The organism is Pseudomonas zanjanensis (assembly GCF_014268745.2).
GTDB lineage: Bacteria > Pseudomonadota > Gammaproteobacteria > Pseudomonadales > Pseudomonadaceae > Aquipseudomonas > Aquipseudomonas zanjanensis.
In genome coordinates this window covers 1,604,147-1,719,489 of sequence record NZ_JABWRB020000001.1, presented here as the reverse complement: position 1 = coordinate 1,719,489, position 115,343 = coordinate 1,604,147, and the positions used below count along the sequence as shown (strand labels likewise).

General features: G+C 63.3%; 23 protein-coding genes and 2 pseudogenes (2 of these 25 running past the window's edge). 9 read left to right on the top strand and 16 right to left on the bottom strand.

The annotated features are described in order from the left end of the window. Together HU715_RS07215 and HU715_RS07210 are read left to right on the top strand one after the other, a co-directional pair. Positions 1-1,149, top strand: partial view of an excinuclease ABC subunit UvrA gene (locus HU715_RS07215; protein ID WP_186710339.1) — the 3' portion only. It extends 1,506 nt beyond the left edge of the window; 1,149 of the gene's 2,655 nt are visible here — the last part of the coding sequence; its start codon lies off the left edge, out of view; it ends in the stop codon at positions 1,147-1,149. A gap of 389 nt (positions 1,150-1,538) precedes the next feature. Continuing rightward, entirely contained in the window at positions 1,539-2,267 is a 729-nt protein-coding gene (locus HU715_RS07210) for a helix-turn-helix transcriptional regulator (RefSeq protein ID WP_186710338.1), read from the top strand. Positions 2,268-2,303: 36 nt separating this feature from the next. On the opposite strand, the gene HU715_RS07205 is transcribed toward HU715_RS07210, so the two are convergent. Continuing rightward, positions 2,304-2,903, bottom strand: coding sequence for a LysE family translocator (locus tag HU715_RS07205; RefSeq protein ID WP_186710337.1), 600 nt, complete (start codon positions 2,901-2,903; stop codon positions 2,304-2,306). Positions 2,904-3,530: 627 nt separating this feature from the next. Between HU715_RS07205 and HU715_RS07200 the strand changes: the two genes are divergently transcribed. Both HU715_RS07200 and HU715_RS07195 read left to right on the top strand, forming a co-directional pair. Next, positions 3,531-4,304 carry an acyl-homoserine-lactone synthase gene (locus tag HU715_RS07200; protein WP_186710336.1) on the top strand — a complete coding sequence of 258 codons (774 nt, stop codon included), beginning with the start codon at positions 3,531-3,533 and terminating at the stop codon, positions 4,302-4,304. Between the two features lie 29 nt (positions 4,305-4,333). Continuing rightward, positions 4,334-5,200, top strand: coding sequence for a helix-turn-helix domain-containing protein (locus tag HU715_RS07195; protein ID WP_186710335.1), 867 nt, complete (start codon positions 4,334-4,336; stop codon positions 5,198-5,200). 23 nt (positions 5,201-5,223) lie between these two features. Here HU715_RS07195 and HU715_RS07190 read toward each other — a convergent pair whose 3' ends face one another. Genes HU715_RS07190 through HU715_RS07180 form a run of 3 tightly spaced genes read right to left on the bottom strand, consistent with a single transcriptional unit; the run spans position 5,224 to position 10,861 of the window. After that, complete coding sequence (locus tag HU715_RS07190) at positions 5,224-8,334, bottom strand: efflux RND transporter permease subunit (RefSeq protein WP_186710334.1); 3,111 nt, start codon at positions 8,332-8,334, stop codon at positions 5,224-5,226. Next, complete coding sequence (locus tag HU715_RS07185) at positions 8,331-9,401, bottom strand: efflux RND transporter periplasmic adaptor subunit (protein WP_437182510.1); 1,071 nt, start codon at positions 9,399-9,401, stop codon at positions 8,331-8,333. Before HU715_RS07185 ends, HU715_RS07190 begins: the two co-directional genes overlap by 4 nt. A 29-nt stretch (positions 9,402-9,430) precedes the next feature. Next, positions 9,431-10,861: an efflux transporter outer membrane subunit gene (locus tag HU715_RS07180; protein WP_186710330.1), complete on the bottom strand. Its 1,431-nt coding sequence runs from the start codon at positions 10,859-10,861 to the stop codon at positions 9,431-9,433. Positions 10,862-11,119: 258 nt separating this feature from the next. On the opposite strand from HU715_RS07180, the gene HU715_RS07175 reads away from it, so the two are divergent. Continuing rightward, the gene (locus tag HU715_RS07175) at positions 11,120-12,460 is read left to right on the top strand and encodes a diaminobutyrate--2-oxoglutarate transaminase family protein (protein ID WP_186710327.1); all 1,341 of its coding nucleotides are present in this window, start codon (positions 11,120-11,122) and stop codon (positions 12,458-12,460) included. A 691-nt stretch (positions 12,461-13,151) separates the two neighbouring features. On the opposite strand, the pseudogene HU715_RS27625 reads toward HU715_RS07175, so the two are convergent. The 9 genes and pseudogenes from HU715_RS27625 to HU715_RS07140 form a co-directional block, all read right to left on the bottom strand. Continuing rightward, positions 13,152-14,354 (bottom strand): annotated as a pseudogene (locus tag HU715_RS27625) (ABC transporter permease); the annotation flags it as partial. A 62-nt stretch (positions 14,355-14,416) separates the two neighbouring features. Continuing rightward, positions 14,417-15,113, bottom strand: a pseudogene (locus HU715_RS27620) (ABC transporter ATP-binding protein); the annotation flags it as partial. Between the two features lie 2 nt (positions 15,114-15,115). Then, a complete protein-coding gene (gene macA / locus HU715_RS07165) occupies positions 15,116-16,267 on the bottom strand; it encodes a macrolide transporter subunit MacA (RefSeq protein WP_186710323.1) in 1,152 nt (383 codons plus the stop codon). Between the two features lie 78 nt (positions 16,268-16,345). Next, entirely contained in the window at positions 16,346-47,281 is a 30,936-nt protein-coding gene (locus HU715_RS07160) for a non-ribosomal peptide synthase/polyketide synthase (RefSeq protein WP_217884311.1), read from the bottom strand. 328 nt (positions 47,282-47,609) lie between these two features. After that, a complete protein-coding gene (locus tag HU715_RS07155) occupies positions 47,610-60,785 on the bottom strand; it encodes a non-ribosomal peptide synthetase (RefSeq protein WP_367617198.1) in 13,176 nt (4,391 codons plus the stop codon). After that, positions 60,782-89,902: a non-ribosomal peptide synthase/polyketide synthase gene (locus HU715_RS07150; protein WP_186710152.1), complete on the bottom strand. Its 29,121-nt coding sequence runs from the start codon at positions 89,900-89,902 to the stop codon at positions 60,782-60,784. Before HU715_RS07150 ends, HU715_RS07155 begins: the two co-directional genes overlap by 4 nt. Beyond that, on the bottom strand, positions 89,899-90,027 hold the full coding sequence (locus tag HU715_RS27445) for a hypothetical protein (RefSeq protein WP_264083856.1): 129 nt from the start codon (positions 90,025-90,027) through the stop codon (positions 89,899-89,901). Before HU715_RS27445 ends, HU715_RS07150 begins: the two co-directional genes overlap by 4 nt. A 246-nt stretch (positions 90,028-90,273) precedes the next feature. Further along, the gene (locus tag HU715_RS07145; protein ID WP_186710154.1) at positions 90,274-91,983 is read right to left on the bottom strand and encodes a cyclic peptide export ABC transporter; all 1,710 of its coding nucleotides are present in this window, start codon (positions 91,981-91,983) and stop codon (positions 90,274-90,276) included. 34 nt (positions 91,984-92,017) lie between these two features. Next, a complete protein-coding gene (locus HU715_RS07140; protein ID WP_186710160.1) occupies positions 92,018-93,079 on the bottom strand; it encodes a TauD/TfdA family dioxygenase in 1,062 nt (353 codons plus the stop codon). A 1,377-nt stretch (positions 93,080-94,456) separates the two neighbouring features. On the opposite strand from HU715_RS07140, the gene syrB1 reads away from it, so the two are divergent. From syrB1 to syrC, 3 genes are read left to right on the top strand one after another with little or no spacing between them, the layout of a single operon-like run. Then, positions 94,457-96,304 (top strand): syringomycin E biosynthesis L-threonine--[L-threonyl-carrier protein] ligase SyrB1, encoded by a 1,848-nt coding sequence (gene syrB1 / locus HU715_RS07135; protein WP_186710739.1) that lies wholly within the window; start codon positions 94,457-94,459, stop codon positions 96,302-96,304. 17 nt (positions 96,305-96,321) lie between these two features. Beyond that, a complete protein-coding gene (gene syrB2, locus HU715_RS07130; RefSeq protein ID WP_186710746.1) occupies positions 96,322-97,257 on the top strand; it encodes a syringomycin E biosynthesis L-threonyl-[L-threonyl-carrier protein] 4-chlorinase SyrB2 in 936 nt (311 codons plus the stop codon). A gap of 60 nt (positions 97,258-97,317) precedes the next feature. Next, positions 97,318-98,532, top strand: coding sequence for a syringomycin E biosynthesis aminoacyltransferase SyrC (gene syrC, locus HU715_RS07125; protein WP_186710748.1), 1,215 nt, complete (start codon positions 97,318-97,320; stop codon positions 98,530-98,532). 757 nt (positions 98,533-99,289) lie between these two features. Here syrC and HU715_RS07120 read toward each other — a convergent pair. From HU715_RS07120 to HU715_RS07110, 3 genes are all read right to left on the bottom strand, one after another. Next, on the bottom strand, positions 99,290-99,901 hold the full coding sequence (locus HU715_RS07120) for an aspartyl/asparaginyl beta-hydroxylase domain-containing protein (RefSeq protein WP_072412270.1): 612 nt from the start codon (positions 99,899-99,901) through the stop codon (positions 99,290-99,292). A 156-nt stretch (positions 99,902-100,057) separates the two neighbouring features. After that, on the bottom strand, positions 100,058-101,428 hold the full coding sequence (locus HU715_RS07115; RefSeq protein ID WP_186710750.1) for an MFS transporter: 1,371 nt from the start codon (positions 101,426-101,428) through the stop codon (positions 100,058-100,060). Beyond that, positions 101,425-102,429: a cupin-like domain-containing protein gene (locus tag HU715_RS07110; protein WP_186710751.1), complete on the bottom strand. Its 1,005-nt coding sequence runs from the start codon at positions 102,427-102,429 to the stop codon at positions 101,425-101,427. The genes HU715_RS07115 and HU715_RS07110 overlap by 4 nt, the downstream gene beginning before the upstream one ends. 364 nt (positions 102,430-102,793) lie before the next feature. On the opposite strand from HU715_RS07110, the gene HU715_RS07105 reads away from it, so the two are divergent. Beyond that, positions 102,794-115,343 carry the 5' portion of a non-ribosomal peptide synthetase gene (locus HU715_RS07105; RefSeq protein WP_217884310.1) on the top strand. 3,563 nt of this gene lie beyond the right edge of the window, so only the first 12,550 of its 16,113 coding nucleotides appear in the window; its start codon is at positions 102,794-102,796; the stop codon falls past the right edge of the window.

Below are 115,343 nucleotides of genomic sequence, written 5' to 3'. Positions count from 1 at the left end.
TACAGCGGCCCACCGGCCGGCCTTGGCCAGGTCACCGAATCACGCACCCGCGCCTACCTGTTTAGTGAAGAACACGCCACGACACGCAGCCCGCGCGCCCCCAAGGATTGGCTGCGCCTGGAAGGTATAACCCGCAACAACCTCGACAACCTGAGCGCGGCCTTCCCGTTGGGCTGCTTCACCGCCGTGACCGGTATCTCTGGCTCCGGCAAATCGAGCCTGGTCAGCCAGGCCCTGCTGGATCTGGTGGGCGCCCACCTGGGCCAGGCCAGCCCCAACGCCGAGCCCGACGAGCAAAGCCTGGAAGACGAACCCGTGCAAACCAGCGCTGGGCGCGTGACCGCCGGGCTCGACGCGGTCAAGCGGCTGGTCCAGGTAGACCAGAAACCCATCGGCCGCACCCCGCGCTCCAACCTCGCCACTTACACCGGGCTGTTCGATCACGTGCGCAAATTGTTCGCTGCCACTGAGCAGGCAAAGGCGCTGGGGTTCGATGCCGGGCGTTTCTCCTTCAACGTCGCCAAGGGTCGCTGCGAGACCTGCGAAGGTGAAGGTTTCGTCAGCGTCGAATTGTTGTTCATGCCCAGCGTGTACGCCCCCTGCCCCACCTGCCACGGCGCGCGCTACAACCCGCAGACCCTCGAGGTTCGCTGGCAGGGCCTGGACATTTCCCAGGTCTTGCAACTGACCGTGAACCAGGCGCTCGAGGTGTTTGCCGAGCAAGCGGCGGCCAGGCGTTCGTTACACGTGCTGCAGGATATCGGACTGGGTTACCTGCGCCTGGGCCAACCGGCTACGGAGCTGTCCGGCGGCGAAGCCCAGCGGATCAAGCTGGCGACGGAACTGCAGCGCAAGGCCCGGGGCACGACGTTATATGTATTGGACGAACCCACCAACGGGCTGCATCCCCAGGACGTGGACCGCTTGCTGGTGCAGTTGAATCGCCTGGTGGATGAAGGCCATACGGTGGTTGTGGTGGAACATGACATGCGGGTGGTGGCGCAGAGTGACTGGGTCATCGATATTGGCCCGGGCGCTGGAACCCAGGGCGGAAAGGTGGTCGCTTGTGGGGCTCCGAAGAGTGTGGCGAAGTCCCGGGAGAGTCGAACAGCAGGGTTCCTGAAAAGGGCTTTGCAGCATGAAAAATAGAGGTTTTTCAATGTTTCTCGCTGTTGCGGAAAAGCTGTCTATACTGTTCCCAGTTAATCGTTTCAGTCGATGTAATTAACTGCAACCTCAGGGGGCAATGGGCTGAGGTTGCACTGGCAAGGACGCAAAATGACATCACCCCAACTGAAAGAACAAACCTTACACTGCGGGATGAGGGGTTATTATCGCGCGCTGAAGCACCCCCCGATGAATTGGATGTGCCCTCCCGATATACCAATCCCCTTCGCAGCTCCGATCGCGGCCACAAAACCGCCTGTGGTGATGGGTGCTGAGGTTGTAAAACTCATCTACTCCGCTTGGCGAATATCAAGGTGACATACCTGACTGTGTAAAGGTATTCACATTAATATTTTTCGAGCGCATCCATTATGCTCAAGCCTATTCCAAGCCACCTGTTCAATTTAATTCAAGAGGTGGAGAATAACATTCCAGGGAAAAGCCACGACGAGTACACCGAGATACTCGGTTGGATGTTCTCGAAACTAGGGCTTGAAAAGTTCGCTTATGTTCATCTGGATGCCGCACCCTTCGATAATGCCAAAGTCTCCATCCACAGCAATTACCCCGCTGAATGGGTAGACACTTACCGCAGAAATTCATTGCATAAATCAGATCCGGTCATGGCCAACACAGCCATTACCGCCACGCCTTTTTTCTGGGATGAAATTCCACAAGAACTGGACAATAACCCGGAAATATTTGATCAGTCCGCGTCCTATGGCATCAAGCAAGGGTTCACCATTCCGATTCATGAGCCGGGCAGATCGTTCGGCTCTATTCACTTGTCCTCGGAAGAGAATGATCCTGACTTCCCAACTATTGTCAGGGAGAATATGGTCATTATTCAGACGCTCAGCATCATCGCCAACCAACACCGCCCGCTTGAGGTCGGTGTAGAAAGCACGCTCAAGCTATCGCCCAGGGAAATAGAATTCTTGCGCTGGCTTGCGCTTGGAAAAAACTATAAGGAAATTGGCTTGATCATGAATATCACCGAACGAACAGTGAAATTTCATGCCAAGCAAATGACTGAAAAAATGGAGTGCACCAACGTCAAGCAAGCCATGTTCAAAGCGGCGCAGTTGAACCTCATCTGACATTCGTCGCCACTCAACTTTAATACCAGAGCACACTCAGGCGAAATTCACCTGGGATGCGATATTGAAAAGCATGCCGCAGGCAAACAACCCAATCACCAGGGAAATGGCTCGATTTAAAAACCGCCCGGATACAATCGCGTGGAACTTTCGACCACAAAAAGCGCCAGCCGCAATCCACACCAACCCTACCGGAAAAATAATGGCTGAAAATAGCAGCATGAACGACAGCCAGCTATCCAGCGACAGGAATGTTCCCGCCGGCGCAACGAAGGAAACAAAAAACAAGCCTTTGGGATTCGTCAGCGTTGCCACGAATAAATCCGGAACGGTAATACCCGTCGTTGCGCCAGGCCCATGGTCTTTTACCGAGAACCACAGTTTCAAGGAAATATAAAACAGAAAACAAACAGCAAAGATCTTGGTGGCGATCACTACCCACGAGTGATCGGTTATCAGTAAGTCAATGAATACTCCCCACATCGTCATCTGAATAACGTATGCCAACCATTCTGCTGCAACGAAGCGCATCGAAAGCGAATTGAGCCCTTTACTTATACCCGCTTGCAACAACAATGAGTTCGTTGGTCCCGGAACCAACAACACGGTCAACAACGAAAGCGCAATATAATTCATAGTATCCATCCATATCAGCAGCCGGTACGGCCAGTTTCCAGGGTCAGATCGATCCATCATCCTTCCGCATGATCTCAGGCAGAGCCATGAAGTCAGCAACTCAGTCATACGAGGTCAGACAACCAACTTAAATAGAGCAATCACACTAGACCACCATCAATGTGCCACACCTCTTCAAACCGCTCGCCAATCCATAATCCTTGGACTCCCTGTCCGTGAGTCAACCCGCGATAGAAAGTCACCGCGCCCTCGACTAGATGACCTTTTGTTTACAGGCGCTGAAGTTTATTTTCAGAGCGTCAATTTTTTGAACAAAATAATATCAGTCTGTTATGGTTGACATTTTTAGGATCGTCAAAAAAACAAGAGGCCAGATTTATTTCATTTTCAGGCAACACCCTTTAATCAACACCAGTTTGCCACCATTTCGCACCTATACTTTTTTGGATGCCAAGCAATACAAATCCACAACTAACGAGTACCCCTCTACTTATAAGGCGCCCCGCCAGCGCACCGCCCCCTAATTAGGCTACACACTCTATAAATCAAAGACTGTACTTTAGGACAGTTGAAATACCTTAGTGCAAAGTTAACAGTAGCTTCACCTGCAGCCAAGAAGTCGCACCGATGAACTACTCCCCGTGCACCTATGAATTTTCCGGCGTATCCACCCGCATCGTAAGCTACTCAAACATCCCCCTCGAAACCCTCGAACAAATATTGTCCATTCGAAAACTCGCCTTCATCGATCGAAAGAAATGGGACATTAAAAGTTATCAAGGCAGCGATTATGAGTGGGATGAATACGACGACCCCGACGCGCTCTATCTCTACGCCAATGAAAACGACCGCGTCACCGGCTGTGTTCGACTACGCGCCTCCAGCAAACCCACATTGATGAATGGGTCCCTGAGCTTTATTCTTCCCACCGAAAAAACCAGACCGCCTTTGAATCACTGTTGGGAAGCCACCAGATTTGCACTTTCAGCCAACAATCTTTCCACGAGAAAACTCACCCGAGCTAATGTAGACATTCGCACAGCGGCACTTTTCCTGTCAATGATTAAGTTTGCCCAACAACAAAAAATTCACACATATGAAATTGTCGTTGACACCCTGATGGAAAAGATCCTGAAACGTTCTGGCTGGCCAATTGAAAGAATCAACAGCGCATTAGGCTCGAAGGGAGAGCAGATCATTTACGGCACATTGCCATGCACTTTGAAAACTTATGAGGAGGTTCTCAGCAAAAACGCCATCCACCGAGCAACTGTATTTACCCATTCGCACATGACACACCGCTCGTCAGATAGACTCCATAAATCCCTGGACACTCCCCAGCTACTCGCCGATCGAAACATTCCGGCAAAGATACCCATGCACACTGAGCTGCAGCTTTAATCAAATAATTGGATGATTTTGGAGAAAGGATGAACCTACAACGATTATTCCCGCACGTTGGTAAAGTCATTGCCAGTACAGGTAGCCGCCATTTCCCGCGCATGTTGCATGACTTGATACTTACGGAAATCCCCGTGGACGCCACACATATTACCGAGCAACGGATCGGCACAAGTAATATGTCAGAACCCAGCACTTCCAGCCTAGGCTGCGTCGGCATGGACAACGCTTGCGTCGGCGCCCTCATGGACACGCATACCGCCAAGCCATTTTTCCTGGCCGACGACATTCTCTTCGAAGACGCAACGCCGCAAAAAATACCCAACTTCTCCCGATGCTTGCTTAAATGCGAACGCTCGGAAAAAGTGCCTGCCTACAGCACAACGACCCAGTTACACCTGAGCACCCGAAAGAACGGCCGTCGTTATGTACTGTCTATTTACCGTTCGCCTCTTTCAAAAGGATTTACCGCCCAAGAACATGCACTGCTGAAAGATTTTTCCTGTCTTTTATTGCCCATGGTCGAGGAGCATGTAGCGGCGCTTGTTCCACCGGAGTCCACCCGGCAGGATCCGTTCCTGGCGTTGGACGCTTCGGAAAATGGCGGTATGGAAGCACTGCGTCAACGCTTCGCTGATCGACTGCTTCTATCGGGATTGAGTTTGTCCTCTCGTGAAACGGAAGTGTGTGTGGGGCTGCTGGCCGGGCGCACCGCCCCCGAACTTGCCGAGCAACTGAACCTGAAAGTCAATACCGTTGAAAGTTATCTGAAGCGCGCCGCCATAAAGATGGGGATTGGCGGGCGTCGTTCGCTGATCCGTTGGATGCATTCGATGGATGCCACACCGGCTCACATGGAATGGAATGGCAATAACGCGATTCAACAAGCCGTATAAAACTCCCCCCAACGATTGCTCGCTCACTGACCGAGTCGAGTATTTGTTGGGGGAATATCGTTCCCTCCCTCCGCCGTACCGTCCTCCCTTGGCGATCGAGTGCAACGCTTCAGCCATTCCAACGCATCGTCCACGTAAGTGAAAATCACCGGTACCACCAGCAGGCTCAACAGTGTCGATGTCAACAAACCACCCATGACCACCACCGCCATCGGCTGTCTGAAGCTCGGGTCCTCGCCCATTCCCATTGCGGTCGGCAACATCCCGGCACCCATCGCAACGGTTGTCATCAGGATCGGGCGGGCACGTTTGTGGCAAGCATCCACCAACGCATCGTATCGACCCAGGCCGTAATCGCGGCGAGCCACGATGGCGTACTCCACCAACAGAATGGAGTTCTTGGTCACGATACCCATCAGCATCAACAAGCCAATGACCGATGGCAGGGAAAAACTGAAATTGCAGATCAGCAAGGCCAATAACGCGCCACCCAGCGAGAGCGGCAGTGCCGAAAGAATCGTGGCCGGTTGCAAGAAGTCGTGGAACAGCAACACCAGGACCGAGTAGATACAGAACACGCCAATGGCCATGGCCAGGCCGAAGCTGGCGAACAGTTCCGTCATCAACTGCAGTTCGCCCTGCTCCACCAGCTTCACTTCGGCTGGCAAGTTGCGCATCACTGGCAGTTGGCGGGCCTCGGCCATGACCTCACCCAGGTTGCGACCATTGAGTTCTACAGACAGGGTGACATTGCGCAGGCGGTCCAGCCGGCTGATTTGCGCCGGCCCGCTGCCCATGCTGATGTCCCCCAACGAGGCCAGGGCGACCTGGCCGTCTCGACCGGTTACTCGCAATTGACTGATCGCCTGCAAGTCGTCGCGCAACAGCGAATCCATGCGCACCCGCACGTCCACCTGGCGCTGGGACAAATTGATCTTGCCCAGTTGCGAGGAGTATTCGCCATAAGTCGCCATGCGCAAGGTATCGGCGATGTCTTGGCTGGTGATGCCCAGTTCCGCCGCCCGGGCAAAATCCGGTCGCATCTGGATTTCCGGTCGTTGCAAGGCGCTGCTTGACGAGACGTTGCCGATCCCGCGCAGCTCCCGTAACTGGGGCTCAAGGGCGCCTGCCGTGCGCTCCAGCAGATCGCCGTCATCACTGGCAAGGACGATATTGAGCTTCTCTCCGCTGCCATCGCCGCCAACGTTGATGCGCACGCCCGGGAGTGTGCGCAACACCTGGCGCATCTGCGCTTCCACCTCCACCTGCTTGCGCTCGCGTGCATCCCGGGGTGCAAGTTCCACCGTCAGGACCGCATCGCCAGCACCGGTGATATCGGCAGGGCTCGAGCCGGAACTGCTGGCGGTCCCCACAGAGCTGAACACATGCGTAACGTCAGGAAGCTCACGCAGCCGCTCGCTGGCCTGCAAGGCCATTGCGCTGGTGTGTTCCAGCGTCGTTCCTGGCGGCAACTCCAATGTGATTTTGCTACGGCCGGTGTCCTGGGCAGGCAGGAAACTGGTGGGCAGCAAGGGCACCAACGCCAGAGCTGCGACGAAGCACAGGCCGGCCAGAGCCATCGTTGTCTTGCGCCGAGTCAGGCTGAGGTGAATCCAGCCCAGGTAACGGGTCATCAAGGCGCTGTCATGGTCGGCTTCGTTCCTCGCCTTGAGGAAATAAGCCGCCATCATCGGGGTCAACAGCCGCGCCACCAGCAGTGAGAACAGCAGCGCAACCGACGCCGTCACACCAAACTGGCGGAACAGCTTCCCGGCGATCCCCCCCATGAACGCCGTGGGCAGGAACACCGCGACCAGGGTGACCGTCGTGGCGAGCACCGCCAGGCCGATTTCATCCGCGGCCTCGGTGGCGGCCTGGAGCGGGGTCTTGCCCATGCGCAAGTGCCGCGCGATGTTCTCGATCTCGACGATGGCATCGTCCACCAGCACACCGATGACCAACGCCAAGGCCAACAACGAAACGGAATTGAGGGTAAACCCGGCCAGGTACATCACGCCGAAAGTGGGGATGATCGACAGCGGCAGCGCCGTGGCGACGATGAGCGTGGCGCGCCAGTCCAGCAGGAACCACCAGACCACCAGCACCGCTAAAAGCATGCCTTCGTACAGCAAATTCATCGAGTCGTGATAGTTGGCGAGCACGGCCTTGACCGTGTCACTGACCTCAACGATCTGCACGTTGGGGTGCTGTTCCTCAAACGTGGCCATGGCCTGCCGCACGTCATTGGCGACGCCGACATCGGAGAATCCCAGGGAACGCGTGACCTGGAAACCGATCACCGGCCGGCCATCGCGAAACGCCCGCGAGCTACGTTCGGCATGGGTGTCACGAATGTCGGCCAACTGCCCCAGGGCAAGCAGGCGCCCGTCGCCACTGGGAATATCGATAGCGCCGAGGGCCGCCGGATCATCAATGGCGCCCAAGGTGCGCATGGCTTGCTGACCGCTGCCCAGGTTGCCCTGTCCACCGGAGTTGTCCTTCTGCATGGCCCGCAACTGGTTGGCGACGTCCGCGACGCGAATGCCCAGGCCCGCCATCAGCGCAGGGTCGAGATCGACCTGGACTTCCCGATCGACCCCGCCCGTACGCGCGATCATGGCCACCCCGGGCACCGCCAGCAGCTGTTTGCTCAACTCATTGTCGACGAACCAGGACAAGGCTTCTTCATCCAGGTTGTCGGAGTCGATGACATAGGTCAGCAACGCCGAGGCGCTGGTGGTCAGTCGGGCAACCGACGGTGTATCCAGGCTCGCCGGCAGTTGCGCCATGGCACTGTCGACCGCGTTGCGCACTTCGTTGAGCGCCTCGTTGCCATCCTTGTCGATATCAAAGCTAACGTTGATGTTGACTGCACCGTCGGTGATGGTCGTAGTCACGTGCTTGAGCAGGCGCAGGGACGTCAGCTTGTCCTCGATCTTGCGCGCCACTTCCGTTTCCAATTGCTCCGGGGCCGCGCCTTCCAGCGAGGCGCTGATCACCACCACCGGCAGGTCCATGTCCGGAAAGTCCTGGATGGCGAGTCTTTCAAAGCCCGCCAATCCAAAGAGCGTCAGCAGGATGAACAGCATGACGGCCGGGACCGGATGGCGGATCGACAAGGCTGAAATGTTCATGGCTGGGCGACCTGGGATTGAACGAGGGTCACGCTCGCGCCATCGTTGAGGAACGCACCGCCGGCACGCACGATGCGCGCAGGCTCATCGAGACCGCTGAGGATCTCCACGGCCTGATGCATGCGCCGGCCGACCACCACCGGCCGCTGGACCACATGCATGTCGTCATTGAGCGTGAACACATAGGAGCGCCCGTCCCGCAGGATAACGGCAGTGTCCGGCACCGTGACGGCCTCCCGCGGCGCCAGTTCGATCTGGCCACTGGCATACATGCCGGCCTGGGCGGCGCTGTCGGTTGGCAAGGAGACATAGATCAATCCCCGGCTGGTCTTGGTATTCAACGTAGGTGATACCAACCGCACCCGCCCTTCCAGGCTCTGGCCATCGGGCAATGTCATGCGGGCGACCTGGCCAGGCTGCACTTGGGCCAGTTGACGGGCATCCAGCTCGGCCTGCCATTCGATGCGGCTGTCGCGCACCATTCGAAACAGCTCGTCGCCAGCGGAGAGCACCTTGCCGAGCAGCGCCGTGCGCGCCGAAATGACGCCATCGTCGACGGCGACGATGCGCGTCTGTCCAAGCCGGATCCGCGTGCTCTGCAGTTCGGCGCGGGCACTGGCGAGATCAGCCTCGGCGAGCGCGACCTTGATGCGATAGTCTTCGCGTTGTTGTTCCGACAGCGCCCCGCCCTGTCCGACGACCCGGGCCCGACGATCATTGGAACGGGCCTGTTCCAGGTTGGCTTCGGCCTGGGCGAGGAGCGCCTTCTGTTTGTTTTCTTCGGCGATCACCGTTTCGCTGGCAAGCGTGGCCAGCAACTGACCTTTCTTTACCCGGCTGCCTACATCGGCCTCGATGCTGGCGATGCGCAGGTTACTGGTCTCGGCATTGATCACCGCTTCCTGCCAGGGTGCGAGCGCGCCAGTGGCAAACAACAATTGCGGCCAGACCTGGCGTTGCGCCTGGACGACTTCCACGCTCAAGCTGCTGACCCGGGGCGCGGCCTCGGCCGGCTCAGTGCCCCGGCGAAAATAGATCAACGCCACCACGAGCGCGCACACAACGATTGCCAACGCGTACTTTCCCGATCTCGACCTCACGCGCCGTCTCCGCTCAATGGGCGATTCCGCGCCAGCGGCTGGTCGGCTTGCCAGCCGCCTCCCAGCGCTTTGTACAGGGCAATCCAGTAGCGCACCTGATTCTGCTGCAAGGTGATCAATTCGATCTCGGCGGTCAGCGCCTGGCGGCGTGCGGTTTCCCGGTCCAGCAGGCTGACGTTGCCAGCCTGCCAACTGCGGTCGATGGCCTCGAAAGACTCCCGGAAACCGGCGGTGGAACGCTCTACATCCCACTCCCGGCGACGGGCCGCATCGAGACGCACCAACGCCTGCTCCACTTCCATCACACTGGTGCGCAAGGTCTGGCGGTAGACCGCGAGGGCTGCGTCATAGGAGGCCTTGGCCCCCTGCGCCGCCGCGCGACGCTTGCCACCGTCGAACAGCGGAATCGACAGTACCGGGCCCAATGACCAGGAGCGGTTGCGCTGGCCGACCATGGTGCCCACGGAAATCGTCCCGGAAAGACTCAAGCTCGGCAGGCGATCAGCCTGGGCGACGCCAATCTCGGCATTCGCCGCTGCCAGCTCGCGCTCACTGGAAGCGACGTCCGGGCGTTGACGCAGCAAGTCGGCCGGAATCTGCTGCACATTGAGTGCTGCCGGTTGCGGCAGTTGCGCCGGGGTGTGGCCGAGCACTTCCAGCAATCGACGTTCATCGCTGCCTGTCAGCGCCACCAGGCTCTTGAGCAGCACCTGGCATTCGCTCTGCTGTTGGACCAGGGTCGCGGCGCTGCTGGCGGCACTGGCATCGGCCAGCGCTGCGTCGGCGGAGGACGTGAAGCCCGCCCCGAACGACTGGTGCGTCATGCGTGCAGTGTCTTGTTGTGACTGGGCCTGGTCACGGTAGGCCAGTGCCAACTTCTGGCAGCCCCGGTATTGCACGTAGTAATCACCGACTTGGGCCGCCAGCGAAACCCGCGCGTCATGCCAGTCATCCACCCGTGCTTCGACGCGGGAGCTGGCCGCTTCATTGTTGCGGCGCAACTTGCCGAACAGATCGAGTTCCCAAGCGGCATCCATCGTGGCCGAAGAACCTGAGCCCCCCAGGCGTTCAGAACCGGTCTGCTGCCCGCCTCGACCACCGGACAACCTGCCATCGAACTTGGGCAAGGCATCGGCGGCGTCACTGTCGGCGGTCGCACGGGCCAGGGAAATATTGGCCCAGGCCTGGTCCATCGACGGGCTATCGGCTTCGGCCAGACGCAACAGTTCGGCCAACGCCGGGTCATCGAATTGCTGCCACCAGTCAGTCAACCCGGCCACGGACGCACCATGTGGCACCGGTGCCTGCCACTGGGCGGCAATCGGAACGTCTGGCACCCGATAGTCAGGGCCCAATACGCAACCACTCAAGGCCACCGCACACAGTGTCACCCACAATATTCTTCCTGGGGGCTTGATGGCAGGCATAGGGTTCTCAAAGGGCGTCAAAGGTGAAGACAGCAAGGCACCCGGCTCCGGCGCAACTCAGCGGTGTGGCAGGTATTTAACCCCGCGCCCGTTCCGATGTCTGGCGTGGAAATTGGGGACAGCTGCCGGCAGGAAAACTCGCGATAACGGCGGGGGCCTGTTGAAATGAGCTCGACTTGCCAAGTAATGGCTGCACTTGCTGTCGAGCAGCAACCGCCCCCGCTCGGTTCACTTTCCATAGCCAATGGATGATCGAATATGGAAGCACTCAATTACCTCGAAAACATCGAATCGAACGCACGTACCTATGCGCAGACTTTCCAGCGACTGTTCGTCAGCGGCAAAGGCATGCGTATCAAGGATGCCAGCGGCCAGGAGTTTCTCGATTGCCTGTCGAACGCCGGCACACTGGCCCTCGGACACAATCCACCCGAAGTCCGGGACGCGGTGATGCGCTTCCTCGCCAGCGATCATCTGCAGCAGGCATTGGACTTGGCCACGCCGGCCAAGCATGCGTTCGTGCAGGAACTGTTTTCGATGCTGCCGGCGCCAATGCGTGACACCAGCAAGATTCTCTTCTGCGGGCCCAGCGGTTCGGATGCGGTCGAGGCCGCCATCAAGTTGGCACGCCACTACACCAAGCGCTCGCCCTTGATGGCGTTCCACGGCGGCTACCATGGCATGACGGCCGGCGCATTGTCGGCGATGGGCAAGCTGTCGCCCAAATCCGGCGATGGCTTGATCGCCCAAGGCACGCACTTCCTGCCCTTTCCCTATCGGTTTCGATGCCCGTTCGGCACCCATGGCGAGCACACCGATCAACTGTCCATCGACTACATCCGCACCGTCCTCTCAGACCCCGAAGGCGGCGTCGCCAAGCCGGCGGCGGTCATCGTCGAGGTGGTGCAAGGCGAAGGCGGTTGCATCCCGGCCTCGGCCAACTGGCTGCGGGCCCTGCGGGAAATCACTCTGGAGCAGGAGATCTTGCTGATCGTCGACGAAGTCCAGACCGGCCTGGGGCGCACCGGCAGCACCTTCGCCATCGAGCACGCCGGCATCGTCCCCGACATCCTGGTGCTGTCCAAAGCCATCGGCGGTGGCTACCCCTTGGCGGTGATCGTGTATGCCGAACATCTGGATACCTGGGGGCCTGGCATGCATGCGGGGACCTTCCGCGGCAATCAGGTGGCGATGGTTGCCGGCGCCGCCACCATGCAGCAAATCCGCAGAGACCATCTCGTCGCCCATGCCGCGCGAATGGGTGAGCGGCTGGAGAGCGGCCTGCAGGACATCGCTCGGCGTTGTCCATTCATCGGCGACATCCGTGGGCGCGGGTTGATGATCGGCGTGGAAATCACCCAGCCGGCAGACAACCAGCGCGCCGGCCAGGCTGACGGCGCACGTGCACACGCCATCAAGCTCAACTGCTTCGACAATGGCTTGATGATGGAAACCGGCGGGCGCCATGGCGCAGTGCTCCGGTTCCTTCCGCCCCTGACCATCACCGAGACCGAGGTCGGCATGGTGCTGGACCGCTTCGAACAGGCGGTGAGGAAGGTTGGCGAAACACGCCCCCATGCAGCACGCGTGACGGTATAAGGCGCCAGGCACAATTCCTGTGGCGAGGGAGCTTGCTCCCGCTGGGTCGCGAAGCGGCCCCAACACGGTCGACTCCATCAACCAGACGGACCGAGCTGCCAGGGTTTAGGGCCGCTTCGCAGCCCAGCGGGAGCAAGCTCCCTCGCCACAGGTTCCATGTCTGGCTTCAGGTTCCATGCCTGGCCTCACGCTCCATGTCTGGCTTCAAGCTTGACCATCACCGAGACCGAGGTCGGCATGGTACTTGACCGCTTCAAACAGGCGGTGAGGAAGGTTGGCGAAACACGCCCCCCATGCAGCACGCGTGACGGTATAAGGCGCCAGGCACAATTCTTGTGGCGAGGGAGCTTGCTCCCGCTGGGTCGCGAAGCGGCCCCAACACGGTCGACTCCATCAACCAGACGGACCGAGCTGCCAGGGTTTAGGGCCGCTTCGCAGCCCAGCGGGAGCAAGCTCCCTCGCCACAGGTTCCATGTCTGGCTTCAGGTTCCATGTCTGGCTTCAGGTTCCATGTCTGGCCTCAGGTTCCATGTCTGGCCACAGGTTCCATGTCTGGCCACAGGTTCTATGTCTGGCCACAGGTTCCATGTCTGGCCACAGGTTCCATGTCTGGCTTCAGGTTCCATGTTTGGCCTCAGGTTCCATGTCTGGCCTCAGGTTCCATGCCTGGGTTCGAGCCCGGCAGCCCGGCTCAATCCCGCGCCAATGCATTGATCGGATCGAGCCGCGCGGCGTTACGCGCGGGCACGAAGCCGAACACGATGCCGATCAGGGTCGAACAGACGACCGCGGTGACGATCGATCCCATCGAGAACACCATCTGCCATTCCTTGACGAAGATCGAAAAGACATAGCCGATACCAAACGACAGCGCGATGCCAATGGTGCCGCCTATCAGGCACACCATCACCGCCTCCACCAGGAACTGCTGGCGGATGTCGGACTGGCGCGCGCCAACGGCCATGCGGATACCGATCTCACGGGTTCGTTCGGTCACCGAGACCAGCATGATGTTCATCACACCGATGCCACCGACCACCAGCGAGATGATCGCAATCAGCGAGAGCAGCAGCGCCAGGGACTGGCTGGTCTTCTGCACCGTCTGCAGCACGCTGTCGAGGTTGTAGGTGAAGAAGTCCTTGAGGCCATGGCGTTGGGTCAGGAGCTTGACCACATTGTCTTCCACGACTTTGCTCGGTTGCCCGTCCTTTATTCGCACCGTGATGCTGTCCAGGAACCGCTGGCCCAGTAACCGGCCGGCCGCCGTTTCATAGGGCATCCATACGTTCAGGCTCTTGGAGGTGTTGAAGACGCTCTTGCGGTCTTCGGTCACGCCGATGACCGTGCAAGGCAGGTTATCGATGAGGATCACCTTGCCCAGCGGATCGGTGTTCGGGCCAAACAATCGCTGGCGGGTATTGTGGTCGATCACCACCACTTGTGACTGTCGCCGGGCATCGTCCTTGCTGAACGCGACACCGGAGCCGATCTTGATCCCGCGAACCTGGAAATAGCTATCGCTGACACCGTTGACGGTCGCGTTGACGTCGATGTTTTCATAGCGCAATAGCAGATTACGGCCAACGTTGGGGGTCGCGCTGTCGATGTAATACTGGTCGCCCAGGGCCGTGACGTCGGACAGCACCAGGGTTTCGATCGCGGTTGAGCGACTGTCCCCCCAATCGGCCCCGGGCATGATCTCGATCGTATTGCTGCCAATCGCCTGGATGTCCTTCAGGACATACGCCTTGACCCCTTCGCCGATGGCCACGATCGAGACCACCGAGGTGATGCCGATGATGATGCCCAACATCGTCAGCAGGGTGCGCATGCGATGGGACACCAGCGCCACCCAGGCCATGTTGAACGCTTCGCTGAACAGCCCGAAGCGGGCGAGCAGGCCGTTCGCCGGCTTGACCTTGGCCGGGCGTGTGCCTTGTGGCGACAGGTCCTCCAGCGGTTGCTGCGGATTGGGTCGATCGCTGACGATCTCGCCGTCGCGGATCTCGATGATGCGCTGGGCATGGGCAGCCACCTTTTCATCGTGGGTCACGATGATGACCGTGTGCCCCGCCCGGTTGAGCTCCAGCAGGATCTTCATCACCTCCTTGCCGCTGGTGGTGTCCAACGCACCGGTGGGTTCGTCCGCCAGGATGATGTCACCGCCGTTCATCAGGGCCCTGGCGATACTCACCCGTTGCTGCTGGCCACCCGAGAGCTGGCTGGGCCGATTGCTCAGGTGCCCCACCAACCCCAGGCGTTTCAACAGTTCCCCGGCACGGCTGTGCCGTTGCGATTCGCCCGCGCCGGCATAAATCGCCGGCATCTCGACGTTGTGCAAGGCACTCAGGTGCGGCAGCAAATGGTAGCGCTGGAAAATGAAACCGAAGTGATCCCGACGCAACACCGCCAGTTCACGGTCGTTCATCGAACCGGTTTCGCGCCCATCCACCTTGTAGCTTCCGGCGCTCGGATGGTCGAGGCAGCCAAGCACGTTCATCAAGGTCGACTTGCCGGAGCCGGACGCCCCGGTGATCGCAACCACCTCGCCGGCATTGATCGTCAGGTTGATGTCCTTGAGGGCGATGAAGGCCTTTTCGCCGGCCTGGAAGCTGCGGGTGATGCCCTTGAGTTCCAGCAATGGTTGGGTCATGGTCAGGCTCCCGCCACGGCCGGGGTCGGCTCGCCGATAACGACCTTGTCACCTTCGGCCAGGCCATCCTTGATCTCGGCCCGGACGTTGTTGTTGATGCCCATGCGCACGTTACGCGGCTGGGCCTTGCCTTCGGCATCCAGCACACGGACCACGAAGCTGCCGTCCTGGTTTTTCGCACCCAGGGCAGCGACGGGAACCGTCAACACGTCCTTGGCTTTGTCGAGGACGATACGGACCTGGGCCGTCATGGAAATGCGCAGGCGATGGTCAGGGTTCGGCACATCGAAGAGGCTGTTGTAGAACACCGCGGTATTTTGCTTCGGCGTCCCGGCGTTCTGGGTTTCGAGGAAGTTCTGCGGCGCCGGCTCAGTGCCGCGCAGCTTGGCGTAATAACGCTTTTCCGACTCGCCCAGGATGGTGAAATACACCTCTTGGCCAGGCACGATGTGGATCACGTCGGCTTCCGACACCTGCGCCTTGACCGTCATGGTGTCGAGGTCGGCGAGCTTGAGCAGGACCGGCGCCAGTTGCTCGGCAATCACGGTCTGGCCTTCCTGCGTGACGATCCCCACCACGTAGCCATCGATCGGCGCGACGATGTGGGTGTAGGCCAGGTTGACCCGCGCGGTTTCCACTTGGATGCGGGCGTCCTTGATCTGCGCATTGAGGGAGAGCAGGTTCGCCTCTTCCACCCTGTAGTTGGACTCGGCGGTCTCGTATTCCTGCTTGGAGATCGCGTCGTCCGGTTGCAGTTTCTTGTAGCGATCATAGGTGGCCTTGGCGTCCTTGAGTTGCGCCGCCGTGGCCTGCCGCTTGGCCACCAGGTTCTCCTCGTTGACCAGGGCCTGGCGCAAGGAGTTCTGCGCCAGCATCGGGTCGATTTCCGCCAGCCATTGGCCCTTCTTGACCTTGTCGCCCAACTTGACCTTGAGCGACTTCAGTTGGCCCGACACCTGGGCACCGACATCGACCTGCTTGACGCCCTGGAGCGTGCCGGAGGCCAGCACCGCGTTTTCGATGTCCGTGCGTTCGACCATGGCGGTCAGGTACTCCGGCGGTTTGCCCGGCGATTGCGCGCTGTAGAAAACCAGACCGGCCACCACGACCAGGACGAGCACGATAGCGATTTTGCGAAACTTCGACTTTTCCATAAATAACCATGAGTGCGTTGATTTCAGGCCCGGCCAGCGTGGCGCCGGGTTCCATGGATGTGCGTCAAGGAAGAGCCGTCATACGTAATCACTGGCGGCCTCCTCGTCGAGCATGGGCAGGCCGTCGTGCCACCAGGCTGCCAGGTTGTGTACGTGGGGGGCCTTGAGGATCGTGAAGTGGTTGCCCGGACCGTACCAGATGCTGAGGTCAGGGATATGCTTGCGCCATCCTTCGATCATTTGCTCCTGTTCGCGTTTATTGCCGGCTGTGTCCAGGGTTGGATCATTGGCCAGCACCAACCGCACAGGCCCGGTGTAGCGGTGTTGCGGTTGATAGACCGTGCGCAGGGCCGTACCGAAGGCCCGCGCCGGACCGCGCATGGCATCCACCGCCGAGCGCTGCGGCAACATGCCGGCCCGAACCATGCCGGCATGCAGCAAGCGCATCTGCGCGGTATCGTCCTGGGTACCGAAGACCGTGGCATCGATGCCCAAGGACTTGCCGGACGCCAACTGCATCGCCTCGATCAGCCGATTCAGCACCCCCGTCGCGGTGTAGGGCTTGCCCACCACGCCGTTGCCGCCCGGCGATTCACTATCGATCAGCGTCAACGAGGCCACCTTGCGACCCCGGGCATTCAGGCGGGCCGCCATCTCGAACACGATCCACCCACCGAAGGAATGGCCGAGCAGATGCACCGGCCCCTCCGGTTGTACCTTGTCGATCGCGTCGAGGTACGCCTGGGCGGCGGTTTCCACGAGACTGAAAGGCTCGGTGCTGCCGTCCAGTCCACGGTGTTGCAACCCATGGATAGGCCATTCCGGACCGAACGCGTCGGTCAGCCCGATAAAACCGGTCACGCTGTCGCCAGCCCCCGGCACGCAGAAGATCGGCGCCCGGTCGGCACGTCCGCCCTGGATCGTCAGCAGTGGCTGGTAACGGCTCCTCGGCGCAGGCGTTGGTCGTGCCGCGACGGTGCCCAGCGCGTCGCTGATGGCTAGGCCCAATGCCTTGATCTGTGGGGCTTGCATCATCGTCTGGTGGTTGCCCGGGACCTTGACGCAGTGCATTTGCGTCGTGGGCAGGACAGCGTCCCAGCCCAGGTAGCCGGAATGCTCGGGCGCATCGTCCTGGCGTTCCTCGGCTATCAACAGGTGCACCGGTACGGAGATCGGATACACCAGGTAATGGGCCAGGGCATGACCGTGGGCCACCTCGCGATCCAGGTACTGCCAGAGCTGGGCCGCGCTGTAGCCGGCCAGCTCAGGGGGCAGCAGGCCTTCGTCGCCACACAGTTGCACCAGGTCTTCAAATGCGAAATCGTTCAATCGGGTCTGCAGATGGACCAGTTTTTCGAGCACCGACGCCAGGTCAGCCTCAGCCAATATGCCGGCCTTCCAGAACACTTCGCAGCGGTCCAGTAAATGCCGAGCGTGGGCTTCACCCAATGACCAGCGCTCCCGGCCCTGATCCACCAATCGTGGCAGGTAGCTGTCGATCAGGCCGACAAACTCGACCTCTTCATCCAGGCCAATTAGCTGGATGGCGATCTCGTAGGCCAACACGCCACCGAACGACCAACCGGCCAAGCGATAAGGGCCCTGGGGCTGGACCGAGCGGATGACCCCCACCAGCCGCGAGGCCAGGCATTCCATCGTCTGCAACTGCGGCTCGCCCCACGGGATGGCAGGCAGGCCATAGACCGGAATATCTGGATCGATGTGCTTGCCCAGCATCGGGAAGTAAAGATCCAGGCCGCTGAACTCGTGCACCAGGAACAGCGGGTTCTGCTGGCCGGTGGTGCGCACCGGTACAAAAGCCTCCTGCACTTGGACTTCGGTGCCGCGGGTCTGCAGCAACAACGCCATGGACGCGACGCTTTCGTGCTGGAACAGCTCGGCCAGCGATACCGTCAGGTTGGCTTGGGCCAGCAGCCCCAGCAAACGGACCGCCAGCAACGAATGCCCGCCCAGTTCGAAGAAATTGTCGTGGCGGCCGACCTGTTGCAGGCCCAGCACGTCTTGCCAGATCTGCGCGAGCACGGTTTCGATCTCACCTTGCGGGGCCTCGTAGACACGGCTGAAGACAGAGGCCTGGTCCGGTGTTGGCAAGGCCTTGCGGTCGAGCTTGCCGTTGGCGGTCAACGGCAAGGCATCGAGTCGCACGTAGGCCGCTGGCACCATGTAATCCGGCAATTGCCCCTGCAAATGAGTACGCAGGGTCTCGATGTGCGGCGCAACGTCCAGGTCCCGTGGCGTGAAGTAAGCCACCAGGCGTTTCTCGCCCGGGACGTCTTCGCGCACCAGCACCACGGCGTCCTTGACCGCGTCATGCTGGGCCAACCGGGCTTCGATCTCGCCCAGTTCGATACGGAAACCACGGATCTTCACTTGGTCGTCGTTACGACCGAGGTAATCCACCGTGCCGTCCGCGCGCCAGCGGGCCAGGTCGCCGGTGCGGTACAACAACGCATCCGGATCGGCACTGAACGGATCGGTGACGAACTTTTCGGCGGTCAGCTCAGGGCGATTCAGATACCCTTTCGCCACGCCGTCACCGCCAATGTACAACTCGCCGGTCACGCCGATGGGCACTGGCTGACGATTAACGTCCAGCACATAGACGCGGGTGTTACCAATCGGACGGCCAATCGGGATACCGCCTTCGCCCACCTGTTCGATTTCGTAGGTGGTGGTGAAGGTGGTGGCTTCGGTCGGGCCGTAGCCGTTGAGCAGGTGCAGCGGCGCACCTTCTTTCAGGACGCGGCCGATCACTGTCGGGTCGAGTACATCGCCACCGACAATCAGGTAGCGCAGTTGAGCGAACACTGACAGCAGTCCGGCGGCGTATTGATGGAACAGACCGGCGGTCATCCACAGCACGCTCACCGATTGCTCAAGCAACAACGCTTGGAAATCCGCCTGGGACAACAGCACGTCCTGGTCAACCACCACCACGCAACCGCCATTGAGCAATGGCGCCCAGACGTCGAGAGTACTGGCGTCGAAGGCCGGGTTTGAGGCGAAAGCGACCCGATCCTCGGCGTTGAAATCGGCGTAACCGTTATTGATCACCAGTCGGCTGATCGCCCGATGTGGCACCAGCACGCCTTTCGGTGTGCCAGTGGAACCGGAGGTGTACATGATGTAGGCCACCGATTCGCTGCTTTGCACCAGGTCGAGGTTATCAGCGGCCTCGTCGAAGACCAGCGTATCCAGATCCACCCGTAGCGATGCTTCAGGCGCTAGCACGGTGCTCGACGTCAGCACGACTTGCGCCCCGCTGTCCTGCACCATGAATTGCTGACGCTCCAACGGCGCGCTGACATCCAGCGGTACATAGGCGCTGGCACACTTGAGGATCGCCAATTGGCTGACCAGCAGCTCAATGGAACGCTCCAGGGCAATCGCCACCCGATCGCCCGGTTGCACACCCAGGCCGACCAGGTGACGGGCCAGGCCATTGGCCCGGTGGTTCAACTCGGCGTAGCTCAGGCTGTGGGCGTCATGCACGACCGCAATGGCTTGCGGACGCTCCTTGGCCTGCGCCTCGAACAGGCCATGGACGGTCCTGTCCTGGGGATAGCGGCGAGTGGTGGCGTTGAAATCCACCAGTAAGTGGCGACGCTCGGCCGACGGCAGGATCGACACGCGGTTCAACGGTGTCTGCGGCATCTGTTCCAGCGCCTCGACCAGATGCTCCAAGGCGATGTTCATGTAGACACACATCCGCTGCGCACCGATCCGAGGCACCGCCAGGGCAGACACATAAAAACCTTCGCCCAGGTCATCCACCGACAAGGTCAGCGGGTAATTGGTGCGCTCTTCACTGCCCAGGGCCTCGATGCCCTCCCAGGCGGCAAACGCTTCGCTCGACGCCGTGCCCATTGCGCTGTGCCGGTAATTGAGCAAGGCGCTGAACAACGGCAGCGGCGCGGCGACACCGCTGCAACGCTGGGCCAGGGACAGCGAGGCGTGCTCGTGCCCCAGCAGACCGGTCAAACGCCCGTGGGTGGCTTTCACCCCGTCACGCACGCCTCGGGTATCGACATCCACCCGCAATGGCAGGGTGTTGATGAACATGCCCAGTGCCCGGTCGGCGCCCTCGCCGCCCTGCATCCGGCCCATCAACACCGTGCCAAAGACCACATCCTGTCTTCCGGACACTTTGCTCAGGACTTGCGCCCACGCCAAGTGATGCAGGCTCGCGGCGCTCACCCCCAACTGACGGGCCTGGGCCCGCAGGCGCCGGCTGAGGTCGGCGGCGAGGTTGAGTCCGGCCGCTTCGATATCGCTGCCGTCGCCACGGACATCCAGCAAGCCGAACGGCAACGTGGGTTCCTCGATGTCGCCGAGCATGTCGCGGAAGAACCCTTCATGTTCCTCACGGCTCACGCCCAAGTGGGCCTGGGCCACGTAGTTGCGGAACGGCACCGCTGCGCCCAATTGGCTAGCATGGCCTAGCAGGTGCGCTTGCATCTCGTGTTGCACCACTTCCAGCGCCGTGTGGTCAAGGGCCATGTGGTGGAACAACAGCATGGCGATCCACCGCTGGTTGGCGGCGTCATGGCTGAACACCAGGCGCATCAACGGAGCCTGGCGTACATCGAGGCGCAGGTGCCGCCGGTCGAAGCGTTCGAGCAGTTGCGTGGCGACGTCGTGGCTCGGCTCGAAAACGCACTCGTCCAGAATCAATTGCGCCTGGCGAACGACCACCTGCACCGGCTCGCGCAAGCCTTCCCAGAGCACGGCGGTGCGCAAGATATCGTGTCGGTCGATGACGCCTTGCAACGCGTCGACAAAGGCATCCAGCCGGGCGCGATCCTTGAAGTTGAAGCTGGCCTGCTGCACGTAGAGATCACCCTGCTGCGAAGCCAGGTGGTGATAGAGGATTCCTTCTTGCAACGGCGCCAGGGCATAGATGTCCTGGACATTGCTCACACCGCCCGGCACCGTCGCGACAATCTGCTCGATCTCCTCCTGGGTCAGATCGGCCAGCGGCAGCATGTTCGGTGTGATGCGTGTGCAACCGGGGCTAATACCGTTGACCGGCACCACGACCTCCGTCGCGCCACCGACGGCCGCCGCCAATGCCGCCAGCGTCGGCTGGCCAAACAGCACGCGTACATCGGCGCTCAGGCCCAGTTGGCGCATGCGTTCGATCAGCGTGACCGCCAGCAGCGAGTGGCCGCCCAGTTCGAAGAAGTGGTCGTGACGCCCCACCCGCTCAATCTGGAGCAACTCGGCCCACAATTGCGCCAGGGTCGTTTCGACGGTCCCCTGGGGTGCGGCGTAATCGCGGGTAATCACCGCGTCCAGGTCCGGTGCCGGCAGCGCCTTGCGGTCGAGTTTACCGTTGGGGGTCAGCGGCAGTGCGTCGAGCCGGATGTAGGCGGTTGGCACCATGTATTCCGGCAGTTGCTCCAGTAGATGAGCCCGCAGGACTTCGATGTCGGCGAAAGCTTCTGGCGCATGATGGGTGAAATAGGCGACCAGGCGTTTTTCCCCCGGTACATCTTCACGGGCCAGCACCACGGCTTCCTTCACCGCCTCATGCTGCGCCAGCCGCCCTTCGATCTCGCCCAGTTCGATGCGAAAACCCCGGATCTTCACCTGGTCATCGTTGCGACCCAAATACTCGATATTGCCGTCCGCCAGGTAACGACCCAGGTCACCGGTACGGTACATCCGGGCATTCGTCGCGGTGCTGAACGGATCCCCCAGGAAACGCTCGACGGTCAACTCCGGACGGTTCAGGTAACCCCGCGCCACCTGCACCCCGCCGATGTAAATCTCCCCGGCCACGCCCAGGGGCGCCGGTTGTCGATGGGCATCGAGCAGGTAGATCCGCGTGTTGGCAATCGGCTTGCCGATGGGCGTGCTGTCCGGGGTGTCTGCCCCCGTGCAGTCCCACGCCGTCACATCCACCGCCGCTTCGGTCGGGCCGTACAGGTTGTACAGGCCAACGTGCGGCAGCTGCGCCTTGAAGCGCCGCACCAGATGCCCCGGCAACGCCTCGCCGCTGCATATCACCCGCACCAAGCCTTCGCACTGGCCCGCTTCGCCATGGGCCAGGAACACATCGAGCATCGACGGCACGAAGTGCAGCGTGGTGATGCCTTGGGCCTGGATCACTTCGCGCAGGTACGCCGGGTCGCGATGCCCGCCCGGACGGGCCATCACCAGCCGCGCGCCGCTGAACAGCGGCCAGAAGAACTCCCACACCGACACGTCGAAGCTGAACGGGGTCTTTTGCAGCACCGCGTCTGTGGCGCTCAAGCCGTATTCGTCCTGCATCCACAGCAGGCGATTGACCACCGCGCCGTGCTCGTTCATCACGCCCTTGGGCATGCCGGTGGAACCGGAGGTGTAGATGACATAGGCCAGGTGATGGGCGTGCAAGCCTTCGACTTGCGGATTATGGGTTGGCTGCGTCGAGAACCCTTGCGCCTCATCCAGCAGCAGGGTCCGCGCCTGGGTCGCCGGCAGGCTGACCTGCAACGCGCGCTGGGTCAGCACCACCATGGGCGCGCTGTTTTCCAGCATGTAGGCCAGGCGCTCATGCGGATAATCCGGGTCCAGCGGCACATACGCCGCGCCGGCCTTGAGAATCCCCAGCAGGCCCGCGACCATGTCCAGGCTGCGATCGGCACAGATCGCCACGCGGTCATCCGGGCGAATGCCCAGTTCCAGCAGGCGATGGGCAATCTGGTTGGCGCGTGCATTGAGTTGCGCGTAGCTCAGCTGCGCCTCGCCAGCCACCACCGCCACAGCGTCCGGGCAGGCGGCGACCCGCGCCTCGAACAGGCCGTGCAGGGTCAGGCCCTGCGGATAATCGACCGCCGTGCTGTTGAGCGTTTCCAGCAGATGCTGGCGCTCGGTGTCAGCCAGCAGCGGAATCTGCGCCACCAGGGTCTGCTCATCAGCCACCATGGCCCGCAGCACGCCCTCCAGGTAACCGAGGTAGCGCTCCGCCGTGGCAGGGTCGAACAGCGCCGTGGCGTATTCCAGCGAACCGAACAGGCGCCCATCGATCAGGGCCATGTCCAGCAACACGTCGAACTTCGCGGTGCGGCTGGTCACGCCCAGCCCTTGCAGCGACATATCGCCCAGTTCCAACCCCGTGGCTTCGCTGTTCTGCCAGGACAGCATGGCCTGGAACACCGGGCTATGGGACAGGCTGCGCAAGGGCCGGACCACTTCCACCACCTGCTCGAACGGCAGGTCCTGGTGCGCCTGGGCGTCCAGGGTCCGAGCCTTCACGTGTTGCAACAAGGCTTGCACTGTCAGTCCGTCCGCCACATCGACGCGCAGCGCCAGCGTGTTGACGAACAGGCCGATCAAACTCTCGACTTCCGCTTGCATGCGGTTCGCCACCGGCGTGCCGATGACCACGTCGTGCTGGCCGGACAGGCGACTGAGCACCGTGGCCCAGGCGGCCATGACTGTCATGAACAAGGTGGCGCCATGGCGTTGGCTCAACGCCTGGAGGCCTTGGGTCAGGGTTTCGTCGAGGACGATCCCCACCGCCGCGCCGGCGTGATCTTGCTGCGCGGGCCGTGGCCGATCGGTGGGCAACGTCAACAAGGCTGGTGCGTCGGCCAGGGTCTGCCGCCAGAAATGTTCCTGTTCGGCCAGGACCTCCCCGGTGAGCCAGCGCCGCTGCCAAAGGGCATAGTCGGCGTACTGAATCGGCAACACCGGCAATGGATCGTCCTGCCCCTGACGGAACGCTGCGTACAGCACGCCCAATTCATGGGTCAGCAGATCGGCGGACCAGCCATCGGAGACGATATGGTGCAGGGTCACCAACAGCGCGTGATCATCCTCTGCCATCCGCACCAGTCGGCCGCGTACCAGCGGGCCGTGGGCCAGGTCGAAGGCCTGGCGAGCCTCCTCCTCGGCCAGGGCCAGCAGCTCGGTTTCGGCGTCCGCGTGCCCTGCCAAGGCCTGCAACCGCAACGCAAAACCGACATCGGCCGGGGCAATGCGCTGTTCCACGTCCGGCCCCTGCGCCTGTACAAACGTGGTACGCAAGGCCTCGTGGCGGGCGACGATACGATCCAGTGCGCGGGTGAGCGCCGACCTATCCAGCGCGCCACGCAGGCGCAGGCCAGTGGGGATGTGATACGCCGCACTGGTGCCGTCCAGTTGCGCCAGGAACCAAAGGCGCTGCTGGGCGAACGACAACGGCAACGCCTGCTCGCGGGACACCGGCACGATACCGGGCCGGGTGCTGCGCGCCGCCTGGGAAAGCACCTGGGCCAGCGCGCTCAATTGCGGTTGGGCAAAGACATCGCTCAGGTTCAGCTCCATGCCCAATTGCGCGCGCACCTGGGCGATCAAGCGCATGACCAACAAGGAATGGCCCCCCAGTTCGAAGAAGTGATCGTGACGGCCCACCGACTCGACCTTGAGCAGGGTCTGCCAGATCTGCGCCAGGACGATTTCCGTGTGGCCTTGCGGCGCTTCATGGGTGCGGCTGGCGTACGCCTCGGCATCGGGCATCGGCAAGGCCTGGCGGTCGAGCTTGCGGTTCGGCGTCAGCGGCAGCGCGGTCAAACTGACGAACGCGCCGGGCAGCATGTATTCGGCCAATTGCGTCGACAACTGCGCACGCAAGGTCGCCGCTTCCAGGCGCGTCCCGGCCTGCGGCACCACATAGGCCACCAAGCGTTTGTCGCCCGGGGTGTCTTCGCGCACGATCACCGCCGCCTCCCTGACCCCGGCACAGTCGCCCAGCCGGGCCTCGATCTCGCCCAGTTCGATACGGAAACCCCGCACCTTGACCTGGAAGTCGTTACGGCCCAGGTATTCAAGGCGTCCGTCCGGACGATAACGGGCCAGGTCACCGGTCTTGTACATGCGCGCATCGGGCTGGTCGCTGAACGGGTCGGCCAGGAAGCGTTCGGCGTTGATGGCGTCCAGGTTCAGGTAACCACGCGCCACACCATCGCCACCGATGAAGATTTCCCCCGCGACCCCGAACGGCACCGGCTGGCGGTGCGCATCGAGCAGGTAGATGCGGGTATTGGCCATCGGCCTGCCGATGCTGGCATTGCCGAGGATGCCATCGACCGCGTCATGTTCCATGTAGGCGGCCGTGCAGGACACGGTGGCCTCGGTCGGGCCATAGGTATTGACCAAGCGGGTATGCGCGGGACGAACCGCGTCCCACATCTGCAATTTCTGCGTCGACAAGGCGTCACCGGTGACATTGATCAGCCGCACGTCGCGCAAATGGTCCCGTGCCTGGGCCGGCGTGCTATGCCACTCGGCCGCGAGGGTATGCCAATGGGCCGCCGTCAGGTGCAGGAAGGTCGGGCGAATATCGCCGTTTTGTTGCAACTCGGCACTGCCGAACAGCTGCCGGGTGGGCGCCAGGGTGGCGCCGGCCAGCAACGCCGGGAAGATCTCCTCCACCGACAGGTCGAAGTTCAGGGTGTTCTGCTGCAGTACCGTGTCTGCCGGCGTCAGGCCGAACAAACGGATCGCATCGAGGCAATAGTTGACCAGGCCCCGGTGTTCGATCATCACCCCTTTGGGATGGCCAGTGGAACCGGAGGTGTAGATGACGTAGGCCAGGTGGCGCACGCCCAGGGAGGCAACGAGCGGATTGTCGTCACGACCGCCGGCAATCTCGCAACGCACGCGCTCGGCACGGTCGAGCAGCACCACCGGCACCGTCAACGCCGGCAGACGACCAAGCAGCTCACCTTGGCCCAGCAACGCCACCGGGGCGCTGTCGGCGAGCATGTAGGCCAAGCGTTCGGCCGGAAACGCCGGGTCGAGCGGCACGTAACCGGCACCGGCCTTGAGAATGGCCAACAGGCCGATGAGCATCTCGACGCCGCGTTCGACACAGATCGCCACCCGGTCATCCGGGCGGATGCCCTGCTCGATCAGGTGGTGGGCGACCTGGTTGGCCTGGCGGTTCAGTTCGGCGTAGCTCAGGCGTTCATCACCGAACACAACGGCGATAGCGTCTGGCTGAGCCGCGACTTGGGCCTCGAACAACTGGTGGGTCGTCTGCTCACGTGGGTACGCGGCCTGGGTAGCGTTCAGGCCCACCAGCAAATGCTCGCGTTCGAAGTTGTCCAACAGCGCGATCCGTTCGACCGGGGCCTGGTCACTGGCGACCATGGCCCGCAACAAGCGCTCGAAGTAGCCGAGGTAACGTTGCACCGTGGGCTCGTCGAACAACGCCGTGGCGTATTCGAGGGCGCCAAACAGCTGCCCTTGGACCTCGCCCAGTTCCAGGGACAGGTCGAATTTGGCGACGGTGCTCGCCGCCCCCAGCCCTTCGAGTTTCAAGTCCCCCAGCACCAGTTCGGTGTTGTCATGGGTCTGCCACGACAGCATGGCTTGGAACAACGGGCTGTGGGCCAGGCTGCGCACCGGCTTGACCACTTCCACCACTTGTTCGAACGGCAGGTCCTGATGCGCCTGGGCGCCGAGGGCCTGGGCCTTGACCCGGGCCAGCAAGGTGGCCACGGTCGGCGCCCCCGAGAGATCGATGCGCACGGCCAAGGTGTTGACGAAGAAGCCGATCAATCCTTCGACTTCCGAGCGCGTGCGGTTGGCCACCGGCGAGCCGATGACCACTTCATCCTGGCCTGAAAGCCGGCTCAGCAACGCGCCCCAGGCCGCCATCAAGGTCATGTACAACGTGACGCCGTGGCGCTGGCTCAGGGCCTTGAGGCCCGCGGTCAGGTCAGCGTCGAACACCACCGGCAACGCCGCCCCGGCATAGTCCTGTTGCCCAGGACGCGCACGGTCGGTGGGCAGCATCAACAACGCCGGCGCATCGGCCAGGGTTTGCCGCCAGTAATCGCTCTGGGCTTGCAGCACCTCGCCGCTCAACCAGCGACGTTGCCAGACCGCGTAGTCGCCGTACTGCACCGCCAGGGCCGGCAGCGGATCGTCCAAGTCATGACGGAACGCCTCATAGAGCGCCGCCAGTTCCTTGATCAATACGCCAATGGACCAGCCATCCGAAACGATGTGGTGCATGGTCACCAGCAGCACATGGTCTTCGCTGCCGAGGCGGATCAGCCGGCCGCGGATCAATGGGCCCTGTTCCAGGCTAAAGGTGTCGGCGGCTTCCTGGGCCGCCAGCGCGTGCAGTTGGCCCTCGGCGTCGGCCTGGCCGCCAAGGTCATGGTGCAGCAGCGCGAAACCAACGTCGGCGGGCGCGATGCACTGCCGAGGTTCCTGGCCCTGGGCCTGAACGAAGGTGGTCCGCAGGGCCTCGTGACGGGCAACGATGCGGTCCAGTGCCCGTTGCAAGGCGGGGCGATCCAGCACACCGCGCAGGCGCAGCCCGGCGGGCATGTGGTAGGCGGCGCTGGCCCCTTCCATCTGCGCCAGGAACCACAGGCGCTGCTGGGCGAACGACAGGGGCAGGTCGTCTCCACGAGAAACCCGGACGATCTCCGGCAACGTACTGCGCCCGGCCCGGGCCACGGCTTGTGCCAAGCCCATGAGCTGGGGCTGGGCGAACAGTTCCGTCAGGCCCAACTCCACACCCAGGCGCAGGCGCACCTGGGAAATCAATTGAATCGCCAACAACGAGTGGCCACCCAGTTCGAAGAACTGGTCATGGCGCCCGACCTGTTGCAGGCCCAGCAGCTCTTGCCAGATCTGCGCCAGGGCGGTTTCGACCTCGCCTTGCGGGGCTTCGTAGCCTCGGGTAATCAGCGCGTCGAGGTCTGGTGTCGGCAGGGCCTTGCGATCAAGTTTGCCGTTCGGTGTCAGCGGCAGTGCGTCGAGGCGAACGTAGGCAGCAGGCACCATGTAGGCCGGCAACTGCGCTTGCAGATGCGTGCGCAGGGCTTCGATGTCTACGGGCGAATGCTGGGTGAAATAGGCCACCAGGCGCTTGTCGCCTGGCACGTCTTCACGGGCCAGGACCACGGCTTCGTTCAAGGCATCGTGTTGAGCGAGCTTGGCTTCGATCTCCCCCAGTTCGATGCGGAAACCACGGATCTTCACTTGGTCGTCGTTGCGGCCCAGGTATTCGATGTTGCCGTCCGGCAGGTAGCGGCCCAGGTCGCCAGTACGATACATGCGGGCATTGGGAACCTTGCTGAATGGATCGTTCAGGAAGCGTTCAGCCGTGAGGTCGTCGCGGTTCAAATAACCCCGCGCTACCCCGGCGCCACCGATGTAGATTTCACCCGGCACGCCCAGCGGCACGGGTTGATTGTGCTCATCCAGCAGATAAAACTGGGTGTTCGCTATCGGTTTACCAATGTGTGCGGCAAACCCGTCTTCGCGGGCCATCGACACCCAACTCGAATACGTCGTGGTTTCCGAAGGGCCGTAGAGGTTGCACAGGCGCTCGACCTGGGTCTGTTCGAACAACGTCTCCACCAGGCTGCGCTTCAAGGCTTCACCGGCCACGTTCACCGTGTCGACGCCCTCGCCTACGCCACCCGATTCCAGCAACGCCTTGAGCGCCGACGGCACGGTATTGATCAGCGTGATGTCGTGCTCACCCTGCTGCAGTTCCAGCACATTAGTGACCACGTCGATGCTGCCGCCAGACGTCAGCGGCGCGAAACACTCGTAGACCGCCAAGTCGAAGTTCAACGAAGTCGAGAACAGGGTTTTGGCCAAGGTCTGCGAATCGAACGAACGATGGGCCCAGGTCAGGAAATTCACCGTGTTGCGGTGCTCGATCATCACGCCTTTAGGCTGACCGGTCGAACCCGAGGTGTAGATCACGTAGGCCAGGTGCGACGAGCTCAGGCCCGGCACCTGCGGATTGGGCGCCGCCTCGTCCTGCCAGACACCCTTGTCGAGGTCGATCACTGGCACCGACGTCTCGCCCAACAGGTGGCGAGTGCTGCCTTGAACCAGGATCGCCGCCGGGGCACTGTCTTGCAGCATGTAGGCGATCCGATCCAGCGGATACGCCGGGTCCAACGGCACATAGCCGCCGCCGGCCTTGAGGATCGCCAGCAAGCCCACCACCATATCGACGCCGCGCTCGACACAGATCGCCACCCGCGCATCGGGCTGCACGCCCTGCTTGCGCAGGTAATGGGCCAAGCGATTGGCGAGGCCGTTGAGCTCGCGATAATTGAGCTGTTGCCGGCCGTGACGCACCGCCACGGCATCCGGCGTGCGCTGCACCTGTTCCTCGAACAACCCGTGGAGGGTCTGCTCCCGGGGGTATTCGGCCTGGGTGGCATTGAAGTCCACCAGCAACCGTTCGCGCTCGGCCGCCGGCACGATCGACAGTTCCCGCAACGCCAGGTCTGGCGTGTGCTCCAACGCCGCCACCAGGCTGTCCAGCGCCGTGTGCATATACCCGCAGACACGCTGGGCCCCCACTTCGGCCACGGCCTGGGCGGTGAGGCGAAAACCTTCGCCCAGGTCGTCCACGTTAAGGCACAACGGATAGTTGGTGCGCTCTTCCATGCTCAGGGTCTGGATCCCGTGCCAGGCCGAGATGGCCGAGCCGGATACGGCTTCAACGGCACTGTGGCGATAGTTCAGCAATGTGCTGAACAACGGCAGCGAGGCCGGTACGCCGCTGCAACGCTGCGCCAGGGACAACGAGGCGTGCTCGTGTCCGAGCAAGGCCGACAACCGGCCATGGGTCGCCCTGACTCCGGCGCGGGCGCCTTGGACGCCGACACTGACGCGCAATGGCAGCGTGTTGATGAACATGCCCAGGGCCCGATCGGCCCCGTCGCCGCCCTGCATCCGCCCCATCAGCACGGTGCCGAACACGACCTCTTCACGGCCCGAAACCCGCCCGACCACATGCCCCCAGGCCAAATGGACCAGGCTCGCCGCACTCACGCCGAGTTGACGGGCCTGGGTCCGCAGGCGCCGGGCCAGCGTGGCATCCACGTCCTGATGGGCTTCTTCGATGCCGCTGCCGTCGCCCTGCACATCCTGTAGACCGAACGGCAGCGTCGGTTCATCAATATCGCCGAGCATCTCGCGGAAAAACCCTTCGTGCTGCTCACGACTGACCCCAAGCCGCGCCTGGGCCACATGGTTGCGATACGGCACGGCGGGCGAAAGCAAGTGTGCCTGGTCCAAGAGACTGGCTTGCATCTCATGCACCACGACTTCCAGCGCCGTGTGGTCCAGCGCCATGTGGTGGAACAACAGCATGCCGACCCAGCGCTGATTCGCCACGTCCTGGGCATAGGCCAGGCGCATCAACGGAGCCTGGGCGATGTCGAGGCGGTAATGCCGCGGATCGAATCGCCCGTGCAGTTGCTGCACCACATCGCCCCCCGCCGGGTCCACCTCGACCTCTTCCAGGCCCAGGGTCGCGTGGCGCCAGACCACTTGCACCGGTGCCGCCAGGCCTTGCCAGACCATGCTGGTACGCAGGATATCGTTACGCGACACCACGCTCTGCAAGGCGTGGGCAAAGGCTTGCAGCCGTTCGCGGGTGTCAAAGCCGAACAGCACCTGCAACACGTAGGGGTCGCCCTGCTCCGCGGCGAGGTGGTGGTAGAGAATCCCTTCCTGCAACGGCGCCAGGGCGTAGATGTCTTGCACATTCGCCACGCCACCCGGCACGGTGGCCACGATCCGGTCGATGGCGTCCTGGTCCAGATCGGCCAGGGGCAGCATGTCCGGGGTGATGCGGGTACAGCCATCCGCAATCGTGTTGGCCGGCACCACAATGTCCCTGACGCCGCCAACCGCGGCGGCCAACGCGCTCAGCGTCGGTTGGCCGAACAGCACCCGAACATCGGCGGCCAGCTCGACCTGGCGCATGCGCTCGATCAGTTTCACCGCCAACAGCGAATGGCCGCCCAACTCGAAGAAGTTATCGTGACGGCCGACCTGCTCGAGCTTGAGCAAGTCCTGCCAGATGCGGGCGATGGCCGTCTCGACCTCACCTTGCGGGGTTTCGTATCCACGGCTGATCACGGCCGATTGATCCGGCGCCGGCAGGGCCTTGCGGTCGAGCTTGCCGTTGGTGGTCAGCGGGAACGCCTCGAGGACCACGAAGGCGCTGGGCACCATGTAGTCCGCCAGCGAAACCAGCAATTGCTTGCGCAGGTCGACAGCCGAGAGCGAGGCACTTTTCGCGGCAATCAGGTAAGCCACCAGGCGCTTGTCGCCTGGCTCATCTTCACGGGCAATCACCACCGCCTCGCTGACCCCTTCGCAGGCCGCCAGCGTCGCTTCGATCTCGCCCAATTCGATACGGAAACCGCGGATCTTCACCTGATCATCGTTGCGGCCCAAGTACTCGATGCTGCCGTCCGCCAGCCAGCGACCGAGGTCGCCCGTCTTGTACATTCTCGCGTTCGCCTCGGGGCTGAACGGGTTGTCGAGGAAACGCTCGGCGGTCAGTTCGTCACGGTTCAAGTAACCGCGACTGACACCCGCGCCGCCCACGTACATTTCGCCGACCACCCCCACCGGTACCGGCTCGCGCTGGGCGTCGAGCACGTACAGTTGCAGGTCGGGGATGCGTTTGCCGATCGGGCTGACGCCGGCCAACTGGGCGTCAGCCGCTTCAAGGGGGCGATAGGTCACGTGCACCGTCGTTTCGGTGATGCCGTACATGTTCACCAATTGCGTCCCAGCATTGGCGACACGGGCATACCAGGGCTTGAGCATCCCGGTTTCCAGCGCTTCACCGCCAAAGATTACCTGGCGCAATCTGTGGCGCAGCTCGCTTTCGCCCTGGGCCGCGATCAACTGCCGGAAGGCGCTTGGCGTCTGGTTCAGCACGGTCACACCGGCCTCGCACAACAACGCATAACAATCTTGCGGGGAACGACTGACCAGTTGCGGCACCACCAACAGGCGACCGCCGTGGGTCAAGGCGCCCCAGATTTCCCAGACCGAGAAGTCGAAGGCAAAGGAATGGAACAGCGCCCACACGTCTTGCGGGCCAAACTCGAACCACGGTTGGGTCGCCGAAAACAGCCGGGCGACATTGCGGTGCTCGACCATCACGCCCTTGGGCAAGCCAGTCGAACCCGAGGTATAGATCACATAGGCCAGGTGATGGGCGCCCAGGCCAGGCACTTGCGGGTTGGCGACGGATTCGTCCTGCCAGCCGCCGTCATCGAGTTGCAGCACCGGCACCGAGACGCCAGCCAACAGCAGGTGCGTAGCGGCTTGGGCCAACAGTGCAACCGGCGTACTGTCACGCAGCATGTAGCCGATGCGTTCCGCCGGATAGGCCGGGTCCACCGGCACATAACCAGCGCCGGACTTCAAGATGCCCAGCAGGCCGACGATCATGTCCAGGCCGCGCTCGACACAGATCGCCACCCGGTCATCCGGACGAATACCCAATGCCAGCAGGCGATGAGCGACCTGGTTGGCCCGGGCGTTGAGCTCGCCGTAAGTCAGTGCCTGATCCTCGAACATCACCGCCAACGCGTCGGGTTGCGTCGCGACCTGGGCCTCGAACTGGCGATGGATCAGCGCGTCATGGGCATACGTCGCCTCTGTTGTATTCCAGGCTTGGAGCAATACTCGGCGCTCGGCCGCTGGCAGAATCTTCAACCCGCTCAATGGGACCAAGGGAGACTGCTCCAGCGCCTGCACCAGGTTTTCCACGACGCATTGCACGTAGCCGCACACACGCTCGGCGCCAATCGGCGCCTGAGCCATGACCGTCAGGTTGAAGCCCTCGCCAAAGTCATCCACCGACAACGTCAGCGGATAGTTGGTGCGTTCTTCACCTTCCAAGGTCTGGATACCGTCCCAGGCGGCAATGGCCTCGCTGGAAGCCGTCTGCGCACCGAGGTGGCGATAGTTGAGCAGCGCGCTGAACAGCGGCGCCGGCGCGGCCACCCCACTGCAGCGTTGCGCCAATACCAGCGAGGCATGCTCGTGCCCCAGCAACGCGGTCAAGCGCGCATGGGTCGCCTTGACGGCGGCGCGCACACCGTATGCGCCCAGGCTCACCCGCAGCGGCAAGGTGTTGATGAACATCCCCAGCGCCCGGTCGGCCCCTTCACCGCCCTGCATGCGCCCCAGCAACACGGTGCCGAAGACCACGTCGTCCTGGCCCGAGACTTTGCCCAGCACCTGCGCCCACGCCAGGTGATACAAGCTTGCCGCGCTGACGCCGAGCTGGCGCGCCTGTGTCCGCAGGCGCTCACCCAGCCGGGCATCGACCCGTTGGCGGACTTCCTCGATACCGTGCCCGTCACCTTGCACGTCCTGCAGACCGAAGGGCAGCGTCGGTTCGGTCACATCCCCCAGCATCTCGTGGAAGAAGGCCTCGTGCTCCTCGCGACTAACCCCCAGCCGCGCCTGTGCCACGTAGTTTCGATACGGCACTGATGCCGCCAATTGTTGCCCCCGCCCGGCCATGTGCGCACCTATTTCCGCGGTGAGCATGCCCAGGGACGTCGCGTCATCGACCATGTGGTGGAACAGCAGCATGCCGACCCAGCGATTGTTCGCCACGTCCTGGGCATAACCGATCCGCATCATCGGCGCCTGGCGAATGTCCAGGCGATGGTGACGCGGATCCAGGTGTTCGCGCAGTTGCTCGGCGATATCCCCCGCCGCCGCGTCCAGGGCGATTTCATCGAGGCCCAGTTGCGCCTCGCGCCAGACCACCTGGACCGGTTCCTCCAGGCCTTCCCAGACCACCCCGGTGCGCAGGATGTCATGCCGGGACACCACGCTTTGCAGGGCCTCGGCGAAAAGGTCCAAGTGGGCGCGGCTGTCGAAAGCGAACAGCACGTATTGCAGATAGGGGTCGCCTTTGGCGGCGGCAAGGTGGTGATACAAGATCCCCTCTTGCAGCGGCGCCAGGGCGTAGATGTCCTGCACATTGCCCACGCCACCCGGCACTGTCGCCACGACGCGGCCGATCTCGTCCTGGCTCAACGCGGCCAGGGGCAACAGGTCCGGCGTGATCCGCGAACAGTCGCCCGGGATCAGGTTGGCCGGCACCTGGACTTCCTGGCTGCCACCCACCGCACTGGCCAGCGCCGCCAGCGTCGGCTGGCCGAACAGCACGCGTACGTCAGCGGCCAGGCCGAGCTGACGCATGCGCTCGATCAATTTCACTGCCAGTAACGAGTGACCACCCATTTCAAAGAAATGATCGTGGCGGCCGACCCGCTCCACGTGTAGCAGGTCCTGCCAGATAGCGGCAATCGCGATCTCGACCTCGCCCTGAGGGGCCTCGTATTCACGGGTCACTACCGACGACTGGTCCGGCACCGGCAAGGCCTTGCGGTCCAGCTTGCCATTGGTGGTCAACGGGAACACCGTCAACATCACGAATGCGTTGGGCACCATGTATTCGGCCAGCGAACCGAGCAATTCATCGCGCAGTTCGGCCGCCGACGGCGGCTCGCCCTCCTCGGCAATCACATAGGCCACCAGGCGCTGGTCGCCCGGCGTATCCTGGCGCGCCACCACCACGGCTTCTCGCACACCGTTGCACGCGGCCAACTTGGCTTCGATCTCGCCCAATTCGATACGGAAACCGCGGATCTTCACCTGGTCATCGTTGCGGCCCAAATACTCGATGCTGCCGTCGGCCAACCAGCGGCCAAGGTCGCCCGTCTTGTACATCCGCGCGTTCGCCTCTGGGCTGAACGGGTTATCGAGGAAACGCTCGGCGGTCAGTTCGTCACGGTTCAAGTAACCGCGACTGACACCCGCGCCGCCCACATACATTTCGCCGACCACCCCCACCGGTACCGGCTCGCGCTGAGCGTCGAGGACGTACAGTTGCAGGTCGGGGATGCGCTTGCCGATCGGGCTGACACCGGCCAACTGCGCGTCGGCCGCATCGAGCGGACGGTACGTCACGTGCACCGTCGTTTCGGTGATGCCGTACATGTTGACCAGTTGCGTCCGGGCATTGCCCTCGCGGGCATACCACGGTTTGAGAATGCCGGTTTCCAGGGCCTCGCCGCCAAAGATCACCTGCCGCAGGTGGTGGCTCAGGTCGCTTTCGCCTTGAGCGGCAATCAACTGGCGGAAGGCACTCGGCGTCTGGTTGAGAATGGTCACGCCTGCTTCGCACAGCAAGGCATAGCAGTACTGCGGGGAACGGCTGACCAGCTGTGGCACCACCAGCAAGCGACCGCCGTGGGTCAAGGCGCCCCAGATTTCCCAGACCGAGAAGTCGAAGGCAAAGGAATGGAACAGCGCCCACACGTCCTGCGGACCAAACTCGAACCACGGTTGGGTCGCCGAAAACAGCCGTGCGACGTTGCGGTGCTCGACCATCACGCCCTTGGGCAATCCGGTCGAACCCGAGGTGTAGATCACGTAGGCCAGGTGGCTGGCGTCCAGGCCCGCCACGTCGGGATTGTGCCGCGGCTGCTGGCTCATTTCACCGGCGTCGGCCGGGTCGAGCACCAAGGTGGGCACCGGCAATACCGGCAGGCTGTCGCGCCATTGCGGCTGGGTCACCATCGCCACGGGGCCGCTGTCATCCAGCATGTAGGCGATGCGCTCGGGTGGATAAGCCGGGTCCAGCGGTACGTAGCCCGCACCGGCCTTGAGGATGCCCAGCAGGCCAACGATCATGTCCAGACCGCGCTCGACACAAATCGCCACGCGGTCATCCGGACGAACACCCTCGGCCACCAGGCAGTGGGCCAGTTGGTTGGCGCGGGCATTGAGCTCGCCGTAGGTCAGTGCCTGGCCTTCATGCACGACGGCCACGGCGTCGGGTTGAGACGCGGCCCAGCCCTCGACTTGCCGATGGATCAGGGCATCGCCGGCATACGCGGCATCGGTGGCGTTCCAGGTTTCCAGCAACTGCCGGCGCTCGGCCGGTGGCAGGATCGCCAAGGCGTGCAGCGGAGTTTGCGGTGCCTGCTCCAGGGCCACGACCAGGTTTTCCAAAGCCACCTGCATGTAATCGCAAATACGTTGCGCACCGATGGCCGTGTCGACCATCGCGGTGAGGAAGAAGCCGTCACCCAGGTCATCGACATTGAGGGTCAACGGATAGTTGGTCCGCTCGTCACCACCCAGTGCGTTGATCCCGCTCCACGCCGACAGGGCGTCCTGGGTCACCTGGACTGCACTGTGGCGGTAGTTGAGCAAGGCGCTGAACAGCGGCGTCGGCGCGACCACGCCACTGCATCGTTGCGCCAGGGCCAGCGACGCATGTTCGTGGCCGAACAACGCACTCAGTCGCCCATGAGTGGCCTTGACGCCGCTGCGCACGTCCTGGGCGCCCACGTCCACCCGCAACGGCAGGGTGTTGATGAACATGCCCAGGGCACGGTCGGCGCCGTCGCCACCCTGCATCCGGCCTAGCAGGACCGTACCGAACACCACCTCCTGCTTGCCGGAGACCTTGCCCAACACCTGGGCCCAGGCCAAGTGCACCAGGCTGGCGGCACTCACCCCCAGGTGGCGTGCCTGTGTCCGCAGGCGCCTGGACAACGCCAGGTCCACCGACTGGCGGACTTCATCGATGCCCTGCCCCTCACCCTGCACGTCCTGCAAACCAAAGGGCAGCGTCGGCTCGTCGATATCGCCGAGCATGTCGCGGAAGAATGTTTCGTGCTCCTCTTCGCTCGCCCCCAGGCGGGTCTGGGCCACGTAGTTGCGATAAGGCATCGCTGCGCCCAACTGGCCGTCCTCGCCCAGCAGGTGCAGTTGCATCTCGTGCTGCATCACGTCCAGGGCGGTGTGGTCCAGGGCCAGGTGATGGAACAACAAAATCGCGACCCAACGATCCTGGGCCTCGTCCCGTGCGTAAGCCAGGTGCAACAGCGGCGCCCGGCCCAAATCCAGGCGACTGTGCCGCGCATCGAAACGGCTGGCCAGCTGCGTGACAACGTCGCCAGCCGTGGCATCGACAACAATGCATTGCGGTTCCAGCACCGCCTGGCGCCAGACCACTTGCACCGGCTCATCCAACCCTTCCCAGACCACACTGGTGCGCAAGATGTCGTGGCGATCGATCACCACTTGCAGCGCGCCGATGAACGCGTCGAGGCGTTCACGGTTGTCGAAGGCGAACTGGGTTTGCAGCACATAGGGGTCGCCCTGTTCGGCGGCCAAGTGGTGGTACAGAATCCCTTCCTGCAACGGTGCCAGGGGGTAGATGTCCTGCACGTTGCGCGCGCCGCCGGGCACGCTGGCAACGACTTGGTCGATGGCGTCCTGGGACAGATTGACCAGCGGCAACAGCTCGGGGGTGATGCGCTCGCAATCCGAGGGAATCAGGTTCGCCGGCACGCTGACTTCCCTGCCGCTGCCAACCGCCGCGGCCAGCGCGGCCAGGGTCGGCTGGCTGAACAGCACGCGCACGTCGGCACTCAAGCCTGTCTGGCGCATGCGTTCGATCAGCGTCACCGCCAGCAGCGAATGGCCGCCCAGTTCGAAGAAGTGATCGTGACGCCCCACCTGCTCGACCTTGAGTACCTCGGCCCAGATCCGCGCCAAAGCCTGCTCCACCTCGCCCTGCGGCGCTTCATATTCGCGAGAGGCATAGGCCTCGGCATCCGGCGCCGGGAGCTCACGGCGATCCAGCTTGCCGTTGGCGGTCAGCGGGAAGGCCGGCAGCACCATGAAGGCGCTGGGCAGCATGTAGTCGGCCAGCACGCTCGACAACTGTTCGCGCAAGTCACGCACCGACAAGGTCACGCCCGGTTCGGCAATCACATAACCGACCAGGCGCTTGGGACCGGCATCGTCTTGCCGCGCCAGCACCACCGCGTCTTTCACACCCGGGCATTGGCCCAAGCGGGCTTCGATCTCGCCGAGTTCGATACGGAAACCACGGATCTTCACCTGGTCGTCGTTACGACCCAGGTAATCCACCGCGCCATCCGCGCGCCAGCGGGCCAGGTCACCGGTGCGGTACAGCAACGCATCGGGATCGGCACTGAACGGGTCGGTGACGAATTTTTCGGCGGTCAGCTCAGGGCGATTCAGATACCCTTTCGCCACGCCGTCGCCGCCGATGTACAACTCGCCGGCCACGCCGATGGGCACCGGTTGTTGATTGGCGTCCAGCACATAGACGCGGGTGTTGCCAATCGGACGACCAATCGGGATACCGCCCTCGCCCACCTGCTTGATTTCGTAGGTGGTGGTGAAGGTGGTGGCTTCGGTCGGGCCGTAGCCGTTGAGCAGATGACCCGGTGCGCCTTCCTTCAGGACACGGCCGATCACGGCCGGGTCGAGCACATCGCCACCGACGATCAGGTAGCGCAGTTGGGCGAATACCGGCATCAGTCCGGCGGCGTATTGATGGAACAGGCCAGCGGTCATCCACAGCACGCTGACCGATTGCTCTTGCAGCAAGGCCGCAAAACGTTCTTGCGTCAGCAACACGTCCTGGTCGACCACCACCACGCAACCGCCATTGAGCAACGGCGCCCAGACGTCGAGAGTGCTGGCATCGAACGCCGGATTGGAAGCGAAAGCGACCCGATCCTCAGCGTTGAACCCGGCGTAACCGTTGTTGATCACCAGGCGGTTGATCGCCCGGTGCGGCACCAACACGCCTTTCGGCGTACCGGTGGAACCGGAGGTGTACATGATGTAGGCCGCCGATTCGCTGCTTTGTATCAGCCTCAGGTCGTGATCCGCCTCGTTATCCAGGACCACGGTGTCCAGGTCCACACGGGCCGTCCCCTCCGGTGCGGTCATCGTGCTCAGCGTCAGAAGCGTCCGGGCACCGCTGTCGCGCACCATGAAGTCCTGCCGTTCCAGCGGTGCGCTGACGTCCAGTGGCACGTAGACCGCGGCGCACTTGAGGACCGCCAGTTGGCTGACCAGCAGCTCGATGGAGCGTTCCAGCACAATCGCTACCCGGTCACCCGGTTGAATTCCCTGGCCAATCAAATGGCGGGTCAGGCAATTGGCCCGGCGGTTCAGCTCGGCGTACGTCAGGCCATGCCCGTTGTGCACGACCGCCGTTGCCTCCGGACGGTCCTTGGCCTGGGCTTCGAACAGGCCATGGGCGGTCCTGTCCTGGGGATAGCTGCGGGTGGTGGCGTTGAAATCCACCAGCAATTGCCGACGCTCGGCCGATGGCAGGATCGACAGGCTGTGCAACGGCGCCTGCGGGGCCTGTTCCAGCGCCTCGACCAGATGCTCCAGAGCGATATTCATGTAGACACATATGCGCTGCGCACCGATTTGCGGCACCGCCAGCGCCGACAAGTGAAAATCTTCGCCCAGGTCGTCCACCGACAAGGTCAGCGGGTAGTTGGTGCGTTCTTCGTTGCTCAGCAGTTGGATGCCGTCCCAGGCCACCAAGGCTTCGCTCGAGGCAACCCCTGCGGCGCCGTGCCGGTAATTGAGCAAGGCGCTGAACAACGGCAGCGGCGCGGCCACGGCGCTGCAACGCTGGGCCAGGGCCAGCGAGGCGTGTTCGTGCCCCAGAAGACCGGTGAGGCGCGCGTGGGTGGCTTTCACCCCATCACGCACACCTTGGGCCCCAACCCCCACCCGCAACGGCAAGGTGTTGATGAACATACCCAGTGCCCGGTCAGCGCCGTCGCCGCCCTGCATCCGTCCCATCAGCACGGTGCCAAACACCACGTCCTGTTTGCCGGACACCTGCCCTAGCACCTGCGCCCAGGCCAAGTGATGCAAGCTCGCGGCGCTCACGCCCAACTGCCGGGCCTGGGCCCGCAAACGGCGGCTCAACTCGGCAGGCAGGCTCAGCCCGGCCTCTTCGATATCGCTGCCATCGCCACGGACGTCCAGCAGACCGAACGGCAATGTCGGTTCGTCGACATCACTCAACATGTCACGGAAGAACCCTTCGTGCTCCGCGCGACTCACGCCCAAGCGGGCCTGGGCCACGTAATTGCGGAACGGCACCGCTTCGCCCAACTGCTCGGCCTGGCCCAGCAGGTGCGCCTGCATCTCGTGCTGTACCACTTCCAGCGCCGTGTGATCGAGGGCCATGTGATGGAACAGCAGCATCGCCACCCAGCGCTGATTGGCCGGATCGTGGGCATATGCGATGCGCATCAACGGCGCCTGTTGCATGTCCAGGCGGTAATGCAATGTGTCGAATCGCTCGCGCAACTGCTCGGCGACATCGCCCGCCGCCGCGCTCAGCACCAGTTCCTCCACCGCCAGTTGCGCTTTACGCCAGACCACTTGCACCGGCTCGTCCAGGCCTTCCCAGACCACCGAGGTGCGCAGGATGTCATGGCGGTCGATGACGCCTTGCAGGGCCAGGGCAAACGCTTCCAGCCGCTCGCGATCGGCGACGATGAACGTGGCCTGCAACACATAGGGATCGCCCGTGTGCGCGGCGATGTGGTGATAAAGAATGCCCTCCTGCAACGGCGCCAACGGGTAGATATCCTGCACGTTGCGCGCACCGCCCGGCACCGTTTCCACGATGCGATCGATGTCCAGCTGGTCCAGCGCCACCAAGGGCAGCATCGACGGCGTGATCCGGGTACACCCCAGCAAAATGCCGTTTTCCGGCACCACGATCTCGCCGCCACTGCCGACCGCGGCGGCCAGCGCCGCGAGGGTTGGTTGGCTGAACAGCACGCGCACGTCCGCTGACAAGCCGAGTTGGCGCATCCGGCCAATCAGGCTGACGGCCAGCAGCGAATGCCCGCCCAGTTCGAAGAAATGGTCGTGCCGACCCACGCGCTCGACCTTGAGCAGGTCTTGCCAGAGCTGCGCCAGGGTGGTTTCTACTTCGCCTTGCGGGGCTTCGTAGCCTCGGGTGATCAGCGCGTCGAGGTCTGGTGTCGGCAGGGCCTTGCGATCAAGTTTGCCGTTCGGTGTCAGCGGCAGTGCGTCGAGGCGAACGTAGGCAGCAGGCACCATGTAGGCCGGTAACTGCGCTTGCAGATGCGTGCGCAGGGCTTCGATATCCAGCGCTTCAGATGGCGAACTCTGGGTGAAATAGGCGACCAGGCGCTTGTCGCCCGGCACGTCTTCACGAGCCAGGACCACGGCTTCGTTCAAGGCATCGTGTTGAGCGAGCTTGGCTTCGATCTCCCCCAGTTCGATGCGGAAACCACGGATCTTGACCTGATCGTCGTTGCGGCCCAGGTATTCGATATTGCCGTCCGGCAGGTAACGGCCCAGGTCGCCAGTGCGATACATGCGGGCGTTTGGAGCCGTGCTGAACGGGTCTTTCAGGAAACGCTCGGCCGTGAGGTCGTCACGATTGAGATAACCGCGAGCGACCCCAGCGCCACCGATGTAGATTTCGCCCGGAACGCCCAGTGGCACCGGTTGCTTGTGTTCATCCAGCAGATAGAACTGAGTGTTGGCCACCGGTTTGCCGATGTGCGCGGCAAAACCATCTTCGCGGGCCATCGACACCCAACTCGAATACGTCGTGGTTTCCGAAGGGCCGTAGAGGTTGCACAGGCGCTTGACCTGGGTCTGCTCGAACAACGTCTCCACCAGGCTGCGCTTCAAGGCTTCACCGGCCACGTTCACCGTGTCGACGCCCTCGCCCAATCCGCCCGATTCCAGCAACCCCTTGAGCGCCGAGGGCACGGTATTGATCAGGGTGATGTCGTGCTCACCCTGTTGCAGTTCCAGCACATTAGTGACCACATCGATGCTGCCACCCGAGGTCAGCGGCGCGAAGCACTCGTAGACGGCCAGGTCGAAGTTCAACGAAGTCGAGAACAGGGTTTTAGCCAAGGTCTGCGAATCGAACGAACGATGGGCCCAGGTCAGGAAGTTCACCGTGTTGCGGTGTTCGATCATCACTCCCTTGGGCAGGCCGGTCGAACCCGAGGTGTAGATGACATAGGCCAGGTGCGAGGACGTCAGCTCGGCAACCTCGGGATTCTGGACGGATTCGTCCTGCCACAAACCGCTGTCGAGATTGATCACGGCCATCGAGGCATCGCTCAACAGCCCAACCGTAGCGTCCTGCGCCAATACCGCTGCTGGCGCACTGTCTTCCAACATGTAGGCAATCCGATCCAGCGGATACGCTGGATCCAGCGGCACATAACCGCCGCCGGCCTTGAGGATCGCCAGCAGTCCCACCACCATGTCGATACCACGCTCGACACAGATCGCCACCCGCGAATCCGGCTCCACGCCGTGCTTGCGCAGGTAATGGCCCAGGCGGTTGGCCCGTTCGTTCAACTCGCGGTAGCTCAGGCGCTGCTCGCCACGGATCACCGCGACGGCATCCGGCGTACGCTGCACCTGCGCCTCGAACAACCCATGGATCGTCTGCTTGCGCGGATAGTCAGCCTCGGTGGCGTTGAACGCCACCAACAATTGCTCGAGTTCCGCCGCAGGCAAGATCGACAGACGATACAAGGCTGCCTGGGGCGTCTGTTCCAACGCCTGCACCAGTGTTTCCAGCGCCGTATACATAAAGGCGCAGACCCGTTGCGCGCCGATCTGTGGCGCAACCAGCACGGTCAGGTTGAAACCGTTGCCCAGGTCATCGACGTTCAATGTCAGCGGGTAATTGGTGCGTTCCTCACCGTCCAGTACATGGATCCCCTGCCAGGCGTCCAACGCCTGGGTCGAGGCCGTACCCGTGACGCTGTGGCGATAGTTGAGCAAGGCGCTGAACAGCGGCAACGGCGCCGCCACGCTGCTGCAACGTTGCGCCAGTGCCAGCGAGGCATGTTCATGGCCCAGGAGCTCCGTCAACCGTGCATGGGTCGCCTTGACGCCGGCCCGTACGCCTTGCAGGCCGACATCCACGCGCAACGGCAAGGTGTTGATGAACATGCCCAGTGCGCGATCGGCTCCGTCGCCACCTTGCATGCGGCCCATCAGGACCGTACCGAACACCACGTCCTGCTTGCCGGACACCTTGCCCAGCACCTGTGCCCAGGCCAGGTGCACCAGGCTCGCGGCACTGACCCCAAGCTGACGCGCCTGCGCCCGCAGACGCAGGTCAAGCGCGGCATCTATCGGTTGCCTGGCCTCCTCGATGTCGAGGCCATCGTTCTTCACGTCCTGCAGGTCGAAAGGCAAGGTGGGCTCGTCGATATCGCCAAGCATTCCCCGGAAGAACACTTCATGTTCTTCGCGGCTCACCCCCAACCGCGCCTGCGCCACATAGTTGCGATACGGCACCGCGTCGCTCAGTTGCCCGGCTTCACCCAACAGGTGTGCCTGCATTTCCTGCTGCACCACCTCCATGGCCGTGTGGTCCAGGGCCATGTGATGGAACAACAATGTCGCGACCACGCGCTGATTGCTGTCGTCCTGCCCGTAGGCCAGGCGCATCATCGGTGCCTGGGTGACATCCAGGCGGTGATGCCGTGGGTCGAAGCGCTGGCGCAGTTGCGCCGCGGCATCGCCAGCGGCAGGGTCGAGGTCGACCGCTTCCACAGGCAGCCTCGCTTTACGCCAGACCACCTGGACCGGTTCGTCCAGGCCCTCCCAGACCACGCTGGTGCGCAAGATGTCGTGTCGATCGATCACCACTTGCAGTGCCTGGATGAACGCATCGAGGCGTTCACGGTTATCGAAGGCGAACTGGGTCTGCAACACGTACGGGTCGCCCTGTTCGGCAGCCAGATGGTGATAAAGAATGCCTTCCTGCAACGGTGCCAGCGGGTAGATGTCCTGCACGTTGGGTGCGCCGCCGGGCACGCTCGCGATGAGTCGGTCCAGGGTTTGCTGGGGCAGGCTAAGCAGCGGCAAGAGGTCGGGGGTGATGCGCTCGCAGCCCAGGGGAATCAGGTTCCCAGGGACACTGACTTCCTTGCCGCTGCCGATGGCCGCCGCCAGCGCGGCCAGGGTTGGTTGGCTGAACAGCACACGCACGTCGGCGCTCAAGCCAGCTTGACGCATGCGCTCGATCAGCGTGACCGCCAGCAACGAGTGGCCACCCAGTTCGAAGAAATGGTCGTGGCGACCCACCTGCCCAACCTTGAGCACTTCGGACCAGAGCTGCGCCAATGTCTGTTCGATCTCGCCCAAGGGGGCTTCGTATTCGCGACTGGCATAGGCCTCGACGTCTGGAGCCGGCAGCGCACGGCGATCCAGCTTGCCATTGGCGGTCAGCGGGAAGGACGCCAACACCACAAATGCACTGGGTACCATGTACTCGGCCAGGGCTGCGGCCAGTTCGGCGCGCAGCTCCTGCACTGACAAGCTGACACCTTCCTTGGCAACCACATAACCCACCAGGCGCTTTGCCCCCGGCTCGTCCTGTCGCGCCAGCACTACCGCGTCTTTCACGCCGGAGCATTGGCCAAGGCGAGCTTCAATTTCGCCCAATTCGATACGGAAACCGCGGATCTTCACCTGGTCGTCGTTACGCCCCAGGTAATCCACCGTGCCATCGGCGCGCCAGCGCGCCAGGTCGCCAGTGCGGTACAGCAGGGTTCCTGGATCGGCATTGAATGGGTCGCTGACAAACTTCTCGGCGGTCAGCTCGGGGCGGTTCAGGTAGCCTTTCGCGACGCCGTCGCCACCGATGTACAACTCGCCCACCACGCCAATGGGCACTGGCTGCTGGTTGGCGTCCAGCACGTAGACGCGGGCGTTGCCAACAGGACGGCCAATCGGGATAGCCCCCTCGCCCACTGTTTCGATTTCATGGGTGGTGGTAAAGGTGGTGCCTTCGGTCGGGCCGTAACCATTGAGCAGATGAGCCGGCGCGCCCTCCTCCAAGACGCGGCCGATCACGGCTGGGTCCAGCACATCGCCGCCGACGATCAGGTAACGCAGCTGCGCGAACACAGCCATAAGGCCAGCAGCGTATTGATGGAACAGACCGGCCGTCATCCACAACACGCTGACCGACTGCTCGGCCAATAGCGCGGCAAAACGTTCCTGGGACAGCAACACCTCCTGCTCGACCACCACCACGCAACCGCCGTTGAGCAACGGCGCCCAGACGTCCAGGGTACTGGCGTCGAAGGCCGGGTTGGAGGCGAAGGCGACCCGGTCCCGGGCGTTGAAATCGGCATAGCCGTTGTTGATCACCAACCGATTGATCGCCCGGTGCGGCACCAGCACGCCTTTGGGGGTACCGGTGGAACCCGAGGTGTACATGATGTAGGCGACCGATTCGGCGTTCTGCATCAAGTTCAAGTCATCAGCGGCTGCGCCAGCCAGGTCCAGCGTATCCAGGTCCACGCGCGCGGTGTCCCCAGGCGTGGCCTGGGTGCTCAGGGTCAGCAGGACCCGCGCCCCGCTGTCCTGCGCCATGAAATGCTGACGTTCCAGGGGGGCGCTGACGTCCAGCGGTACGTAGGCAGCGGCGCACTTGAGGATCGCCAACTGGCTGACCAGCAGCTCTATCGAACGCCCCAGAAGGACCGCTACCCGATCACCCGGCTGCACCCCAAGGCCGACCAGATACCGGGCCAGGCGGTTAGCCCGGTCATTCAACTCTGCGTAGGTCAGGCTGTATTCGTCATGCACCGCCGCCGGTGCCTGCGGGCGGGCCTGGGCCTGGGCCTCGAACAGGCCATGAACGGTCCTGTCCCGGGGATAGCGGCGAGTGGTGGCGTTGAAATCCACTAGCAATTGCCGACGTTTGTCCTTCGGCAGGATATCGAGTCGACACAGCGGTAACTCCGGCGTTTGCTCCAGTGCCTGGACCAGGCTTTCAAGCGCCATCAGCATGTAGTCGCCCGTGCGCTGCGCGCCGATCTCGGCCAAGGCCAGTACGCTCAGGCTGAAGCCTTCGCCCAAGTCGTCCACTGACAAAGTCAACGGGTAGTTGGTGCCCTCGGCACCGCCCAGCACATGCAGCCCTTCCCAAGCGGCAAAAGCCTCGGTGGTAGGCGCTTGCGCAGTGCCGCTGTGCCGGTAATTGAGCAATGAACCAAACAGCGGAGCCGGCGCTGGCACACCGCTGCAACGCTGGGCCAGGGCCAACGATGCATGCTCATGCCCGAGCAAAGCCGTCAGGCTCGCGTGGGTCGCCCTCACCCCCTCGCGCACATCCTGCCCGGTCAGTTTCACCCGCAGCGGCAGCGTATTGATGAACATGCCCAGCGCGCGGCCGGCACCGTCACCACCCTGCATCCGCCCCATCAGCACGGTGCCGAACACCACATCCTGCCGACCGCAAACCCCGCCCACCACCCGCGCCCAGGCCAAGTGGTGCAGGCTGGCCGCACTGACACCCAACTGACGGGCCTGTATGCGCACGCGACGGCTCAACGAGGCCTCGACCGGCAGGTGCGCTTCCTCGATCACCGGTTCACGTTCGGGGACCTCGGCAAAGCCCAGTGGCAGCGTCGGTTCATCAACGTCGGCCAACATGTCGCGGAAAAACGTCTCATGGGATTCAGGGCCCTCGCCCAGCCGGACCTGTGCCACGTAGTTACGATACGGCACAGCGGCGGGCAGCCCCTCGGACTTTCCGAGCAGGAACGCCTGCATCTCATGCTGCACCAACTCCAGTGCCGCATGGTCCAGCGCCATGTGGTGGAACAACAGGATCGCCACCCAGCGTGCGTTGACCGGGTCCTGCGCACAGACCAGGCGCATCAGCGGCGCTCGTCCCACGTCCAGGCGGTGATGCCGGGTGTCGAAGCGCTGTTGCAGTTGCCAGACAATGTCGCCATCGGCCGGATCAAGCGCGAGTGCTTCCAGCGCCAACTGCGCTTTGTGCCAGACGACTTGCAGCGGTTCGTCGAGCCCTTCCCATACCACCGAGGTGCGCAGGATGTCATGGCGGTCGATCACCCCTTGCAGCGCCTGGGTAAAGTCATCCAGCCGCGTGCGTTGATCCGCGCCGAACAAGGCTTGCAACACATAGGGATCGCCCTGTTCTGCGACGAGGTGATGGTAAAAAATGCCTTCCTGAAGCGGTGCCAGGGGGTAGATGTCCTGCACATTGCCGGCCCCACCAGGCACGCCGTCGACAATCCGGTCGATTTCCTCCTGCGTGAGGCTGACCAGCGGCAGCATGTCCGGAGTGATACGGAATGCCGGACTCAGCCAGTCGCCACCATTTCTCTCCACCAGGTCGAGCAATTCATGCTTATGGACAATGAGGCTGTCCCACAGCGCGTTGTCCAGTCCTTCGTCGTCGCCCAGGATCACAAGGTTGTCGTCGTCCTGTTGGAGACGGATCGGGTGCTGGGACAGAGCTGTCATCAATTCGCTGAATTGCATCGAAGGACCTGCTTTTCTAGTTCGGAGTGGTTGACGATAAAAACGTGTTTTTCAGGTACGGCGCGGCGCCTGGACGGCGGTTGGGCCGACCTCGGCGCACGGGCCAAAGCGCTGGATAATCGTCACGTTCAACCGAAGGCGGCGGTTTGCGAACCGCGCCTTACAGGCCAAAAAAAATTAGAGCATTCGGTAGGTGATGTCTGTCATGGGAAGCAGGGACAAGCCCCGACGTCAGCCAGACAGGGCATACAGATGCGCGGGATCAAGGGCGAGCGCCCTACCCGGAAGCCCGGGACAGGGCATTCATCCCTCAGGTGAAGCGGCCGATTCAGATACTGCGTTTGCGCGTGAGCGCGGGAATTGTCGTCATCGGTACATTAATAGGCCGTACCTCGCCCACGGCGGCAGCCACCAGGGCCAGGGTGGGCTGGCCGAACAGCACACGGATATCGGCCTCCATGCCGTCCTGGCGCATGCGTTCGATCAGCGTCACGGCGAGCAACGAGTGGCCACCCAGTTCGAAGAAGTGGTCATGCCGACCCACTCGTTCGACCTTGAGCAACTCCGCCCACAACGCTGCGAGCTTGATCTCCATGTCGTCCACCGGGGCTTCAAACAGACGCGTGGTGTAGGCATGGCTGTCGGGGGCCGGTAGCGCCTTGCGGTCGAGCTTGCCGTTCGGCGTCAGGGGCAAGGCATCCAGGCGCACGTAGGCGGCGGGCACCATATACGCTGGTAACTGCGCTTGCAGGTGCGTGCGCAGGGTTTCGATGGCGACAGCTTCGTCCGGCGAGTGCTGGGTGAAATAGGCGACCAGGCGTTTGTCGCCCGGTATGTCTTCGCGGGCCAGGACCACGGTTTCCTTGATGTTTGGCGCCTGGGCGAGCTTGGCTTCGATCTCGCCCAACTCGATGCGGAAACCACGGATCTTCACCTGGTCGTCGTTACGGCCCAGGTATTCGATGTTGCCGTCCGGCAGGTAGCGACCCAGGTCGCCAGTGCGATACATGCGGGCGTTTGGAGCCGTGCTGAACGGGTCTTTCAGGAAACGCTCGGCCGTGAGGTCGTCACGATTGAGATAACCGCGAGCGACCCCAGCGCCACCGATGTAGATTTCGCCCGGTACGCCCAGTGGCACCGGTTGTTTGTGTTCATCCAGCAGATAGAACTGAGTATTCGCCACCGGTTTGCCAATGTGCGCGGCAAATCCTTCCTCACGGGCCATCGACACCCAACTTGAATACGTCGTGGTTTCCGAAGGGCCATAGAGGTTGCACAGGCGCTCGACCTGGGTCTGCTCGAACAACGTTTCCACCAGGCTGCGCTTCAAGGCTTCACCAGCGACGTTGACCGTGTCGACGCCCTCGCCCAATCCGCCCGATTCCAGCAACGCCTTGAGCGCCGACGGCACGGTATTGATCAAGGTGATGTCGTGTTCGCCCTGTTGCAGTTCCAGCACATTAGTGACCACGTCGATGCTGCCGCCGGAGGTCAGCGGCGCGAAGCACTCGTAGACGGCCAAGTCGAAGCTCAGCGAGGTCGAGAACAAGGTTTTCGACAATATCTTTGAGTCGAACGAACGATGGGCCCAGGTCAGGAAGTTCACCGTGTTGCGGTGTTCGATCATCACGCCCTTGGGCAGGCCGGTCGAACCCGAGGTGTAGATGACATAGGCCAGGTGCGAGGAGGTCAGCTCGGCGATCTCGGGATTCTGGACGGATTCGTCCTGCCACAAACCGCTGTCGAGATTGATCACGGCCATCGAGGCATCGCTCAACAGCCCAACCGTAGCGTCCTGCGCCAACACCGCCGCCGGCGCACTGTCTTCGAGCATGTAGGCAATCCGATCCAGCGGATACGCCGGATCCAATGGCACATAACCACCGCCGGCCTTGAGAATCGCCAGCAACCCAACAACCATGTCGATACCGCGCTCGACACAGATCGCCACCCGCGAATCCGGCTCCACGCCCTGCTTGCGCAGGTGATGGGCCAGGCGGTTGGCCCGTTCGTTCAACTCGCGATAAGTCAGGCGCCGCTCGCCACGAACCACCGCCACGGCATCCGGCGTACGCTGGACCTGCGCTTCGAACAACCCATGGATCGTCTGCTGCCGCGGATAGTCGGCCTCGGTGGCGTTAAATGTCACCAGCAGTTGCTCGCGCTCCGAATCCGGCAGGATCGACAGGTGCTGCAAAAGCAGGTCCGGCTGCTGCTCAAGCATGCCGACCAGGTTCTCCAGCGTGTGTTGCACATAATTACAAAGCCGTTGCGCACCAATGCGTGCCGGGGTCATGACGGTAAAGCTGAACCCTTCGCCCTGGTCATCCACCGACAACATCAGCGGGTAATTGGTCCGCTCCTCGCCACCGAGAATCTGGATACCGTTCCAAGCCGACAAGGTCTCGCTCGACACGGTGGTGCCGGTGTGGCGATAGTTGAGCAAGGCACTGAACAACGGCGTCGGCGCCTGCACACCGCTGCAGCGTTGCGCCAGCGCCAATGCGGCGTGTTCATGGCCCAGTAACGCGGTCAGGCGAGCATGGGTTGCTTTCACCCCCGCACGAACCCCGGTTTGCCCGACACTGACCCGCAACGGCAGGGTATTGATGAACATCCCCAGCGCCCGGTCGGCCCCCTCGCCGCCCTGCATCCGTCCGACCAATACCGTACCGAACACCACATCGTCCTTGCCCGATATCTTGCCCAGTACTTGCGCCCAAACCAGGTGGTACAAACTCGCCGCGCTCACCCCAAGCAGACGTGCCTGGGCCCGCAGCCGACGACTGAGGTCGGCCGCGACGTCCTGGCGCACCTCTTCGAGGCCGCTGCCATCGCCTTGCACATCCTGCAAATCGAACGGCAGCGTCGGCTCGTCGATGTCACCGAGCATTTCGCGGAAAAAGGTTTCGTGCGCCTCACGGCTCACACCCAAGCGAGCCTGGGCCACGAAGTTGCGGTACGGCACCGACGCCGACAGCCGCTGCACCTGACCGAGCATGTGCGCCTCGATTTCCGCCGACAGCACCGCCAGTGACGTGACGTCGTCCACCAGGTGGTGAAACAACAGCATGCCCACCCAACGTTGGTTCGCCGGGTCTTGCGCATGGACGAGCCGCATCATTGGCGCCTGGCGAATGTCCAGGCGATAGAACCGCGGGTCGAAACGCTGGTGCAACTGCGTGGCGATGTCACCCTGGCTCGGATCCAGCGCAACCGACTCGACACTCAGTGGCGCGTCTCGCCAGACCACCTGCATGGGTTCGGGCAGGCCTTCCCAGAGTACGGCGGTGCGCAGGATATCGTGGCGGTTAATGACGGCTTGCAGCGCATGGGCGAAATCTTCCAGGCGCGTGAACTGGTCGAAACCGAATATCACCTGTTGCAGATAGGGGTCGCCTTCGGCGGCAGCCAGATGGTGATAGAGGATGCCTTCCTGCAGCGGTGCCAAGGCATAAATGTCTTGGACGTTACTGACGCCGCCCGGCACCGCCGCGACGACCTGCTCGATCTCCGCCTGGGACAGATCGGCCAGCGGCAGCATGTCCGGTGTGATGCGTGTGCAACCGGCCGGGATCCCGTTGGCCGGTACGACAACTTCCCGATAACCCCCGACGGCGGCGGCCAACGCGGCCAACGTCGGCTGGCCGAACAAGACCCGCACATCGACGCTCAGCTCGACCTGGCGCAGGCGTTCGATCATTTTCACGGCCAATAACGAGTGACCGCCCAGTTCGAAGAAGTTGTCGTGGCGACCGACCTGTTCGAGCTGGAGCAGGTCTTCCCAGATCCGGGCAATACTGGCTTCCACTTCGCCTTGTGGCGCCTCGTATTCACGAACAATCACTGCCGAATGATCCGGTGCCGGCAGCGCCTTGCGGTCGAGTTTGCCGTTGGGGGTCAGCGGCAGTGCGTCGAGCCGGATGTAGGCGGTTGGCACCATGTATTCCGGCAGTTGCTCCAGTAGATGAGCCCGCAGGACTTCGATGTCGGCGAAAGCTTCTGGCGCATGATGGGTGAAATAGACGACCAGGCGTTTTTCCCCCGGTACATCTTCACGGGCCAGCACCACGGCTTCCTTCACCGCCTCATGCTGCGCCAGCCGCCCTTCGATCTCGCCCAGTTCGATGCGAAAACCCCGGATCTTCACCTGGTCATCGTTGCGACCCAAATACTCGATATTGCCGTCCGCCAGGTAACGACCCAGGTCACCGGTACGGTACATCCGGGCATTCGTCGCGGTGCTGAACGGATCCCCCAGGAAACGCTCGACGGTCAATTCCGGACGGTTCAGGTAACCCCGCGCCACCTGCACGCCACCGATGTAAATCTCCCCGGCCACGCCCAGGGGCACCGGTTGTCGATGGGCATCAAGCAGGTAGATCCGCGTGTTGGCAATCGGCTTGCCGATGGGCGTGCTGTCCGGGGTGTCTGCCCCCGTGCAGTCCCACGCCGTCACATCCACCGCCGCTTCGGTCGGGCCGTACAGGTTGTACAGGCCAACGTGCGGCAGCTGCGCCTTGAAGCGCCGCACCAGATGCCCCGGCAACGCCTCGCCGCTGCATATCACCCGCACCAAGCCTTCGCACTGGCCCGCTTCGCCATGGGCCAGGAACACATCGAGCATCGACGGCACGAAGTGCAGCGTGGTGATGCCTTGGGCCTGGATCACTTCGCGCAGGTACGCCGGGTCGCGATGCCCGCCCGGACGGGCCATCACCAGCCGCGCGCCGCTGAACAGCGGCCAGAAGAACTCCCACACCGACACGTCGAAGCTGAACGGGGTCTTTTGCAGCACCGCGTCTGTGGCGGTCAAAGCGTATTCGTCCTGCATCCACAGCAGGCGGTTGACCACCGCGCCGTGTTCGTTCATCACACCCTTGGGCAGGCCGGTCGAACCCGAGGTGTAGATGACATAGGCCAGGTGATGGGCATGCAGGCCCTCGACCTGCGGATTGTCGGTGGGCTGCGTCGAGAACCCTTGCGCCTCATCCAGCAGCAGGGTTCGCGCCTGGGTAGCCGGCAGGCTGACCTGCAACGCACGCTGGGTCAGCACCACCATGGGCGCGCTGTTTTCCAGCATGTAGGCCAGGCGCTCGTGGGGATAATCAGGGTCCAGCGGCACATACGCCGCGCCGGCCTTGAGGATCCCCAGCAGGCCCGCGACCATGTCCAGGCTGCGATCGGCACAGATCGCCACGCGGTCATCCGGGCGAATGCCCAGTTCCAGCAGGCGATGGGCAATCTGGTTGGCGCGTGCATTGAGTTGCGCGTAGCTCAGCTGCGCCTCGCCAGCCACCACCGCCACAGCGTCCGGGCAGGCCGCGACCCGCGCCTCGAACAGGCCGTGCAGGGTCAGGCCCTGCGGATAATCGACCGCCGTGCTGTTGAGCGTTTCCAGCAGATGCTGACGTTCGGCCGCCGGCAGACTCGTGAGGGCCTGCAATGGCGTATCCGGCGCCTGCTCCAGTGCGCTGACCAGGCTTTCGAGCGTGGTCTGCACGTACTCGCCGATACGCCGCGCGCCGGTCCCCACCAACGCTTGCACCACCAGGCTGAAGCCCTCGCCTTCATCATCCACGGCCAGCGCCAAGGGGTAATTGGTCCGTTCTTCACCGCCTATCGATTCGATGCCTTGCCACGCCGTCAGCGCTTGCGCAGTCACCTCGACCCCGCAATGACGATAGTTGAGCATCGAACTGAACAATGGCGTTGGCGCAACCACGCCACTGCAACGCTGGGCCAGTGCCAACGGAGCATGCTCATGGCCCAGCAGGCCGGTGAGTCGCTTGTGGGTCGCCTTCACCGCTGCGTATACGCCTTGCCCAGCCAGGTTCACTCGCAATGGCAGGGTGTTGATGAACATGCCCAGGGCCCGGTCGGCCCCATCGCCGGCCTGCATGCGACCCAACAGCACGGTGCCGAAGACCACGTCGTCGCGACCGCTGACACGGCCCAGGACCTGCGCCCAGGCCAAGTGCATCAAGCTGGCCGCGCTGACGCCCAACTGGCGGGCCTGGGCGCGAAGCCGACGGCACAGGCCCGCCTCCACGGCCAGTTTCACCTCTTCCACGCCAGTGCCATCGCCTTGCACATCGCGCAGGCCGAACGGCAGCGTAGGCTCGTCAATGTCGCCGAGCATGTCGCGGAAAAACGCTTCATGGGCCTGTTGATCGACACCCAGGCGCGCCTGGGCCACATAGTTGCGATAAGGCACCGATTCGCCCAGTTCATGCACCTTGCCCAGCAACTGCGCCTGCATTTCACGTTCCAGCACTTCCAGGCCGGTATGGTCCAGGACCATGTGGTGGAACAGCAGCATGGCGACCCAGCGCCGGTTGGCGACGTCCTCGGCGACGGCCAGGCGCAGCATCGGCGCCTGCCGCACGTCCAGCCGGTAATGCCGGGCATCGAAGCGCTCATACAGCCGGGCAACGGCATCGCCGCCGCTCGGGTCCGCGTCCAACTCGTCTACGCTGAGCCGAGCCTGTCGCCACACCACTTGCATCGGTTCGTCGAGGTGTTCCCAGACCATCGAAGTCCTGAGAATGTCGTGCCGGTCGATCACCCCCTGCAAAGCCTGGGCAAAGTCATCCAGGCGGGCCCGGCGGTCAAACCCGAACAGCGTTTGCAGCACGTACGGATCGCCCATTTTTGCCGTCAAATGGTGATACAGAATGCCTTCCTGCAACGGCGCCAGTGGGTAGATGTCCTGCACGTTGCGCGCGCCTCCCGGCACGCCCGCCACGATCCGATCGATAGCCTCCTGGCTCAATACGGCCAGCGGCAACATGTCCGGCGTGATGCGCTCACAGCCTTCGACGATGGCGCAGGCCGGCACCACCACGTCCCGGTGCCCGCCCACCGCAGCGGCCAGTGCCTGCAGCGTTGGCTGACTGAACAGCACCCGCACATCCACCGACAGCTCAGCCTGGCGCATGCGCTCGATCAGCCTCATCGCCAGCAGCGAATGCCCGCCCAGTTCGAAGAAATTATCGTGGCGACCGACCCGCTCCACTTTCAACAGCTCGGCCCACAGGTCGGCCAATACCTGTTCGATCTCGCCCTGCGGTGCCTCGTAGGCCTGGCTGGCGTAGGCCTCGGCATCCGGTGCCGGCAGCGCCTTGCGGTCGACCTTGCCGTTGAGCGTCAATGGGAACGCCGGCAGCATCACGAACGCCGCAGGCACCATGTACTCGGCCAGGGTCGCGGACAATTGCTCGCGCAACCCGGCCACGCTCAGCTCGACCTGCGGCTGGGCGATGACATAGGCCACCAGGCGTTTCTCGCCCGATTCATCGGCCCGCACCAGTACCACCGAATCCTTCACACCGTCACAGGCCACCAGCTTGGCTTCGATCTCGCCCAGCTCGATGCGGAAACCGCGGATCTTCACCTGGTCGTCGTTACGCCCCAGGCATTCCAGGCTGCCTTCGGGCAACCAGCGGCCGAGGTCGCCGGTGCGGTACAGCAGCGCGTCGGGCTCATGGCTGAACGGGTCGGCGATGAATTTTTCCGCGGTCAGGTCCGGCCGGTTCAGGTAACCCTTCGCCACCCCTTTGCCGCCGATGTACATCTCGCCAACGACACCCAACGGCGCCAACCGCTGGCGTGCATCGAGCACATAGACCTGGGTGTTGCCAATGGGGCCGCCGATAGGCACGCATTCGGCTTCCGCCGCCACGGCCTTCACCTCAAGGGTGGTGGCGTAGGTGGTGGTTTCGGTCGGGCCATAGCAGTGCACCAGGCGCAGGTCCGGCGCCAGGTCCAGCAAACGCCGGAACGACGCCACGTCGGCCCGTTCGCCGCCGCACAACAGGATGCGCAAGCCGCCGATGGCCTGGGGAATCAATTGCACGTACTGGTTGAAGATCGCCGTGGTCACGAACAGCACGGTGATGCCCGCATCTTCCAGCACCTGGGCAAACCTTGACGGTTCAAGCAGGGTGTCATGGTCGATCACCACCACTTGCCCACCATTGAGCAAGGCGCCCCAGACGTCCATGGTGCTGGCGTCAAACGCCGGGTTGGAGGCGAAGGCAATGCGGTCGTTGGCGTTGAAATCGGCGTAACCGTTGTTGATCACCAGGCGGTTGATCGCCCGGTGCGGCACCAGCACGCCTTTCGGAATGCCGGTGGAGCCCGAGGTGTACATGATGTAGGCGATCGATTCACTGGACTGCGCCAGGGCCGGGTTATGCGCCGGCCCCTGGTTGTCCAACGTGTCCAGGTCGATGCGCGATGCGCCCTCGGGTACGGCCTCGGTACTGAACGTCAGCAGGCACCGGGCCTGGCAGTCGTCGAGCATGAAGCCTTGGCGCTCCAGGGAGGCGTTGCGGTCCAGCGGCACATAGGCCGCCGCGCACTTGAGGATCGCCAGTTGACTGGCCAGCAGCTCGATGGAGCGTGGCAGCAGGATCGCCACGCAGTCATCCGGTTGCACGCCGAGGCCGATCAGGTGATGGGCCAGGCGGTTGGCCCGCTGGTTCAGCTCCGCGTAAGTCACTTGCCGCTGCCCGTGCACCGCCGCAATCGCCTGCGGCAGGTACGCGGCCTGGGCTTCGAACAGCGCCAGGACGGTTTGCTCGTGGGGATAGGCGCGCTGGGTGGCGTTGAAGTCCACCAGCAACTGATGGCGTTCGTTTTCTGGCAGGATTTCCAGGCGATTGAGGGGCGTCTGGGGCGCGTGTTCGAGGGCCTGCACGAGGCTTTCCAGGGCCGTGTGCATGTAGGCGCAAATGCGCGCCGCACCGATGCCTTGCGACACCAGGGCACTCAGCATGAAACCGTCGCCCAGGTCGTCCACCGACAGGGTCAGCGGGTAGTTGGTCCGCTCTTCGTTGCTGAGGATTTCCATGCCCTGCCAGGCGCTTACGGCCTCGGCTGAAACGGCGCCGGTCGCGCTGTGCCGGTAGTTCAGCAGCGCACTGAACAACGGGGCCGGTGCGGCCACGCGGCTGCACCGTTGCGCCAGGGCCAGCGAAGCGTGTTCGTGACCGAGCAAGGCGGTCAGCCGTTCATGGGCAGTCTTGACCCCGGCGCGGGCGCCCTGCTCATCCAGCTTGACCCGCAGCGGCAAGGTGTTGATGAACATGCCCAGGACCCGGTCGGCGCCCTCGCCGGCCTGCATCCGTCCCATCAGCACCGTGCCGAACACCACGTCCTCCCGCGCGGACAAACGTCCCAGTACCTGCGCCCAAGCCAAATGGTGCAGGCTGGCCGCACTCACCCCGAGCTGCCGCGCCTGGGCCCGCAAGCGATGGCTCAAGGCAGCGTCCACTTCCAGCTTGGCCTCCTCGATGCCGCGACCGTCACCCTGCACCTGTTGCAACCCCAGCGGCAGGGTCGGCTCGTCGACATCACCGAGCATCTCGCGGAAAAACGCCTCGTGCGCTTGCTCGCTGACACCCAGGCGCGCCTGGGCCACATAGTTGCGGTACGGCAGCGCAGCGGCCAATTGGCCGGCCTGGCCCAGCAGGTGCGCCTGCATTTCCTGCTGCACCACCTCCAGCGCGGTATGGTCCAGGGCAATGTGGTGGAACAGCAACATCGCCACCCAGCGCTGGTTGGCCGAGTCATAGGCATAACGCAAGCACATCAGCGGCGCCTGGCGAATGTCCAGGCGATGATGACGGGAGTCGTAACGGGCATGCAGTTGGATCACGGCATCGACGTCCGACGCGTCCAGTTGCAGTTGCTCGACGCTCAACAGCGCCTTGCGCCAGACCACCTGGATCGGCTGCTCCAACCCCTCCCACATGATCGAGGTGCGCAGGATGTCATGCCGGTCGATGACACCTTGCAATGCCTGGGCAAAGGCCTCGAGGCGCGCCTCGTCCTGGAAGGCGAACAGCGCCTGCAGCACGTAGGGATCGCCCTGCTGCGCCGAGACATGGTGATAGAGGATACCTTCCTGCAACGGCGCCAGCGGGTAGATGTCCTGCACGTTGTGCACGCCACCCGGCACCGTAGCGACGATCCGATCAATCGCCGCCTGGGTCAATGTCGCCAGCGGCAACATGGCCGGGGTGATCCGCGCACAATCGGGAGTGATGCCATTGGCCGGCACCTCGATCTCATGGCCGCCGCCCACCGCCGCGGCCAGTGCCGCGAGGGTCGGCTGGCCGAACAGCACGCGGACATCGGCACTCAAGCCGACCTGGCGCATCTGCTCGATCAGGTTGACGGCGAGCAAGGAATGGCCGCCCAGCTCGAAGAAATGATCGTGACGCCCCACCCGCTCGACATTCAGGACTTGCTGCCACAGTCGGGCCAGGGTGATTTCGGTTTCACCTACCGGGGCTTCGTAGCCACGGGTGATGATCGACGCCTGGTCCGGTGCCGGCAAGGCCTTGCGGTCGAGCTTGCCGTTGGGCGTCAGCGGCAAGGCATCCAGGCGCACGTAGGCGGCCGGCACCATGTAGTCCGGCAAGCGGCTTTGCAGGTGCGCGCGCAGGGCTTCGATGTCCGCGCGGTCATCCGTTGAATGCAAGGTGAAATAAGCCACCAGGCGTTTTTCGCCGGGAACGTCTTCACGCACCAGCACCGTCGCCTCTTTCACCGCAGCGTATTGAGCCAGGCGGGCTTCAATCTCCCCCGGTTCGATGCGAAAGCCACGGATCTTCACCTGGCCGTCGTTGCGGCCCAGGTATTCGATATTGCCGTCCTCCCGGAAACGTCCGAGGTCGCCGGTGCGGTACATCAGGGCCTGGGCGTCCTGGCTGAACGGGTCGAGGAGGAACTTCTCGGCGGTCAGGTCCGGGCGGTTCAAGTAGCCGTTGGCAACCCCCAGGCCGCCGATGTACAGCTCGCCGGCCACACCTTGGGGCACGGGTCGCTGCTGCGCATCGAGGAGGTAGACCCGGGTGTTGCCCAAGGGCCGGCCAATCGGGACGCTGCCCTCGCCGACGGCCTTGATTTCATAGGTGGTCGAGAATGTCGTCGCTTCCGTCGGGCCGTAGCCGTTGAGCAAATAGGCCGGCGCGCCCTCCTTGAGGACGCGGGCGATTACCGCCGGATCCAGCACATCGCCGCCGACAATCAAGTAGCGCAACTGGGCGAACACGTCCATCAGGTGGTCGGCGTATTGGTGAAACAGCCCCGCCGTCATCCACAACACATTCACCGCTTGCTCGAGCAACAGCCTGTGCAAGCGTTCCTGGGACAACAGCACGTCCTGGTCGACCACCACCACGCAACCGCCGTTGAGCAACGGTGCCCAGACTTCCAGGGTGCTGGCGTCGAAAGCCGGGTTGGAGGCGAAGGCCACCCGGTCCTGCTCGTTGAAATCGGCGTAACCGTTATTGATCACCAGTCGGCTGATGGCCCGATGCGGCACCAGCACGCCTTTGGGCGTCCCCGTGGACCCTGAGGTGTACATGATGTAGGCCGGCGCTTCGCTCGATATCGGTTGCTGGCGGCAATGGGCCGCCAGCTCGGGAAGGTCGACACGGTCCAGGTCCACCCGGCGCATGCCCGGCGCCAAGGCTTCGCGGCTGTGGGTCAAGGCCAGCACGGCGTGGCTGTCCTCGATCATGAACTGCTGGCGCTCGGCGGGCGCGTTGACGTCCAGCGGCAGGTACACCGCCGCACACTTGAGCACGGCCAACTGGCTGACCAGTAGATCAAGCGAGCGTGGCAGCAGGATCGCCACGGTTTGCCCCGCGTGCAGGCCAAGGTCGAGCAGATGCCTGGCCAGGCGCTCGGCCTTGCTGTCCAGTTCGCGGTAAGTCAGGACTTGCCCACCCTGCACCGCTGCCGGCGCGTCCGGACGCGCCTCGACCTGGGCCTCGAACAAGGCATGAATCGATTGTTGCCGCGGATAGTCACGGTCGGTGTCATTGAACGACACCAGCACCCGTTCGCGCTCCGATTCCGGCAGGAACGACAGGCTGTTGAGCCTCGTGCCAGGCGCAGACTCCAAGGCGCTAACCAGGCTTTCAACGGCGGCCTGCATGTAGTCGCCGATGCGTTGCGCGCCAATCAACGCAGTGGCTTGCACCGACAAGGCGAAGTCATCGGAAAAATCGTCCACCGAAAGAATCAGCGGATAGTTGGTGCGTTCTTCCGCGCCCAGGGCTTGCATACCGTCCCAGGCCAGGCTGACCTCGGCCGTGGGGACTTGCGCCGCGCTGGCGCTGTGGCGGTAGTTCAGCAACGCGCTGAACAGCGGTGCCGGTGCCGCCACGCCGCTGCAACGTTGCGCCAGGGCCAGGGATGCGTATTCGTGACTGAGCAGGCTGCTCAACCTGGCGTGGGCGCTTTTCACCCCATCGCGCACGTTCTGTGCACCTACCCCCACGCGCAACGGCAAGGTGTTGATAAACATGCCCAGGGCCCGGGTCATGCTTTCGCCGGCCTGCATGCGGCCGAGCATCACCGTGCCGAACACGACGTCCTCACGACCCGAGACGCCGCCGAGCACCTGTGCCCAGGCCAGGTGAAAAATGCTCGCCGCGCTCACGCCGAGCTGACGTGCCTGCGCGCGCAGCCGGCAACTGAGGTCTGGTGCCAGGGTCAGATGACTTTCTTCGATGGCACTGCCGTCGCCCAGCACATCCTGTTGGCCAAAGGGCAAGGTCGGCTCCTCGACGTCACCCAGCATCTCGCGGAAGAACCTCTCGTCAGCCTGGCGCTGGCCAGCCTGGCGGGTCCGAACGACATAGTCGCGGTAAGGCGCGGCGGGCTGCAATTGCCCGGCCTGCCCCATCAGGTAGGCTTGCATTTCACTCTGCACAACCGCCAGGGCCGCGTGGTCAAGGGCCATGTGATGGAACAGCAGCATGGCGGCCCAGCGCTGGTTGGCCGGGTCCTCGGCGACCACCAGCAGCAACAGCGGTGCCTGGCTGATGTCCAGGCGATAGTGACGAGGATCGAAGCGTGCCTGCAATTGCGCCATGACGTCGCCCTCGGCGAGGTCGGCACTGATGTCCTTGACCCCCAGCCGAGCCTCGCGCCAGACCACCTGCACCGCCTCTTGCAACCCCTCGCGGATGATGGCGGTGCGCAGGATGTCGTGGCGGTCGATCACGCTTTGCAAGGCGTCGACAAAATCCGTCAGGCGTTCCTGCCGGGCGATGCTGAAGTGCGCCTGCAACACATAGGGATCGCCCTGGGTGGCGGTCAGGTGGTGATAAAGAATCCCCTCCTGCAACGGCGCCAGCGGGTAGATGTCCTGCACATTGGCCGCGCCGCCCGGCACGGTGGCCACGATGCGGTCGATGGCCGGCTGGTCGAGGGTCACCAGTGGCAGCATGTCCGGCGTGATCTGCCCACAGCCGACGGGGATGGCGTTGGCTGGGATGTCGACTTCGCCAGCCTTGCTGTCATCGTATTGCCCGGCCTGGATCAACTCGATCAGCGCGGCTTTGTGCTCACGCAGCAAGGCCAGCACCGCCGGCTCGCCCAGGGACTGTTTACGGCCGCGTACCACGAGCTGATCGCCCTTGACCGAAAGCTGTACGTCTTTTTCTTTTAGTGTCGCCAACAGTTCGATCACACTCACAGGACAATCTCCATTTTTTCTGTCGTTGCCGCGTATTCCGAGAGCGTGGGCTGCTCGAACAACGCCCGCACATCCGCTTCCATGCCTTCCTGGCGCATTCGCTCCATCAGGCTGACGGCGAGCAAGGAATGCCCGCCCAGTTCAAAGAAATGATCGTGACGGCCAACGCGTTCCACGTTGAGGACTTCAGCCCACAGTTGGGCCAGTGTGATTTCGGTTTCGCCGATGGGGGCTTCGTAGCCTCGGGTGATGAACGCCTCCAGGGCCGGTGCCGGCAGCACCTTGCGATTGAGCTTGCCGTTGGGTGTCAGCGGCATGGCGTCGAGGCGTACATAGGCCGCCGGCACCATGAAGGCCGGCAAGTGAGCTTGCAGGTAGGCACGCAGCGCCTCGATGTCCAGCACATCGTCTGACGGATATTGGGTGAAATAGGCCACCAGGCGTTTTTCCCCCGGTGCGTCTTCACGGGCCAGCACCGCGGCCTTCTTCACCGCCTCGTGCTGGGCGAGCCGGGCTTCGATCTCCCCCAGTTCTATACGGAAACCGCGGATCTTTACCTGATCGTCGTTACGCCCCAGGTACTGCAACGTGCCGTCAGGCAGCCAGCGACCGATGTCGCCAGTCTTGTACAGCCGCGCATCACTTTTGCCGTAGAACGGGTCGGCAATGAAGCGTTCGGCGCTGAGTTGTGGCAGGTTGAGGTAACCGCGGGCCACCCCCACGCCGCCGATGTGAATCTCGCCCGGAACGCCCACCGGCAACAATTGCCCGTGGCTGTCGAGCACATGCAATTGCATGTGGCGGATCGGCCGGCCGATGGGAATCGACTGATGGCGGTAGGTTTCCAGGTCGCTGTCCACCGTGTGCCAGGCGACGATGTCGCTGCACTCGGTCGGTCCGTAGCTGTTGATGATCGCGGGCCGTGGCAGTGGGAGTTTTTCCAGCATGGCGAGCTGGATCGGCTCGCCGCCCAACACCACTCGCTTCAGGCAGGCCAGGGCCTGCTGATGATCGGCGTCCACCAGCGCATGGAAGGCGCTGGGGGACATGCACAGGAGAGTGATACCGGCCTCGACGATCTGGGCAACGATGGCGCCGGGGTTGAAGGGTTCTTCGGCCAGGTGCAGCGTGGCACCGACCATCAGCGGCGCCAGGATGTTTTTCTGGGTCAGGTCGAAGCTATAGGAGGACGCGAGCAACACCGCGTCGCCGGCATGGAACGTCACGTCGTAGAGGTACCAGTCCAACAGGTTGCGCAGGCCGCGATGCTCGACCATCACGCCCTTGGGCAGTCCGGTGGAGCCGGAGGTGTAGATCACGTAGGCCAGGTTGGCCGGGGTCAGGCCCGTGATATCCGGGGTGTGCTCCGGCTCGTCTTGCCATGGACCGCCATCCAGGTCGATCAATGGCACCTGGACGTTGGCCAACAGCCCTCGGGTGCCCGCCTGGACCAATACCGCAGCCGGCTCGCTGTCGGCCAGCATGTAGGCAAGGCGGTCCGCCGGGTAAGCCGGGTCCAGCGGCACATAACCGCCACCGGCCTTGAGGACCGCCAGCAGCCCGATCACCATCTCGGCACTGCGCCAGACACAGATGGCCACGCGCGAATCCGGTTGCACACCTTGCTTGCGCAGATAATGCGCCAGCCGATTGGCTCGCGCATTCAACTGGCGATAGCTCAGCGGTTGTCCACCGTCCAGCACCGCCACGGCGTCCGGTGTGCGTTGAACCTGGGCTTCGAAGAGGCCGAGGATGGTCTGCTCCCGCAGGTCATCGGTGTCGTCGGTATTGAACTCGGCCAGCAGTTTTTGCCGCTCGCCGGGTGGCAGGATCGACAGCTGATGCAGCGGAGCGTCAGGCGTCTGCTCAAGCATCCGGACCAGATTTTCCAGAGCCTGTCGAACATAGCCGCAAAGGCGCTGCGCACCAATGCGCGCGGGGGTCATGATGCTGAAACTGAACGCCTCGCCCTGGTCGTCCACCGACAGCGTCAGCGGATAGTTTGTGCGTTCTTCGCCGCTGAGCAGCTGTATACCGTCCCAGGCCGACAGCGCCTCGCTTGAGTTCAGCGCGGCGGTGTGGCGATAGTTGAGCAAGGCACTGAACAATGGCGTTGGCGATTCCACACCGCTGCAGCGTTGCGCCAGCACCAGCGAGGCATGTTCGTGGCCGAGCAACGCGGTCAGGCGTGCATGGGTCGCTTTCACGCCGGCACCGACCGCGGTTTGCCCCACATTCACCCGCAACGGCAAGGTATTGATGAACATCCCCAATGCGCGGTCGGCGCCCTCGCCGCCTTGCATCCGGCCAACCAGCACGGTGCCGAACACCACGTCGTCCTTGCCCGACACCTTGCCCAGCACCTGAGCCCAGACCAAGTGATACAGGCTTGCCGTGCTCACGCCGAGCTGACGGGCCTGGGCCCGCAGCCGAAGGCTGAGCTCAGCCTCGACGTCCTGGCGAACCTCCTCGATGCCGCTGCCATCGCCCTGCACATCCTGCAAGCCGAACGGCAACGTCGGCTCGTCAATGTCGCCGAGCATGTCGCGGAAAAACTGTTCGTGGGCCTCACGACTCACCCCCAACCGGGCCTGGGCCACGTAGTTGCGGTACGGCACCGAGGCCGGCAAGCGTTGTGCCTGGCCCAGCATGTGCGCTTCGATCTCCGCCGACAGTGCCGCCAGCGACGTGGCGTCGTCCACCAAGTGATGGAACAGCAGCATGCCCACCCAACGCTGGTTCGCCGCATCTTGCGCATAAGCGACCCGCATCAGCGGTGCCTGGCGGATGTCCAGGCGATAGTGCCGGGGGTCGAAACACTCATGCAGTTGCGTGGCGATATCGCCGGCCGCCGGGTCCAGCGTCACCGCCTCGACTGCCAGCCGGGCTTCACGCCAGACCACCTGCATGGGCTCGGCCAGGCCTTCCCAAAGCACGCCCGTGCGCAGGATGTCATGGCGGGCGACAACGGATTGCAACGCCTGGGTGAAAGACTCCAGACGTGTGAAGCTGTCGAACGCGAACATCATATATTGCAGATAGGGATCGCCTTTGGCCGCCGCGAGGTGATGGTAAAGAATTCCCTCCTGCAACGGCGCCAGTGCATAAATATCCTGCACGTTGGCCACGCCGCCCGGCACCTTCGAAACGATTCCATCGATTGCCCATTGGTCCAGCTCAGCCAATGGCAGCATGTCCGGGGTAATCCGCGTGCAGCCATCCGGGATGCCATTGGCCGGTACCACGACTTCCGAATACCCACCGACCGCAGCGGCCAGCGCCGCGAGCGTCGGCTGGCCGAACAGCACCCTCACGTCGGCGCTCAAACCAGCGTGACGCATGCGTTCGATCAGTTTCACCGCCAGCAGCGAGTGACCGCCCAGTTCGAAGAAGTTGTCGTGACGACCGACTTGCCCAAGGTCCAGCAAGTCTTGCCAGATCGCGGCGATGACGGTCTCGGCCTCGCCTTGCGGGGCTTCGTATTCGCGAGTCGCTACCGACGACTGATCCGGTGCCGGCAGCGCCTTGCGGTCGAGCTTGCCGTTGGTGGTCAGCGGGAACGCGCCAAGGACCACGAACGCGCCCGGTACCATGTACTCCGCCAGCGACCCCAGCAATTGAGCACGCAGGTCGGCAGCCGATAGCGATGCACCGTTGGCAGCGATCACATAGGCCACCAGACGCTTGTCGCCCGGTTCGTCCTCGCGAGCGATAACCACCGCCTCGCTGACGCCCTCGCAGGCCGCCAGGGTCGCTTCGATCTCGCCCAGTTCGATACGGAAACCGCGGATCTTCACCTGGTCGTCGTTGCGGCCCAGGTACTCGACGCTGCCGTCCGCCAACCAGCGGCCGAGGTCGCCGGTCCGGTACAGGCGCGCGCCTTCGCACCCGCTGAAGGTGTCGTCGATAAAGCGTTCCCGGGTCAATTCGGGACGGTTCAGGTAACCCCGCGCCACACCCGCCCCGCCCACATACATCTCACCCACCACACCCACCGGCACCGGCTCGCGCCGGGCATCGAGCACGTACAGTTGCAGGTCGGGAATACGCTTGCCGATCGGACTGACACCCGCCAACTGCGCGTCGGCCGCTTCCAGGGGGCGATAGGTCACGTGCACCGTCGTTTCGGTGATGCCGTACATGTTCACCAGTTGTGTCCCGGCATTGGCTGCACGGCCGAACCAAGGCTTGAGCATCCCGGTTTCCAATGCTTCCCCGCCAAAGATCACCTGGCGCAGGCTGTGGCGCAGATCGCTCTCGCCTTGCGCGGCAATCAATTGGCGGAAAGCACTTGGCGTCTGGTTGAGGACAGTGACCCCGGCCTCGCACAACAGCGCATAGCACTCTTGCGGAGAACGGCTGACCAGTTGCGGCACCACCAACAGGCGACCGCCATGGGTCAACGCGCCCCAGATTTCCCAAACCGAGAAATCGAAGGCAAAGGAATGGAACAACGCCCAGACGTCTTGCGGACCAAAATCGAACCAGGGCTGGGTCGCCGAGAACAGCCGGGCGACGTTGCGGTGCTCGACCATCACGCCCTTGGGCAAGCCGGTCGAACCCGAGGTGTAGATCACGTAGGCCAACTGCGACGACGTCAGGCCCGGCACTTGCGGGTTGACGGTGGACTGGCTGCGCAACGCCGGGCTATCGAGTTCGATCACCCGTACGGACTCTTCGGCCAGCAGCCCATGGGTGGCGGCATGTAACACGATGGCCACGGGGGAACTGTCCTCGAGCATGTAGGCGATACGTTCCGCCGGAGAAGCCGGATCCAGCGGTACGTAGCCAGCGCCCGCCTTCAAGATGCCCAACAGGCCGACAATCATGTCCAGGCCACGTTCGACACAGATCGCCACCCGGTCATCCGGGTTAACGCCCAGCGACAGCAGGCGATGGGCGAGTTGGTTGGCCTGGGCGTTGAGTTCGCCGTAGGTCAGTGCCTGATCCTCGAACACCACCGCCACCGCGTCGGGTTGCGTCGCGACCTGGGCCTCGAACTGGCGATGGATCAGCGCGTCATGGGCATAGGTCGCCTCTGGCGCATTCCAGGTTTCCAACAGTTGCGTGCGTTCGGCCGCCGGCAGCACCGTGAGGTTGCGCACCGCCGTTTGCGGCGCATGTTCCAGGCTATCGACCAGGCTCTGCAGGGCCACCTGCACATAATCACAGATACGTTGCGCACCGATCCGGGACTCGACCTGCACCGTCAGGCTGAAGCCTTCACCCAGGTCATCGACGTTCAACGTCAGCGGATAGTTGGTGCGTTCCTCGCTGGACAACATTTGCATGCCGTTCCAGGCCGACAGGCCCTCATCGGTCTCCTGCAATGAACTGTGGCGCAAGTTCAGCAACGCGCTGAACAGCGGCGCTGGCGGGGCCACGTCACTGCAGCGTTGGGCCAAGGCGAGGGAAGCATGCTCATGCCCCAGCAGCCCGGTCAGGCGCGCGTGGGTGGTCTTCACCGCGTCCCGCACGCTTTGCCCATTAACCGGCACGCAGATCGGCAAGGTGTTGATGAACATGCCCAAGGCCCGGTCAGCACCCTCACCGCCCTGCATCCGCCCCATCAGCACCGTACCGAAGACCACGTTTTCCTGGCCCGAAGCCACCGCCAGGACCCTGGCCCAGGCCAGATGGATCAGGCTCGCGGCACCCACGCCCAGTCGGCGGGCCTGAGCCCGTAGACGCAGGCTCAGGTCCTCATCGACCGACGCCGAGACTTCCTCGATGCCGCGCCCGTCGCCCTGGACCTGGGTCAAGCCGAATGGCAGCGTCGGCTCATCGACGTCGCCGAGCATCTCGCGGAAGAACCCTTCGTGCTCCTGCGCGCCGACACCCAGGCGCGCCTGGGCCACATAGTTGCGATACGGCACCGCGGCGCCCAACTGGTCGGCCTGCCCCAGCAAATAGGCCTGCATCTCGTGCCGTACCACCTCCAGCGCCGTATGATCGAGCGCCATGTGGTGGAACAACAGGGTGGCCACCCAACGCTGGTTGACTGCATCTTGCGCAAAGCGGATACACATCAGCGGCGCCTGGCGGATATCCAGGCGATGGTGCCGAGCGTCGAAACGCGCCTGCAGTTGGCGAGCGATGTCTCCGTCCTCAAGCCGCAGACTCACTTGCTCGATACCCAGCACGGCCTCACGCCAGACCACTTGCACCGGCGCCTCCAGTCCTTCCCAAGCCATGGACGTTCTCAGGATGTCGTGGCGGTCGATCACACCTTGCAACGCCTGGGTGAAATCATCGAGGCGCTCGCGACTGTCGAAAGCGAACTGCGTCTGCAGCACATAAGGATCGCCCTGTTCAGACGAGAGGTGATGGTAAAGGATGCCCTCCTGCAACGGTGCCAGCGGATAAATGTCCTGCACGTTGCGCACCCCACCCGGTACCGTCGACACGATCCGGTCGATGGTTTGCTGGTCCAGCGTGACCAATGGCAGCATGGCCGGGGTGATGTGTTCGCAGCACGAGGGAATCCGGTTCTGCGGAACACTCACCTCATTACCACCGCCGACGGCTGCCGCCAGCGCGGCCAGGGTGGGTTGACTGAACAACGCACGCACATCGGCACTCAATCCGGCCTGACGCATCCGCTCGATCAGCGTCACGGCCAACAACGAATGCCCGCCCAGTTCGAAAAAGTGGTCATGACGCCCGACGCGTTCAACCTTGAGCAGCTCAGACCAGACTTGTGCCAGAGTGGTTTCGATTTCGCCTTGCGGCGCTTCGTAGCCACGGGTGATCAGCGCGTCGAGGTCTGGTGTCGGCAGGGCCTTGCGATCAAGTTTGCCGTTCGGTGTCAGCGGCAGTGCGTCGAGGCGAACGTAGGCAGCAGGCACCATGTAGGCCGGTAACTGCGCTTGCAGATACGTGCGCAGGGCTTCGATATCCAGCGCTTCAGATGGCGAATTCTGGGTGAAATAGGCGACCAGGCGCTTGTCACCCGGCACGTCTTCACGGGCCAGGACCACGGTTTCCTTGATGTTTGGCGCCTGGGCGAGCTTGGCTTCGACCTCCCCCAGTTCGATGCGGAAACCACGGATCTTGACCTGATCGTCGTTGCGGCCCAGGTATTCGATGTTGCCATCCGGCAGGTACCGGCCCAGGTCGCCAGTGCAATACATGCGGGCGTTTGGAGCCAGGCTGAACGGATCTTTCAGGAAACGCTCGGCGGTGAGGTCGTCACGATTGAGATAACCGCGAGCAACCCCAGCGCCACCGATGTAGATTTCCCCCAGTACGCCCAATGGCACCGGTTGTTTGTGTTCATCCAGCAGATAGAACTGGGTGTTGGCCACCGGTTTGCCGATGTGCGCGGCAAAGCCTTCCTCACGGGCCATCGACACCCAACTCGAATACGTCGTGGTCTCCGACGGGCCGTAGAGGTTGCACAGGCGCTTGACCTGGGTCTGTTCGAACAACGTTTCCACCAGGCTGCGCTTCAAGGCTTCACCAGCGACGTTGACCGTGTCGACGCCCTCGCCTACACCACCGGACTCCAGCAACGCCTTGAGCGCTGACGGCACCGTGTTGATCAGGGTGATATCGTGCTCGCCCTGTTGCAGTTCCAGCACATTAGTGACCACTTCGATGCTGCCGCCGGAGGTCAGCGGCGCGAAGCACTCGTAGACGGCCAGGTCGAAGTTCAACGAAGTCGAGAACAGGGTTTTAGCCAAGGTCTGCGAATCGAACGAACGATGGGCCCAGGTCAGGAAGTTCACCGTATTACGGTGTTCAATCATCACGCCTTTAGGCAGGCCGGTCGAACCCGAGGTGTAGATCACGTAAGCCAGGTGCGAGGACGTCAGCTCGGTGACCTCGGGATTCTGGACGGACTCGTCCTGCCACAGCCCGCTGTCCAGATCGACCACTGGCATCGATGCGCCTGCCAGCAATTCAAGGGTCGCCGTCTGCGCCAACACCGCCGCCGGCGCACTGTCTTCGAGCATGTAGGCAATCCGATCCAGCGGGTACGCCGGATCCAGCGGCACATAACCGCCACCGGCCTTGAGAATCGCCAGCAACCCAACAACCATGTCGATACCGCGCTCGACACAGATCGCCACCCGCGAGTCCGGCTCTACGCCCTGCTTGCGCAGGTAATGGGCCAGGCGGTTGGCCCGTTCGTTCAACTCGCGGTAGCTCAGGCGTTGCTCGCCACGGATCACCGCGACGGCATTCGGCGTGCGTTGCACCTGATCTTCGAACAGCCCATGGATCGTCTGTTGCCGCGGGTAATCGGCTTCGGTGGCGTTGAACGCCACCAGCAGTTGCTCGCGCTCCGCTACCGGCACAATCGACAGCTCACGCAATGCCGAGTCAGGCGCCTGTTCCAACGCATCCGCCAGACGTTCCAACGCCGTGTGCATATAGGCGCACACCCGTTGCGCGCCGACCGGTGATGTCACCAACACAGACAAGGTAAAACCTTCGCCCAAGTCATCGACGTTCAATGTCAGCGGGTAGTTGGTGCGCTCTTCGCCACCAAGCCCCTCGATACCGGACCATGCGGCTTGATACTGCGCCGATGAGTCGGCCACAACGCTATGGCGGTAGTTCAACAGCCCACTGAATAGCGGCAGGGGAGCCTCCACGCCACTGCAGCGTTGTGCCAGCACCAGCGGTGCATGTTCATGCCCCAACAATGCGGTCAACCGTGCATGGGTTGTTTTCACTCCCGTGCGTACCGTTTGCTCACCCACATCAACGCGCAGAGGCAAGGTGTTGATGAACATGCCCAGTGCCCGGTCGGCGCCATCACCACCCTGCATCCGGCCCATCAGTACCGTGCCGAACACCACGTCGTCCTTGCCGGACACCTTACCCAACACCTGCGCCCAGGCCAGGTGCAACAGGCTCGCGGCACTCACGCCGAGCTGACGCGCCAGGGCTCGCAGACGCAAGCTCAACGCCGCATCCAGCGGTTGCGAGGCGTGTTCGATATCCCGTCCATCGCCCTGCACATCCTGCAAACCGAACGGCAGTGTTGGCTCATCCATGTCGCCAAGCATCTCGCGGAAAAACGCTTCGTGCGCCTGTTGGCCCGCTCCCAACCGGGCCTGGGCCACGTAGTTGCGATACGGCACCGCGGCACCCAATTGATCCGCCTCACCCAGCAGGTGTGCCTGCATTTCGTGCTGCACCACCTCCATGGCGGTGTGATCCAGCGCCATATGGTGGAACAACAGCACCGCCACCCAGCGCTGGTTGGACGCATCTTCGGCGAAGGCCAACCGCATCATCGGCGCCTGAGTGATATCCAGGCGGTAATGCCGCGGGTCGAAACGGCTCTGCAACCAGGCGGCGACATCGCCTGCGGCGCCGTCAAGGGCGACCTCCTCCAGGTGCAGTTTCGCCTCGCGCCACACCACTTGTATCGGCGAGTCGAAGCCTTGCCACACCACGCTGGTGCGCAGGATGTCATGCCGGTCAATGACGTGTTGCAAGGCATCCACGAACGCCGTCAGCCGCTCTCGACTCTGCAACTCGAACGACGCCTGCAAGACATAGGGATCGCCCTGCCCGGCGACCAAGTGATGATAGAGAATGCCTTCCTGCAATGGCGCCAGCGGATAGATGTCCTGCACGTTGCCAACACCGCCCGGTACCGTCGCCACGATCCGGTCAATCGCCTCCTGATCGAGATCCATCAATGGCAACATGGCCGGGGTGATCCGTGCGCAGTCCGCGACAATCAGGTTCGCCGGGACGTGCACCTCGCTCCCGCCGCCCACCGCCGCGGCCAGCGCCGCGAGGGTCGGCTGGCTGAACAGCACCCGCACATCGGCGCTCAAGCCGAGCTGACGCATCTTCTCGATCAGCTTGACCGCCAACAGCGAATGGCCGCCCAGTTCGAAGAAGTGATCGTGGCGACCGACCCGCTCCACATCGAGCAGCTCCGCCCACAGCAACGCCAGCGTCGCTTCGACTTCGCCTTGCGGGGCTTCATAGTCGCGGGTAACGAGCGCATGCACATCCGGTGCAGGCAGTACCTTGCGATCCACTTTGCCGTTCGCGGTCAACGGCAGTACATCAAGGCGCACATAAGCCACCGGGACCATGTAGTCCGGCAACTGCGCTTGCAGATGCGCGCGCAGGGCCTGGATATCCATAGCCTCGCTCGGCTCGCGCAGCGTGAAGTATGCCACCAGGGTCTTCTCGCCCGGGACGTCTTCGCGCACCAGGATTACGGCATCCTTGACGTCGTCATGCTTGGCGAGCCTGGCTTCGATTTCGCCCGGCTCGATGCGGAAACCACGGATTTTCACCTGGTCGTCGTTACGCCCCAGGTACTCGACCGTACCCTCCGGCAACCAGCGCGCCAGGTCGCCGGTGCGGTACAGCAAGGCATCCGGATCGGCACTGAACGGATCGGCGACGAACTTCTCGACGGTCAGTTCGGGGCGGTTCAGATAACCTTTTGCGATGCCATCGCCACCGATGTACAACTCGCCCGCCACGCCGATGGGCACTGGCTGCTGGTATGCATCCAATATGTAGACCCGGGTGTTGCCGAGCGGCCGACCGATCGGGATGCTGCCCGCGCCCACGGTCTTGATTTCGTGGGTGGTGGAGAACGTCGTGGCTTCCGTCGGGCCGTAGCCATTGAGCAGATGAGCCGGCGCACCTTCTTTCAGGACATGATCGATGACCGTCGGGTCGAGTACATCGCCACCTACGATCAGATAGCGCAATTCCCGGAAAACATCCGTCAGTGCCGAAGCGTATTGATGGAACAGACCGGCCGTCATCCACAACACGCTGACCGACTGCTCGGCCAATAGCGCGGCAAAACGTTCCTGGGACAGCAACACGTCCTGCTCGACCACCACCACGCAACCGCCGTTGAGCAACGGCGCCCAGACGTCCAGGGTACTGGCGTCGAAGGCCGGGTTGGAGGCGAAGGCGACCCGGTCCCGGGCGTTGAAATCGGCATAGCCGTTGTTGATCACCAACCGATTGATCGCCCGGTGTGGCACCAGCACGCCTTTCGGCGTGCCGGTGGAGCCTGAGGTGTACATGATGTAGGCCGGCATTTCGCTCGACTGTGGCAGTTGCGGGTCATGGGCTGGCAGGCTGTCGAGGGCGACCCTGTCCAAGTCCACACGCCGAGTGCCAGGCTCCAGCGTTTTGCCACTGACGGTCAGTACCACGCCCGCGCCGCTGTCGCGCACCATAAACTGCTGACGTTCCGTTGGCGCGTTGGTGTCCAGTGGCACATAGACCGCCGCGCACTTGAGGACAGCCAACTGGCTGACCAGCAGGTCAAGCGAACGCTCCAACAGGATCGCCACGTGCTGGCCCGGTTGTACGCCCAGTTCGATCAAATGATGAGCCAGGCGGTTCGCCCTGGCATTGAGTTCGCGGTAAGTCAGGCCTTGCGCGCCCTGTACCGCGGCCGTGGCATCTGGACGGGCGAGGACCTGCGCCTGGAACACGGCGTGAACGGTGCTATCGCGCGGATAGTCGCAAGTGGTCATGTTGAAGCCTGTCAGCAGTTGCTGGCGCTCGGCTGACGACAATATAGCCAGACTGTACAGTGGTGATGCGTAGCTGGATTCCAATGCCGTGGCAAGGCTTTGCAGCGCGGCATTCATGTAGCCGCAGACCCGCCCGGCGCCAACGCCGGCGACGGCAAGAACGGTCAGGGCGAAATCTTCACCCAAATCGTCTACCGACAGCGTCAGCGGGTAATTGGTGCGCTCTTCGCTGCCCAGGGTCGCGATGCCCTGCCAAGCCGACAGGGCATCTTCCGACCCGGGCTGTTCGCTGGAGTGACGGTAGTTCAACAAGGCACTGAACAAGGGTGTGGGTGCACTGACCGCGCTGCAGCGCTGGGCCAATGCCAACGAGGCATGCTCATGCCCCAGCAATGCGGTCAATCGCCCGTGGACCGCCTTCAAGCCGGCCTTGACGTCCCGGTCATCGACAGCGACGCGCAGCGGCAAGGTGTTGATGAACATGCCCAATGCATGGTCGGCACCTTCGCCGCCCTGCATCCGGCCCATCAGCACCGTACCGAACACCACATCGTTCTTACCCGAGACACGCCCCAACACCTGAGCCCAAGCCAAATGGTGCAAGCTGGCAGCACCCACGCCCGACTGACGCGCCAGGCGACGCAGGCGACGGCTCAGACCGCTGTCGAGGACCAGCCTGGCTTCCTCGATATCAGAGCCATCACCCTGGACATCCTGCAAGCCGAACGGCAGCGTCGGCTCGTCGATGTCACCGAGCATTTCGCGGAAAAACGCCTCGTGCTCTTCACGGCTGACGCCCAGGCAGGCTTGGGCCACATAGTTGCGATACGGCACCGCCTCGCCCAACTGATCGGCCTGGCCCAGCAGGTGCGCCTGCATTTCGTTTCGCACCACTTCCAGCGCCGTGTGATCGAGGGCCATGTGGTGAAACAGCAACATCGCGACCCAGCGCTGGTTGGGTTTGTCCTCTGCAAATGCCAGACGGATCAGCGGCGCCTGGGTAATGTCCAGGGCATAGCGCCTGGCGTCAAAACGGCTATGTAGCTGCTGAATGATATCCCCGGCTTGCGGATCCAGGACGAGCTCCTCCAGCCCCAGCCGGGCTTCACGCCAGACCACTTGCAGAGGCGCGTCGAGGCCTTTCCACAGCATGGCGGTACGCAGGATGTCATGGCGGTCGATGACACCTTGCAGGGCCTGGACGAAATCGTCGAGACGCTGCCTGCCCTGCAAGGCAAACCGAGCCTGCAACACATAGGGATCGCCCTGTTCGGCTGAAAGGTGGTGATAGAGGATGCCTTCCTGCGACGGTGCCAGCGGATAGATATCCTGCACATTGCGCACACCACCCGGTACCGTCGACACGATGCGGTCGATGGTTTCCTGGTCAAGGATAACCAGTGGCAGCATGTCGGGAGTGATCCACGCGCAGTCGCGCGGGATCCGGTTGGCCGGCACGACGACTTCGCGCCCCCTGCCCACTGCTGCGGCCAACGCCGCGAGGGTGGGTTGGCCGAATAGTACGCGCACGTCGGCGCTCTGACCGGCCTGGCGCATCCGCTCGATCAGGCTGACCGCCAGTAGGGAATGCCCGCCCAGTTCGAAGAAATGGTCGTGGCGACCGACTTGCTCCAGGCCCAGCAGGTCCTGCCAGATTTGCGCCAGGACGGTTTCGGTGTCGCCTTGTGGGGCTTCGTAGCCTCTGGAGATGACGGCATCGAGGTCCGGTGCCGGCAGGGCCTTGCGGTCGAGTTTGCCGTTCGGTGTCAGGGGCAGTGCATCCAGGCGCACGTAGGCGGCGGGCACCATATACGCTGGCAACTGCGCTTGCAGGTGCGTGCGCAGGGCTTCGATGTCGACTGGTGAATTCTGGGTGAAATAGGCCACCAGGCGTTTGTCGCCCGGCACGTCTTCACGGGCCAGGACTACGGTTTCTTTCAGCGCTTCGTGGCGGGCAAGCTTGGCTTCGATCTCACCCAGTTCGATGCGGAAACCACGGATCTTGACTTGGTCGTCGTTGCGGCCCAGGTATTCGATGTTGCCGTCCGGCAGGTAGCGGCCCAGGTCGCCGGTGCGATACATGCGGGCGTTTGGAGCCGTGCTGAACGGGTCTTTCAGGAAACGCTCGGCCGTGAGGTCGTCACGATTGAGATAACCACGAGCGACCCCAGCGCCACCGATATAGATTTCCCCCGGTACGCCCAATGGCACCGGTTGTTTATGTTCATCCAGCAGATAGAACTGCGTATTCGCCACCGGTTTGCCGATGTGGGCGGCAAAGCCGTCTTCGCGGGCCATCGACACCCAACTCGAATACGTCGTGGTCTCCGACGGGCCGTAGAGGTTGCACAGGCGCTTGACCTGGGTCTGTTCGAACAAGGCTTCCACCAGGCTGCGCTTCAAGGCTTCACCAGCGACGTTGACCGTGTCGACGCCCTCGCCTACACCACCGGACTCCAGCAACGCCTTGAGCGCTGACGGCACGGTGTTGATCAGGGTGATGTCGTGTTCGCCCTGTTGCAGTTCCAGCACATTAGTGACCACGTCGATGCTGCCGCCGGAGGTCAGCGGCGCGAAGCATTCGTAGACCGCCAAGTCGAAGTTCAGCGAGGTGGAGAACAGGGTTTTCGACAACGTAGCGTCATCGAAGGAACGATGCGCCCAGGTCAAGAAATTCACCGTGTTGCGGTGCTCGATCATCACGCCTTTAGGCAGGCCGGTCGAACCCGAGGTGTAGATCACGTAAGCCAGGTGCGAGGAGGTCAGCTCGGCGATCTCGGGATTCCGGACGGATTCGTCCTGCCACAAACCGCTGTCGAGATTGATCACGGCCATCGAGGCATCGCTCAACAGCCCAACCGTAGCGTCCTGCGCCAACACCGCTGCTGGCGCGCTGTCTTCCAACATGTAGGCAATCCGATCCAGCGGGTACGCCGGATCCAGCGGCACATAACCACCACCGGCCTTGAGGATCGCCAACAGCCCCACGACCATGTCGATACCGCGCTCGACGCAGATCGCCACCCGCGAGTCCGGCTCTACGCCCTGCTCGCGCAGGTAATGGGCCAGGCGGTTAGCCCGCTCGTTCAACTCGCGATAAGTCAGGCGCTGCTCGCCGCGAATCACCGCCACCGCATCCGGCGTACGCTGCACCTGCGCCTCGAACAACCCATGAATCGTCTGTTCCAGCGGGTAATCCGACTGCGTGGCGTTGAACGCCACCAGTAGTTGCTCATACTCCGAAGCGGGCAGGATCGACAGCCGATGCAGCGGCGCCTCCGGCGTCTGCTCCAACATCTGGATCAGCCCCTCCAGCGTTCGCTGCACGTAACCACAAAGGCGCTGGGCGCCGATCCGCGCCGGGGTCATGACGGTGAAGCTGAATGCTTCGCCCAGGTCATCCACCGACAATGTCAACGGGTAGTTGGTCCGCTCTTCGCCACCGAGCACCTGGATACCGTTCCAGGCCGACAATGCCTCGGTCGAGGTCGTCGAGCCAATGTGGCGATAGTTGAGCAAGGCACTGAACAACGGCGTCGGCGCCTCCACGCCACTGCAGCGTTGCGCCAGCACCAACGAGGCGTGCTCGTGGCCCAGCAACTCAGTCAGCCGTGCATGGGTTGCTTTCACAGCGGCATGAACACTGGTTTGTCCCAGGCTCACTCGCAACGGCAAGGTATTGATGAACATCCCCAGCGCACGGTCGGCCCCCTCGCCGCCCTGCATCCGGCCCATGAGCACCGTGCCGAACACCACGTCTTCGCGACCGGCTACCTGACCCAGCACCTGCGCCCAGACCAGATGGTACAGGCTCGCCGCGCTCACACCGAGTTGACGCGCCTGGGCCCGCAACCGGCGACTCAGGTCCACCTCGACGTCCTGGCGGACCTCCTCGATGCCGCTACCATCGCCTTGCACATCCTGCAAGCCGAACGGCAGCGTCGGCTCGTCAATGTCGCCGAGCATGTCGCGGAAAAACTGTTCGTGGGCCTCACGACTCACCCCCAACCGGGCCTGGGCCACGTAGTTGCGGTACGGCACCGAGGCCGGCAAGCGTTGCGCCTGACCGAGCATGTGCGCCTCGATTTCGGCCGACAGCACCGCCAGCGACGTGGCATCGTCCACCAGGTGGTGGAACAGCAGGATGCCCACCCAGCGCTGGTTCACCGTGTCTTGCGTATAAGCGACCCGCATCAACGGTGCCTGACGGATGTCCAGGCGATAGTGCCGGGGGTCGAAACGCTCATGCAGTTGCGTGGCGATATCGCCGGCCACCGGGTCCAGCGTCACCGCCTCGACTGCCAGCCGGGCTTCACGCCAGACCACCTGCACGGGTTCGGCCAGGCCTTCCCAGAGCACGCCCGTGCGCAGAATATCGTGACGGGCGACGACAGCCTGCAACGCCTGGGTGAAATCGTCCAGACGGCTGAAGCTGTCGAAGGCGAACATCACATATTGCAGGTAGGGGTCGCCCTGGGCAGCGGCGAGGTGGTGGTACAAAATCCCTTCTTGAAGAGGCGCCAGGGCGTAGATGTCCTGAACGTTCGCCGCGCCACCGGGCACTGTCGCGACAATGTGCTCAATCTCATCCTGAGACAGCTCGGCCAGCGGCAACATGCCCGGGGTAATCCGTGTGCAGCCATCCGGGATGCCATTGGCCGGTACCACGACTTCGGTGTGCCCGCCGACCGAAGCAGCCAGCGCGGCCAGCGTTGGCTGACTGAACAGCACCCGCACGTCAGCACTCAAGCCAGCGTGGCGCATGCGCTCGATCATTTTTACGGCCAACAGCGAGTGGCCGCCCAGCTCGAAAAAGTTGTCGTGACGACCGATTCGTTCCAGGTCCAGCAGGTCTTGCCAGATCGCGGCGATGACGGTCTCGGCCTCGCCTTGCGGGGCTTCGTATTCGCGAGTCGCCACCGACGACTGATCCGGTGCCGGCAGCGCCTTGCGGTCGAGCTTGCCGTTGGTGGTCAGCGGGAAGGAGGCCAATGTCACGAAGGCGCTCGGTACCATGTATTCCGCGAGCGAACCCAACAATTCGGTGCGCAGCTTGGCGGCCGACAGTTGCACGTCTTCGTTGGCAATCACGTAAGCGACCAGACGCTTGTCGCCCGGCTCGTCTTCACGGGCAATCAACACCGCCTCGCTGACCCCCTCGCAAGCCGCCAACGCCGCTTCGATCTCGCCCAACTCGATACGGAAACCACGGATCTTCACCTGGTCGTCATTACGGCCCAGGTATTCGATGCTGCCGTCCGCCAGCCAGCGCCCCAGGTCACCGGTCTTGTACATCCGGGCGTTCGGCTCGGGGCTGAACGGGTTGGCGAGGAAACGCTCGGCGGTCAGTTCGTCACGGTTCAAGTAGCCACGACTGACACCCGCACCGCCCACATACATTTCGCCGACCACGCCCACCGGTACCGGCTCGCGCTGGGCGTCGAGCACGTACAGTTGCAGGTCGGGAATACGCTTGCCGATCGGGCTGACACCGACCAACTGCGCGTCGGCCGCTTCGAGCGGACGGTACGTCACGTGCACCGTCGTTTCGGTGATGCCGTACATATTGACCAGTTGCGTCCGGGCATTGCCCTCGCGGGCATACCACGGCTTGAGGATGCCGGTATCCAGGGCTTCGCCACCGAAGATCACCTGGCGCAGGCTGTGCTGCAGGTCGCTTTCACCCTGGGCCGCGATCAACTGGCGGAAGGCACTCGGCGTCTGGTTGAGAACGGTCACCCCCGCTTCGCACAACAAGGCATAGCAGTCTTGCGGTGAACGGCTGACCAGTTGCGGCACCACCAGCAAGCGGCCGCCATGGGTCAATGCGCCCCAGATTTCCCAGACCGAGAAATCGAAGGCGAAGGAATGGAACAGCGCCCACACATCCTGCGGGCCAAACTCGAACCATGGCTGGGTCGCGGAAAACAGCCGTGCGACGTTGCGGTGCTCGACCATCACGCCCTTGGGTAATCCGGTGGAGCCGGAGGTGTAGATCACGTAGGCCAGGTGCGACGAAGTCAGGCCTGGTACTTGAGGATTGGCCACGGCCTGGCTGTGTAGCGTCGGGCTGTCGAGGTCGATGACGCGCACCGCCTCCTCGGCCAGCAGGTCCCGGGTTGCGGCGTGTACCACGATTGCCACGGGAGCGCTGTCCTCGAGCATGTAGGCGATGCGTTCGGCCGGATAGGCCGGGGCCAACGGCACATACCCTGCACCGGCCTTGAGGATGCCCAGCAGGCCAACGATCATGTCCAGGCCACGTTCGACGCAAATCGCCACCCGGTCATCCGGGCGAATACCCAGGGACAACAGACGATGGGCGACCTGGTTCGCTCGAGCGTTGAGTTCGCCGTAGGTCAGCGTCCGATCTTCGAATGTCACTGCCACCGCGTCAGGCTGCGCCGAGGCCTTGGCCTCGAACTGCCCATGAATCAAGGCGTCATGGGCATACACCGCCTCCGTCTCATTCCAGCTTTCAAGTAATTGCTTGCGTTCGACCGACGGCATTATTGCCAGGCTGTGCAACGGCGCCTGCGGCGCATGCTCCAACGCATCAACCAGGTTTTCCAACGCCACCTGCAGATAGCCACAGACGCGTTGCGCACCGATCCGGGGCTCGACTTGCGCCGTCAGGCTGAAATCTTCCCCCAGGTCATCGACGCTCATCGTCAGCGGATAATTGGTGCGTTCTTCGCCGCCCAGGGCCTCGATCCCTTGCCAGGCTGACGACGCTTGCAACGCGATGGGCTCGGCGACCGAATGGCGGTAGTTGAGCAACGCACTGAACAGCGGCGTCGGTGCCGTGACGCCACTGCAACGCTGGGCCAACGCCAGGGAGGCGTGTTCATGGCCCAACAGGCCGGTCAGCCGTGCGTGGGTCGCCAGGACACCGTCGCGCACGCTTTGCGCACCGACCTGTACGCCAATCGGCAAGGTGTTGATAAACATCCCCAAGGCCCGGTCGGCGCCTTCGCCGCCCTGCATTCGTCCCATCAGCACCGTGCCAAACACCACCTCGTCGCGCCCCGAAACGCGGCCCAATACCTGGGCCCAGGCCAAGTGATGCAAGGCCGCCGCGCTCACCCCCAGACGGCGGGCCTGGGTGCGCAGGCGTCGGCTCAAATCAGTCGCGAGACCCTGCCGGGCTTCCTCGACAAGGCTGCCATCGCCGCGTACATCCTGCAGGCCGAACGGCAGCGTCGGCTCGTCGATGGCACCGAGCATGTCGCGGAAAAATGCCTCGTGCGCTTCACGGCTCACGCCCAGGCAGGCCTGGGCCACGTAGTTGCGATACGGCACCGCCTCGCCCAACTGGCCGGCCTGGCCCAGCAGGTGCGCCTGCATCTCGTGTCGCACCACGTCCAGCGCCGTATGGTCCAGCGCCATGTGGTGGAACAGCAAGCTCGCCACCCAACGCTGGTTGAGCACATCCTCGGCAAACCGGATGCACATCAACGGCGCCTCACGGATATCCAGGCGATGCTGGCTGGCGTCAAAACGCGCCTTCAATTGACCGGCGATGTCGCCACCCCCGGTACCGAGGAGCACTTGCTCCACGCCCAGCGATGCCTTGCGCCAGACCACCTGCACTGGCGCGTCCAGACCTTCCCAGGCCATGGCGGTGCGCAGGATGTCATGGCGGTCGATCACCCCCTGCAGGGCCTGGGTGAAAGCGTCGAGGCGGTCACGACTGTCAAAGGCAAACTGTGCCTGCAAGACATAGGGATCGCCCTGCCCGGCCGACAGGTGATGGTAGAGAATGCCCTCCTGCAATGGCGCCAACGGATAAATATCCTGCACATTGCGCGCACCACCCGGTACGGCCGCCACGATGCGGTCGATGGCCTCCTGGCTCAACGCGGCCAGCGGCAGCATCGCCGGAGTAATGTGGGTGCAACCCAGTGGAATCAGGTTGGCCGGGACGTCGACTTCATCACCGTCATCACCCACCGCGGCTGCCAGCGCAGCCAGGGTCGGTTGATTGAACAGCACGCGCACGTCGGCGCTCTGACCGGCCTGGCGCATCCGCTCGATCAGGCTGACCGCCAGTAGGGAATGCCCGCCCAGTTCGAAGAAATGGTCGTGGCGACCGACTTGCTCCAGGCCCAGCAGGTCCTGCCAGATTTGCGCCAGGACGGTTTCGGTTTCGCCTTGCGGGGCTTCGTAGCCTCGGGAGATGACGGCATCGAGGTCCGGTGCCGGCAGGACCTTGCGGTCGAGTTTGCCGTTCGGTGTCAGGGGCAGTGCGTCCAGTCGGACGTAGGCCATGGGTACCATGTAGTCAGGCAGTTGTGTTTGCAGGTGAGCGCGCAGGGTTTCGATGTCGACGGTTTCGTCCGGCGAGTGTTGGGTGAAATAGGCCACCAGGCGCTTGTCGCCCGGTATGTCTTCACGAGCCAGGACCACGGCTTCGTTCAAGGCATCGTGTTGAGCGAGCTTGGCTTCGATCTCCCCCAGTTCGATGCGGAAACCACGGATCTTGACCTGATCGTCGTTGCGGCCCAGGTATTCGATGTTGCCGTCCGGCAGGTAGCGGCCCAGGTCGCCGGTGCGATACATGCGAGCGTTTGGAGCCGTGCTGAACGGGTCTTTCAGGAAACGCTCGGCCGTGAGGTCGTCACGATTGAGATAACCGCGCGCGACCCCAGCGCCACCGATGTAGATTTCCCCCAGTACGCCCAATGGCACCGGTTGTTTGTGTTCATCCAGCAGATAGAACTGAGTGTTGGCCACCGGTTTGCCGATGTGCGCGGCAAATCCTTCCTCACGGGCCATCGACACCCAACTCGAATACGTCGTGGTTTCCGACGGGCCGTAGAGGTTGCACAGGCGCTTGACCTGGGTCTGTTCGAACAACGTTTCCACCAGACTGCGCTTCAAGGCTTCACCAGCGACGTTGACCGTGTCGACGCCCTCGCCCAGCCCTCCGGACTCCAACAAGGCCTTGAGGGCAGACGGCACGGTGTTGATCAGGGTGATGTCGTGCTCGCCCTGTTGCAGTTCCAGCACATTAGTGACCACGTCGATGCTGCCGCCGGAGGTCAGCGGCGCGAAGCACTCGTAGACGGCCAAGTCGAAGTTCAGCGAGGTCGAGAACAAGGTTTTCGACAATATCTTTGAGTCGAACGAACGATGGGCCCAGGTCAGGAAGTTCACCGTGTTGCGGTGTTCGATCATCACGCCTTTAGGCAGGCCAGTCGAACCCGAGGTGTAGATGACATAGGCCAGGTGCGAGGACGTCAGCTCAGCGACCTCCGGATTCCGGACGGACTCGTCCTGCCACAGCTCGCTGTCCAAATCGATCACTGGCATCGAAGCACCGGCCAACAACCCGACCGTTGCAGCCTGCGCCAACACCGCCGCCGGCGCACTGTCTTCGAGCATGTAGGCAATCCGATCCAGCGGGTACGCCGGATCCAGCGGCACATAACCGCCACCGGCCTTGAGAATCGCCAGCAACCCAACAACCATGTCGATACCGCGCTCGACACAGATCGCCACCCGCGAGTCCGGCTCTACGCCCTGCTCGCGCAGGTAATGGGCCAGGCGGTTGGCCCGTTCGTTCAACTCGCGGTAGCTCAGGCGCTGCTCGCCACGGATCACCGCGACGGCATCCGGCGTACGCTGCACCTGCGCCTCGAACAACCCATGAATCGTCTGCTTGCGCGGATAGTCAGCCTCGGTGGCGTTGAAATCCCGCAACAACTGCCAACGCTCGTCACCCGGCAGGATATCCAGCCCGTTGACCGGTGACCGAGGCGCGAATTCCAGCGCCTCCACCAGGCTCGCCAGGGCTGTCTCCATGTAGGCGCCGACCTGCCGGGCATCGACGGCGCCAGCGGTCTGCACAGTCAACAAGAAGCCTTCGCCCTGGTCATCGACCGACACCATGCACGGATAATTGGTCCGTTCCATGACCGCCAGCACCTGCGCCCCCGCCCAACGCTCGATGCCGTCGTTGTCCTGAAGCGGGCTGTGGCGGTAGTTCAGCAAGGCGCTGAACAACGGCAACGCAGCCGGCACGCCGCTGCAGCGCTGGGCCAGCGCCAACGAGGCGTGTTCATGACCGAGCAACGCGGTCAGGCGCTCATGGGTCGCCTTGACGCCCGTGCGTACGTCCTCGGCGCCCACTTTCACCCGCAGCGGCAAGGTATTGATGAACATGCCCAGCGCACGATCAGAGCCTTCGCCGCTCTGCATGCGGCCCAACAACACGGTGCCGAAGACCACATCTTCGCGCCCGGACAAGCGTCCAAGGACCCTGGCCCACGCCAGGTGATGCAGGGCCGCCGGGCTCACGCCCAACTGGCGCGCCTGCTGGCGCAGGCGCAGGCTCAATGCGCTATCGAGGTTCAGCTTGGCCTCGTCGACGCCCCGGCCGTCGCCCTGTACTTCACGCAGCCCGAACGGCAACGTCGGCTCCTCGACATCACCGAGCATGTCGCGGAAGAAACCTTCGTGTTGCTCGCGGCTGACGCCCAGCAGGGTCTGCGCCACATAATTGCGGTACGGCATGGCGGCGTCCAGGCGTTCGCCCTCACCGTTGAGGCACGCCAGCATTTCGTCCTGCATCACGTCCAGGGCCGTATGGTCCAGGGCGATGTGGTGGAACAGCAGGATCGCCACCCAGCGCTGCTGGGCACTGTCCCAGGCACACGCCAGGCGCATCAGCGGCGCCTTGCCTAAATCCAGGCGACAATGCCGAGGGTCGAAAAGCGCTTGTAGTTGCGTGGCGATGTCGCCCTGGGCCTGGTCCAACAGCGGTTCTTCGAGCAGCAGCTCGGTACGGCGCAAAACCACTTGCAAGGGCTGGTCGAAGCCTTCCCAAAGCACGGCGGTCCGGAGGATGTCGTGCCGATCGATCACCGCCTGCAACGCCTGGACGAACCCATCGAGCCGGGCACGGCTGTCCAGGGCGAACGTGGCTTGCAGCAAATAGGGGTCGCCCGCTTGCGCAGCAATGTGGTGGTAGAGAATCCCCTCTTGCAGCGGGGCCAGCGGGTAGATGTCCTGTACGTTCGCGACCCCGCCAGGCACCGTGGCGACAATCCGGTCGATGGCGGGCTGGTCCAACGACACCAGCGGCAGCATGGCCGGCGTGATCCGCTGGCAACCGGCGACGATGCCATTGGCCGGCACCACGATGTCAGCGCGACCGCCCACCGCCGCGGCCAGGGCCGCCAGGGTCGGCTGACCGAACAAGACGCGCACATCGGCGCTCAGGCCGGCCTGGCGCATGCCTTCGATCAGCTTCACGGCCAGCAGTGAATGCCCGCCCAGCTCGAAGAAGTGGTCATGCCGGCCCACCCGCTCCACGCCGAGGACCTCGGTCCACAGCCGCGCCAGCACGGTCTCCACCTCACCCAGCGGTGCTTCATAGGCCCGACTGGCAAAGGCATCCGCCTCGGGTGCCGGCAGCGCCCGTCGATCCAGTTTGCCGTTGGGCGACAGGGGCAGTTTTTCCAGGCGCACATAGGCCGCCGGGACCATATAGTCCGGCAACAGTGCTTGCAGATGGGCGCGCAGCGCATCGGCGTCGGGCCAAAGATCCGCGACCGCAGGCGTGAAATACGCCACCAGGCGTTTGTCGCCAGGGCTGTCTTCACGGGCGATGACCGCCGCCTCCTTGATCCCGGCCTGCTGGCAAAGCCTGGCCTCGACTTCTCCCAGCTCGACACGGAAACCGCGGATCTTGATCTGATCGTCGTTGCGCCCCAGGTATTCAATGCAACCGTCGGGCTGGTAGCGTCCCAGGTCACCGGTCTTGTACAGGCGCGCCTGGCCACCCACCGCAAACGGATCGCCGATGAAACGCTCGCCGCTGAGGTCGTCGCGGTTCAGGTAGCCACGGGCAACGCACACGCCGCCGATGTGGATCTCGCCCGCCACGCCGGTCGGAACCGGGCGCAGGTGTTCGTCCAGCAGATAGATGCGCGTGTTCGCCACCGGGTGCCCGACGGCCGGCAGCGTAGGCCAGGCGCCGACATCGTCCGGCAAGGTCAGCGCGGTGGCGACGTGGGACTCGGTCGGCCCGTAGTGGTTGTGCAGGCGGCAGCCATCCAGGCGGACGAAAAACTCACGGATCTGTGGCGTGATGCGCAGTTGCTCGCCCGCGGTGATGACATCCAGCAGTGGACAGGCCAGCGGCCCGCGCTCACCGTCGCCCACCACCGCTTCGGCCAACGCCTGCAAGGCGACGCAGGGCAGGTAGAGGCGCTCGATGCGCTGTTCGCGGATGTGCTGGAACAAACGGTGGAAATTCAGCCGGACATCGGCATGGATCAACGACAATTCGCCACCGGCGCACAGGGTGCTGAACATCTCCTGGAAGGCAACGTCAAAGCCCAGGGCCGCGAACTGCAAGGTGCGGGCGCTCGCGCGTCCCTGCTGCCGGGCCTGTTCGATTTGCCACTGCATCAGGTTGACCAGGGCCCGGTGCGGCATGGCAACGCCCTTGGGCTGACCGGTAGAACCCGAGGTATAAATGACATACGCCAGGTTGTCGGGGCCCAGGCCGCTCACATGCGGATCGGTTTGCGGCTGGGCGCTGATGCCGGCACCATCGCGTTCCTCGGCGTCGAGCAGCAACACCAGCACGCTCGGTTGCGCGAAGCGCGCCTGCAAATCGCGCTGGGTCAGCAGCGCCCGGGGCGCACTGTCCTCCAGCATGTAGGCCAGGCGTTCGCTCGGATAGGCCGGGTCCAGGGGCACATAAGCGGCGCCGGCCTTGAGAATACCCACCAGCCCCGCGACCATTTCCAGGCTGCGGTCCACGCAGATCGCCACGCGATCATCGGCACCGATCCCCTGCTCGATCAGGCGATGGGCAATCTGGTTCGCCAGCCGATTCAGCTCACCGTAGCTCAGGCACGCGTCCTGATAGGTCAGCGCCACAGCATCCGGCCGGGCCTGGACCTGGGCTTCGAACAACTGATGGATCAGCAAACCCGCCGGGTAGGCAGTATCAAAGGCATTGAAGTCCTCGACCAACCGCCGACGCTCGTGAGCGGGGACAATATCCAGGTCATGCAGTGGCGTGTCGACCGTCTGATCGAGGGCATCGGCCAGCGCTTCGAGTACCGTATTCATGTAGGCGCAAATACGCTGCGCGCCGATGCCGGCCACGGCTTGCACCGTCAACCCGAACGACTCGCCCAGATCGTCTATCGACAGCGACAGTGGGTAGTTGGTCCGCTCTTCGCCGCCGAGGATCTCGACCCCGGCCCAGGTTCGCGCCTGACCGGCGTCCTTGGGTGCCTGCGCGGCCACCGCGGTCTGCCGGTAATTGAGCAATGCGCTGAACAGTGGCGTCGGTGCGGCGACCCCGCTGCAACGCTGCGCCAGGGACAATGGCGCATGCTCGTGGCCGAGCAACGCCGCCAGGCGCTCGTGGGTGGTTTTCAGCGCAGCCAGTACCCCCTGCCCCCCGGCCTCGACACGCAACGGCAGCGTGTTCACGAACATGCCCAAGGCATGCCCGTCATCCTGGCCGCTGTGCAGGCGCCCCATCAACACCGTCCCGAACACCACATCCTGTCGACCGGACAAACGCCCCACCACCTGGCCCCAGGCCAAATGGTGCAGGCTCGCCGTGCTAACCCCCAGGCGTCGTGCCTGGGTGCGCAGGCGCTGGGTCAAGTCGGCAGCCAGGGCCAGCGAAGCTTCTTCGATACCGGTGCCGTCGCCCTGCACATCCTGCAAGCCGAACGGCAGCGTCGGCTCGTCCACGTCCCCGAGCATTTCGCTGAAGAACGCTTCATGTTGGCCAGGATCGCTGCCCAAGCGCACCTGCGCCACATAGTTGCGATAAGGCACGGACCTGGGCAGCTCACCCGCACGGTTTTCCAGGTGTGCCTCGATTTCCTTGCCCAGCATGCCCAGGGACGTGGCATCGTCGATCAGATGATGAAACAGCAACACCGCGACCCAACTGCCATTGGCGAGGTCTTCGGCCACGTGGATGCGCATCATCGGCGCCTGGCGCAGGTCGAAGCGGGTATGACGAGGATCGAAGCGGACCCGCAACTGCTCGGCGATGTCGCCATCGGCGGCATTCAAGGCGAGTTCTTCCACCGTCAGCCGGGCCTGGCGCCAGACCACTTGGACCGGCTCGCCCAGGTCTTCCCACATCACCGACGTACGCAGGATGTCGTGCCGTTCGATCACCGCCTGCAAGGCCTGGACGAACGTATCCAACTGCTCGCGACTGCCCACGCGCAACAGTGCTTGCAGCAGATAGGGGTCGCCCTGGGTGGTCGCCAGGTGATGATAAAGAATGCCCTCCTGCAACGGCACCAACGCGTAGATGTCCTGGACGTTGCTCACCCCGCCCGGCACCGCCGCGACAATACGGTCGATCTCGCCCTGGGTCAGCGTTGCCAGTGGCAGCATGTCCGGTGTGATGCGCTGGGCATCGTGGGCAATGGCGTTGTCCGGTACGACGATGCCGCCGCGGGTCCCCGTGACGGCCGCCAGTGTCGCCAGGGTTGGCTGGCCGAACAGCACCCGCACATCGGTGTCCAGATTGACCTGGCGCATGCGCTCGATCAGCTTGACCGCCAGCAGCGAGTGGCCGCCCAGTTCGAAGAAGCGGTCATGGCGCCCCACCTGTTCGACGCCGAGCAGTTCAGTCCAGAGCCCGGCCAGGGCAATTTCCACGTCGCCTACCGGCGCTTCGAAAATGCGATGGACATACGCCTGCGCATCGGGCGCCGGCAGGGCCTTGCGATCGAGCTTGCCGTTGGTGGTCAACGGGAATGCCTCAAGCACCACGAAGGCACTGGGCACCATGTAGTCCGTCAACGAGCCCAGCAGCTGCGAACGCAGTTCGACCGCCGACAGTTGCGCGCCTTCGTTGGCGATCAGATAGGCCACCAGGCGTTGGTCGCCCGGCGTGTCTTCACGAGTGATGACCACCGCTTCGCGTACACCCTCGCATGCCGCCAGCTTCGTCTCGATCTCGCCAAGCTCGATACGGAAGCCACGGATTTTCACCTGTTCGTCGTTGCGGCCCACGTAATGCAGCTCACCGTTCTCCTGCCAGCGACCGAGATCGCCGGTGCGATACATCCGGGCCCCGGCAGTGCTGTCGAACGGATCGGCGATGAAACGGCTGTCATTGAGTTCGGGCCTGTTCAGGTAACCTCGCGCCACCCCCGCGCCAGCGACATACAACTCGCCTTCCACGCCCACCGGCACGGGCTGGCCGTACGGGTCGAGCAGGTACAGGCGCAGATCAGGGATACGCTTGCCGATCGGGCTGCCCCCGCCCCACTGAGAGTCCGCGGCTTCAAGGGGACGATACGTCACGTGCACCGTCGTTTCGGTGATGCCATACATGTTCACCAACTGCGTCCCGGCATTGGTTGCACGGGCATACCACGGCTTGAGAATGCGGGTGTCCAGCGCTTCCCCGCCAAAAATCACCTGGCGCAAGTTGTGGCGCAGGTCGCTTTCGCCCTGGGCCGCGATCAATTGCCGGAAGGCGCTTGGCGTCTGGTTCAGTACCGTCACACCGGCCTCGCACAACAGTGCGTAGCAGTCTTGCGGGGAACGGCTGACCCATTGCGGCACCACCAACAACCGGCCGCCGCGGGTCAACGCCCCCCAGATTTCCCAGACCGAAAAATCGAACGCGAAGGAATGGAACAGCGCCCACACATCCTGCGGGCCAAAATCAAACCAGGGCTGGGTCGCCGAGAACAGCCGCGCGACGTTGCGGTGCTCGACCATCACGCCCTTGGGCAAGCCGGTGGAGCCCGAGGTATAGATCACGTAGGCCAGGTGGTGCGACGTCAGCGCCGCGACGTCGGGGTTATGCAACGATTGCTCGGCGATCCCCGCGCTGGCGGGCTGATCGAGCCATAACACCGGGGCAGACAGCGCCGGCAGTTGCGCCTCCAGCGCCGACTGGGCGAGCAACGCCACCGGGGTGCTGTCCTCGAGCATGAAGGCCAGGCGCTCCGCTGGATAGGCAGGGTCCAGCGGCACGTAACCGGCGCCGGACTTCAGGATCCCCAACAAGCCGACGATCATGTCCAGGCCACGCTCGACACAGATCGCCACCCGGTCATCCGGGCGAACGCCCAGCGCCAGCAGGCGATGGGCAACCTGGTTCGCCCGGGTATTGAGCTCGCCGTAGGTCAATGCCTGGTCTTCATGCACCACCGCCACCGCATCGGGCTGCGCGGTTGCTTGCGCTTCGAACAGGCCGTGGATCGTGCGGTCATGCGCATAGTGCTGCCCATCGTCCGCGTTCCAAGCCTGTAGCTGGCGGGCTTCGGCCGGCGTCGGCAGCACAAACCCGCGGATCGGCAATGCGTCATTGCTCAAGCCTTGCTCCAGCACCTGCATGAAGCGCTCGGCCATTGCCTCGATTTCACCGTCCTGGAAAAATGCCGCGTTGTAGATCCAGTGCAACCAATCGTTATCGTCGTGCGGGTTGCTCCGGATGTGAATGGCCAACGGCATCTGTTCGTGACCGTTCGAGTACTTCACCGAACGGGCCGGGGCTTGCCCGAACATGAATTGGTGGTCGTCCAGTTCATAAGAGAACGATATGTCGAACAACTGCCCGCGGTTACCCTGCAGCAGCTCCAGCGATCGGTTCATGTCGCTCAGGGGGAAGCGCTGGTGGCGATAGTCTTGCTTGAGCGTGCGCGCCACCTCGTGGACCAGCTCGCCGAATGACAGGTCGGCGCCAAAGCGCAACCGCACGGCGCTCACCTGGGTGAACATGCCCATGGTTTTCTTGAAGGACGCGTTGGACCGGTTCAGGATCGGCAAGCCGATCACCAGCTCTTCACGGCCAGTGGTGCGAGCAAAATAAACATACAGCGCAGCCAGCAACACAGCCGAGCGGGACGACTGGTGCAGTTGCGCCAAGGCATCGATTCGCTCGTTCAGCGCCTGGGCGTAGGGCCATACGGCATGGCGACTGGGGGCCATGCGACCAGGGTAGCGATCACGGTGGCGGGCCACGAACAAGGGCGGTGGGACTTCCTGGTATTTTTCCAGCCAGTACGCTCGTTCACGGGCAAACCGTGGAGAGTCGCGATAGCGGGCATCGTCCTCGATGAACGCCACGTAGGACGGCGCCGATACGTCTGGCGCCTGGTTGCTTTCCAGCGCGCTGTAGAGCTCGCCGAGTTCCTTGAACATCAAGCCGATGCTCCAGCCATCCAGGACAATGTGATGCACCTGGATGACGAAATAAAACGAAGCGTCATTGAGCTTGAGCAGCGCCAGGCGCAACAGCGGCCCCCCGTCCAGCGAGAACGCCATCGCCATCCGCTGCTGGACCCAGGCCTGTGCCGATGCCTGCGGGTCGGACTGTTCAGACAAATCATGCACGGGCACCTGCACCGCCAGCGTATCGACCAGCGTCTGCATCGGCACGCCACCTGTGTCAGCTTCACAGAGCAATACCGTGCGCAGGGCATCATGTTTTTGCACCAGCAAGTCGATCGCCTGCTGGAACCGCTCGGGGTCAACCGCGCCCTCGATGTGCAGGTAACCGCCGATGTTGTACAACGGGGAATCGCCCTGGACCATTTGCTCCAGCCAGATGTCTCGCTGGGCGGCCGTCAACGGGTAGGTTTGCGAAAATGACAGGGACTGGTTCATGCCCGCCCCTCCGACACCCGAACGCTGGCCGACAGCAGACGGCCCTGTTGCTGCTCATGGCAGCGCTTGGCCGGACGGCCGGTTGCAACAACGTCACCCACCACACGCGCAAAGATAAATTTCATACGATCCTTCTCAGAGATTTGTCAGTGCTGCCCGGTTGAATGCAACAGGCACGCCTGGCGTTGATGCAATCCGCGCAGGTAGCCGGCGCGGCATGGGGTCGGTCGAACGGTCAGACGTTCGTGCATGGCGTCGCCACCCGGCGGCGGATACGCGCCTGCCGGGTGGGTTGATGCCAAGCGTTTTCACAGGGGTCCGGCAGTGCTGTCGCGACATCGCAAGCCGAACGACAGGGCCTGGAGGGTCATTCAGGCTCGCTTGTCGCGCAGGGCGCAGTTGATGTCGGAAATGATCTGGCCATCCGACAACTTGATGATGCGATCCGCCAGTTGGAAGTACTGGTCGTCGTGAGTAATGATCAGCACCGTCTTGCCACGACGCTTGAGGTCGGGCAGCAGCTCCTCGTAGAAGAACTTCTTGAACGGCGGATCCTGGTCCGCGGCCCACTCGTCCAGTACGTAGACCGAGCGGTCCTCCATGTAGGCGCACACCAGCGCCAGGCGTTTTTGCTGGCCATAGGACAAGGCCTTCAGGGTGGAATACCCCTGTCCTTCGATCTTGATCTTGTCGGCCAGCCCCAGGGTTTCCAAGTACTTGCGCGCCAGCGTCGGGCTGCCGTCCTCTTCGTCGGGGCCGATGAGGCGGTTGAACAGGTGGAAATCGGAAAACACCGCGGAGAACAGGTCGCGATAGTCGTTGCGACTTTCATCCGTCACCGGCTTGCCATCGAGCAGGATCTCACCCTCCTGGGGGATGTAGAGCCCGCAGAGAAGTTTGGCCAAGGTGCTTTTGCCGCAACCGTTGCCACCGACGATGTAGATCAACTCGCCGGCCTGCACCGTCAGGTCGATGGGCCCCAGGGAGAAACCGCTCTCGGCGTGCAACTCCTGGTAGTGCATGCGCACGGCCTTCAGTTCGATGCGATTCCACGGCTTCTTGTGCTCCAGCAGATGCACCTTGGGCGCGTCGGTCTCGATGGGTTCCGGGTGCGGGCCGTTGATTGAGAAACCGAATTCCGCAAGACGGGTAGAAGCCACCCGGCCCGCCGCCAGCAAGGGCATCGCCCCGACCAGCAACGACAGCGGGCCCATGATGTACAACACGGCCAGGACGCTGGCGGTCATGATTTTCGGATCGACGGCACCGACCAGGGGGGCGGCGAACAGCAGGCAACCGATCAGCAACGACAGCGTGAATTGCCCGACGTTGTCGGCGGCGGTGTACCAAAGGCGCTCAACGAAGTTGTAGCGCGCCACACGGGTGGAAGACGCCTCGATGGCCGAGCGCCCGAACCAGCGGCGCCGCACGCCATTGAGCTTGAGTTCCTTGAGGCCGAACACCAGGGCGTGGGTGTATTCATTGAACGCGGTGTATTCATCCCGCACCCGGGACGTGTTCCTGACGCCACAGGAGAAGAAGAACAGATACAGCCCCACCCCCAGGATCATCAGTGAAACCGTCAAGGCCAGCACGACCCACGACAGGTAGGCCAGGTAGCCGATGCCGAACAGAAAGACCGTCGTCTCCACCAGGATCGTGGGCATGATGATCAGCGTCGTATTCAATTGCGGGATGTCGTTGGTCAACATCGTCAGCACATTGGGCGGGCCGCGCCGGTCCACTTCTTCCAGCGGCGTGGCGAGAATCTTGCGACACAGCGCAATGCGCAAGCGCGTCATGATTCGCATGCTGGCGTAGGCCGGGAACAACGCTGCGCCATTGCGCAATATCAGCGCCGTGGCACTGAGCCCGATGAACCAGTACAGCGCCTGCAGGCGAGAGCCGTCATTGTGGATAGCCTCGTTGATCACGCTCACCACCGCGATTGACGCCACCCCGCTGATGACACCGCAGATCAACGTAAAGAGCGTCAGCCAGGGATGGTTACGCCACAACAGGCGCATGACCGAGCCCGGTTTTGGCTTCTTCTCTTTCTTCGCGTTCTGCTCGTTTTTCATGGGTTGCTATCCTCGAATGGAGTCACGAAAGGGCTCACGCCGGTCGCCATACGTCGCCCTGGGCGATCATTTCGCCCATCGCCACAACGATGAGGCGTGGCTCCTCGTAAGGGTCGCGAGCGTGGGCGACCAACATGTTGTCGAGCATCACCACATCGCCCTTGCGCCAGGCGAACCTGACCGCACAGGCCTCATAGGCCTCGCCGAGCAACGCCATGACGTCGTCTTCTATCGGCGTTCCATCGCCGTAACTGACCATGCGCGGCAGACGATCGGCGCCGAACATATCGAGCAGGTCTTCGCGCATTTCCTCGCCGAGACAAAACGGATGGTGCAGCTGTACCTGGTTGAAAAAAGCCCGCTCCCCGGTTACCGGATGCTGGATAACCGCCGGACAAAGGGTGCGCACTTGCAGGGTTTCGTCGTCGAGCCATTCGAACTCGGTGCCCTCTTCCCGGCAACGCTGTTCGACGACGGCGCGCTCGGTGGTGCCGAAGAACGACGCCCAGCTCGGCTCGACACCGGCGGTGAAGGTGCGGCTGTAGCTCAGGCCTTTTTGTTCGAACCGGGCGACCACCTGCGGCGGCAGGCATTGCAGGACTTGGCGGATGTCAGCCAGCGGCGTCGCGCCGCCAACCCGTGATGGCTGTTCGCAATAGAACCACTGCTTGCGCGGCCAGCCTTGCAGGTGTGAGCTCTCGTTGTGATACAGGATCATTTCGCGTTCGGGATACGGCGTGGAGCGGTAGACGTTGCGTCCGCCCTCTTTCTTCGGCAGGTCGCCGTAGCTGCCATGCAGCCCGGGCGACAAGGCTTCAGCGAACGCCTCGAAGGCTGGCACCGAGCCGAGATCGAAACCGCGAAACAGCACCGCACCATGGCGACACAGCAACGCCTCGATGGCTTCGCGATGGGTGCTGGCCCACAGCGAAGGATTCAACGCCGGTTCAACCGGCTCGATCACCACCGGCAAACTCAAACCGTCGGCGAGCAATGACAGCCTGATCGATTCGCCAGTTCCAGGACCTGGCCAGGCAAGCGAATCCGCGATCCCGTCAGCGGGCATGACGGGCGAAGCGTCAGTTTGAAGACTCATCAATAACTCCTGAACCACGGATCGTCGGATCCACGTCGCAGGGCCGGACCAATGCGACCCACCATCGGGCAAGGATAAAAACATTGATCGGGGGGGATGTCTGGCACCGCAAACCGGGACAGAGGTTGCAACAGCTTCGTTCAGCCAGCGTGGTTAACGGGGCGTCACCAGATCAAGATCAAAAGCCAAAGCGAGGCGGCCTGATAGCCGACCTGGCTCTCCCGGTCGTACACCCATCAGATCTGTGGGAGCAAGCTTGCTCGCGATAGCGGCGGGGGTCAGTTTGCAGTGATGCTGGATGGGCCGACCTCATCGCGAGCAGGCTCGCTCCCACAGGAGATCTTGGGGGTTCATGGGTCTTGTGTTCACCGCAGATCCATTGTGGGAGCGGGCTTGCTCGCGAAAGCGGCGGGCCAGTTTGCAGTGATGTTGGATGGGCCGGCCTCTTCGCGAGCAGGCTCGCTCCCACAGGAGATCTTGGGGGTTCATGGGGCTTGTGTTCACCGCAGATCCATTGTGGGAGCGGGCTTGCTCGCGAAAGCGGCGGGCCAGTTTGCAGTGATGTTGGATGGGCCGGCCTCTTCGCGAGCAGGCTCGCTCCCACAGGAGATCTTGGGGGTTCATGGGTCTTGTGTTCACCGCAGACCCATTGTGGGAGCGAGCCTGCTCGCGAAGGCGGTGGGTCAGTTTGCAGTGATGCTGGATGGGCCGACCTCATCGCGAGCAGGCTCGCTCCCACAGGAGATCTTGGGGGTTCATGAATCTTGTGTTCACCGCAGACCCATTGTGGGAGCGGGCTTGCTCGCGAAGGCGGTGGGTCAGTTTGCAGTGATGCTGGATGGGCCGGCCTCTTCGCGAGCAAGCCCGCTCCCACAGGTGACCTTGGGGGTTCATGGGTCTTGTGTTCACCGCAGACCCATTGTGGGAGCGAGCCTGCTCGCGAAAGCGGCGGGTCAGTTTGCAGTGATGCTGGATGGGCCGGCCTCTTCGCGAGCAGGCTCGCTCCCACAGGAGATCTTGGGGGTTCATGGGGCTTGTGTTCACTGCGACCCATTGTGGGAGCGAGCCTGCTCGCGATAGCGGTAGCACAGCTACTTGGATGCTGAGTGCATATCCTGCTGTTGCTCTGCCTTTGACTTTGATCTGTGGCGCCCCGTACCCACCACCGGCCATTGCACCGACACACGTCGACCCAAACCAGCCTCGCTTGTCCCCATTTCCCGCGACAGACGCCGACACAAAGTCGGTGCTGAAATGCGCGAGCTGCGAAATGCACAGGTACCGCAAACGATGCCGTGGGTCGCAGTGACGTCTCGAGCACATCGGTTTGCGCAACTCGCAACACGGTGTGCCTGGCATTTAACAGGAGCGTTAGTCATGCCGATTAAGAACACTGGCGGATCGGTCAACCCCGCGCCAGCCCCCCTCACGCACGGTGCATTCCTGCATGAAACATTCGTCGCCCGGGCCCGTGAATTCCCTGAGCGAACCGCGGTGTCCGACGCCTCTCGCTCATTGAGCTACGCGCAACTCGACACTGTCTCGTCGCAACTGGCGGCCCGGCTTCGCCAGGAAGGCGTCCGGGACGGCATGCTGGTGGGGATGTGCCTGCCACGTGGCGTCGACCTGGTCATCAGCCTGCTGGGCATTCTCAAGGCCGGCGGCGCCTACGTCCCGGTCGATCCGCAATACCCGGGCAAGCGGGTCGAACACATCGTGCGCGACAGCGGCCTGGGCCTGATGATCGGGGAACTCGCCGACCTGCCGCAAAGCGCGTCCGTGCGCGTCCTGTCCCTGGCCGAGCTGCTGGCCGGCCCGGCCCTGCAACCGCTGCCCGCCGACGACCAGCGCAACCCCGACGAGGCCGCGGCCTACGTCATCTACACCTCCGGCTCCACCGGTGAGCCCAAGGGCGTATTGGTGGCGCACGGTAACGTCAGTCGCCTGCTGGAAAGCACCCAACGCTCGTTCGCCTTCACCGAAAACGACGTCTGGTCGATGTTCCACTCCATCGGTTTCGACTTTTCGGTATGGGAAATCTGGGGCGCCCTCGCCCACGGTGGCCACGTTGCCGTGGTGCCCTACGATGTGTCGCGCTCGCCAAGTGGCACGCGTCAATGGCTGGCCGACCAGGGCGTCACCGTGCTGAGCCAGACGCCATCGGCGTTCCGTGGCCTGGATGAAGCGGACCGTTCTGCCAGTGCGCCATTGGCCCTGCGTTATGTGGTGTTCGGCGGCGAGGCGCTGCCCGCCACGGTGCTGCGACCGTGGGTCGAACGCCATGGCGACCAGACGCCAGCCTTGATCAACATGTACGGCATCACCGAAGCCACCGTCCACACCACCTTCAAACGGGTGCTCGGCCAGGACCTGGAAAGCGCCGCCATGGTGTCCATCGGTGCACCATTGGATGGCTGGCGCCTGCACCTGCTCGACGCCGATCAACAGCCGGTGCCTCAAGGCAATGCCGGTGAGCTGTACATTGAAGGTGCCGGTGTAGCGCTGGGCTACCTGAATCGTCCCGCCCTGAACGCAGCGCGCTTCGTCCAGTTGCCAGGTACCTCAAGCCCTGCCTATCGCACAGGCGACCTGCTGGTGCTGGGCGACGATGGCGAATACCGCTACGCCGGTCGTTGCGACGAACAACTTAAAATTCGCGGATTCCGCATCGAGCCGGGCGAAGTCGAAGCGTGCCTGCAAGCCAGCGCCGCCGTAGCCGCTGCCCATGTGGCCGGTCACGATTACGGCGATGGCGACTGGCGCCTGGTGACCTATGTGGTACCGACCCATGGCGTGACGGCCTGGACCGAACAGGTCCGCAGCGAAGTGGCCGCACAGGTGGCCGCGAGCCTGCCGGACTACATGCGCCCTTCGGCCTACATCCCACTGGCGGCATTGCCGGTCACCGACCACGGCAAGATCGACAAGAGCCGCCTGCCCTCGCCCGACTCGATCCCATCGACCGAGCTCCACGCCAGCGAGCCGAACCTCACTGAACAAGAGCAGTTCGTGCTCAAGGTCTGGTCGGACGACATCGGCCTGAAGAACATCGGCCTGAACGATGACTTCTTCGATTTCGGCGGCACCTCCCTGGCCCTGATCCGCTCGTTGAGCACGCTCAAGGCCCATTACCGGGTCAACCTCGACCCAGGTGTGCTGGCCGATGGCGCCACCGCCAAAGTGTTGGCCGGCTGTATCCAGCGTTCCCTTGTTCAAGCCCATTGATCGAAAAGGAAAAGCCCATGAGCAAAAAATTCGCCTTGACCCCGGAAGAACGAGCGGCGTTTGAAAAGAACGGTTTCATCGGACCATTCGACGCCTATTCGCCAGAAGAAATGAAAGAGACCTGGAAGCGCACCCGCCTGCGTTTGCTCGACCGCAGTGCCGCGGCCTACCAGGATCTGGATGCGATCTCCGGCGGCACCAACATCGCCAATTACGATCGCCACCTGGACGACGAATTCCTCGCCAGCCACATCTGCCGTCCGCAAATCTGCGACCGCGTCGAAAGTATCCTCGGCCCGGACGTACTGTGCTGGCGCACCGAGTTTTTCCCGAAATACCCTGGCGACGAAGGCACCGACTGGCACCAGGCCGACACCTTCGCCAACGCCTCGGGCAAGCCGCAGATCCTTTGGCCGGAAAACGAAGACTTCGGCGGCACCATCACCGTCTGGACCGCCTTCACCGACGCCAACATCGCCAACGGTTGCCTGCAATTCATCCCCGGCACCCAGAACAGCATGAACTACGACGAAACCAAGCGCATGGCCTACGACCCCGATGCCAACAACAGCTCGGTGGTCAAGGACGGCGTGCGGCGCGGTTTCTTCGGCTATGACTATCGCCAGCTGCAGATCGACGAGAACTGGAAGCCCGACGAAGCCTCCGCCGTGCCCATGCAGATGAAGGCCGGCCAATTCATCATTTTCTGGTCGACGCTGATGCACGCCTCCTACCCCCACAGCGGTGAATCCCAGGACATGCGCATGGGCTTCGCCTCGCGTTATGTGCCGTCGTTCGTGAAGATCTACCCCGACTCCGACCACATCGAGGAATACGGTGGACGGATCAGCCTTGAAAAATACGGCGCGGTGCAAGTCATCGGCGACACGACACCTGAATACAATCGCCTTGTCACCCACACTACCCGAGGCAAGAAATTCGAAGCCGTCTGACCTTTTCACTGCCACATGACAGTTGGCATGCGCAACGTGCCTGACAGGAGTCCCCAATCCATGACTATTTCCACCGACGCAGCGACGCGCCTGTGCGAGACCGTGAGGATGCTTAGGCACCTTGCCATCCATTTGCCCGATCCGATCTGCCTGAGCTTTCTGGCCCAGGGCAGTGACGTGGCGCCCGACCAGGCTTGCTCCAGCGTGAGAGCCACGGAACGGGCGGTTAGCACCGCGTTCGCCAGGATCGGCGTCAAAGCCGTGCAGTACGTGCATGACGGCGAGGCGCAACTGTCGTCTTTCGAGATGTTCATCAGCAAGAAAATCTGCCAGGCCCTCGAGTTTGCCTATGATCACTTCGACGACGTCGACAGTGCCAAGGACTTCGGGCGCCTGGTCAGACACTTCGATTTCAGCGGTGCCGTGCCCGAGGTCGAGACACTGCACCTGATTACTCGCGACAACGTGGCGCTGTCGGTGCATGCCAGCACCGAGCGAGACCGCCCGGCCATCGTCCTGGCCCTGCCCTGCGGCATGCCATTCGATCTGTGCCGCGACTGGTTCAATGCGCTGAGCGAAAGATTTTTCGTGGTCACCTGGGAAACCCGCGGGCTGTTCGGTTCATGCACTTCGTTCGACCAGTTGTCCGTGGACACTGACGCCCAGGTGGGCGATCTGATCAATGTGATGAACCACTATGGCCTGGACAGCGCGCACCTGATGGGCATTTGCGGTGGCGCGGTGATTGCCCTCAGCGCGGCGGCCACCCACACCGATCGGGTCAATTCCTTGAGCCTGTGGCACGGCGATTACAACCTGGGGGACGACAGCCTGCGCACCGCCCACCAGCAGAACTTCGAATGGCTGATGGAATCGGCCGCCGTGGACCGCAACGAAGCCAGTGACTTGCAGGCGTTATTCCTGGACCAGGCCACCCTGGCGACCATTCCGGACTCCATTGCCCACGCGGCGCTTTATCCCTACGTCAACGAAGAGCTGTTCTACCGCTATGCGCGACTCAACGATGCGTTGAACAAGACTGAGTTGAAGTCGCGGCTGGAACAGATCACGGTGCCTACCCTGGTCGTCGCTGGCGACTGCGATGAAACCACTCACCTGGGTGGCTCCAAGCACATTGCCGAGTCCATCAGCGACGCCTTGCTGCATGTGGAGCGCAATGGCAGTCATCTGGCGTTCTTCGAGTCGACCCAGGTTTCGAAGCAGACGGCTTTTCGTTTTCTGGAGTCGACGGTGGGCTCGGCTCATCTGGCGTGAGGCGAGTCCTGTGGGATTGGTGGCTTCTCGCATTTCGGTCTGTGTGTAATCCATTGCTGCGGTATTGGTAGGCCTGTGTGCGAGCTTGCTCGCGGTGGTGGAATGTCAGTCAATGAAGAGGTTGGATGTGCCGGCCCCTTCGCGAGCAAGCCCGCTCCCACAGAGGACTGGGTGTACATGAATTTTTGTGCCTACCGAAAATCCAGCGTGGGAGCAAAGCTTGCTCGCGATAGCCGTGGCTCGGTCAATGAAGATATTGGATGTGCCGGCCCCTTCGCGAGCAGGCTCGCTCCCACAGGGGGCTGGGTGTACATGAATTTTTGTGCCTACCGAAAATCCAGCGTGGGAGCAAAGCTTGCTCGCGATAGCGGTGGCTCGGTCAATGAAGAGGTTGGATATGCCGGCCCCTTCGCGAGCAAGCCCGCTCCCACAGGGGGACTGGATGCGCATGAGTTATGTGGCTGCTGCTGAAGATCCAGTGTGGGAGCGGGCTTGCTCGCGAAGGCGGAATGTCAGTCAATGAAGAGGTTGGATATGCCGGCCCCTTCGCGAGCAAGCCCGCTCCCACAGGGGACTGGGTGTACATGAATTTTTGTGCCTACCGAAAATCCAGCGTGGGAGCAAAGCTTGCTCGCGATAGCCGTGGCTCGGTCAATGAAGATATTGGATATGCCGGCCTCTTCGCGAGCAGGCTCGCTCCCACAGGCCTATGGATAACCATCAATCCCGTGGGCACCGCAAGCGAGCTCGGTCCGTATCAAGCCACCATATGTTTCTCACGATGAAACTCAAGATACAACACCGTCCGGTGAGCCCTGGACGCATTCACCGCAAAGTGGTCCAGCGACCCATCAAAGATCACCAGGTTGCCATTGGTGCTCTGGTTAAAGCTCCCGTTGACGTTGAGGTAGGCATAGTTCTGCGTAGTAGGCGCATCGATGGTCAATTGCATATGCAGCAGCCCCTCCTCCCAAGTGCCGGTATGAGAGTGAGTACCGAGGAAAACATTGGGCTCCATGCGCAACAAGGCGCAGAGCTTGATGCCTGGAATCTTGCTCAGCAGCTCGATAGTCCCGGGCATGGCGTCGCGGGCGTAGGGGATCGGGGTGTCGTAGGCCACCAGGCCGTACTGGGTCCACTCCGGCATGATATCCATGTCATCACCCCATCCCCAGAGCCAGCCGTACTCTCCTCCCGCCGCCATGTGTGCATCGATCTCCTCGACGATTTCGGCGATCTGCTTGCCCACGCGGTTGATCGTCAGGGTCGGCGCATTGAGGGCCAGAAATTCCTCGCGGATCACTTCCCAGTTGTCGGCCAGGTTCTTCAGTTGCGGAAAACGGCTGGGATCATAAAACGACGGGCGCATAGGTACTCCTTTTATTAAGGTTGTCGATTCCGCTGGCAATGCCAGATTGTCCTGTCCGCCGGATGCCTTGGGGCGTAGCAGGAGAGCCTGCCAAGGGTGACCCACCGGGCGCGGCCTGTCTGTCACGGGAATCAGGTACACCGGGGCCGACTGGCATTACAGAGGCTCGGCCTGGGGGTTCTCGATCATTCGCGCGACAGTCGTCGGCACTGGCGGTTCGTCCAGTCGACGCATCGGCCCGTAGAGCAAGACGCTCAACGGCAGCAGCGCGAACAACACGCCGGCTACCACGAACAGCAGCCCCACGCCGCGCCCCGGGCCCACGCCCAGCCAACGTCCAATCGAATCGGCGTAAAGACCACCGGGTACCAACGCCGGCTGAAACCAGTGGTCCACCAGGAAACCGCCGACGATCACCGCCAGGCTGGTGGTGGCGATGGTCAACATACTGATCAAGGCAAACACACTGGCGCGGCTGTCGCTGGGAATCCTGCGCATCCACAACGAGTTCACGCTGGCGTCGGCGATGCTCGCCATGGTGATTGCGACAAAGGCCAGCGCGCAGTAGGCGAAAACCTGCGAGACCAGCCCCAAGGCGACGACACAAGCCGCCAGCAACAGATCGGCCACCGCCACCAACGCCATCAACCGGCGTGGGTTGCCCATGGAGATCAGCAGCCCCGCGCCAGCCAGGCCACCCAGGGCCGCCCAGGTGTAGGCCATCCCCAACGCCTGGCTGCCCAGGGTCGACAGCAGCAACGGCGTCATCATCAGCGTGGCCAGTGACAACAGCGCCGTACGCATCATGGTGTAGACCAGCAACCCGGCCATCAGCCGCTCGGCGACAAAGAACTTCAGCGCGGCGGCGACATTCCCCAGGGCCCCGCCGAACACCGTGCCTTTGGGCGCGCTGTCCTGGCGCCCCGGCGCGCCTCGCACATGGGAGAACGCCTTGATCACCAGCAAGGTGCCGGAGCAGAAGGTCATCAGGTCCACGGCCAGAATCGTCACCAGCCCGGCACTGGCCATGATCGCCCCCGCAAGCAGCGGTGCCACCAGGGCCGAAGCGTTCTTGCTGATGCTGATCAACCCCGAGGCCCGGGTGAACTTGTCAGGGGCGACAATTGTACTGACAGCCGCTTGATAGGCGGGCTTGCGAAAGGCGCCAACAATCGACGCCAGGCAATTGAAAACGTACAAGTGCAGCGGCTCCAGCCGTTCGAACCAGAGCAGCGCCATGACCCCCAGGAGCAGCACCGCCAGGGTCACGTCGCAACAGACAATGATCACCCGATGGCTGATCCGGTCGGCCAGCCCACCTGCCAAGGGCAAGAACAACACGGCCGGCAGTGTCGCCGCCAGTACCACGTTGGCGAACGCCACCGCCGAGCCGGTATGGTTGTACACCCAGACGCCCAGGGCGAATTCCATCAGCGCCGTGCCCACCACCGCCAGCGACTCGCCGCACCAGAGGAAATAGAAACCGCGCCCCAAATCGAAACCCCGGCGGCCGCTCCCTACGCTCATGGGCGCACATCGCGAGGCGTGACGGCACCGATGAATTTGTCCAACAGCCGATAGGCCAGGGAATAGAGCACCGCGCCAAATACCAACGGCGCAAAACGGGAGAATAGATAAGTGCGCAACACCCGCCTGGCGATGGGCGAGCTGATGTTGCCGCTGACATGCAAAGGCGTCGGGAACGTCGCCGCGACGGTCGCGCCGAATTCATCATCCAGCGATTGCACCGCGTGCCACCAGTAGACCGGGATGTACAACGCATCCCCCGGCTCCACCACCGTGCGCAGCGCCCGCAAGGCTCGCGTCCCCGGGAAGCGCCCGGTGTCGATGTCGTACAGGTAGCCCGCTTGCTCGATCACCGGGCGCAAGGCTCGCCAACTGGCTTCGTCTGGCGGTAACAGCAACACTTCCTTGGCGCCGACGACCTGGGCCATGAAGGTTTCGTCGACGACATGGAAGTGCCAATCGGTATAGGAATTGCGGTACAGGAAGCTGCGATGGGGCGGATAGTGCCGGGACTTGCCCAACTGCGGCATGAACGGCAATCCACCGACATCTTCCTTCATCTGTTCGATGGCCGAGCCTTCGGAGAACCGGCAACTGTCGGCCACCAACGGTGAATCACCCACGCTCAGGTCGTCGAGGAACTGGTGGAACGGCACCTCCCGGTAGACCGTCTTGGCGTATTCGGTCAACTCGGCCTTGACCTGTGGATTGGACCAGCCGATGACCTCGGAAACAATCTGCGAGCGCACCACCACCGCACTGTTGCGCGAATGCGCCTTGAGGTAGTCCAGGCGCTGCCATTTATGGAACGCCGGCCAATGCCGTACCGCATTCTTGACCAGGCAGGGACGGTTGCGATTGACGTAGCGGCGAGTGAATTCCTCTTTGGAAATCGCCAGCGCATCGATCACTTCGACGGCGCCCGCCTGCGGGTGATTGGGGAAGCGGGACAAGCTCCAGAACTTCGTCGCTGGGTGATCCGATTCGGCGGTTAATGGCATTTTCGACCCTCGCAAGCACACACTCAGGGCCGTTGGTATAACAGACTCGCACGACCACGCCCAAGCACCGCAAAGCCCCGTTCCGCGCTGTTGTCCCTGCTTCCCATGACAGACATCCCAAGGCGGATGCTCTAGTTTTTTCTCACTTTGTGAAGGGATATCAGGCGCAGCCGAACGGCAGGACGGGGACTCTCGAAGGCTCGCAACGCAGCCCTCGCCACGCCGTCACCTCCAGCGCTTTGCGCCGCCTGCGATGTCCTTCTCCACGGCTATTGATTCCGCCGACTGGCAGTCGTCCAGGTCTCCACCACTGCCATTCGAACGGAGAAAAACCTCAATTGATTCTGCAAGCAGGTGCTCCGAAATGGATTCGTCGACCGATATGTTGCCTACCCAAGACTCCGCGTCCCACGAGCTGGCTTCCGTCCAGCAGGGTATCTGGCTGGATCAGCTCGCACACCCGGACCTGCCCTACTACAACATCGGCATGTCCCTGGAGATCAAGGGCGAGATCGACATTGCACTGTTCGAGAAAGCCATCGAGCTGGTCGCCAACCGTCACGACACCCTGCGCCTGAGCTTCAGCCATGAAGGCGGCACCGGCCGCCAACGCGTCCTGCCCGAGGTCAAGGTGAACCTGGAGGTGGTGGAGTTCTCCGAGGCCGACGCCGACGCCGGCCTGGCCATGGACTATCTGCGCAACGCCTTTCGCCAACCCTTTGAATCGTTGACGGGCCAGCTCTGGGACGCACGCATGGTCCGTTGCGGTCCGAACCGCCATTACTGGCTCGCCCGCTATCATCACTTGGTCACCGACGGCATTGGCGTGGCCCTGATCGGCCATGCCGTGGGTTCAGCCTACAACGCGCTGCTGGCCGGCAACGATGAAGTCGCCCAAGGACATTCCTACCTGTCGTTCCTGGAAGACGACCGGGCTTACCTCGCCTCGTCCCGCTATGAGCGCGACCGCCAGTTCTGGCAGGACACCTACGCCCAGATGCCTCCATCGCTGCTGCAACGCCGGGCCGATTTCAAGACCGGCCAGGCCAATGAATTGGCGCCCAGCGCCCAGGTCCAGGCGATGCTGCCGCGGGCGCTGTACAACGCGTTGACCCAATTTGCCAGCGAACGCAGCCTCTCGGTCGCTCATGTGCTGATCAGCGTGGTCGCCACTTATTTCTGCCGCACGGTCGGCGTCGATGAAATCGTCATCGGCATGCCCGTGCATAACCGGACCACGGCCCGGGCGAAAGAAACCGCAGGCATGTTTTCCTCGGTCAGCCCAATCCGCCTGCCCGTCGACTTCGACGCCTCGCTGCTGGACCTGATGCACGCCGCTGGCGGGCAATTGCGCCGCTGCTACCGTCACCAGCGTTTCCCCATCGCCGAACTCAATCGCACCCTGCGCCTGGCCCAGACCGGGCGTCGACAACTGTTCGACGTGTCACTGTCGTTCGAAAGCCTGGACGGCGACGATCAGTTTGGCGGCACCTCGTCCACGGTCATCACCATGGACAACGGCTACGAGCAGACGCCCATGGCGATCTTCGTGCGCGACTACCATCCGTTCGAAGACGTCCACCTGGATTTCAACTTCAACACCGCCTACTTCAACCTGGAAGAGGCCCGGTACCTGCAACAACGCATCGTCTCGATGCTCGAGGCGGTGCTGGAGCAACATGACACCCCCGTGGGGCATTACCCGCTCATGAGCGAGGCTGAGCGGCAACGCCTGCTGGGCGAATTCAACGCCACGGCCCGGGAATATCCACGGGACGTGTTGATCCACCAGTTGTTCGAACAGCAAGCCCAGCAGCGTCCCCACGCCTGCGCCGTACGCGGCGATGCCGGGCCGTTGCTCAGCTATGAACAACTCAACCGCCAGGCCAATCGGCTGGCCCATCGCCTGATCGCCCTGGGCGTGAAACCGGACGACCGAGTCGCCGTGAGCCTGCGGCGTGGACCGGAAATGGTCATTGCCCTGCTGGGGACGCTCAAGGCCGGGGCCGCCTACGTGCCCATCGATCCGGACCTGCCGCGCGCCCGTCAGGCGTTCATGCTCGACGACAGCAGCCCCCGGGCCGTGCTGACCAGCCAGGCGCTGCAAGACCAATTGCCAGCGTTGGATGCGCCGCTGCTGGTCCTCGATAACCCCGCACAATTGGCCGCTCAACCCGAACACAACCCGGACCCGCAGGCCATCGGCCTGGCCCCCACTCACCTGGCCTACGTGCTCTACACCTCCGGCTCCACCGGTACCCCCAAAGGGGTGATGAATGAACACCTCGGCGTGGTCAACCGCCTGTTATGGGCCCGGGACGAATACCGTGTCGATGCCAACGATCGGGTGCTGCAAAAGACCCCGTTCGGTTTCGACGTGTCGGTCTGGGAGTTTTTCCTGCCGCTGCTGGCCGGCGCAGAGCTGGTCATGGCGCGCCCAGGCGGCCATCAGGAGCCGGACTACCTGGCCCGGCTGATGCGCCAGGCCGGCATCACGCTGCTGCACTTTGTGCCGTCGATGCTCGACCTGTTCCTTGAACACCACGACGGACAGGCCTTCCCTGAACTGCGGCGCGTGCTGTGCAGCGGCGAAGCCCTGCCCCGCAGCCTGCAACGGCGTTTCGAACAGCAGTTACAAGCGGTCGAACTGCATAACCTCTACGGCCCGACCGAGGCGGCCATCGACGTGACGGCCTGGCAGTGCCGCGCCAGTGACCCCGGCGAAAGCGTGCCCATCGGCCGGCCGATCGCCAACATTCAAATGCACGTGCTCGATGGCCGTGGCGCACCACAACCCTTGGGCGTCTCGGGAGAAATCCACATTGGTGGTATCGGCGTGGCCAGGGGTTACCTGAACCAACCGCAATTGAGCGCCGAACGCTTTATCGCCGACCCGTTCAGCACGGAGCCGAACGCGCGCCTGTACAAGACCGGCGACCTTGGCCGCTGGCTCGCCAACGGTGCCCTGGAGTATCTGGGCCGCAATGACTTCCAGGTGAAGATCCGTGGCTTGCGCATCGAGATCGGCGAAGTCGAAGCAGCCCTGGCGTTGTGCCCGGGTGTTCGCGAGGTGGTGGTCATTGCCCGGGAAGACTTTCCAGGGCAGCCGGACAGCAAGCGTCTGGTCGCCTATGTCTGCGGCGAACCGATCCCGGCGGAACAACTGCGCAGCACCCTGCTCAAGCACCTGCCCGAATACATGGTGCCCAGCGCCTTCGTCCACCTCGATGCCCTGCCCCTGACCGCCAACGGCAAGCTCGATCGCCGCGCCCTGCCGGCCCCCGGCCTGGAATCCCTGGCCAGCAAATCCTACGAAGCGCCCCAGGGCACCACCGAAATCGCCCTCGCCGAGATCTGGAAAGACCTGCTGCAACTGGATCAGGTCGGCCGCCACGACGGCTTCCTCGAACTCGGCGGCCACTCCCTGCTGACCGTGCAGTTGCAGGCCCGCTTGCACCAGGACCTCGGTGTCGAGATCGACCTGCGTACCCTCTTCGCCCAGGCCTCGTTGAGCGAACTGGCCCAACGCGTGGATCAGGCCGGCCAATCCCAGGTCCAGCCCATCGAAGTCGTGTCCCGCGACCAGGCGTTGCCGCTGTCCCTAGCCCAGCAACGCCTGTGGTTCCTCGATCAACTGGATCACGCCGCCAGCGTCGCCTACCACATGCCCGCCGCGCTGCACCTGCGCGGCAACCTGGATCGCAAGGCCCTGCAACAGGCCCTGGACCGCATCGTCGCCCGTCACGAAAGCCTGCGCACCACCTTCGAACGCCGTGACGGCGAAGTCCGCCAGCGCTTCGCCGCCGCCGACATCGGCTTCGCCTTGCAGGAGCACGACCTGCAAGCCCTGGACGCCGACGCCCGCCAAGCGGCCGTGAGCCAACTGACCCAGGCCGAAGCCCGGGACGCCTTCGACCTCAGCCAGGGCCCGCTGATTCGCGGCCGCCTGCTGTGCCTGGCCGAAGACGAACACATCCTGCTGGTGACCCAGCACCACATCGTCTCCGACGGTTGGTCGGTGGCGGTATTGATCGGTGAGTTCAACGCCCTCTACGCCGCGTTCAGCCAGCAGCTCGACGACCCGCTGCCGCCCCTGGCCCTGCAATACGCCGACTACGCCAGCTGGCAACAGCAGCACCTGCAAGGCGAACGCTTGCACGCCCAGGTCGATTTCTGGAAAGCACACCTGGACGGCGCCCCGGCGTTGCTGGAACTGCCCAGCGACCACCCACGCCCGCAAGTGCAAAGCTACCAAGGCGCCGCGCTGGCCCTGCAACTGCCCGCGCCACTCAGCGCCCGCTTGCGCCGCTTCAGCCAGCAACAAGGCCTGACCCCGTTCATGACCTTGCTCGGTGCCTGGTCGATCCTGCTCTCACGCCTGAGCAACCAGCCGCAGGTGGTGGTCGGCACACCGGTGGCCAACCGTCCACGGCGGGAAACCGAGGCCTTGATCGGCTTCTTCGTCAACACCCTGGCCCTGCGCATCGACGTCCAGGCCCACAGCCGCGTCGAGCAGTTGCTGGCGCACATCAAGGCCTCCACCCTCGACGCCTACAGCCATCAGGACCTGCCGTTCGAGCAAGTGGTCGAAGCCCTGCAACCGGAACGCAGCCTCGGCCACAGCCCGTTGTTCCAAGCCATGTTGGTGCTGGGCAACACACCACGGGACCAGGCCCTGGAACTGCCGGGCCTGAGTTTGACGCCACTGCCCCAGCCAACCGGCACCACCCAGTTTGACGTGAGCCTGTCCCTCAACGACGACGGCGAGCACATCAGCGGCCAGTTCGAATACGCCACCGACTTGTTCGATGAAAGCACCATCGCCCGTTGGGGCCAGCATTTGCTGCACCTGCTCGATGCCATGCTCGACGATGCCACGCAGCCGCTGGCGACCTTGCCGTTGCTGGATAACCTGCAACGTCGCCAATTGCTCGGCGTTTTCAACCAGACCCACGCCCCCTTCCCCGAAGGCCGGCTGGTGCATGAATGGTTCGAGGAGCATGCACAAGCCCAGCCTCAGGCCCTCGCGGTCCAGGCGCAGGGCTCCTCGCTCAGCTATGCCGAACTCAATGCCCGGGCCAACCGCATCGCTCACCGCTTGATCGCCGCCGGCCTGCGCCCGGATGAACGCGTGGCGCTGCTGGTGGAACGCAGCCCCGAGATGATCATCGGCATCCTGGCCATCCTCAAGGCCGGTGGTGCCTACGTGCCGCTGGACCCGAACTATCCGCAGGATCGCTTGCAGCACATGCTCAGTGACAGCTCGCCTCGGGTACTGCTCAGCCAAGGCCGGCTGGCGGAACAATTGCCACCGCTGGAAATCGCGCAACTGTCGCTGGACGACTCGGCCGAAGGCGACGACCACGACCCACGGGTCGAAGGCTTGACCTCCCGGCACCTGGCCTACGTCATGTACACCTCCGGCTCCACGGGCAAACCGAAAGGGGTGATGCTCGAGCACCGTTCGGTGTGCAACCAGATCGGTGCCCTGCAAGAACGCTATGGCCTCAACCCTCGCGATCGCGTCCTGCAATTCGCCACCATGACGTTCGACATGTCGGTGGAAGAAATTTTTGGTGCACTGCTGTCCGGCGCTACCCTGGTGCTGCGCAGCGATGCCTGGATCGCCGGCACCGCAGCCTTCGCCACATTGTGCGAACAGCATGGGATCACCGTCGCGAACCTGCCGACAGTGTTCTGGCAACAGCTCAGCCGTGATCGACATGTGCCGCTGCCGACCTCGTTGCGCCAGTTCATGATCGGTGGCGAAGCGGTGGGCAAGCAGGCCGTGAGCCAATGGTTCGCCCGTGCCGGCCATCGCCCGGCGCTGTTCAATGCCTACGGCCCGACCGAGGCCACCGTGAACGCCTCGATCCGCCTGATGGAAAGCGACCACGACGATTTCCGCTCCATCGGCAAACCGGTGCGCAACACCCAGCTGCATGTGCTCGATGCCAGCGGCAACCTCGTCCCGCTCGGCGTTGCTGGCGAGATTCACATTGGTGGCGTCGGTGTCGCTCGCGGTTACCTCAATCGCCAGGCATTGACGGCCGAGCGTTTCATCGCCGACCCGTTCAGCACCGACCCGGACGCCCGTCTGTACAAGACCGGCGACCTCGGCCGCTGGCTACCTGACGGTACCCTGCAGTACCTGGGCCGCAATGACGACCAGGTGAAGATCCGCGGTTTCCGCGTGGAACTGGGTGAGATCGAAGCCCTCCTCGCCGGCTGCGCCGGTGTGCGTGAAGCGGTGGTGGTGGCCCAGGAGAGCCAACCGGGTCAATCGGACAGCAAGCGCTTGATCGCGTACCTGTGCGGTGAACCGGTGCCGGTGGAGCAGTTGCGCAGCGTATTGCTGGCGGCCCTGCCCGACTACATGGTGCCCAGCGCCTTCGTCCAACTCGAAGCCCTGCCGTTGACGCCCAACGGCAAGCTCGACCGCCGCGCCCTGCCCGCACCGGGCCAGGAAGCGTTCGCCAGCCGAGCCTACGAGGCCCCACGGGGCGAGGTCGAACAAATTGTCGCGACGGTCTGGCAAGACCTGCTGGGCATCGAGAAAGTCGGTCGGCATGACCGTTTCTTCGAACTCGGCGGACATTCGCTGCTGGCCGTGAGCTTGATCGATCGCCTGCGCCAACAGGGCCTGAGCGCCACGGTGCGCACCGTGTTCACCGCCCCCAGCCTGCGGGAGATGGCCCAGGCCTTGAATCGCAGCGATGAGCCCTTGTTCCTGGCCCCGGCCAACCGCATCCCGGCCGATTGCACGGCGCTGACACCGGACATGCTGCCCCTGGTGGAACTGACCCCGGCGCAACTGGAACGGATCGTGAGCGCCGTGCCTGGCGGCGCCGCCAACGTACAGGACATCTACCCCCTGGCCCCGTTGCAACAGGGCATCCTGTTCCATCATTTGCTCGGGCACGAAGGCGACGCCTACCTGGTGCGCTCGATGATCGAGTTCGACAACCGCCAGCGCCTCGATGCCTTCACCGCCGCCTTGCAACAGGTGATCGACCGCCACGACATCCTGCGCAGTGCCGTCCATTGGGTCGGCCAGCCACAAGCGGTCCAGGTGGTGCAGCGCCAGGCCGCGCTGCCGATCCAACCCCTCACCCTGGCGGCCGATGAGGACCCGCGCGCGCAACTGGAGCGCTTGAGCGATCCACGCCACCTGCGCCTGGATCTGCAACAGGCCCCGTTGATGCGCGCCTGCATCGCCCAGGATCCGCATTCCGAACGCTGGTGGCTGGCCCTGCTGGACCACCACATGATCAGCGACCACGTGTCCCTGGGCATCGTCCTCGAAGAAATCCAGCAACTGATGCAGGGCCAGGGCGCCCAGCTGCCGGCGCCGATGCCTTATCGGGAGTTTGTCGCCCAGGTGCTCGCCACGCCGCCCCAGGCCCATGAGGCCTATTTCACCCGGCGCCTGGCCAGTGTCGAGGAACCCACCGCACCGTTCGGTGTGCTGGACGTCCAGGGCGATGGCGCCCAGGTGGTCGAAACCAGCGTGCGTCTGGACCGCGACTTGAACCTGCGGATCCGCGCTCAAGCGCGCCTGGCCGGCGTGACACCGGCGGTGCTGTTTCATATCGCCTGGGCCCAGGTGCTCGGGCGCTGCACCGGCCGCGACGACGTGGTGTTCGGCACGGTGGTCGCCGGCCGTCTGCAAGGCTCGCTGGGCGCCGACCGGGCCCTTGGTGTATTCATCAACACCTTGCCGGTGCGGGTACGACTGGCCGGGTTTGGCGTCAGTGCGCTGGTGGACGAAACCTACCGCGACCTCAGCGAACTGCTCGCCCACGAACAGGCCTCCCTAGCCCTGGCCCAACGTTGCAGCGGTGTCGGCACGGGCCTGCCGCTGTTCACCACGCTGCTCAACTACCGCCATCAGACCGACGGCGGCTCGCTGGCCGACGAAGACCAGGTCTTGGCCTGGGACGGCGTGCGCTTCCTGAGCAACGAAGCCCGCACCAACTACCCGATCGAAGTGGCCGTGGCGGATGAAGGCGACGATTTCTCCCTGACCGCCCAATCGATCACCGGTATCGACCCGCAACGCATCGCCGATTATCTCGCCCACGCCGTGGGCGCATTGGTCGAAGCCCTGGAACAGGCCCCGGAACGCCTCGCCAGCCAACTGGACGTGCTGCCCGCCAGCGAGCGGCAATTGCTGCTGACGGACTTCAACCGCACCACCAGCGATTTCGGCGCCGCGCAACCGATCCATCACCTGTTCGAAACCCAGGTCCAGGCCGACCCCGACGCCGTGGCCCTGGTCTGCGAAGAACAGCAACTGACCTACCGCCAGCTCAATCGCCGCGCCAACCACCTGGCCCGGCAGTTGCTCGCCCTCGGTGTCGAGCCCGACCAGCGTGTCGCCGTCTGTGCCGAGCGCAGCCTGGACATGATCGTCGGCCTGCTCGGCGTGCTCAAGGCTGGCGCCGCCTACGTGCCCATCGACCCGGCCCATCCCGCCGAGCGCATGGCCTTCATGCTCCAGGACAGCCAACCACGGGCGCTGTTGACCCAGTCAGCCCTGTCGTTGCCAGCGGGCGAGCTCCCGCTGCTGTTGCTTGATACCCGCGACTCGCTGCTGGCCGCCGATGATCCGGACTTCGATACCAACCCGCAGGTAGCGGGCCTCACCGCCGAACACCTGGCCTATGTGATCTACACCTCCGGTTCCACCGGCCAGTCCAAGGGCGTGATGGTCGAGCACCGTTCGGTGTTCAACTTCTGGCACGTGCTCAGCCGCACCACCCACCAGCACTGCCCGTCCCCGGCCACCGTGGCGCTGAACGCCGGGTTCTTCTTCGACATGTCGATCAAGGGCATCTCGCAGCTGTTCTCCGGCCACCGGCTGGTGATCATCCCGCAGCTGATCCGTGCCAGCGGCCATGAACTACTGGACTTCCTCGAACAGCACCAGGTGCACGCCTTCGACTCCACGCCATCGCAGCTCGACACCCTGCTCGCCGCCGGCCTGCTGGAACGCAGCCGCTACCAACCGGTGAGCGTGCTGCTCGGCGGCGAGGCGATCAATGCCGCGACCTGGACGAAGTTGCGCGACTGCCCGAGCATCCGTTTCTACAACATGTACGGCCCGACCGAATGCACGGTGGACGCCACCATCGACCTGATCCGCGACCTCGGCGAACGCCCGAGCATTGGCCGGCCGATTGCCAACGTCCAAGTGCATGTGCTCGATGCCCGTGGGGAACCGACGCCGTTGGGCGTGACTGGCGAGCTGCACATTGGCGGCGCCGGCGTGGCCCGGGGTTACCTGAACCGAGCGGAACTGAGCGCCGAGCGTTTCATTGCCGACCCGTTCAGCACCGCGCCGAACGCACGGCTGTACAAGACCGGCGACCTCGGTCGCTGGTTGGCCGACGGCACGTTGGAATACCTGGGGCGCAATGATTTCCAGGTGAAGATCCGTGGCTTCCGCATCGAGCTGGGGGAGATCGCGAACGTCTTGCTCGGCTGTGCCGGTGTCACCGATGCCGTGGTGATCGCTCGCGAGGACAATCGCCTGGTGGCGTACCTGTGCGGTGAACCGGCCAATGCCGAACAACTGCGCAGCACCCTGCTCAAGCACCTGCCCGAATACATGGTGCCCAGCGCCTTCGTCCACCTCGATGCCTTGCCCCTGACCGCCAACGGCAAGCTCGATCGCCGCGCCCTGCCAGCCCCCGGCCTGGAATCCCTGGCCAGCAAAACCTACGAAGCACCCCTGGGCGACACCGAAGTCGCCCTCGCCGGTATCTGGAAAGACCTGCTGCAACTGGATCAGGTCGGCCGCCACGACGGCTTCCTCGAACTCGGCGGCCACTCCCTGCTGACCGTGCAGTTGCAGGCCCGCTTGCACCAGGACCTCGGTGTCGAGATCGACCTGCGTACCCTCTTCGCCCAGGCCTCGTTGAGCGAACTGGCCCAACGCGTGGATCAGGCCGGCCAGTCCCAGGTCCAGCCCATCGAAGTCGTGTCCCGCGACCAGGCGTTGCCGCTGTCCCTGGCCCAGCAACGCCTGTGGTTCCTCGACCAACTGGATCACGCCGCCAGCGTCGCCTACCACATGCCCGCCGCGCTGCACCTGCGCGGCAACCTGGATCGCAAGGCCCTGCAACGGGCCCTGGATCGCATCGTCGCCCGTCACGAAAGCCTGCGCACCACCTTCGAACGCCGTGACGGCGAAGTCCGCCAGCGCTTCGCCGCCGCCGACATCGGCTTTGCCTTGCAGGAACACAACCTGCAAACCCTGGACGCCGACGCCCGCCAAGCGGCCGTGACGCAACTGACCCAGGCCGAAGCCCGGGACGCCTTCGACCTCAGCCAGGGCCCGCTGATTCGCGGACGCCTGCTGTGCCTGGCCGAAGACGAGCACATCCTGCTGGTGACCCAGCACCACATCGTCTCCGACGGTTGGTCGGTGGCGGTGTTGATCGGCGAGTTCAACGCCCTCTACGCCGCGTTCAGCCAGCAGCTCGACGACCCGTTGCCGCCCCTGGCCCTGCAATACGCCGACTACGCCAGCTGGCGACAGCAGCACCTGCAAGGCGAACGCTTGCACGCCCAGGTCGATTTCTGGAAAGCACACCTGGACGGCGCCCCGGCGCTGCTGGAACTGCCCAGCGACCACCCACGGCCGCAAGTGCAAAGCTACCAAGGCGCCGCGCTGGCCCTGCAACTGCCCGCGCCACTCAGCGCCCGCTTGCGCCGCTTCAGCCAGCAACAAGGCCTGACCCCGTTCATGACCTTGCTCGGTGCCTGGTCGATCCTGCTCTCACGCCTGAGCAACCAGCCGCAGGTGGTGGTCGGCACGCCGGTGGCCAACCGTCCACGGCGGGAAACCGAGGCCTTGATCGGCTTCTTCGTCAACACCCTGGCCCTGCGCATCGACGTCCAAGCCCACAGCCGCGTCGAGCAGTTGCTGGCGCACATCAAGGCCTCCACCCTCGACGCCTACAGCCATCAGGACCTGCCGTTCGAGCAAGTGGTCGAAGCCCTGCAACCGGAACGCAGCCTCGGCCACAGCCCGTTGTTCCAGGCCATGCTGGTGCTGGGCAACACACCACGGGACCAGGCCCTGGAACTGCCGGGCCTGAGTTTGACACCGCTGCCCCAGCCCACCGGCACCACCCAGTTTGACGTGAGCCTGTCCCTCAACGACGACGGCGAGCACATCAGCGGCCAGTTCGAATACGCCACCGACTTGTTCGATGAAAGCACCATCGCCCGTTGGGGCCAGCATTTGCTGCACCTGCTCGATGCCATGCTTGACGATGCCACCCAGCCGCTGGCGACCTTGCCGTTGCTGGATAACGCGCAGCGCCGGCAACTGCTGGAAACCTTCAACCCGGCCAGTGTTGCCTTGGACGAAAGCCCGAGTCGCTTCCCTCACGCCGTGTTCGAGGCCCAGGCGAGCCTGACCCCGGATGCCGTGGCGCTGGTCTGCGCCGGCGAGTCCTTGAGCTACGCCGACCTCAACGCCCAGGCCAACCGCGTCGCCCACCGCTTGATCGCACTGGGCGTGCAGCCCGACGACATCGTCGGCCTGTGCGCGCGCCGCAGTCCGCACATGCTGGTCGGCCTGTTGGGCATCCTCAAAGCCGGCGCGGCCTATCTGCCGCTCGACCCACAGTACCCAGCCCAACGCCTGGCCCACATGCTGGCCGACAGCAAGCCGCGGGCCCTGGTCCACCCATCCGGCCTGGACGAACTGCCGGTGCCCCAAGGCCTGGCGACGCTGGAACTGGGCAGCGCGGCGTTGGCCCAAGCCCCGACTCACAACCCTCAAGTGAAAGGGCTGAATTTCAGTCACCTGGCCTACGTGATCTACACCTCCGGCTCCACCGGCTTGCCCAAAGGCGTGATGGTCGAACATCGCGGCTTGCGCAACCTGCTGGACTGGTACCTCGAAGACTTGGCCTTCCATGCCGGCGACGCGGTGCTGCTGGCGTCCTCCTACAACTTCGACCTGACCCAGAAGAACATCCTCGCGCCGCTGATGGTCGGGGCCACGCTGCACCTGGCCGCCGAACCCTTCAACCCCGGCGCCATCGTCGCGCAGGTTGCCGAGGCCGGGATCAGCCACCTCAACATGTCGCCCAGCGCCTTCCACGCCTTGGTGGACGCCGATCAACAGCAAGGCCTCGCCTGCCTGAAACGGGTAGTTCTCGGCGGAGAGCCAATCCAGGTCGCCATGCTGGAAAAACTCCCCCAGCCACGGCCGACGGTGATCAACAGCTACGGACCCACCGAGTGCAGTGACGTGGTCGCCTGGTACACCGCCGACAGCGACCTGGCGACCTACCGACACCAATCGATCCCGATTGGCCGGCCGATCCGCAACCTGCAATTACATGTGCTGGACGCTCACGGGCAATTGCTGCCAGTGGGTGTACCCGGCGAAATCCACATCGGCGGTGTCGGTGTGGCTCGGGGTTACCTCAACCTGCCGCAGCTCAGCAGTGAGCGCTTCATCGCCGACCCGTTCTATGGCAAGGCCGACGCGCGTTTGTACAAGACCGGTGACATCGGTCGCTGGTTGCCGGACGGCACGTTGCAGTACCTGGGACGCAATGATGACCAAGTGAAGATCCGTGGCCTGCGGGTCGAGCTGGGGGAAATCGAAGCTGCCCTCGCCGCATTGGCGGGTGTGCGCGAAGCCGCAGTCGTCGCCCGCGATCATCAATCTGGCCAGCGCCTGGTGGCCTACTTGTGTGGCGAACCGGCCGCCGCCGGGCAACTGCGTGACGAACTGCTCAAGCGCCTGCCCCAACACATGGTGCCCAGCGCCTTCGTCGTGCTGGACGCCTTGCCGCTCACGCCCAATGGCAAGCTCGACCGCCGTGCCCTGCCTGAACCGGACCAGGACGCCTACGCCAGCCGGGCCTATGAGGCGCCCGAGG

What these genes read in the sequence shown, in the direction of transcription:
- HU715_RS07110 (WP_186710751.1), bottom strand. Translation starts at nt 102,429, where the DNA reads ATGCCATTAACCGCCGAATCGGATCACCCAGCGACGAAGTTCTGGAGC.
- HU715_RS07210 (WP_186710338.1), top strand. Translation starts at nt 1,539, where the DNA reads ATGCTCAAGCCTATTCCAAGCCACCTGTTCAATTTAATTCAAGAGGTG.
- HU715_RS07115 (WP_186710750.1), bottom strand. Translation starts at nt 101,428, where the DNA reads ATGAGCGTAGGGAGCGGCCGCCGGGGTTTCGATTTGGGGCGCGGTTTC.
- HU715_RS07120 (WP_072412270.1), bottom strand. Translation starts at nt 99,901, where the DNA reads ATGCGCCCGTCGTTTTATGATCCCAGCCGTTTTCCGCAACTGAAGAAC.
- HU715_RS07200 (WP_186710336.1), top strand. Translation starts at nt 3,531, where the DNA reads ATGAACTACTCCCCGTGCACCTATGAATTTTCCGGCGTATCCACCCGC.
- HU715_RS07160 (WP_217884311.1), bottom strand. Translation starts at nt 47,281, where the DNA reads ATGCAATTCAGCGAATTGATGACAGCTCTGTCCCAGCACCCGATCCGT.
- HU715_RS07175 (WP_186710327.1), top strand. Translation starts at nt 11,120, where the DNA reads ATGGAAGCACTCAATTACCTCGAAAACATCGAATCGAACGCACGTACC.
- syrB2 (WP_186710746.1), top strand. Translation starts at nt 96,322, where the DNA reads ATGAGCAAAAAATTCGCCTTGACCCCGGAAGAACGAGCGGCGTTTGAA.
- syrC (WP_186710748.1), top strand. Translation starts at nt 97,318, where the DNA reads ATGACTATTTCCACCGACGCAGCGACGCGCCTGTGCGAGACCGTGAGG.
- HU715_RS07180 (WP_186710330.1), bottom strand. Translation starts at nt 10,861, where the DNA reads ATGCCTGCCATCAAGCCCCCAGGAAGAATATTGTGGGTGACACTGTGT.
- HU715_RS07145 (WP_186710154.1), bottom strand. Translation starts at nt 91,983, where the DNA reads ATGAAAAACGAGCAGAACGCGAAGAAAGAGAAGAAGCCAAAACCGGGC.
- HU715_RS07195 (WP_186710335.1), top strand. Translation starts at nt 4,334, where the DNA reads ATGAACCTACAACGATTATTCCCGCACGTTGGTAAAGTCATTGCCAGT.
- HU715_RS27445 (WP_264083856.1), bottom strand. Translation starts at nt 90,027, where the DNA reads ATGAAATTTATCTTTGCGCGTGTGGTGGGTGACGTTGTTGCAACCGGC.
- HU715_RS07140 (WP_186710160.1), bottom strand. Translation starts at nt 93,079, where the DNA reads ATGAGTCTTCAAACTGACGCTTCGCCCGTCATGCCCGCTGACGGGATC.
- HU715_RS07150 (WP_186710152.1), bottom strand. Translation starts at nt 89,902, where the DNA reads ATGAACCAGTCCCTGTCATTTTCGCAAACCTACCCGTTGACGGCCGCC.
- HU715_RS07190 (WP_186710334.1), bottom strand. Translation starts at nt 8,334, where the DNA reads ATGAACATTTCAGCCTTGTCGATCCGCCATCCGGTCCCGGCCGTCATG.
- HU715_RS07205 (WP_186710337.1), bottom strand. Translation starts at nt 2,903, where the DNA reads ATGAATTATATTGCGCTTTCGTTGTTGACCGTGTTGTTGGTTCCGGGA.
- macA (WP_186710323.1), bottom strand. Translation starts at nt 16,267, where the DNA reads ATGGAAAAGTCGAAGTTTCGCAAAATCGCTATCGTGCTCGTCCTGGTC.
- syrB1 (WP_186710739.1), top strand. Translation starts at nt 94,457, where the DNA reads ATGCCGATTAAGAACACTGGCGGATCGGTCAACCCCGCGCCAGCCCCC.